Raw genomic sequence first — 115,343 nt, forward strand, 5'->3', positions numbered from 1 at the left:
TTTCTCTAGGAACACTATTATGGCAGAAATTCTCAATCCTAAACATACGAGGTCATAAAACTGCCCTTCTTTCTTGCCATATCTCTTTTAATGTTAGGCTTTAATCACAACCCCTCGATTGTTTAAAGGAGTATGCAGTCTGTGCCATCCTCGCTTTGGAAGCATTGCCTCAACCACCTAGAGGGGGAACTCGACCCCCAAGAGTTCAACACCTACATTCGTCCCTTGCAAGCAATACAACAAGATACTAGTTTGCGGCTTTATGCGCCGAATCAATTTGTCATTGATTGGGTACAAAACTGTGCTGAGAACCGTATTAATACATTGTTATCCCACTATAGCAGTGGTCGTATCGAAAAGGCACTTCTTGAAGTAGGTTCTTGTAGCTTGCAGCCACAGACCCATATCCAAACGGTTGAATTAACTTCAAAACCTACGCGCTCTTCCTCTAGAGTAATTGATCGGATACCTGAATCCCGACTTAATAAAAACTATACCTTTGATAGTTTTGTGGAGGGTAAATCCAATCAATTACCCCGCGCTGCTTCCCATCAAGTTGCGGAAAACCCCGGGAGTGCCTATAACCCCCTTTTCATTTACGGAGGGGTAGGCTTAGGAAAAACCCATCTAATGCATGCGGTAGGCAATTATATCCGGAGCCTTAATCCTAGTGCTCGGGTAGTCTACCTGCATTCGGAACAATTCGTCGCTGAAATGATTAAAGCCTTACAGCTTAATGCTATTAACGAATTTAAAACTCGTTATCGCTCGGTAGACATTCTGCTTATTGACGATATCCAATTTTTTGCGGGAAAAGAGCGTTCTCAGGAGGAATTTTTTTATACTTTCAATACCTTACTTGAAGTTCAGCACCAAATAATCTTAACCTGTGACCGTTTTCCAAAAGAAGTCAATGGATTAGAGGAGCGACTAACATCACGTTTTGGCTGGGGGTTAACAGTTGCTGTCGAACCGCCAGAATTAGAAACGCGAGTCGCAATCTTGATGAATAAAGCCAGCATCGAAAATATCATCCTATCGGATGATGTAGCGTTTTTTCTAGGGCGTCTCATCTATTCCAACGTCCGAGAACTAGAGGGAGCATTGCGGAGAGTGATTGCTTACTCTCGATTTACTCACCGTCCGATTACAATGGAATTAACGCGCGAAGCTCTAAAAGATCTGTTAACTCTACAAGAAAAGCTAGTCACTATAGAAAACATCCAAAAAACAGTAGCTGAATACTATAAAATTAGGGTTTCTGATTTATCATCAAAACGGCGCTCACGGACAATAGCTCGACCTCGGCAAACCGCAATGTTGCTATCCAAAGAATTGACGGATCACAGTTTAACGGAAATCGGAAAATTCTTCGGTGGCAGGGATCATACTACCGTTCTGCATGCTTGCCGTAAAATTAACGAGCTTAAGGGTACTGATCGTCGAATGGCCGAAGACTATCAAAATCTGCTCAAAAGGTTATCAACTTAACTGTGGATAAGTAGGTGGATAAGTTATGTATAAACCGTGGATAATATTTACATCCAACTTTATCCACTATCTATACACAGTTTATACACAACTTATATACAGAGTTTTCAACATTATAAACTATTGGTTTATAAATAAGAAATTGAGTTATCCACGCTTTTTTAAATGATGCACTATCACTATTATTTATATATATTTTTAATATAAATTAGTAGAGTAACCCTAAAAATTAATGATTTAATGTAAAATTAAGCTAAAATCATACGCCATAAAAATAAGGTAATGCAGTTGATTTTAATTAAGTATAGTAGGGCTGATGTGGGCTAAAATAAATTCGAATAGATGCAGTAACCCCCCTCAAGCGTTATACTAGCTTTTACAGAAGATCCCGGTACCATAGCAATTATGAGGAATTCGGAGAGTAAACTTGCGGAAAAAATGGTTGAGCTATTCTGAGTAAAGATTAAAAAAACAAAGAGTAGTTTTGTATAAAGTCATGATAAACAATGTTACATATCCTTCATCCTTAGCTTATAAAAAAGAAAAAGCAATTAATGCGCTTTTCCATTAAAAGAGAAGAAATTGTTAGACACTTAGTAACTATTTGCGGCGTAGTAGAACGGCGGCATACGCTGCCTATACTCTCCAATGTTCTCCTTTCGGTTAAAGATTCACGGCTTTCCCTGATGGCAACAGATCTTGAAATTGAAATAAAAACTGCCTTTGATATTTTATCTCCAGAAGAAGGTAAAATAACCATCTCGGCAAGGAAGTTTTTAGAAATTTGCCGTGCCCTCCCTTCTCAATCTGCGCTAGAAGCTCAGTATAAAGAAGGACAATTTTATATCCATTCTGGTCGTAGTCGGTTTACGCTTAGCACTCTTCCTGCTGAGGATTTTCCAAGTATCGATAGCATTGATGCGGTAGCAGAATTAGAACTGACCCAAGCAGAGTTAAAAAAATTATTGTATCGGACGGTTTTTTGTATGGCTCATCAGGATGTCCGTTATTATCTTAATGGTTTATTATTGGAGCTGACTGAGGAAGCTATCCATGCGGTTGCTACAGATGGGCATCGCCTTGCACTGGCTTCTTTAGCGAAAGGATCACAACAAGCGGGGACAGAAATCCAATCTATCATTCCCCGAAAAGCGATATTAGAGTTAGTGCGTTTGTTAGAGGAATCAAATGATTCGGTGCGGTTAAAATTTGGCACTAACCAGATGAGGGCGGAATTTCAAGGATTATCCTTTTCTACTAAGTTAATTGACGGACAATTTCCCGACTATAAACGAGTAATACCTGTAGGTTGCGAGAAACAATTCGTTGCTGATCGAGAAAAATTTAAACAGGCTTTAGTGCGGGTAAATATTCTTACTAACGACAAGTATCGTGGAGTGCATTTGCATTTGTCAGCTTTAAAGCTGCAAGCTATAGTTACCAACCTAGAACAGGGGTCTGCTGAGGAAGAATTAGATATAAAATACCAAGGGGAAAATTTGGAAATCGTCTTTAATAACTTTTATCTTATTGATGTACTTAGTATTATTGATACAGAAGAAATTAAATTAACATTTACTAATGCTAATAGTAGTTGCCTAATTACCCCTATTGATAAGGCTGATAGTAAGTATGTTGTCATGCCCATGAGATTGTAGGCAACTTTTTTTGGAGTTTGCGTCTAATACTTGCTTGACTGTTCCCGGCAGTAGCGCTCACCGTGGTGTTCTTCGCGTCTCGATGGAGTCCTTTGGCAAGTCCTACAACTGCCTTCGGTTGATATGTTCCTACACGCGCATCACTTCCGGTCCTCTCAACCGTAGCGAACATCAAAATATTTCTGGCCGCGTTGATATCACGGTCATGGACAGTCTGGCAGTCCGAGCAGGCCTATTCACGAACCTTGAGCGGCATGTTCTTTTGCACCGCGGCGCACCCAGAGCAGGTTTTACAGTAATTTGCGTTAAGAATTAAGAGATTACAAGTTGGTCAATTGTTGAGCCTTCTGACAAGGATTGCCGCCTTTTTTTCATGGCGCCGAATGTTTTTTCAATGGGGTTGACATCTGGGGAATATGGCGGCAAGGGGCTCAGGTCATGATAAGCAGGAGCAATAATATCTTGAATACGCTTATAATTATGGAAGGATGCGTTATCCATCACGATGATGGTGGGCTCATACAGTTCTTTCATCAAACACTGCTCGATCCCTGTTTCCACCAGTGCGGTTGTGCATGAGCCTTCAAAGAGTATCGGCGCAAGCCATTCTTTCTTGCCGCTTCTGAGGCCATGTCTTTGCGCCATAATCAGATGGGTGCGGGTGCGGCGTTTGCACTTCCCTCTCACAAGACGGGTTTTTATACCCAAGCCCATATCGCGGTGACAATGGTCATCAAAGCCACTCTCATCAATGTAAATCAGGTTCTTGAACCCAAATATCCGGTGTTCGGCAGCCAGTTTCTCAACAAACTCCTGCCTTTTCATAGTATAGCTTTTCTCATTTAAGTTAGGGACAGAGTCCACAATGCTTAAAGTAGGCTTGACAGTTTTGGGGTGAAATCAGCGTGAACTCTTCGCTGAGGGCCTGATAAAGTTGCTCTTTTGTCCGGGCGGCTTTTTTCTTTAGGGCATATTTTAGCTTAGACCAGGCGTACTCAATGGGATTGAGTTCAGGGTAATAGGGCGGTAAAAAGATCCCTTTGGCGCCGGCCTGCTCGATCTTCTCGATCGCCTCTTCCTATCGGTGCGCAGCGGCATTGTCTAAAATGACCCCTTTCCCTTCTTAGAGGTGAGGCCAGAGGAAATGTTCGACATAATAGAGGAAAACCGCGCCATTGAGCGTGCCTTCAAAGCACATCGCGGGAAGTGCCCCCGTCAGGGATAGGGCGCTGATGCGTTTGCCTTGGGTGGTCGGTTTTTCCCCGTAGGTTCTTTGCCCTTGAGGTGCCCGTCCATAGGCGGGGGTCAGATTCAATACCGCCCTGGTTTCATCGAGCACAATGAACTCTTCGGAAGAACACGGGCTTACTTTGATCCCATACTCAAGCCAGCGTTAGTGAACCCGGGCGTGTGTTTTTTGGGATCGTGGAACGTTTTTTTTCGCGTGATCCGCTGCTTTTTCAGCCCTCAGTCCATGGCCGAGGTGCTTATCGTTTCGCCAAAGCGGACTTCAAATCGCTGACACCATTCCTGGAGCGTTAAATCGGGTTCGCGCTGGAGCACCTCGGCCATGGACTGAGCTCTCGGCTCATCCATCTTTGCCAGATGTTCCACCCCTTCCCTGCGTTTGGGATGGACCGTCCCCGTCTCCCGAAGGCGCTTCAGAAAACCACTGACCGTGTTCTTCGACAGTTTAAATCGTGTCGCCAACTGATGAATCGAACCCTCTTCGTTCGCATAGACTTCAATGACTTTTTGGCGTAGGTCCAATGAGTAAGGCGCAGGCATCACATTTAAACCCATCAACCTGGTTGAAGAAAACAAACTATTTTAACATTGTGCCTAATGAAAACAGGAGGTGCTATACAGCGATCTTTTTTTTTACGATGCCCAATGTCTTTAAGGCTCTGTTGATCGAACTGGTGTGAACACCGAATTCTTCCGCCTGTTCATGCAAAAACATATCGGGATATACTTCCACGTGGCGACGTGCAACGCAGCTTTATCAATTTTGCGATGGCGAAGATCATGAACTTTGGGATGTAATACCAATCCCAGATTTTAGGGCTCTATTGTGAGTAGAGCGTGGAGTATGCTAGATGGACTATAGGCGTGAGAAGCTGGAGTGATAAAACGATGCCAACGGTTGTGCAGAGGCCCCCTCAGCTGAATGCCCCCGATTTTGTGGCCTTAGCCCGAAGTGAACTTGATGGCCGGGTGCGGCTCCGGTTATTGGCCTTGGCCCATTTGAAGGAGGGCAAAAGCCTGCGGGAGATCGGGGCGATGTTGAAGGTGCACCCCAAGACGGTATTGAAGTGGCTGCGACGCTTTCGGGCGGGAGGTATAGGGGGGCTGGCTGAGCAACCGGGCCGAGGGGCGAAGTGACGGTTGCCGGAGGAGCAGGAACCGGCCTTGAAGGCGTTAATGGAGCAGGGGCAAGCGCAGCGTGGCGGAGCACTTTGGGGTGAGCTACTCTCTCAGCGGTCTCTACGAGGTGTTGCGCCGGGCGGGGCTGTCGTGGGTCAGTGCCCGCTCCAGGCACCCGCAGCGCGATGGGCAGGTGCAAGAGGCGTTTAAAAAACTTCGCCGAGCGGGTAGCGGCCGTATTGCCCGAGGGGGTGGAGCCCCAGAAGGTGGATATCTAGTTTCAGGATGAAATGCGCGTTGGCCAGCAAGGGACGCTGACACGACTATGGGCGCCGACAGGGACCCGGCCCCGAGGGGTCCGTCAGCAGCACTATGCCTACGCCTATGTCTTTGGGTCGGTGTGCCCGGCGTGCGATAAGGCCGTTGGGCTGATCTTAGCGCATGTCAATACGGCCGCCATGGCCCTGCACTTACAGGCCATTGCTGAAGCGGTCCCCGAAGGACGTCATGCGGTGGTGGTAGTCGATGGGGCAGGCTGGCACAGCCCAGCTGCTGCCGAGGGGCTGGACAACCTCACGTTACTGAAGCTCCCCCAGCTTCGCCAGAGCTTAATCCGGTTGAACAACTAGGGCAGCCATTACGCCAGCGCTCTCTGGTCAATTGCTGCTTTGAGAATTATGAAGGCATGGTGCAGGCCTGTTGCTGCGAGGCCTGGAATGCCTTCACCGAACTGTCCGGTTCGCTCCGTCGGTTATGCTCCCAGCAGTGGGCAACTTTGGAGCCGTAAATATTAGGATTGGTATAACACTCTTCTGCCAAACTGGGATAAAGGCTTGAAAAGTATTCATAATCTCTTTCAAGGTCATGAAGCCGGTGTGAAGCCCCGGGAGGTCGAAGATTTGCAACCAGGGATGGAGCAGGCATAAGGTTGGATAATCAGGCGTAGATTGTTGAGCATGTTTTCCAACCTTTGCCCCTATCCCACCAGCGATGTCGGCAAAACGGCTCGGGCGGGTTGGCGGGAGCCGTGGTTAGCTGGCGCTCGCTCAGCCTAGGAGAGGGCTGAGTAGCGTTGCTTTCGGTGCTTGCGTGGTGGTCAGGGGTCGTCTAAAGACGGAGGTCTGTAGGCTAACCATCAGATAGGCACTACAAACGATTTCCCACCATTTCTCGATCGCAGAGTAGTCAGTGAGCCGAAAGTCAGCCCATCCCAGTTCATTTTTGTTTTGCTTAAAGCCGTATTCGATCCAGGTCCGCAACCCATAGAGATTGCCCACCTGCGTTTGGATCTAGCCTGGGAGATGGGTCATCACAAACCAGGTACTCTCGGGAGGGAGTTTCTCCTGATCGGTGGTGATCTGATAGTAGCGCACAGGGCCACGGCGACCGAAGATCGCCTCACGAATGTAGCGCCTCTTGGTTTCGCCATGACGGAACAACCGATCAAAGGTGTGCCAGCGGTTGGCGCGTACCCGCTGCCCCCGCAGCAGCCACGCACCATGGTTTTCCCGCATCGCGACTACGTAGTGGAGCCCCCGATCGCTGAGCGCCTGGATGAAATCACCGCTTTCACCATAGAGACTGTCGGCCAGCACGAGCTCAAAGCGAAAGCCGTATTGGCAGAGCTCATCGATTAGCACCACCGCTAGTTGGGGTTTACTCTGATACACATCGTCTGCTTTCAGTCGCTTTTGCGGTTTAAAAACCCCAAAGATGAGCGGAAAAGTGTCTCATCGAGTACGCCATAGGCGTTGGCCGACACCCGCCCGTTGTCCACCTTACCTAGATTACCGATGTACTGACGGGCCACATAATCGGTGCTCTTGCCTTTTTTCCGATCACCCGTCTCATCAAGACACAGCACAAAGGCCCGGCCCCCCAGAGCCTGTCTCAGTAATCCAAGCCGTTGCTCGCGCAGTGCCTGCGCCTGCCAAGGCGAATCGCTCAGAAAATGATGCGGTGCTTGCTCCTGTCCACCCACCGCACGGGCAATCGCCGGCAGCGTCTTTCGGGGCAACTCCGCTAGCAACCCCAGGTGCAACAATTTGAACTGCTCAAAGCTGCGAACCTCAGCAAAGAGTCCTTGGGACGGGGCGCAATACTGATCAACAAAATGAACCGTCGCTTTCGGTTCCCGAAACAGGCTCATCGGCAGACCCTCCTCACCTCTAGATGAGAGAATCAGCTTACCGCTTTTATACTAAAAGTGACAGAAGAGGGATACTCGTGGACGTCCAGCTATCTACTTGCACTAACTCGCGGCCATACCAGGCGGCCTTGTAGACCAGTTGCCGCTTGAGGTTCGTGCATCCCGACATCACCAAGCACGTTAGTCATACGCCCCGGTTGGTCATAATGCCCCTGACGTTCAAATCTCCCATGGCAGTGAAACTATAGTCATTTCATTGAATTATAAGACAATATAAGTTGGTCGATTGTTGTGTTTTGAGGGATGGATTTTCTCCTTTTTTTCATGGCGCCGAATGTTTTTTCTATGGGGTTAAAGTCTGGCGAGTAAGGCGGCAATGGTATGACCATGTGATAAGCCGGCGCCACGAACTTCTGAATACGTTTATGCTTGTGGAAGCTGGCGTTATCCATGACGATGATGGTGGGTTCATCCAGCTTTTTCATCAGGCATCGCTCAATCCATGTTTCCACAAGAGCTGCTGTACATGAGCCTTCAAAAAGGATGGGAGCCAGCCATTTTTTCTGACGTCCCGATGCATTGTGACGTTGCGCCATGATCAGATTGGTTCTGCGCTTGCGTTTTCCGCTCACAAGACCAAGAATTTTTTGCCCCTTTGTTACCCAGCCCATATCTCTATAGCAAGGCGCATCAAAGCCAGTCTCATCAATGTAAATCAGGTTCTTAAAGCCCCTCATGCGATGCTCGGCGCGGAGCTTTTCCAAATACTCCTGCCTTTTCATAGTACAGCGCTCGCTATACCCGCGCTCTTTTTTTTACGATGCCCAAGCGCTTGAGCGCATAGTGCATTCCGCTCACAGCAACGCCAAAAATCTCAGCACGCTCATGCAAGAACATATCGGGATGGTCCTTAACATGTTTCTTTAAAGCCTCTTTATCAATCTTGCGATCTCTCGAACCATGAATTTTCGGGGTTAAATCTTCCATATCAAGCCATCTGTATAGAGTAGAGCGGGAAAAACCGAAAAGACGGGATGCTTCAACCTTACTGCCGCCGTTTTTTATGTACGAGAGCGCGGCCTCTCTCAAATCAAGTGAATAAGTCATGCTAAAGCATAACATGTCCCATAATTAAATGAAATAACTATAGCCTGGCTGGCAAATCAGCACCGTGCTTGCTGAGTTTGGGTAGAACGAGCTTACCCTCTATCCACGCTTTCGACTTGCCCGCGTGGCGATGGTCGATCGAAGCTGTAGCGGATGCCTTTGGGTATGCGCCCTTTTTTGAACTTTGGATAGTTAGTTGGTCCGGTCTGCAAAAGAAGTTCCTAAAGGCCGCATCCTGGTCCCTAAGCGTTTGCATGAAGCAATCGCCTGTAGCCTTGCCCAGCCAATCGTAAGGCACTAACTTTTTTAGAGACGTGAGCTGGCGGCTAACTAAAACTAAAGTCAACGCCGCTAACGGACTTGTCGTGAATCTTGTATTGACGGCCCTGCCAGGTTAAACAGGTATTCCACACCCAGCAGCGGGCATGGCCAAATTTAATCGCCAATTGCTGGCGCTGGACGCCGGTGGGGTAAAAACGGAATGTATAGGACCGCTGAATTTTGCTAGAATCACCGTCGGTCATGGCCTCAATACTTTTCCTATTAGGTCGGTAGCAAGCGGCTAGGTAATGCTTCCAACAATGGCTAGCCGCGCCCAGTATACCGCCAATTTTGCCCGCCACCAACATCACTTTATGTGGGCCTTCGGCCCCTGGTGCGCCGCCTACGCTTCGCGTTTCGGCTAGGGGGCATCGTACATCCTTATATTCCTTCCTGAAATTATTATAATGTATATTACTCACCTTGACGTACGCAACTTCAGAAATTTAAAACATACTGAATTGCACCCTGCCAAAGGAGTCAATGTTCTTTCGGGTGCTAATAGCAGTGGAAAAACTAGCTTTCTAGAAGCCATTTATTTACTTGGATTAGGACGTTCTTTCCGCACTGTCCAATTAATTTCAACCGTTCAAACTGGTATGGAATCGCTCCGCGTTGTGGCCAAAGTGAAGCAGGCAGGTGGTTCCTATATCACAGGAGTAGAGTTTGGTCCTAACGGTTTTCGAGCACGTACCAATGGGAGTACGGTAAAGAAACGTTCCCAATTGGCCACTCAATTACCCTTGTTATATATGCCCTCTTATAGTCATATTATGCTCGATGGAGGACCTCGCTATCGCAGGCAATGGCTTGACTGGAGCTTATTCCACCTGGAGCCTGGGTTTCACGACCTATGGTGGTGTTATCAACGAACGCTTAAGCAGCGCAATCATGCATTGAGGGTTCATAAGCCTAGCTGGCGCCAAGAAATTAATGTCTGGAATAAGAAACTCTCTACTTACGGGGAGCAAATTACTTCGCTGCGAGAAGCTATTCTTTTTAAGCTACGGGATAGCGTATCCCAGCTATTTATGGCCTTGGTCCACCAGCCTCTTGCTCGTGTTACTATGGAATTTAAGCAAGGTTGGACTCGCACAGCGGGATTGGAAGAAATTCTAAACGAAACGTTGAACTACGATCGAGTAACGGGTTATACGAGATATGGACCTCACCGTGCAGAAGTAGCATTCTACGTGGATGGAAAGGATGTTAGGGAAATTTTATCTAGAGGCCAACAAAAAATATTTTGCTATTCTCTTGCGTTGAGTCAGGCGGATCTATTATGCAGAATTAAAGAACAAAACTGTGTTTTTCTAATGGATGATTTTGCTTCGGAACTTGATATTGATCATCGAAAGCGATTTTTAGCATTATTGAATAAGTTAGGCATTCAAGTTTTTGCCACCACTATAGAATCATTAAGTGGTGAAATGAAGGCATATTCTGGCATTAAGGAGTTCCACGTGGAACTGGGTAGGGTACAAGAGATGGTATAATACCTGATAATAACTTTAGGAGCAACCATGAAAGCCAGCACTGCCTACGATTCATCCCATATTAAAGTTTTGAAGGGCCTGGATGCCGTTCGTAAACGCCCAGGTATGTATATTGGAGACACTGATGATGGTACTGGGCTCCATCATATGGTGTTTGAGGTAGTGGATAATTCTATCGACGAGGCCCTGGCAGGGTTTTGCGATGAAATTGCAGTCATTGTGCATTCTGATGACAGCATTACTATCTCTGATAATGGGCGGGGCATTCCAACGGATATTCACCAAGAAGAAGGGCGCTCTGCAGCTGAGGTCATCATGACTGTGCTGCATGCTGGTGGGAAATTTGATCATAACTCCTATAAGGTTTCTGGTGGATTGCATGGGGTAGGTATATCGGTTGTTAATGCTCTTTCTGCTGCTCTTTTTTTAGAGATTCATCGCGATGGGAAAGTATACCAGCAGCACTATCGAGAGGGCGTCCCGCAGGAACCTTTAGTCGCTATTGGTGCCACGGAACGCAGTGGTACAACAATTCGATTTTCGCCAAGCCCTAAAATTTTTTCCAATATTGTCTTTAGTTTCGATATTTTTGCAAAGCGTCTGCGAGAACTAGCTTTTCTTAATTCTAAGGTCCGTATTTTATTAGAGGATGAGCGTATCGGGCGAAAAGAAGAGTTTTTTTATGAGGGTGGAATAAGTGCTTTTGTAGAACATCTCAATAAAAATAAAACCCCGCTCCACGGAAACGTTTTTTACTTCCAGGGAGAACGTGATGGGGTTGCCGTGGAACTTGCGATGCAGTGGAATGATTCTTATCAAGAGCATTTTTTTTGCTTTACCAATAATATTCCACAACGAGATGGGGGTACTCATCTGGCTGGCTTTCGATCCGCCCTGACTCGAACTTTGAATCAATATATTGAGAAAGAAGGATTAACCAAAAAAACCAAGGTCGGTACGTCTGGCGATGATGCTCGAGAGGGATTGACTGCGGTTCTTTCCATAAAAGCGCAAGATCCAAAGTTTTCTTCTCAGACTAAGGAAAAATTGGTGTCCTCTGAGGTTAAGCCTGTAGTTGATAGCTTAGTCTCGGAGCATTTTCAAAATTTTTTGCTGGAACATCCCGTTGATGCCAAGGCCATTGGCGGCAAAATGATAGAGGCTGCTCGAGCCCGAGAAGCAGCCCGCAAAGCTAGAGAGTTAACTCGTCGGAAAGGCGCTTTGGATATGGCAGGGTTGCCCGGAAAATTGGCGGACTGCCAGGAACGAGATCCAACTTTATCTGAATTATTTTTAGTAGAAGGGGATTCAGCGGGAGGATCTGCTAAGCAAGGGCGCGATCGGCGAAACCAAGCCATTCTTCCTCTTAAAGGGAAGATCCTTAATGTGGAGAAAGCTCGTTTCGATAAAATGCTGAGTTCTGTGGAAGTCGCTACTCTTATTACGGCTTTAGGGTGTGGTATTGGCCGGGAAGAATATAACCCCGATAGATTACGGTACCATCGGATTATTATCATGACGGATGCTGATGTGGATGGATCCCATATACGCACGCTCCTATTAACTTTTTTTTATCGCCAGATGCCGGAGTTAGTAGAGCGTGGTCATATTTATATTGCTCAGCCTCCTCTTTATAAGGTTAAACGGGGTAAGCAAGAGCAGTATATCCGGGATGATGCCGAGATGGAGCGCTATTTGATTAATTTATCTACTGACAATGCAAAAATCTATTCTGAGAATGGAGAAACTTATATAGGGGGAGAAGAGCTATCGACTCTGCTTACTGATTATTTCCAACTGAGGTATGCTATCGAGCGATTATCTTATCGTTATGATCCTTTATTGCTTAATCAAATGTTATATCTTGATGCAGTACCTACTCCCACCGATCCAATGATAGAAATTAAGCAATTAGAGGAATGGGCTACCCAGTTGGAGGCTAGAAGTAATAATGCAGCTAAAGGAAACGCCCGCTATGAAATTGAAGTAACCACGGTACCTGAAAATCATGTACCTGTGGTCCAAGTAAAGGTTATACGCCATGGGGTAACCGCCTATCAGCGTATTTGTATGGATTTCTTTGCTTCTCCAGACTATCAACGCATTCGAGATTTAGGAAAACACTTAGTGAATGCCATTAAAGCGGAGAGCTACGTCCAACGAGGCGATAGGCAGCAATTAGTAAATGATATCCAAGAAGCCATTAACTGGTTGATGGGGGAGGCAAGGCGGGGCCAAGCCGTACAACGCTATAAAGGACTTGGGGAGATGAATCCAGATCAATTATGGGAAACCACAATGAATCCTGCTACACGACGCCTTAGCCAGGTTCGAATCGATGATGTTATTGCGGCAGACGAAATATTTACTACTTTGATGGGAGATCACGTAGAACCTCGACGAGATTTTATTGAGTCCAACGCACTAAATGTAGCTCATCTCGATATTTAATAGGAAAAAGAATTTTAGAATTTGATGAATTAACCTTTTTGCTCTTTTTCCTATGCACCGTATCATTATAGTATGAGTTGTTGGCTAGCTAGTGTGCGCAATCTGGAAGAGATTAGCTGCCTGCTTGCTGAAGGGCCAGATATCATTGATTTTAAGGAGCCAAAAGAAGGAGTCTTGGGTGCCTTACCTTTAGAAACTGTTCGCGAAGCTGTAGCCCTGATCGGAAGACGTTGCCAAACGAGTGCTGCCATCGGCGATTTTCCCGTGGATTCCCCGCAAATTTATCAGCGTGTATTAGAAATGGCGGCTACCGGCGTGGACTATGTGAAAATCGGCCTGCCCTCCAATATCCAGCAGGCAGCCGCTTGCCTGCTATCCCTCCGACCGTTAGCGGACCAGGGGGTTTCCATGGTAGGAGTAATCTTTGCTGATAAGCGGCCTGATTTTTCTTGGACATACCTAATAGGACAAGCGGGATTTAAAGGAATTATGCTAGATACAGCTATTAAAGATGATTTTGGTTTACTGAGCCATCTTTCTCTTTCTGAGTTAAATAATTTCGTTAAGTTAGCCCGTAGCGTTAGGCTCATCAGCGGTTTAGCCGGTTCTCTTAGCATACAAGATATACCTAAGCTGCTTCCTTTAAGGGCTGATTACCTAGGATTTCGAAGTGCTTTATGCGTTGCTGCTAGGAATAGGTGTTCCCGTCTCGATCCAAAAGCCGTTTTGTTAATTAAACAGGCTATGAGAGAGAATCTTAGAATATTTGAAATCTAAAAAAGAGAAGGAGGGCATTCTCACTGCCTCGAAGTAGAAAGAAGTACATTACACAGGATGAAACGACAATGATACTGTTTGTTCCGTCTCCTCTAAGAGTATTTAGAGGTAAAAATTTTCGGAAGATGGTGAAATTATGTTGCTATTTGATGCACTTAGCCCTGGTCCCCGTACGGTACGAATGTACCTATTAGAAAAAAAGTTATCGATACCCTTGAAAAATATTGATGTTTTCAAGGGTGAAAATCGCCAAATGCCGTACCTTGACTGCAATCCAGCAGGCCAAGTACCTGCGTTGAAGCTTGGTGATGGCTCCTGTTTGTCCGAGACGGTAGCGATTTGGGAATACCTAGAAGAGAAATACCCTAATCCGTCGCTCATCGGTACGACGCCCGAGGAACGCGCTGAAACGCGTCAATGGCAACGTCGGTTGGAACTCAATATTACAGAAAATATTCACAACGCTTATCACTATGCAGAGGGCATTGAGCGTTTTAAAACACGGATTCCAGTGGCTCCAGAAGCAGCAGTGGGACTTAAGCAGGTTGCGCAAGATCGGATCAGATGGATTGATGAGATGATCGCAGGGAGCGATTATATTGTTGGAACGCGCTTCACGGTAGCGGATATATGGTTATATTGCTGGCTAGATTTCGGTATATCGGTTAATCAGCCTTATGATTCTTCATTAAAGCACGTAGATGCATGGTTCACCCGAGTCGAAAAAAGGCCCAGCGCGTTGAATAGCCTTCATCCCAATTGGAGTAAAGTTGGGATACGCGGTTAGCCCAGTTAAATTATGCTTCTAGGGCGTGTGGACAATTAATTTAATTTTTTGGATTCACAGAAGGATCGTATTGTGATTCACTGTTTGTAAGCTGCAGGAGGTGCTTATAACTGGTGAGGCGTTATGGATTGCGTGATGATCAGTGGCAACGGATTGAAGGCTTTTTGCCGGGACGGGAAGATACGGTTGGCGTAACGGCAAAGGACAATCGCTTGTTTGTGGAAGCGGTTATCTACCGCTACCGTGCCGGGATTCCATGGCGTGATTTGCCGGAACGCTTTGGAGATTGGAACAATATCGCACGCTGTCACAAGCGCTGGTCGGATAATGGTGTATGGCAACGGGTTTTTGAGCATCTGGCTGCCGATGCCGATAACGAATACGCGATGATCGATTCCACAATCGTCCGCGCCCACCAACACGCCGCAGGCGCAAAAGGGGGGACAGGACCACGGAACGCATCGGGCGCTCAAAAGGCGGGCTGAGCACAAAAATGCATGCAACATGCGATGCTTTGGGCAATCCGACGGGCTTTCATCTAACACCAGGGCAAGCCCATGATCTTCAGGGCGCAGACGCTTTGCTGCCCGCTATTCTTGAAAATATTGAATCGCTTCTGGCGGATAAAGCCTATGATGCGCGGGAAAAGGTTCTTGAATTGCTCGAACAGGCGAGAGTTGAAGGGGTTATCCCGCCCAAATCAAACCGCATAAAGCAACGCGATTACGATGAAGACATGTATAAATGGCGCCATCTCATCGAAAACTTCTTCGCCAAACTCAAACAATACCGAGCCATTGCCACACAATACGATAAGCGCGCCTCAACTTCCCTTGGCGCCAATCTACATGGCCGCTTCCGTTATCTGGCTCAATTGACCACACGCCCTAGCATGAAATAAATATCCATAGGGATAGAGGGGGTTGTTTATGAGAAAAAATACACAAATTTTTCCCAATTGCGGATTAATTGTTTGTAAGTAGTGCGCCCTCATTAAGGGATAAGGGCGCAGCTACATATTGCTTGTTCTGAATGAAGTATTTATTAAAATTTATGTTTCCTGATGATAAGCAATTACACGTTCTACCTCGTTCTTAGAACCTAGGATAACAGGTACCCGTTGATGAATACCTTCTGGATTAATCTCTAAAATACGTTGATCACCGGTGGAGCTAATACCACCAGCTTGCTCTACAATAAAGCTCATAGGATTAGCTTCATACATTAAGCGCAATCGTCCTGGCTTACCTGGATCTCTGCTATCCCAGGGGTACATGAAAATTCCACCGCGAGTAAGTATTCGGTAGACCTCCGATACCATAGAGGCTACCCAGCGCATATTAAAATTCTTGCTTCGACATCCTTCTTTCCCTTGTAAACAGTCTTCAATATACCGTTGCATTGGTGCTGCCCAAAAACGTTGGTTAGACATATTGATGGCAAACTCCATGGTGTCCTCTGGAATGGTCATATCAGGATGAGTAAGAATAAACTCCCCAATATCTTGATCCAGAGTAAAGCCATTGACCCCATGACCCGTCGTTAACACCATCATGGTGGTAGGACCGTAGACACAGAATCCAGCACACACTTGCTGGGTACCTGGCTGCAAAAAATCTTCTTGGGTAGGCTCGGATACATCGTCGGGGCAGCGCAGGATGGAGAATATAGTGCCTACCGAGATATTGATATCGATATTGGAAGATCCATCTAACGGATCAAAGAGTAGAAGGTATTTGCCCTTGGGATATTGGTCAGGAATTGGAATAATTTCTTCAATTTCCTCGGAGGCCATCGCGCTTAGATGCCCCGTCCATTCCAAGGAGTTCACCATTACGTCGTTGCTGATTACATCGAGTTTTTTCTGGCCTTCGCCTTGGATGTTTTCGGTACCCGCAGTCCCCAATATGTCGATAAGGCCGCCCCGGTTAACGAGATGGGAAATGGTTTTACATGCGGTCACAATGTCGTTGAGCAGACCGGTAAAATCACCGGTAGCATTGGGAATACTACGCTGCTCCTCAAGAATAAATTGAGTTAGAAAAGGGTTACTATGCATGGATTAATTATCCTTACGTTTGTTTAATAAAAAATAATTAGAGAAGGAAAAGGGCGGTATTTTTCAGGCTAAAAAGCAGCCCCTATAATACATCCAAGATTTATTTATAAGTTGTTAGGTGTTTTCTGGAGCCTAATTTTAGATAGGTTCAGATATCCCTCTGGGCGCAAAATAAGGCTATTATAGCAATAACAGAAAATGAAATTTTCACGGAACCAGGATTAAAATTTCACCACGGCCTAGACTAGCCATATCACCGCAAAATCGGCGTGCTCGACCAGTAGTTTTAGGGAGAAAGGCAAAACGGGTCTCCAGGCTACGGTAGGATTCTAGCAGGAGAGGCAAAAACCCCAGAGTGTGACAGCCGCAGTCATTAAAGGTCGCACCTAGCTTATTAGGGGAATGCCACAGTAAAAGAGTTCCGCGCTTCATGCCATATCCTGGGTAATTTCCAGTTTTACCTAATATTGCAATTGTACCTGCTAACATGCGCGAACCCGCATAATTACCCGCGTTTCCCTCAATAAGCAGTGTTCCTCGGCGCATCTGATCTCCAACACGGGCACCCGCATTTCCAGTAACAATAACCATTCCCCCCATCATACCGATTTGATTACCGGGGCGGGCAGCCCCTAAAAAATCGCCGCCATCTCCCTCTATCCGGACTAATCCCCCCCGCATCTCACAGGCGGTAAAAGCGCCGGTATTCCCATAGATATTAATTTGCCCGCCCTTCATACCCATTCCTGTATAGGCACCGCAAGATCCTTGAACATTGATTTGACCAATAGAACAATTTTTACCAATGTAATCCAACTTAGTAGTTTCTCCTGTAAAAATTAACCGTTCTGGATCGTCTCCGGAAATAGTGAAAATAGTATCTGTTCGCACGTGCTGATTACCCGTTACCAGGATAATCGCACCTATCTCAGGTTTCGATAGGTCGGTTAAATTCTCTGGGATGAGAGGCGACACATCCACCTGCTGTGTAGGAGTTTTTTTTAGAATGAGAGTTAGAGCGCTCAAAGAAAGAATTTCAGGAATTGAGATAATGGATAAGAAAATATGCTTTTTTCTCTCAGAACAGAGTATTTAAGGATGTGGCTATTTCACCTTCAGGCCATTCGTCCCATCATGATTTCTTGGAGATGAAAATGAATTGGGCCTAGTTTTCCTCCGTAATTGCCCGCGCTGATACGGCAAATCCCGTTTTGGGCTCCAAAATTGCAGACAGCAGAAATTCCAGCACGCATAGCCTTTTGGATGTCTTCTTTAGAAAGGCCATCAATAACGATTTCCAATACAGATTCGATTTCGGCCGAGAGATTAGTGCGCGTTTGGCCTTTAAGCGTTGGGCAAAAAACCTCATTGGTGGATGCTTTCAGCCCTGGGTATTTAGAACCTACCTTTGAGCCCGCACGCACGATACCGCCAGGAAAGGGCATAATAATGTTAGGAATTTTTTTCATGGCTGTAATAGCGGCTTCGCAGGCGGCTAGCGCCTGAGGCTGAGATCGGGCGAGAACAAAAAAATTGCCACCACCAATCGCTGGGATCATACCTACCTTCTCTTCGGTAAGAAATTCGCCCTCCATGACGGGAATTCGCCAATAACGGCGGCCATTGATGATCTTCGATATTTGAAAGCCATCACCGAAAAAGCGGAGATTCTTCCCTAACGGGATAAGTTCACCCTCATAGATTCCAGCAAATAATGCGGAAGTGGGTGAAGTGAGCACACACTGGCTAACCCGGGCTTCAAGCTGTTGAGCTAATCCTTTGCCCCCTATGGCAAATAGTAAAACGGCGACTCCAGGGCGCCCATCGGGTGTCTCAGAAGGATCTAATTCTCGTTCAATACCTGCTTCGCAACCACAAGCAATTATCGAAGTGGCAAACCCGGTCATGGTTTGGGCCGAATGATAGGCCCACTTTAGATCTTGAGCTGTAATAAGTATGCGAGTGGCTTTCATGGGAAAGGCTTCGGCAAAGGCGGGGTCGATTTTGACACCATTAATAATCAGGAGCTATTCCTTTCCCGACAGGGATGAACTTGGATATGACCTTGCCCGAAATAAATCATTTCCTCATCGTGTATTTTAAAATTGCCAAGCTTCATGGGAAGATAACGATCAAAGTAGTTGGAAAGCTCCTTTTCTATACTATTATCGAATTCCGGCCGGACTACATGGGTTGTGCCCCAGGTGACCTTGATGATCTCCCCGTTTCTAACGATGAGCTCCCCATCCTTAAAGACATAGTCAGGTTTAGAAAACATTTTCTCCTTGTCTTCCTGCTTCGTGTAGACGGTAATATCGGCGGCTGCCCCAATGCCCAGATGCCCCCGGTCTGAAAGTCCAAGCAGTTTAGCCGCTCCAGCCCGGGTCATGACAGCAATTTCATAAAGAGAATATTCCCGCGTGATAGCACCTAACGTGCTTGCCCGCGCGGCATCCGGGTGGATGGTGGCTAGCATATCATTACGGAAACTCCGGTCCATCAATAGCCGAATAAGATGAGGATAAGAAACAAAGGGGGCACCATTAGGATGATCAGTCGTAAGAAAAACTCGCCAGGGATCATCTACTAAAAGAAAAATTTCTAGGCCAATGGTCCACTGGAGAGCATTAACAAAATTTTTGTCTAGGTACTTGAAAGGAACAATACCGCAGCCAGCGTCACATTCAATATCCACGAAGGCCCATTTTTTAGGATAAGCATGGAGGTGGTTGGCATATTGCTGCATGCTGTCGCTGGAAACGGTTACTGTTTGCCCAAACAGAATTTGACCAACATCAACGGTAATATTCGGGTTCCTATTTACCGCTTCCGCAATTTGGGCAGCCCCCGAGGAGAATTTCCGATCACCTTCAGCACCGTAACTATGAAACTGAATATGGGCGAGATGCATAGGGAGACCCGCGATTCCCTCAATGGTGCTTAAAGTGGTTTCTAGATTGCCCGGTACTCCCAAGTTACAGCCATGGACATGAAGAGGGTGAGGAACATCTAATTCATGTAATGCACGTGCGAGGCGAAGCAATATTTGCCGTGGCGTAACTCCATAGTAGGGGCCTGGTTCATCCAGATGGAGGCGGCGCTGGTTGAATTTGAAAGCATTAATTCCACCTGGATTGACCACTTTGATACCTAGACACTGGCTAGCTCTAAGAATCCAGGCCACGTAATCGTTAAAGGCTTTTTGATCCTTATTAGCTGCCAACATCCGCAACCCATAATCATCATTGCCCAATAAGGCATAGCCGCCTTTATCTATCAAGGGAATATCCCCCATTTCCATGTGGGCTTGGCGGGCATTCATAGGTAATACGGCAGGTTCGAAGACCGCCGTATAACCCATTTCCGCGTAACGATAACCGGTAGCAAAGGTACTGGGAATTATGTGGCCAGATCCCGCACGCAGTAATTCAGTATGAGGTAGCGGATTAGCCCAATGATCCTCCGGCAGCAATGTTCGGGCGATATTAACGTTACCTCCACCGATATGACTATGGATATCGATCGCTCCGGCCATGACAATTTTATTATTCAAGGAATAAACTTGATGGATGGGCATATCGTTGGGAGGATCGGTAATGCGTCCATCTTGGATATAAATATCGCGAACTTCGCCATTAATACCATGCATGGGATCATAGACAGTACCGCCGGTGAGTTTGATGAGCATGGCGAGAGCTAAGAATTTAGCAACGGTATTCGAGCATGGCGTAAAGGATCTCGGCGGCGCTAGGAAGTCTTGATTCTCGTAATTTATGCAGCGGTACAGCGATCACATTGTCGGTACGATAGGCGTGTCCACCATGGTCGATTCCCGGTGTGCCTATGGGGATAAAAACCTCTGGCACCTGAGTGAAATTCATACCAGCCCGCCCCAATACTACCGTAGGGATAGAAGTTATTGGTGGCCTGTCATTTTGGTCAAGGGCAGAGATCCAAATCAAGGCATCTGCTTCTCCTGATTCGAGAAGGCGCTTAGTATTATAGTGGTAAGGATCGTAGTCTGGATAACCTCGAGCAAAGCTAATGGGTATAGGATAACCTGTTTGCCAAGTGCAAACCTGATTAGCCGTGACCTGTCCATTCCGCCCGCCTAGAGGAAGTCCCGAGCAACGGGTTGTTTTATTAAGTGCCATAATGATTTCACCAAGCATCTGGATAGTAAGTTCGGCATGGGGAAAATTCCATTGTTCCGCCGCCCAGGTAATCACGCCATATTGTGCTTGTTTTAATCTATTTACTAACGTGGCTAATTTCTCCATCGTAATTCCCGCCACTGATTCGGCTTGCAGGGGATGGCCAACGGCCTGGGCCCGCAGCACGGCCACTACTTCTGGAAGTTCTTCCTGCTTGCAGGAGAGGATCAACGGAGCGCGGCCATCCGGTCTGCAGGCTGCCTGCCCACTAGGGGATTGGCCTAAATAGATGATTTTCCGCTGGGCAGTATCCTGGCCGAAGAGTGTTTCCGAATTCCAGATATAGCGTTCAAAAAAGCGGGGGAGGCAGGACTCAATATCGCTGCCTACCACCAGCAAGAGATCGACCCGGTTTCTCACTTCTCCAAGGGTGGTCGTTATCCAGCCACCGGTTTGGAGGGCCAACATGTTACGTAGGGTCGCTTTAGAGTCCATATGATCGATTACCGCTCCGTAATAATCAGCAAGTGCTAATGCGGCTCGAACACCCTCCACATCGGTGGCGAGGCCAGATATCAGGGGAAGCCGAGAGTGGCTGAGAAGTTTATTGGCCCGTGCAATTGCTGTCTCTAGGCGAGTTGCTTTACCTTGAATCTGGGGAGTGCTATCGCCTATTGCCTGCTCAAAAGCGGGTTGGGTTACTGGGCAGCCGTTTTCTATAATTGTGAGGCGATTATCCTCTACTTTTACCTTAAGATCATCGGCTGCAATACCGCAAAAGGGGTTTGGAACTTCCTCCCAGATTCCCGTTTGGGTATGGTAGAACATGGTTTTCCTTAGCAGCACCAAGGGTGTCTTTGGGATGGCATCATGGCTGATTAAATTCAGTATGGATTATCTCTTTCCCTTGTTCGGTCATGAATGCCTCCTTCTTGGAATCAGTTGATACCATCGTCTAAGAAGCCTGTTTAAGAGTTATGCAGTCGGAAGAGGATTTATTTACTTATTTTTTTATCAATTAGGATTTGACTTTAAATAGCTGGCATTCTATTTGATTCTCGCGCAGCCGTTGACGGATCTGCTGAAGTTTAGTGAGATCAGTGCTCGGACCAACCCGGACTCGGTGCCAGGCTTTACTGTTATCAATGGTTACAGTTTGAATGGCGGCTTCCACACCCATTAGAGCCAGATCAGCCTTGCGTTTATCAGCTTGGGAATAGCTGCGAAATGAGCCTGCTTGTATCACATAAGCTTCTTGGGATATTGATTTGGATGGCGATGGTTGGGGTTTTGGGGAAGGTTCGGCTAGCTTTTTGGGCGGAGGCTTCGACTGCTGGCGGGAAGGCGGAAGTTTAGGTTCCGATACCGCCACCTCCATTTCCGGTAGTAAGGAATAAAATTCAAAATGGGGTGGTGGCGGCTCTGTACTAGCCGTTTCCTTCGCTTGGGCACTACTCTGGATTATTGGGTTGTTATTCTCGTTTTTATCCACCCAGAAAAACCAGTCCTGAAGCATGGGTAGAAGGACCACCGAAGCGCCGATTAGCAATCCGGCAATAAGCCATGGCCAGGGCTTTGGCGTTTGCTTTGGAGAAATATACTGTCTGCGTTTATTAGGAGGCATGAATTACATGGACTCCGGCGCTGAGACGCCTAGTAAGGTTAGACCATTTTTTATCACTTGCCGGGTTGCCGCAATTAATGCCAGCCGAGCATCCCGCAGTTCAGGAGTATCTACAAGAAAAGTATGGGCATTATAGTAGGTATGAAAATCCCTAGCTAAATCCAGAAGGTAATAGGCCAATAGGTGGGGCGCACTTTGGGTAGCAGCACCTTCAACGACTTCTGAATAGCAAGATAAACGATCTAGGAGCGTAACTTCATGGGATTCATTAAGCTTCCCCAGGTGTTTTCTGCCTTGCTCCGAATTCCAAACGAATTCCCGTGCTTTAAGTTGGTGAAAAACGCTACAAATACGGGCATGAGCGTACTGTACGTAATAAACTGGGTTTTCATTGCTTTGGGATTTGGCCAATTCCAAATCAAAATCCATATGCTGCTCAGCACCGCGCATGACGTAAAAAAAGCGGGCTGCGTCTTTCCCTACCTCTTGGCATAATTCCCGCAGAGTTACGAATTCCCCACTACGCGTGGACATTTGTATTTTTTCTTTGCCTCGATAAAGAATCGCAAATTGGACTAGCCGGACATCGAATTGTTGGAGATCAGCCCCCAGGGCCTGGAGGGAAGCTTTGATCCGCGGTATGTAGCCATGGTGATCAGCGCCCCAAACGTCAATTATTTTATGATAACCCCGTTCCAATTTGTTTAAGTGGTAAGCGATATCCGAGGCGAAATAAGTAGGCTGACCATTTTCCCGTATGACAACCCGATCCTTCTCATCGCCGAAATTAGTAGCACGAAACCACCAAGCACCGTCCTTTTGGTAAAGATAGCCCGCAGCCTTGAGCCGCTCTATTGCTATCTTTACCATACCCATCTTAGTGAGTTGGCGTTCGGAAAACCATTCGTCGTAGGTGACATTAAATTTAGCCAAATCCTCGCGGATACCTGCCAAAATTGTATTAAGCGCTTGCTCAAAAACCTTTCGATAATTATTTTTTCCCAGCAGGTTTTTCATCTTTAGAATAAGTGCATCAAGATATTTCTCTCGATCTCCCTCTGGAGCATCTGCCGGTAGTCCAGCTAGGATTTCTTTTGCTGAATGATGGGGAAGATCTCCTTCCTCGATCTTAAGATATTGGCCAATATTACAAACGTATTCCCCTTGATAACCATTACTAGGAAAGGGTAGGGTTTCGCCACATAATTCTAAGTACCGCAACCAGACACTAACGGCAAGAATGTCCATTTGGCGTCCGGCATCGTTAACATAGTACTCCCGGTGAACTTGATAGCCTACAGCCGTCAATAGGCGGGCTAGGGCATCGCCATAAGCAGCCCCCCGGCCATGGCCTACGTGGAGAGGCCCGGTGGGATTAGCGGAGACGAATTCTAAGTGCACCGTTTTCCCTTGCCCTGTTTGGCATCTGCCAAAGAATTCTTTTTGCTCTAGTATCTGGGAAACGACTGCCTGAAAGGCAGGCAAAGCTAGGGTAAAATTAATAAAACCGGGACCAGCGATATCGACTTTTTTCACCCAAGGATGCTCTGGCAAGCGAGCAACGATGAGATCGGCTAGTTTCTGCGGTTTTTGCCGGGCTTCCTTGGCTAGTACCATGGGAATATTGCTGGCAAAATCCCCATGGCTTTTATCCCGGGTCCGCTGGACTTGGATTCTATCTTTATCCCAACTGGACAATATCCCCTCTTGCTGCAAAGAGGAGAGGGCAGCGGCAATAAGGTTCCAAATGTGTTCTTTCAAAATGAAGGTCTTTTTTTAGTGATTGTCTTTTCGAAAAATATAAAATTCTAACCTGCCCGTTATTGAACGAAAAGAGGTTGGCTAGTCTGCTTATTATTAAAAGTCTACATGAGATCGACAGGATCCACATCTAATGACCATCGTACCCTCCGTGCTGCTTGGAGGCGTTCCAATGCAGGTACCCAGGCAGTCAATAATCGTTGCAGCGGGGCACGAGCACTTCCCTGGAGTAAAAGCTGGGCGCGGTAGCGGCCGACTCGACGTTCCATGGGAGCAGGCACGGGTCCTAGCAAGGTCACGCCATGAGAATTAAGCGCCGTAGCCATGCTTCGCGCTATTTCAAGAAATTTCATGGGAGATTCAGGGGATACAGCTCTTGCACGAAGTAGGGCGAGGTAACCGTAGGGAGGGAAACCAATTTGGCGGCGTTCTTCCAAGAGTATCTCGGCTACGTGCGGATATCCATGGCTTACTAAGGCCCTTAGTAAAGGATGTTCAGGATGATGAGTCTGGATCAATACTTCACCAGGTTTATTACCCCGGCCGGTCCGTCCTATTACTTGAAGAATAAGCTGAGACATATATTCTCCGGCTCGAAAATCACTGCCAAACAGACCTTGGTCGGCGTCCAGAATTCCCGCTAAAGTGATATTGGGGTAGTGGTGCCCTTTTGCTAACATCTGAGTTCCAACCAGGAGACGGTATTTTCCATTATGGATACCATCGAGTATTTTATTCAAGGTTCCTGCGCGACGGGTAGTATCCCTGTCGACACGCGCGATCTCAATTTCTGGAAAAAAACGCTTGAGGCCGGCTTCTATCTGTTCTGTACCTAACCCCCGGGGGCGCAAAAGCAGATTTCCACACTGGGGACAGGAGGTGGGCGGGGGACATTCTGCCCCACAGTGGTGGCAACGCAATCGGCTAGTATATTGATAAACGGTCATGTACGCGTCACAGCGGTGGCAAGGCACGGCAAAGCCACATTCATGGCAGATTAAAGTTGGAGCGAAACCACGCCGGTTAAGAAATAGTAGAGCCTGATTTCCCTGTCCTAAATGATATCTCAGTGCTGCAAGCAGAGGAGCAGAAAGTCCAGACTCTAACGGACGCGAGCGGACGTCAAGCAGTTGAATCCGAGGTGTTTGTGCTACCCCTGCTCGTTGTAATAGCTGTAATAAATGGTAGCGCTGCCGCTTGACATTATCGAGACTTTCCAAGGAGGGCGTCGCGCTGCCTAAGACAATGGGTATTTTGGTTTGATATGCTCGCATGATAGCGAGATCCCGAGCATGGTAGTGAAATCCTTCCTGTTGTTTAAAGGAGGAATCGTGTTCTTCATCAATAATAATGATTCCAAGCTGCGGGAGAGGAGCCCATACTGCTGAACGAGTACCAATGACTACTGGAGTTTTGCCCTCGTAAGCAGCGAGCCAGGCAGCTAAACGCTCTCGGTCACTGAGAGCGGAATGCAAGACCGTGATAGGAGTTTGAAGATAGTGATAAAAGCGTTCCACGATTTGGGGGGTCAGTCCAATTTCTGGAATGAGCACCAGAGCCTGCCGGTTTTTAGCAATGATCTCTTCGATGGCTCGTAGATAGACTTCTGTTTTACCGCTGCCTGTCACGCCTTCTAGCAGGAAAGGCTGGAATTTCTTCTGAGCCTTGAGAACAGCAGTAACAGCCGTTTTCTGAGCGCTATTGAGTGGATGCTTAAGATGCTCTTTGGGAGGAGGAAAGCTCTTATAGATAGGTTTCTCTCGAGAATACACCCATCCCTTAGCGATTAGACTACGAAGGCTGCTTTGATAGCTACCCAGCTGAACCCGGACTTGAGATGAGGTTAAACCTTCTGGGTGATAGCGTAATAATTCCACAAGCTGCTGCTGCCGGGGGGCTCGGCTAAGAATCGCTGCATCTGTAGCGCAGCCTTTAGAGCTTAGAAGCCATCGCCGATAGGTAGGATGGACGGCAGGCTTACCTTGACGTAGAAGTTGGGGTAAGGCAGAAAAAAAGACTTCTCCGGGGGAGTGGTGGTAATAACTAGCAGCCCAAGTGAGAAGCTGGAGTAGAGAGTTGGGAACGATAGGGGTTTTGTCCAGGCAGTATTGAGCCCGCCTTAGTTTACTGGTTTCGATCTCGCTTTGAGATGTAATGGTTACTAAGATACCGATCACAGTGCGTCTGCCAAAAGGAACCTGTAAACGTATACCTGGTTGCAGCCGTTGGTACGGAGTGTTAGCTGGCGGGAGATAATCAAAATAGCGTCGCAGGGGGGAAGGAATGGCTAAACGTAGGATAGGAGGGGCTACCATTGGTTACTGCAGCAGGATTGTCCCGCTTGGTTATTATCCTAAAAAGAAATTATTAAGCTCGGAGTGAGCTTTGAGGGGGCAATGTAAATTTTTTGTATGCTGGATTTTATACCGGTCGTTGTAAGGTTTCTTCAACTTCTTTGCGGGTTTTCCTGCCAACTAGAATTTCAATCAAAGCCAGAGCAAAATCCATCGCCGTTCCTGGTCCTTTTGAAGTAACGACGCGACCATCTACCACGACTGCCTGATTTTCCAGGGTGGTGGTAGGCAAGTCAAGCTTATCAAGGAAACCTGGATAACCCGTTGCGCGTTTGCCAGCAAGCAGTCCCGTATTCGCAAGCACGGTAGGAGCAGCGCAAATGGCTGCTGTAACCTTGCCGCGTTCTGCGGTACGCTTTAATAAAGCGTGAATGCGAGGGTCTGCATTGAGATTATCAGCGCCTGGCTGGCCGCCTGGCAATACTACCATATCAAATTCTTGCTGAAATACTTTATCTAAGGAGGCGTCAGGAAGCAAGCGGGTGCCGCGGCTAGCAGTTACCACCTGCTCATCAAGACCCGCTGTGACTACCTGAACTCCTCCACGCCTAAGTAAATCAATGAGGGTGACCGCCTCAAGCTCTTCACAGCCTTGGGCTAAGGGAATGAGCACCTTCATCATCAGGGGCCTCCTTTTTTATTCACAGCAGTTTGTACGGACTTCCCTATCTTTTAGTTCCATACCACCATGATTTTGTTTTATTGGTATTGTTGCCCTGCTGCTATGCTTAATCCTTTAAGTAAATTTAAAGCTTCATATAAGGGATAGTCTTCCATGGCAAGGGAAGCTTTTTTATCTTCTTCCTTATTTCCTTTTTTCTTTTCCGTTTTATTTCCATTGCTAAGATGCCGCGAAAGATCCGCCTCTCTAACCGGGTTAATATCGGCGAGGGTAGAAGCTGAAACTTTCACGCTTTCAAGTTCAATATCAGGGGTGATCCCTTCGGCCTGGATAGAGCGACCCGATGGAGTGTAATAGCGGGCAGTTGTGAGTTTCAAAGCGGTGTTTTCCGTAAGGGGTAAAATAGTCTGCACCGATCCTTTACCAAAGGTACGCGAGCCTACTACTATTGCCCGGTGATGATCTTGAAGAGCTCCCGAAACAATCTCAGAAGCGGAGGCCGAGCCTCCATTTACTAGAATTACTATTGGCGACCCTTTCAGGGCATCACCTGAGGTAGCCCGAAATTTCTGCTTTGATTCCAGATCCCTGCCCTCTGTATAGACAATGGTGCCTTTTTCCAAAAAGGCATCTGAAACTTCTATTGCGGCACTGAGAACGCCTCCTGGATTGTTACGTAAGTCTAAAACTAGACCTTTAAGTTTTCCACCGTTTTCCTTTTTTAATTTTTCAATAGCTTTTTGCAGATTGGATGCAGTTTCGGTTTGGAACTGGCTAATACGAAGATACCCATAACCCTTATCTAGGGTTCGGCTTTTAACGCTTTTAACCTTGATGATGGCGCGAGTGATGGTGAATTTTAAGGGCTGCTCTTCACCCTCCCGGATAATAGTCAAGTGGATATCCGTACCTGGTTTACCGCGCATTCGCTGTACCGCGTCACTAAGGCTCATACCCTTTACCGGAGTATCATCAATACGGACAATGAGATCTCCAGCGTTAATGCCCGCCTTCTTGGCAGGGGTATCATCAATAGGAGCAACCACGCGGACAAAGCCATCTTCCATGCCAACTTCGATACCCAGTCCTCCGAATTCACCAGAGGTTCCAATGCGTAGTTCCTTGTAAGATTCAGGATCGAGGTAAGCAGAGTGGGGGTCTAAGCCGGTGAGCATACCGCGGATGGAATCTTCAATCAGTGTTTTATCGTCCACATCTTCAACGTAACTACGCTTGATTTGCCCAAATACCTCCGAAAAAGCTCGTAGCTCCTCCAGCGGTAAAGCTTCGGATCTATTTTCTGAGCGTTCGGCTAGGACCATTGGCCCAAAAACCAGGCTTGCACCTAGAACAAGTCCCAAAGTTACTATCAGTAAATCACGTTTTGAGAAAGGCATGTATCGCTCCTGCGAGAAAGCGCTTAATCCAAATAGATAAGAGGATATATTTCGGGAGCCAAATTTATAGCGCCCTCTAGCTTTGAGAATAACTATTTAGTTTTCTAAAGCATGTCTCTAGCATGCTGTGTAATAGTCGTTCTAGTAGTCATTTGACCGTTCAAATCAAGATGGTTTCATTAGTCAAGACCATAATAATGGTTGGGTAATCTTCCTAGTATCGACCTAATCTCCGATTCTCTTAAAAAGCAGCTGGTTATATTCTATAGTAGAGTTGTAGCTGCTGCTGCCCGCTATATAATAGCTCCTCTGGCTATGAGCAATGTTCGAGAATTCTATGGAGATGATAATTCTATCAGACGATGTTCGCTCATCTCGGGCGGTGGTTCAATATTCATCAGATAAAGCATGGTTGGGGTCACATCCGCAAGGCTGCCATTGGTGCTGGCAATAGCGGCTCGCTCGCTGGCAAAGATAAAGGGAACCGCATTATGAGTATGGGCCGTGTGGGGTTGCTGATGCTGCGTATTGTACATTTTCTCAGCATTACCATGATCGGCGGTAATAATCAACTCACCGCCTACAGACTGGAGGCTAGCCCATACCCGTCCTAAGCATTGATCAATGGTCTCAATTGCTTTGACCGTAGCGTTAAAATCCCCCGTGTGTCCAACCATATCTGGATTGGCATAGTTACAGATAATGGCATCATATTTATCGCTTTCGATTGCCTTTACAAGATTATCCGTAACTTCCACCGCGCTCATTTCTGGTTTTTGATCATATGTAGCGACTTGGGGCGAAGGAATAAGAATTCTATCTTCCCCCTCAAATGGTTGCTCCCTTCCCCCATTGAAGAAAAAGGTAACGTGGGCGTATTTTTCGGTCTCTGCGATTCGTAACTGATGCAGCCCCAGTTTAGCGAGCACCTGGCCGAAGGTATTTTGGGGCTTCTCGCTTGGGAATGCTACTGGAATATCAAATTCCTTGCTATATTCCGTGAGGCTCACAAATTGGCCTAGTTTTGGCCAGTAGGGACGTTCAAAGCCGGTAAAATTAGGCTCAATAAAGGCGCGCGTGATCTGCCGGGCGCGGTCGGAGCGGAAATTCATAAATATGATGACATCTCCATCCTTGACTTGTACTGGTGATTTACCGGAAGGCACTATCCGGGTGGCCTGCACGAATTCATCAGTCTCGCCTCGTTCATAGGCCATGGCTAAAGCCTGTTTAGCGTTTTCGGCTTCATACTCCGCCTGGCCGGTAGCAATAAGATTATAAGCGGCCTGAATACGGGGCCAGCGATGATCCCGATCCATTCCATAATAACGGCCAATTAGGGAGGCAAAACGACCCTGGCCAAGCTCGGTAAATTTAGCCTGCATGGCTAGAATAGAGGCTTGGGCGCTCTTGGGAGCGGTGTCCCGACCATCGAGAAAAGCGTGTAAGTAGACCTGCCGACAGTGGCGTTTTATTGCCAGCTCTACCATGGCATGAATATGGTCTTCGTGACAGTGAATTCCGCTAGGGGAGAGTAAACCCAGGATATGGATAGCTTTATCTGATTTGACGGCTCTATCAACAGCCTCGGTGAGCGTGTGGTTAGTAAAAAAAGAGCCTGTACGGAGAGCACGATTGACTCGCGTATATTCTTGGTATACGACACGCCCTGAACCTAAATTAAGATGACCCACTTCAGAGTTACCCATTTGCTCATTGGGTAAACCCACTTCAGCGCCAGAGGCGCGTATTATCGTATGAGGATAACGATCCCATAGGGTATCCCAGACAGGCGTGTGGGCAGCGTGGATAGCATTAGAAGCCGTCTCTTCACTATAACCCCATCCATCTAAGATGATCAAGGCCAAAGGTCTAGGAGGTATTGGCATAGCAGTTTCTTAAATACATCCTCAAATTTATGGTAAAAAATCCTTACGCGGCAGATAATACATGGTTTTCTAATATCCGTGTATAATAATCGGCTTTGATAAACCAGCGGTTTTACTCAAATTTCAGCCAATAGGAGTATATATAATAGTAATATTATGTTCCAAAGTCATACGCTAGGCCCGGGGCAACTCTAAGGGCACATCGACCCATCAGTTTTGAACTTCTGAGGCTGCTTTTCTTATTTTGCCGCAGGAAAAAGGAGTTAGTCCGCATTTATGTAAAGTATTCTCAGTCTCTTAATTTTTCAAAATCGAAAATGATACTCGTATGCCCGGTTGGTATGCCAGTATGGGGCTAGTGACAGTATTAAGCAGGCTTCTGAAGCGCCCTGCAAGCAGTTTTCTTTTCTTAAATCCACGCCATTTTATAAATAATGCAAGATGTCCCATGACAATATCTGCCTTCTTTTAAGGCTATGCTTATTACCTTACCTTGTATTTCAATAATTGAAATGATTAAAGTAGATTTTTTGCCATCCACGCCCCTGATACGATGCGACTACAAAATCTCTTAGAGAATTTGCTGATCATCAAAATCTGAGTAGCCGATAGTATAAAAACAGGATAATTAAATGGATACCACTCGCCTTTTCGAATTTCTTACCAACCACTGGACGTTGTCACTGCTGCTTGTAGTTATTTTGCTTGCATTGGTTATTGATCCACTGCTACGCCGGCTACGCGGGATTAGGACGGTGTCTGCGGTTGAAATCACGCGGTTAATCAATCAGGAAAACGCTCAAGTCATTGATATTCGGGAAGAGAAGGAATTTGAAAAAGAGCATATTCTTGATTCTTTGAATGTTCCTTTCTCTAAATTTTTTAAGCACTTAGACCGCTTGAAGGATTTTAAAGGTCGTCCTTTAGTGGTGATATGGGGGATGGGGCAGCGAGCATTGTATATTGCTGGAAAGCTGAGCCGGCAAGGCCATAAAACTATTTATGTACTCCATGGTGGAATCGAAGCATGGAAACAGGCAAATATGCCTTTGTTTAGTGGTAGCACTAACGTTAAAGCAAAGACTCAGACTGAAGCACCCGCTCAAACCGAAGTACCTGCTCAAACCGAAGCACCCGCTCAAACCGAAGTACCTGTTCAAACCGAAGTACCTGTTCAAACCGAAGTACCTGTTCAAACCGAAGTACCTGTTCAAACCGAAGTATCTGCTCAAACCGAAGTACCTGCTCAAACCGAAGTACCTGCTCAAACCGAAGTACCTGCTCAAACCGAAGTACCTGCTCAAACCGAAGCCAGCAATAAGCCTAGAATTAGCAAGCATGCTAAACGTAATAAAAAGCCTAAGAGGCGTAAAAAGGCAAAGAGCGGAAGAGGTTAAGCAGTGCCAAAAGTTGAGATGTATGCCACCTTACGGTGCCCTTACTGTATTGGTGCCCGCCGTTTGTTGGATAGTAAAGGAATTGATTATACAGAGATACGCGTCGATCTTGAGCCGGAGCAGCGGGCCATTATGATTAATAAAAGTCATCGTCGAACGGTGCCTCAGATATTTATTAATGATCAACCTATTGGTGGCTATGATGAGTTAGCACAACTAGAACAGACAAGGGAACTTGATGTCCTACTAGGACTTGCTTGAGATTAGGCAATAAGTCTGAGGGAGATATATATGTTAGATATAAGCTACTTTGATAGGATGGACTAATGGCAGAAGATAGTACAAACCAACCAACCAGCGAGCAAGGCCAGCAAGCCCAGTTCGCTATTCAAAAAATTTATGTTAAGGATCTTTCTTTCGAAACTCCTAATTCCCCTCATATCTTTAATCAGGCACAGGAATGGAAGCCTGAGCTCAATCTTCAGCTTAGTAACGAAAATCAACGTATCGCTGACAATATACATGAGGTGGTATTGTCACTCACTGTGACAGCCAAGCTTGGTGACCAAACGGCTTTTCTTGCTGAGGTTCACCAAGCAGGTATTTTTATGCTCAATGGTTATAATGATGAGAGCATGGGATCTTTGTTGGGTAGTTATTGTCCTAACATTCTGTTTCCTTTTGCCCGAGAGGTGGTTGCGGATTTGGTGACAAAGGGTGGTTTTCCACCACTGCTACTGGCGCCGATCAATTTTGATGCACTCTATGCGCAACAGCAGCAACAGCGTCAATCAGCCGAAGCGGCTGAAGTTCGCCATTAGATTTTAATTAATCGCTCTACCTGTGGTACTTCAAAAAGATAAGGAAAATTTAAAAACCTTAGTGGTGGGCGGCGGTTCATGGGGTACCGCTTTAGCTATTCTGCTTGCTCGCAATCAGGTACCTACTCTGCTATGGGCACGGGATCTGGCACAGGTGTCTGCCATGATCCTCACTCGCCGGAATGATCGTTACTTACCACAGGTACCTTTCCCCCCCTCTCTAGAACCTATTGCTGATTTAGAGGGAGCGTTATCCCAAACGAGGCAGGTGCTTGTGACCGTACCAAGCTGTGGTTTTCGGCCAATATTAGAGCGTTTGGCTGGGCGTTTATCCAGCCACATTCCTCTAATCTGGGCAACCAAGGGTTTGGAACCGGGCACTGGCCGACTGTTACATGAGGTAGCGGTGGAACTCTTAGGTTCTGGATGGCCTATGGCAGTGATGTCAGGGCCTACCTTTGCTCATGAAGTAGCTGTAGGGCTACCTACCGCAGTGACGGTAGCCGCTACCGAATCAGAGATTGCTACCCGTTTCGCCCGCTGTCTTCATGGGGATACCTTTCGAGTTTATACTAGTGATGACCTAATTGGCGTGCAATTAGGCGGAGCGGTTAAAAATGTGCTTGCTATTGCGGCTGGGATCAGTGATGGCTTGGGATTTGGTGCAAATACTCGAGCAGCCTTAATTACCCGCGGACTTACTGAGTTGGTGCGCTTTGCCCTTGCTTGGGGGGGGCAAAAGGAAACCTTAATGGGATTATCAGGATTAGGCGATTTAGTATTAACATGCACCGATGATCAATCTCGTAACCGGCGCCTTGGCCTAGCTTTAGCCCAGGGGAAACGGTTAGACGAAGCTTTAACGCTTATTGGCCAAGCGGTGGAGGGAGCAGCGGCCGCCAAAGTCGTGGTAGCAAGAGCCAAACAGCTTGCAGTCGAGATGCCTATTGCAGAGCAAGTCTACCAGGTATTGTACGCTGGGCGGCACCCTCGGCAAGCAGTTGAGCTTCTTTGTCGCCGGGAACAAAAACCCGAATATGCATATATGGGATATTTGCTTAATGAAAAGCGATAATTGCCGCCAATTTTTGGGGTTAAAATTATCTTTTATTTGCTTTTTTATTTTATGCTTAGTAGCTTGTGGCGGTAATTCAGTAATTAAAGAGAAAGCTGGTCGCAACGAAGAAGGCCAAATTCTCTGGCAGGCAGGTGAGCAATACGTCCGTCTTAGCCCAAGCGATGGTGCAGTAGGTAATCAGCATCCAGCAGCGGTGACTCCAGAAGAGATGCGCGTTGTGCTGGAATCGCTCTTTGTTCCCGAGCGGCGTTTTATTAGGAAAAAGTTAAACCCCGTCTTTTCACCGGGCGAGATTCAAGTACTTAGCTCAGCCTTGAGTCAAGGCCTGGCTTTAGCCGGGCCCAATCAAGACGTTACTTTTGTGACTATTGGCATTCAGCAGGGAACCTTTGCCAAGGTCCGTAAAGCCAATACGGGACGGGTCTTTTTTAGAGATGGCAAGCTCAATATTATTTTTGGCATGCTTCATGATGAAGTTCGGGACCAGGATCGCCAGACGGGTGAAGAGATTGATCGACGCTTGCACCCCTTTGTCATCGGTTCTCGCCTGTTTGAGACGAAGCTTTCTGATGTTATAGCTTTGGGAGAGGGTAAAGCATTTTACTTAGATCCAGAAAGCGGTGAGGAACGAGAAGATTGGCTGGTGCTAGATATTCCCACCCTTGTTGCCAACGCCAAGGCTGATCCTAATACTCCACCAGGGAAGCAGCAGGTTGATTCGCCGCTAGCAGAGGATATTGAGCGCAGTAAGCAGGAGACTCAGAGCCTCAAGGAAGACCTTGCTAAGGTCAAGGAAGTCTTGTTTGAGCTTAAGGAAGAGTTACTCGAGCTTCAGCAAGGAGGTAGTTACGCTACGATTGAGGCACGCCTTCAATCATTGAAGAATCTTTATGATAATAAACTTATTAACAGCGATGAGTATCGCCTCAAGCGTGGGGAATTGCTGAAGGGGCTATAGACGGGACCGCCGATCCCGCAAGCTAAAACCCAGTAGGGGCTGATTAATTCCCCGAGTTAGGGCAAGGGCCTTGAAAAGCTCGCCCATCTCGCTGGGGAGAACAAGACGCTTGATTTGTTGGCTGGTTTCTAAAGCCTGTTTTCCCCCTGCTGCGATTTCAGCCGCAGCTAATTTATCCAAACCGCAGGCCAGCAAAAAATCGGCTTGCGTGCAGTAACCGGCCACCCTAAGCCCGCTACTATAGCCTGCTTCGGCAAGCGCGGTAAAATCCACGTGGGTAGTGATATCCTGTAACCCCGTCAAGATTAGCGGGTTGGGATGAGCTTGATGGCGATAATGACACATTAGAGTACCCATCACTCGCTCTGGATGATAGTACTCATGCCGGGGAAAGCCATAGTCAATGATTAGGAGCATCCCCTTTTGCAAACGATGGGCGACTTCGGTAGTCCAGCCTTCCATAGCCAAATTAATTTCAGATTCATAATTATTTACATGTTTAAGAAGCAGGCGTATTTTGGCAATGCGATCTTTTAGGAGGGAATGACTTAAAGGGCCTTTTTTCCAGACAAATTTATCTTTCTCGTAGCCTACGTAGCGTTCCCAGTCGTGCCTGTTTTCAAGTTGGAAGCAATGCGCAGGCATGGCATCGCACACTTCGTTGGCTATAACCAAACCATCAATGCTGTCGGGCAGCCGATCTAGCCAGTTTACTCTTGGGGCGAGGAGAGGCACTCGCTGGTAGAGTGTTTCCTGTTGTCGATGGCGCAAATCGGCACTGAGTTCCAAGATAAAATACCGCTCCGGCAGATGACCGCTAAGGTTTAATTCGCTAAGTAAATCCGCGGCTAGGCGGCCTGATCCAGCCCCAAATTCTAAAATATTGCCTGTTCCAAGCATCTCAAATATCTGCTGGCATTGGCGAGCAATGCAGCGGGCAAAAAGAGGGGATAGCTCCGGAGCGGTAATAAAATCGCCGGAAGTGCCTAACTTACGGAGCCCCGTCATGTAATAACCTAAACCAGGTGCATAAAGCGCTAGTTCCATAAAGCGAGCAAAGGGGATTTGGCCGCCCGCTTGCTCAATGGCCGTTTGGATCAAGTTTTCCAATTTTTGGCTATGAGCTAAGGCTGTTGGATCAGGGTAAGGGAAAAAATTTTTTTGAACGCGGCGCATAGAAATTGTGAAAATAGAATCGCTGCTTAGTTTTGTTTTTCTCTAGGCTTTTCTAAGCAGGCCATGATCCGTTAGGCAGAAAAGCGGTTTATAGATCCAACTTGACTGGCCATAAACGGTTTAAAGGTTTATCGAAAGCAGCCCAGAGATCAGCATAACGTTTGCTTAGCACGGGGTGAGGCAAGTGGGGCGCAATTTCTGCAAGGGGTTGTAGGACAAAAGCATAGTCAAGTGTATCATCCCGTGGTACTTGGAGTCCCGGCTCATCAATTACCAAGTCATCATAAAGCAAAAGATCCAGATCGAGAGCCCGCGGACCAAAGCGGGGGCCATCGCGCTTGCGGCCACAGGCTTGTTCAATCTCATGAAGCGCATGGGCAATCATTCGAGGTGCCTCATCCGTATCGAAACCGACGACTAGATTGTAAAAGTTATCGCCTTGAAACCCCACCGCCTCGCTTTCAAATACCCGTGAGATGATAAGGGGTCCATAGCTGCAGCGCAGCGCACTGACTCCAGCACGAATATTATTCTCTCGGTTGATGTTGCTGCCAATGCTGACATATGCGCGGGCCATAATATTTAGGGGGGTGAGGTCATTTCTGGCTGACGCCGTTCGATAATGATTCCTACTCCTTGAGCACCGCGTATGGCGCCTTGCTTATCTACTTTAAGACGTAGCCATGGAACGCCAAATTCAGTTAGGATAATCTGTGCCGCCTGTTCTGCCAGTGTTTCCACTAATAAAAATTCGCTACTGCTGACAAAATTTATCAGTCGTTTAGCAATAGCTTTGTAGTCAAGCGCATCCTCGATATTATCGCTGGCCGCGGCTTTAGCTACATTCGTAGCCATTTCCAAATCTAGGCAAACCGTCTGTTTTATTCGGCGCTCCCAGTCATAAATACCAATGATGGTATCAATACGTAAGTCGTTTAAATAAACGATATCCATTGGATTTAATGCTTAAATAGTAGTATAAGCCGATGGTACGGAGTACCAATATACACGAGCACCTTTAGTTTAGAGAATCTTTAAAAGGCTTCAGCCAAAAAAGCAATTAATCATAACATGTTGACCGTTTTAGTTCTGGTGATAGTAGGTTATTTTGTAGGTTCCCTTTCTAGCGCTATTATTGTGGCACGATTAGCAGGCTTAGGTGATCCACGGACTCAAGGATCGGGAAATCCTGGTGCCACTAATATCTTGCGTTTAGGCAGTAAGCGGCTTGCGGGGATAGTTCTCTTTGGGGATGCGCTGAAGGGTTTTTTGCCTGTATGGCTAGCGCAGGAAGTCGGTGCTAGTGCCTGGATAGTTGCGAGTGTAGGGTTAGCGGCTTTTTGGGGTCATCTCTATCCCGTATTTTTCGGGTTTCGTGGTGGTAAAGGAGTGGCCACTGGGTTGGGAGTTCTGTTAGGCTTTTCCTGGCCCCTTGCCCTAGCAGTGCTAGGAATTTGGCTGTCGGTATTTTGGTGCTGGCGAATTTCATCTCTCTCGGCGTTGTGTGCTGCTATGCTTGCTCCTTTTTTGGCCTGGTGGCTGGTACCGGATTTTGCAATCCAGTTTGCTGTTGTCCTTCTGGCAACATTTTTATTCTGGCGTCATCAAGATAATATCCGCCGTTTGCTTAGTGGCCAGGAAGATCGCGCGAGTAAACAGAATTAAATTTCCGGCAGTGTATCCAAGGGCCATCTTGCTCGAACGCTAAATCCGGAGCTGGTTTGTTCTCCCGCTAGCAGGCGTTGACAACCTGCAAAAGCAATCATTGCCCCGTTATCGGTACAAAAAGCTAATCGCGGATAATAAATTTGAGCATCTTCTTGGATTCCCATGGCTTTAAGTTGCTGCCGGAGTGCCTGGTTGGCGCTAACCCCGCCGGCAACGACCAAGCGATTGAGTCCTGTTTGTTGCAGGGCCCGCCGGCATTTGACAGTAAGGGTGTCTACAACGGCATCTTGAAAGGCCCGGGCGATATCGGCGGCAGCTGCGAAGCCATTTTCATGCAGGGTGTTGAAAGCATAGGTTTTTAGTCCGCTAAAGCTGAAGTTTAACCCTGGGCGATCAAGCATAGGACGCGGGAAATAAAAACGATCGGGATTTCCCTGTTCAGCAAGTTTAGCCAGGGCAGGTCCCCCTGGATACCCGAGTTGAAGCAACTTCGCCGTTTTATCAAAAGCTTCTCCAACCGCGTCATCCAGGGACTCTCCGAGTATCTGATAAGCGCCGATACGGTTGACCGTAACCAACATGGTATGGCCACCGGAAATGAGGAGGGCGCAAAAGGGGAAATCGGGGGGGTTAGGTTCTAATAGAGGGGAGAGCAGGTGTCCTTCCATATGATGGACAGCGATTGCCGGTTTGCCCAAAGCCCAGGCTAGGCTGCGGCCCACGGCAGCACCGACCAACAAAGCACCGATTAAGCCCGGTCCTCCCGTATAGGCAATACCATCAATATCCTTCTTGTTAAGGCCAGCTTGGCTTAATACCTCGCGAAGCAAAGGCAGCAGTTTGCGAATGTGATCTCGAGAGGCCAATTCTGGAACGACGCCACCGTAGTCTGCATGTAGGTCAGCCTGGCTATGGAGGATGTCAGCCAATAGCCCCCGTTTACTGTCAAAAACAGCTACCCCTGTTTCATCGCAGGAAGTTTCTATTCCAAGTACGCGCACGAGCTAACGAAAGGCTAGAAATAATTAAATGGATTGGCAATTCCCTTTTGCATTTTCTACTTATTATCCGTAAGATCCGAAAACTTTAACCTATTTTTTAGTAGATTAACAGAGGAGATTATATGCCAAGCGTACGACTAAAAGAAAATGAGCCTTTTGATGTAGCTATCCGCCGATTCAAGCGGACTTGCGAGAAAGCTGGAATTCTATCAGAAGTTCGTCGCCGGGAATTCTACGAAAAGCCCACGGCTGTTCGCAAGCGTAAAGCGGCCGCGGCAGTTAAGCGTTCAATGAAAAAATTAGCACGGGAACGGGCTCGACGTACCCGCCTCTATTAAATTTATTTTGCTTGCAGGGTATAATTGAGGATTTTTTATGATTGCTGATGGGAGTCCACTTAAGGCGCGTTTGCAGGAAGAAGTGAAAATTGCCATGCGAGCCAAAGATAAGGCTCGGTTGGGAATTTTGCGGATGGTAATGGCGGCCCTCAAGCAATTTGAAGTGGATACTCGCAAGCCTCTAGATGATGCGCAAATTATTGCGTTGCTGGATAAAATGCTGAAGCAACGGCGTGAGTCCTTGGCGCAATATGAGGCTGCGGGAAGGACGGATTTGGCTGAAAAGGAGCGCTTTGAGGAAGAAGTAATTCAGAGTTATATGCCAACGCCGCTTAGTGAAGTTGAAGTCGAGCAGCTCATCGAAGAAGCGATCAGCCAGTGTCAGGCAACCACAGCCAGGGATATGGGAAAAGTGATGGCGCTACTTAAGCCAAATTTACAAGGCCGCGCTGACATGGCGGTGGTCAGCGCCAAGGTTAAGGCGCGATTAGCAGCAATATCCAGTTAAATTTAAATTAATTCCCTCGACAATTTTTGAATGCTCCGCTATTTTTTAGTAGAGGGGCACTGTTTTATCGTTCTATTGCGCCTATTTCCATGCCCAGGTAATTAGATGCCTATGGGAGAGCGGATCCCGCAAGAATTTATTGATGAACTGGTGGCTCGTACGGATATCGTGGAATTAATTGATTCCCGTGTTCCTTTGCGTAAGGCAAGCCACAATCATGTGGCTTGCTGCCCTTTTCACAATGAAAAGACCCCGTCTTTTACGGTGAGTCCCCAGAAACAGTTCTATTATTGCTTTGGTTGCGGTGTTCATGGGACGGCCATTGGTTTTTTGATGGCGTTCGACCGCCTTAGTTTTATCGAGGCAGTAGAAGAGCTGGCGCAACGAGCGGGAATGATAGTTCCCCAAAGTTCAAAGCAACAAGACTACTACAATCGGCACCAAGGCTTATATGAAGTACTGGCCTGTGCCGCCGAGTTTTATCAGCAGCAGCTGGAGGCTAATGCCTATCAAGGGCAGGTTAAGGCTTATTTGCGGGAACGAGGTCTAAGCGGCTCTGTTATTGCTGAATTTGGACTAGGTTTTGCCCCACCCCGCTGGAATGCTTTATTACATTATACTCAGCCCTCCCTTAAATCTCACCTTCAGGCAGCGGGTTTAGCGATCAGTAAGGGCGAGAATCGTTATTATGATCGGTTTCGAGATCGTTTGATATTCCCTATTCATGATTATCGGGGCCGGGTAATTGGTTTCGGCGGTCGTCTTTTGGGTAATGGTTCTCCAAAATATCTTAATTCACCTGAAACACCATTGTTTCATAAAGGACGAGAGCTTTATGGCTTGTATCAGGTACGCAAGTCCCTCCGCCGCTGCGATAGGTTGTTGGTGGTGGAAGGATACATGGATGTTTTGGCCCTGGCGGAGCATAAAATTCGCTACGCAGTCGCGACTTTAGGGACAGCAACGACCTCGGATCATTTGACACGCTTGTTCCGGATAACGCCAGCGGTCATATTTTGCTTTGATGGTGATCGGGCAGGTTACCAAGCAGCCTGGCGGGCGCTAGAAACGGCACTGCCTTTGCTTGGTCAAGGGCGGCAGGTACAGTTTATGTTTTTACCCCAAGGGGAAGATCCCGATACTGTGGTACGCGCTGAGGGGCAGATGGCTTTTGAAGCGCGGATAACAAAGGCTATGCCCCTATCTGATTTTTTATTAAATAATTTGCGGCAGAAGGTTGATCTTAGCAGTGTGGATGGACGAGCGCGCTTGGTGGAACTTGCCCAGCCCCTCCTAGCTCGTATTCCGCCGGGAGTTTATCAAGATATGCTGCTTGCGCATTTAGCGGAACTCGCCCAGCTAGAGCAGGCAACGCTTATTCGCCACTTGAGGCCAGGAAAAAAACCTATGGCGGTGCCTCCTCTTCAGCGATTGGAGCGAGGTGCGGCATCTCCAACGCGGCGAGCAGTAGCCATTTTGCTTCAACGGCCCAAGATGATCCAATGGGTAGATAAGAATTTATCGCTTAGGGAACTAGAAGGCGCAGGGGTGGAATTGCTTCAGAAATTAATTAATTTATTGCGAAACAACCCATATCTAAATACGGCTGCCCTCCTTGAACGTTGGCGGGATTCAGAGATGGGTCGGTATCTGGAGCAACTAGCCGGTTGGGAGTTGCTTTTGACTGATGAAGATATGGTACTGGAATTACAAGCTGCTTTAGAGCGTTTGCAGGTTCAGGGGGCAGAGCAGCGGATAATAATTCTTTCCAATCAGTCTTCCTTGACGGGTGCGGAGCAACGAGAGTTACTTGCTCTGCTGGCGGAGAAATAGAGATAAGTCTATCGGGTATATTTAATTCATCCTGGATATTAAGGGTATTAATAGCGTATAATTAGAAGATTTGGTTTTCGGTTTATCCGGTAGCTATTTTTGGGCCATCAATTGTATGTTGAAAATTATGGAACAAGATCGTCAGTCACAATTGAAACTTTTGATCGCAAGGGGTAAGGATCGGGGCTATTTATCCTATAGCGAAGTCAACGATCACCTGCCCGAGGAGGTGATCGATCCGGAACAAATTGAAGACATTATTACAATGTTCAACGATATGGGTATCTCCGTGCATGAGGATATGGCGGAAGCCGATGCCCTAGCAATTATGGATACCGCTGTTGCCGACGATGAGGCAGCTGAAGAGGCTGCTGCTGCTCTGGTCTCTGTGGACGGGGAGTTTGCCCGAACTTCGGATCCGGTCCGTATGTATATGCGGGAAATGGGCAGCGTTGAGCTTTTGACTCGGGAAGGGGAGATCAGCATCGCTAAGCGAATCGAAGAGGGAATGCGGCAAGTGTATACCGCTCTTTCTCGTTTTCCAGGCAGCGTGGCTGAATTATTGCGTCAGTACGAAAAAGTGGAGGTGGGGGAAATCCGCTTGGTTGATGTGATTTCAGGGTTTCAGGAATCAGAGGAAGCGGATTTAAAGGAATCTGCTGCGGAAGAAGAAGTTTCTGTCTCTTCTGAAGGTAACGCGGAGGAAGAAAATGATAATGGCCTCGATCTAGACAGGGTTCAAGAATACTTTGCTCAGCTACGGAAATTGTATGAGCGGTGCCAGGCGGCTGATCATAAGGGCAATGATGGAGCGCTAGAGGAGTTGAGCGAGTACTTTCTTCAGCTTAAGCTCATGCCTCGTTTATCCCAACGGTTGATAGAAAATCTTCGCAGAGTAGTGGCAGAAATTCGTGTGCTTGAACGGAGTATCATGAAGATTGCGGTGAATTCGGCGCAGATGCCGCGTAAAGATTTTCTGTCTTCGTTCCAGAAACAGGAAACTAACCTGAACTGGGTAGAAAAGCATATCCGGGCAAAAAAGCATTATTCTTCCGTACTCAGAAAACAAGGGGACGCAATTCAGAAAGCCCAAGAAAAGCTCATAGCCTTAGAGCAACGGGCGGGTATGAGTATTACCCAGATTAAGGAGATTAACCGCTCCCTATCTATTGGAGAGGCACGGGCCCGGCGGGCTAAAAAAGAGATGGTCGAGGCTAATTTGCGCTTGGTCATTTCGATCGCCAAAAAATATACTAACCGTGGTCTCCAGTTTCTGGATCTGATCCAGGAAGGCAACATTGGTCTCATGAAGGCCGTTGATAAATTTGAATACCGCCGTGGTTACAAGTTTTCTACCTATGCGACTTGGTGGATAAGGCAGGCCATTACCCGTTCAATCGCTGATCAGGCTCGGACCATCCGTATTCCGGTACATATGATTGAAACCATCAATAAGCTCAACCGCGTTTCTCGTCAGATGCTACAAGAGATGGGTCGAGAGCCCACTCCCGATGAGTTGGCAGAGCGGGTGGAGATGCCGAAAGATAAAGTGCGGAAAGTTCTTAAAATTGCCAGGGAACCCATCTCCATGGAAACACCTATTGGTGACGATGAGGATTCCCATTTAGGGGATTTTGTTGAGGACGCTGCTGTCATATCTCCGCCTGATTCGGCGATCTTCTCCGGGCTGAGGGAAACTACGCAGTTAATATTGGCTGGTTTAACTCCCCGTGAGGCTAAAGTGTTGCGGATGCGTTTTGGGATTGATATGAATACGGATCATACCTTGGAAGAAGTAGGTAAGCAGTTTGATGTAACCCGGGAGAGAATTCGGCAGATTGAGGCTAAGGCTCTACGTAAATTGCGCCATCCTTCCCGTTCGGAGCAGCTTCGTAGTTTTTTGGATATAGAAAATAACAACTAGCAGAAGTTTTTATTAGGGCCTATAGCTCAGTCGGTAGAGCAGGGGACTCATAATCCCTTGGTCGCAGGTTCGAGTCCTGCTGGGCCCACCAAATAAATCAAAAGTTTGCATAAATGTAAGCCTTTTTCTTTTGTGTTATGGGACACTGTTGGGGCACTCAGTAGTAGCAACTCCCCTAATAACCCACTCTCGTTTTCCTCCCTAGCGTTCTTTCTTTCTCTTTAAAAATAACCCTTTTGGGATGAAAGTGTCCCATGAGTGTCCATTTTTCTTTTATACCCACTAAATTTTATTAAAAAACAAATCACTATAGAATCGGTACTTTTTCCTCAGTGATGTGCCGAGATTTCCCAAGAATTGACTACCCATCAACGCGACATTAGGCTCCTATTCTTCGCTCAGCCGCAAAAGCTGCCTCAATGCAGAATTTTTTAGAATAACAGCAGGTTGATCTTGCCAGGGCATTTTACACATTGATGTTCTGTGGGCGCGGCCGATAAATCCGATAAAACGGATACTGAGCAAAAGAAACGACTATGGCCGAGTCAATTCACGATACGATAAAGAGTTCTCTCCAAGCAGCCGAAGGTCTGTATCACCGACTGGTATTGCTAGTCGGTGAGGCTGGTTCCGACAAAACGAAAGCCCTTCATGACGTCGCGGATGAGCTTGGCACCGAGGTTATTAATGTCAATCTGGTGCTCTCGAGCGAGTTGCTGGAGCTGACAGCTAAGCAATGGGCACTGCGCCTGCCGGAGATACTGGATCGTATCGTAGATAAAGTTCAATCGACCGTGGTGCTTGATAACCTCGAAATTCTGTTCGACAAGGAATTGAAACAAGATCCTTTACGGCTCTTACAGAGTATTTCTAGGAATCGCCCGATAGTAGCGTCTTGGAATGGGATAATAAAAGAAGGCAAGCTCATCTATGCTGAAATAGGCCATCCTGAATATCGGCGCTATGACATGGCTGACACATTGATCGTGAGCATGGATGGAACGGCGACAATCGACTTAGAAAAAAATAATTAGGGGACAGGGCAAGCGTGGTTAGTTTACAGGATAGGAAATGTGGACATATCAAAAACATACCTGTAGAGGAGGATCCAGGGAGGGCGCAACTCAAATACGGGGACCTTATCCAATTCGACCCAATAGAGTCTGTCGTTCAGTTGCGTGACGCGGACAAATCGAGCGCCGCGCACACCCTCGTGAACACCTATGTCATTTCCGAGGAAATGGCCGAACGACTCACCCAGCTTGTCATTCCTCAGATGCAGTTCGACCAGCCGGTCGACAACAAAGGCCTGCTGGTCGTCGGTAACTACGGCACCGGTAAATCGCACTTGATGTCGGTGGTCTCCAGCCTTGCCGCAGACGCCTCCCTGCTGGAAGGGCTGAACCACGCCGGTGTCCGCGATACAGCCTCTCAGATTGCCGGTCGATTCAAGGTCATCCGTACCGAGATCGGAGCCACCACCATGTCCCTGCGTGACATCCTGGTGGCTGAACTGGAAGAGCATCTCGAAAAGCTCGGTGTGGAGTATGTGTTCCCCGAGGCTGGCACCATCACCAGCCACAAACGGGCCTTCGAAGACATGATGGCCAAGTTCGGCGAGGTATTCCCCGAACATGGCCTGCTGCTGGTGGTCGATGAGCTGCTCGACTACCTGCGTACCCGCAAGGACCAGGAGCTGATCCTCGACCTCAACTTCCTCCGCGAGGTAGGGGAGGTCTGCAAGGATCTGCGCTTCCGCTTCATGGCCGGTGTCCAGGAAGCCATTTTCGACAGCCCACGCTTCGCCTTTGTTGCTGATAGCATTCGCCGGGTGAAGGACCGCTTCGAACAGATCCTCATTGCCCGCAACGATGTCAAATTCGTCGTGGCCGAGCGCCTGCTCAAGAAGACCACCGAGCAACAGGCCAAGATCCGCGACTACCTGATGCCCTTTGCCAAATACTACGGCGGGCTCAACGAGCGCATGGACGAGTTCGTCCGGCTCTTTCCGGTGCATCCCGATTACATCGACACCTTCGAGCGGGTCACCGTGGTGGAAAAGCGCGAGGTGCTCAAGACCCTGTCCATGGGCATGAAAGGCATTTTGGGCAAGGACGTGCCGCAGGACGAACCCGGTCTGATCGCATTCGACAGCTATTGGGGTACCCTCAAGCAGAACGCCTCCTTCCGCGCCATTCCCGAGATCCGGGCGGTCATCGATTGCAGCCAGGTGCTGGAATCCCGCATCGAAAACGCCATCACCCGAAAGCAATACAAGCCGATGGCGCTGCGCCTGATCCATGCGCTGTCCGTCCATCGCCTCACCACCGGCGACATCTATGCCCCCATGGGCGCGTCCGCCGAGGAACTGCGCGACCGCCTCTGCCTGTTCGATCCGCTGATCGCCGAGCTGGGAAGCGACGAGCCCGACAAGGACCTGCAGACCCATGTGGAAACGGTCCTGCGCGAGATCCACAAAACGGTCAGCGGCCAGTTCATCTCCTTCAATGCCGACAATCGCCAGTTCTACCTCGACCTGAAGAAGACCGACGACTTCGACGCCCTGATCGACAAACGGGCCGAAAGCCTGGGCCAGGCTCAGCTCGACCGCTTCTATTACGAGGCGCTCAAGCGGGTCATGGAATGCCAGGACGCCACCTATGTGACCGGCTACAAAATCTGGCAGCACGAACTGGTCTGGCAGGAGCACAAGGCCGCCCGCTCCGGCTACCTCTTTTTCGGGGCACCGAACGAGCGTTCCACCGCCGTGCCGCAGCGGGACTTTTACCTCTACTTCATCCAGCCCAACGATCCGCCGCGCTTCAAGGACGACAAGGTCAACGATGAGATCTTCTTCCGCCTGAAAGGCACCGACGAGGAATTCCAGACCGCGCTGAAGAGCTATGCGGCGGCCCTGGATCTTGCGGCCACCTCATCGGGCCACGCCAAGGCCACCTATGAATCGAAGGCCAACGGTTTCCTGAAGAAGCTGGTCCAGTGGCTGCAGAAGCACATGAGCGATGCTTTCGAGGTCACTTATCAGGGCCGCGCCAAGTCCATGACCGAATGGGCCAAGGGCAAATCGATCCGCGACCTGTCCGGCCTGTCGCCCCACGAGACCATCAACTTCCGCGACCTGGTCAACACCATCGCCGGTGTCTGTTTGGCTCCGAACTTCGAGAACCAGGCCCCGGACTATCCGTTCTTCTCGGTCCTGATCACCGGCAATAACCGCGCCCAGGCCGCGCAGGACGCCCTGCGGGCCATCGCCGGGCAGAACCGCACCAAGCAAGCCACCGCCGTGCTGGATGCCCTGGAGCTGCTGAACGGTGACAATTTCGCCGGGAGAGAAATTGGACGCCCGGAGGGCGCCCGCAGGGGAGCCGCCATGGATGGTGGCTATCAAAAGATCGACCCCTACAAGTCGAAGTACACCAAGTTCATTCTCGATACCGTCAAGGCCAAGGGGCACGGCCAGGTAGTCAACCGCAGCGAGATCATCCAGGACGACCACGGTCTGGAATACATGAACCCGGGCGGTTCGCGCCTGGAACCCGAATGGGTGAGTGTCCTGGTGGCTGCCCTGGTCTACTCCGGCGACATCGTGCTCGCCATCCCGGGCAAAAAGTTTGACGCCACCGGACTACAGCAGCTTGCCGCGACCGGCATGGACGAGCTGGTCCGCTTCAAGCACCTGGAGCAGCCCAAGGAATGGAACCTGCCCGCGCTCAAAGCGCTGTTCGAACTGCTCGGCATGACGCCGGGCATGGCCCAGCTCGTCACCCAGGGCAAGGACGAGCCGGTGCAGAACCTGCAACAAGCGGTGGGCAAGATCGTCAAGCGCATCGTCATGACCCAGCAGACCCTGCGCGAAGGGCTCTCATTCTGGGGGCAAAATATGGTTCTGGGTTCTGGCTTGGGTGTTCAGGGTTCGGAGAACTCAGAACCGGGAACTCAGAACTCAGAACTCGAAAACGCGAAAGCGTTTTTCGAATCGCTCCAGGCCTATTCCTCGCCGGGTAAGCTGAAAAACTTCCGCTACAGCGCTCCCGAAGTGCTGGCCCACGAAAAGGCCGTGAAGGCCCTGGATGAGCTGGACGCCCTGCGCGAGTTCATCATGGACCACAGCCCGACGGCGTCCTGGCTTGCTACGGCTGAAGCCTCCGCAAGCCGCGGTTCCGAGTTCCGGGTTACGGGTTCCGAGTCAAAACCCCAAGGACTGGATCTCTGGGTTGATCAAGTGAAGGCCATCCGGGGCGATGTTTTGGATTCCATCAACTCGGAACTCAAAACTCAGAACCCGCAACTCGCGCGCCTTTCGTCCGAAGTCGGCGAAAAACTGAAAAAGCTCAAACGCGACTACATCAACCAATACATCTCCCTCCACGCGCGCGCCCGGCTGGGGGTGAACGACGACAAGCGCAAGGCAGGCCTGCTCAACGACCAGCGGCTGCAAACCCTGCTCAAGTTGGCCGGTATCGACCTGATGCCTCGGCAGCAGCTCACCGATTACCAGAACCGCCTGGCCGGGCTGAAGAGCTGCTTCGCCCTGACTGAACAGAATCTGGAGACCACACCGGCTTGTCCGCATTGCCAATTTCGGCCTGCGGCGGAAATTGGAGTTCTGGGTTCTGGGTTCGGAGTTTCTGGTTCGCAGCAACTCGACCAGATGGATGAGCAGTTGGATAAGATCATCGAACAGTGGACCAAGACCCTGCTGAATAACCTCGACGATCCGATGACTCAGGCAAATGTGAACGAGCTACTGCATGAAGACGACAAGCAGATTGTTAAGGCTTTCATGGATTCAAAGGAACTGCCCGACCCGGTTGATGGCAATTTTGTGCAGACCTTGAAAACCATCCTCGCCGGTTTGCAGAAGGTGTCGGTCAAAAAAGCAGATTTGTTGAAAATCGTCTCCGACCTTGGTCCATCTACGCCAAATGAAATCAAGCAAGCAGTCAGTGACTACGTGGACAGCCTTACCAAAGGCAAAGACCAGAACAAAGTCCGCATTGTCCTGGAGTAACCGCCATGAGTGCATTTCAGCGATTTGAGGACATAGAAGCCTGGCAAAAGGCCCGAGAACTGACAAAGGCGATTTACGCCCTGTCAAACGATGGCCAGTTTTCTCGTGATTTCGGTCTGCGAGATCAAGTCCGCCGGGCATCGGTTTCCATCATGTCCAACATCGCTGAAGGCTTCGGCAGAGGCGGCAATAAGGAATTCATCCAGTTCCTTTCAACTGCCAAAGGATCAGCATCCGAAGTCCAAGCCCAGCTCTACGTCGCCCTCGACGCTGGCTACATAAACCAAGATCAATTCCAAAAACTCTATTCGGAAACCGAAGCAACGGCGCGGATGATCGCTGGACTGTTGCGGTATTTACAGAACAGCGACTTCAAGGGAGCCAAGTACAAATGAAACAGGACGAGCTTTTCAACTCAGAACACAGAACCCAGAACACAGAACCGCAACCGGTCACCTGTCTCGGCATCGAATTCCCAAGTGATGAAGCGCGACGCCAACACTTCACCGAGCTACTACGCGACCGGTTGCGCAACCCAGAGTTCCGCAAGATCGAAGGTTTTCCCATCGGCAGCGACGAGGACATCCTGAACCTGAGCGATCCGCCGTATTACACCGCCTGTCCGAATCCATGGATGGCCGACTTCATCGCAGAATGGGAGGCTCAGAAGCCGGAGCAGCCTGAAGGCCACCACTACCACCGTGAGCCTTTTGCGGCAGACGTGAGCGAGGGGAAAAACGACCCGATTTATCGAATCCCAAGTTACCACACAAAGGTTCCACCAAAGGCCATCGAAAACTACATCCTTCATTACACCGAACCCGGTGACATCGTGCTGGATGCATTTTGCGGAACAGGCATGACCGGGGTAGCCAGCCTTCTCTGCAAACCTGCTAAGCGTAATGCAATTCTGATCGATTTGTCGCCAACAGCAACTTTCACGGCCTCCATAATGAATTCCCCAATCCTTAATGACCTATCGAAAGGGCAAAAAGGGAGGTTGGGGGAATTTGTAACAAAGAAATTATTACCACTCTATCAAACAGAATGGGATGGAAAGAAGCAGCCGTTTGATTATGCAATTTGGAGTGATTGGGGCGAGTGCTCCGAGTGCGCTGAAACTTTCAGACTTTTTGATGTGGTTATTGATTTTCAGAATTCAAAAATGCGCCCTGAATACGAGTGTCCAAAATGTGGAGCTGCTCTGAGGTCTGACTCACAGAAAAAAGCTTTTAGCACTGATTTCGATCCATGGCTAAATAAGCCAGTGCGGATTGCAAAAAATACGATGGTTATGCTTTCTAAAAAGGTTGGTAACCGAGCAATTAGAAGGACGGTAACAGATAAAGATAAGTTACTCGCTAATGAAATCGGGAACCGTCCTGTTGATCAAACACCGATGGAGCTACCGTACTCTCATATGACCCATGAGAGAAACAATTTACCCGAGTATTGGGGGATCACGCACATACACCATTTTTATACACGGCGCAATTACTATGCAATCTCAAGGGTTGCAGCTATCGATGACCAGGTACTTAGAAAAGCTGGCTTATTCGCAGTAATAACGTCACTTGAAAACAATGCCACAAGACGTAATCGTTTCTATGTGGATTCCCGTCGCCCAAATGGCTCTCCGGTAGGCCCCCTTTCCAACACGCTCTATGTTCCAACAGTCCAAGTGGAAACCAACATAGGGATGAAAATCCTATCTGTTTTGCGTGACACGAGTAAGAACAAAAGTGGTTGGCCTCGCGGCCGTTCATTAGTTTCTACTCAAAGCGCGACTCAGCTTAACAACATACCTGACAATTCAGTTGACTTTGTTTTCACCGATCCACCTTTCGGAGGGAACATTAACTACTCCGAACAAAACATCCTTGCTGAATGGTGGCTGCGACTTTTTACAAACAATGAATCAGAGGCAATTACAAATAGTGTTCAAAAAAAAGGACTGCCCGAATACCAAGCTCTCATGACACAATGTTTCAAGGAGTATTACCGCGTCCTAAAACCAGGACGGTGGATGGTCGTTGAATTCCATAATTCCTCAAATGGGATATGGTCTGCTATTCAACAAGCACTTGAGGCATCTGGATTTGTAGTCGCTACCGTAGCGGTTTTAGACAAGATACATTCTACTCTTCACCAGGATCACAAGGCTGCTGCTGTCGACAAAGATCTGGCCATCACCGTCTATAAGCCAAACGGAGGTCTTGAGCACCGCTTCGAGATGTCTGCTGGATCTGCGGATGGAGCGTGGGATTTTATTCGAACACACTTGGATCAGTTACCGGTCTTTATGTCAAAAGACGGCCAGGCCGAGGTCATAGCAGAACGACAAAACTATCTTCTTTTCGATCGCATGGTTGCGTTTCATGTCCAGCGAGGGGCTACGGTGCCACTTTCTGCTGCAGAGTTCTATGCTGGACTATCTCAACGCTACTCAGAGCGTGATGGCATGTTTTTTACGCCGGAACAAGTTGCCGAGTATGACAGAAAAAGAATGACTGTGCGGGAAGTTCTTCAGCTCCAACTGTTTGTTACGGACGAGTCGTCGGCCATTCAATGGTTAAAGCAACAGCTCTCAAAAAGAACTCAAACTTTCCAAGAACTACATCCGCAATTTCTTAAAGAAATTGGCGGCTGGCAAAAGCATGAGAAATCACTAGAACTATCTGTTCTCCTTGAGCAAAACTTCCTGCGTTACGATGGCAAAAGCCCTGTGCCCGAACAGATCCACGCCTACCTTTCCACCAACTGGAAAGAGCTGCGCAATCTTCCCAAGGATGATCCGACCCTGGTCGCTAAGGCCCGCGACCGCTGGTATGTGCCCGACCCCAACAAGGCAGGCGACTTGGAGAAGCTGCGCGAGAAGGCGCTGCTCAAGGAGTTCGAGGAATACAAAGAGGTCAAGAAGAAGCTCAAGGTCTTCCGCCTGGAAGCTGTCCGCGCCGGATTCAAGAAAGCCTGGCAGGAACGTGACTACGCCGTCATCGTCGCCGTGGCCGACAAGATCCCCAACAACGTCCTGGAAGAAGATCCCAAGCTGCTCATGTGGTACGACCAGGCGGTCACAAGAATAGGCGATCGTGAGGGGTACTCAGTATGAAGGTGAATGTAGGTACTGTTCGAAGCGATCATACTGGGTTTAACAGTATTGCCTACATAGCTGAACAGACGCGTGGCGTTTTATTTGATTCTGTCGAGCTAGATTTTTCCTATTGTGGTTTTTTTGAAGCAAATATGGCTGCGCCATTGTATGCAGTTGTTTCAAGGATTCGAGACGAATTAAATGATGTTTCCTTAACCAACCTAACGCCTTCTTTGGAAACAATTCTCAGAAAAAACCATTTTCTGACTAAATTCCAAAAGACTTCTCTGATAGACACGAATCATACAACTGTTCCATTTAAAATATTCAAGCTTCAAGCTGGCGAGCAATTTTTCGAATATCTTGAATCCTACATGGACGGAAAAGGAATCCCTACTATGTCAGAAATTCTGACTAAGCGCTTTCGACAGAGTCTTTTTGAGATATTCCAGAATGCGGCGATTCATTCCAAGTCATCGTCTGGGGTTTTTACTTGCGGCCAATTTTTTCCTCAGAAGCATCGACTTGATTTCACGATTGCCGATGCGGGAGTCGGTATACGAGACAATGTTCGTCAATATACAGGAAATACAAAGATGAATTCCTGTATGGCCATAGGGTGGGCCTTAACTGAAGGCAATACTACAAAGACAGGCGATCAACCTGGCGGTCTTGGACTGAAGCTGCTCAAAGATTTTATTTGGATGAACAAAGGAAAGCTTCAAATTGTTTCCCGCTATGGTTACTACGAATTCTCTGCTACTGGAGAAAACTGCTTAAAGCTGGATCATGATTTTCCTGGGACATGCGTGAACATTGAAATTAATACACAAGATACAAGTAGTTACTACCTTAAATCCGAGTTGAGCAGTGACGATATTTTTTGAATTTTGGAGTTCACAATGAACAATCGCATAACTATCAGAGTAGTAGACCTTATTGGATCGCAGCTTTGTATTTCTGCCGAAGATGGACAGAAAGTGTTTGATAAGGTGTTGCCTCTTTTAAAGGATGGCAAACCAGTGACCATTTCGTTTGATCATGTGAGTATGGTGATTTCACTCTTTCTTAATGTTGCCATTGGCCAACTGTATGGCTCGTTCAGTGAGGATGAAGTAAGAGCTCTGATCAAGGTTGAAGGTCTCTCCGGAGACGACATGGAGCTTCTGAAACGTGTTGTTGACAATGCTAAGAAGTATTATTCGAACCCCAAAGGTTATGATGCAGCATGGCAAGAAGAAGGGGGCGAAGATGAACAATAAGGCCTACGACCTTGCTTCTTATGCATTTTCATCCGGGGAACAGATTTTGGTAGATACCAATATCTGGCTTTACCTATTTCCAGCTCCGGGAAATCCCCAACAAGTTTTCGCGGGACAATATTCGACCGCTTTTTCGAGGCTTGTCATCGCCCAAGCACAGCCTGTACTTGATCCCATGGTGTTGAGCGAATATTTGAACCGATATTGCCGAATCGAATGGGAAGGAAACTTTAAATCTCAATATCGGACATTTAAGCAATTTAGGCAATCTGTGGATTTTGGGCCAGTAGTTTCATCTGCCCACGCATTTGCAGCAAAGATCTTAAGTTTTTGCCAAATCCATTCTGTGTCTGCTGATGAACTGGATCTAAATCAGGCATTAACAGATTTTAAATCCGGGCAGGTTGATTTCAATGATGCGATTCTCATTGATATCTGCAAGAAACGAAATTTGAAGTTGATGACCAACGATGCAGACTTTCAATATGGGGGCATTGAAGTACTGACAACGAATCCCCGATTGCTAAAAGCTTGTTTCTGAGAATTCATTGTGGAAATACTACCCTGGCAATACAGCACCGTTCATAACAGCGCCTGTAAGGTCATCGAAGAACAGACCTTATGGGGGCAAACGGTGTGCCGTGTCTGGTTGCCGAACCAGGACGCGGTGGTGCGCGTGCCCCGCTCCGCTTTGCGGCCGCTGAGTGCCGACCTGCAGCCGGATATCGAGACCGGACGTATTGCCTATGTGGCCGCTGCAGCCAAGGTGGCGGAGGTGCTCGAAGGCTCCACCAGCGCCACTGACGGTCATGTATTGCTGGCTCCCATGGAGTCCAATGTTATCCCGCTGCCGCACCAGATCCACGCCTTGTCCCGGGCTATCTCCGGCGACCGTGTGCGCTACCTGTTGGCCGACGAGGTGGGCCTCGGCAAGACCATCGAGGCCGGTCTAGTCATGCGCGAGCTCAAGCTGCGCGGACTGGTTCGGCGAATCCTGGTCGTCTCTCCCAAAGGCATCGCTACCCAGTGGGTGGCGGAAATGCAGACCCATTTCAACGAACAGTTCCAGCTCGTACTGGGCGACGACATCGGCACCTTGCAGCGTCTGGCTACAGGCACGGACCAGCGGAACTCAGCCTGGTCGATGTTCGATCAGGTCATCGTTTCCCTGGATTCGGTCAAGCCCATGGACAAGCGGCGCGGTTGGACCGCCGAGCGCGTTGCCGACTACAACCGCAGCCGGTTCGAAGATCTGATTACCGCCGGTTGGGATCTGGTGGTGGTGGACGAAGCGCACCGCCTGGGCGGCAGCACAGATCAGGTCGCCCGCTACAAGCTCGGCAAGGGGCTGGCGGAGGCCGCGCCCTATGTGCTGCTCCTTTCGGCGACTCCCCACCAGGGGAAGACCGATGCCTTCCATCGCCTGATGAACCTGCTGGATGACGAGGCCTTTCCGGATATGGACAGCGTCTCCCGTGAGCGGGTGGCCCCGTATGTCATCCGCACCGAGAAGCGCAAGGCCATCGATGCCGACGGCAAGCCGCTCTTCAAACCCCGGCGCACGCAGATGGCCCCGGTGGCCTGGGAGAGCCGCCATCACCTGCAGCAGCTCCTTTATGAGGCAGTGACCGACTATGTGCGCGAGGGCTACAACCAGGCCCTGCGCGAGAAGAAGCGCCACATCGGCTTTTTGATGATCCTGATGCAGCGTCTGGTGGTCTCCAGCGCCCGGGCGATCCGCACCACGCTGGAACGGAGGCTCGCGGTGCTCAAGGAAGGCGAACAGCAAGCCAGCCTGCGCCTGGCGGAGTTGGAAAACGGCGCGGAGGGATCGGAAAGCCCAGACGATGAAATGGCCGAGCTCTACGACATGGACGGCCAGGAGCTGCTCGATGAGCTGCTGAAATCTCATGTGTCGGCTCTGCAGAGCGAAGGCAGCCATGTGGAGACCCTGCTCGATGCGGCGGTTCGCTGTGAACAAGCGGGACCGGACGCCAAGGCCGAGGCGTTGATTGAGTGGATCTACGAGCTGCAGGCCGAGGAAAACGAGCCGGACCTGAAGGTGTTGATCTTCACCGAGTTCGTACCGACTCAGCAGATGCTGAAGGAGTTTCTGGAAGCCCGGGGCATCTCGGTCGTTACCCTGAACGGCTCCATGGATATGGAGGAACGCAAGCAGGCCCAGGACGCCTTCCGCAAATCGCACCGCGTGCTGGTTTCCACCGATGCGGGTGGTGAGGGCCTGAACCTGCAGTTCGCCCATGTCATCATCAACTACGACATCCCCTGGAACCCGATGCGGCTGGAACAGCGAATCGGCCGCGTGGATCGTATCGGGCAGCCCAAGATGGTGCGGGCGATCAGTTTCGTCTTTGAAGATTCGGTCGAGTTTCGCGTTCGCGAAGTGTTGGAACAGAAGCTCTCGGTAATCTTTGAAGAGTTCGGCATCGATAAGACCGGTGACGTGCTTGACTCAGCTCAGGCCGGCGAGTTGTTCGAGGATGTGTTCGCGCAGGCGTTCGCCAACCCTGATGGTATCGATGCCTCTGTCGATCATACGATGGCTCGGCTTCGGGATGAGATTCAGCAGGTGCGGGAGTCCTCCGCCATCTATGGCATTTCCGAAGAGCCGGATGTGCAAACTGCTGAGCGTCTGCGTTCCCATCCGCTGCCCCACTGGGTGGAACGGATGACGGTGGGCTATCTCAATTCCCACGGCGGTGCGGCCAGCCGCAAGCGCTCCTGGTGGGATCTGAATTGGCCGGACGGTCAGGAATACCGCAAGGCCGTGTTCAACGCCCGGGAAGCGGAGCACCTGACCGACGCAACTCTACTCAATCTTGAGAACGGCCGCGTCCGTGGGCTGGCCCTAAACCTGCCGCAGCTCGCGGCTAGCCAACCTTTGCCTTGCGTAAGCGTGAGTGGGCTGCCAGCCAGCATCTCTGGGCTCTGGGGGCTCTTTGAGATCCGTCTTCAGGCAGGAATGCACCAGAAGACACAACTCCTGCGCATCCCCAGGGTGCGACGCGGCTATGTCAGTGTGTTTCTGAGCGAGGAAGGCAAACTGTTTCTGCCCACGGCTCGGCATATCTGGGATGCGCTGCATACCGCTGAAGCCCAGGTGCAGGCAACCCTTGGCCAGGATGAATCCATTACCGCCCATGAGAGCCTGCAGATTGCTGCCGAACAGGCCGGACAGGAGCTGTTCGACGCCCTGCAGCAGGCACACCTCGCCTCTGTGGCTCGCGAGGAGGAACGCGGAGTCGTCTCCTTTGCCTCGCGCCGCAAGGCCATCGAACGGGTTGGATTGCCGGAGGTGCGGCAATTCAGGCTGTCCCGTTGCAATGCGGACGAATCCGAGTGGCGGCATGAACTGCAATCGGCAAGGCAGATCGTGCCGGAAATCCGGTCGCTGCTGATGCTGCGGATCATCAAGGGAGGTGCTCAATGAGTAGTTGGCGAGACGCCATCTTGAACGACTTTGTACCCAACGTCAGCAAGCTGACCCTGGTCGCGGACCCGGATTGCCTGTTGACCGAGGAAAAGCTGGCCTTGGAACTTCGCGGGCGCGGATTCGATTTGATCGAGTTCAGTGACCCGGTCGAATTTAGATACGCCTATGAGTCCAAGTACCGTTCGATCTGGGACCGGGGTGAGCACACCGATCTGGTGGTGGCCCTTCGCTTGCAGAATGCGGAGCTGGAGTCACTGCCATACGACCTGCTCCAGGCGGGCCGGAAGCTGTCGTTCAACCTGGGGAATCTCTTCCCCGATCTGAGCTACCCGGTCATTGAGAAGCTCGACCGGAGTTTGTTGGATTCGCTTTTTAAAGCCCAGCGCAAATCGCCGCCGGATCGAATGGGTGACAATGCCACTAAGGACTTCATCCTGCGACATGTGTTTGGTATTGCGCCTGAATTGATGGTGAGTGAGGTGGAACTCTTAAGATCGCTGCTCCGCTTGCATTACGGCAAAGTCCAGCTTCCTCGTATCTTATCTGATCGGCTTGTGCAGGTGCTTAAGGGGCAGGGTGCTTTCCTTACTTGGCCGCTAGATGAGATCATGCCGGACGAAGAAGCTTTTTTTGCCTTTCTCCAGGAACGCTGGCCAGTGTTTTTGAGCAAGCTTGATGCGGGCAATGAAGTGCGAGAAAGATCGCTTAAGGAAATCCTCAACTATCCGGGGCCTAGCGTGCTTCCTTTTGATCATCAGGACATCAGAGTCTATATGGGCAATCTGTTTATTGAAGGGAAACTTACGCCAATTCAGAAGCCAGAGGTTGCTATTGATGCCGGGTCCTGGATTCGTTGTGGTGTTATCGAAGCCAGCGCCGGTGATGACGAAATGCGCATTTCCCGTCTTTTCGGGCTGGTGGAGAAGGGCCTGCCTACATCGGAATCCCGGTATTCAGATTGGATCACCTTTGCGCTGAAATGGGCCGAGTTATCTGCCTTGGTTCATTGTGGCTCCAACAGAGAGGATAAAGCTCGGCTTCTGCAAACCGGCAATGCGCTGAATGCCACCTTTGCCCGGTGGCTGAGTATCCACTATGCCAGCCTTATTAATCTGCCTCCGAACAACCCGGCGATGGTGCACCATGTGCCACGGCGTTTAGCCCGGGATCTGGAAAATGCCAAGAATAGCCGCGTTGCTTTGCTGGTGGTTGATGGGTTAGCGCTGGATCAATGGGCCACCATTCGCCCGATCCTCCAAGAGCGGGACCGCAGCCTTATTATGCGCGAGTCGGCGGCCTTCGCCTGGATTCCCACGCTGACTTCCGTGTCCCGGCAAGCGATTTTTTCCGGCAAGCCACCGCTCTATTTTCCGTCATCCATTAAGTCGACCCATAATGAAGAAAAGCTCTGGAAGCAGTTCTGGGAAGGGGTTGGGTTTTCTCGTCTGGATATTGCCTACCAGCGCGGCCTTGGCGACGGTGATGCTGCGGGCGTCCTCGACTCGGCAATCCACCCTGGGAAGACCAAGGTGGTGGGGCTGGTCGTGGACAAGGTCGACAAGATCATGCACGGCATGCAGCTTGGCTCGGCCGGGATGCACAACCAGATCAAGCAGTGGTGCCGGGGTGGTTTCCTCGGATCACTCATCGGCTACTTACTTGATCACGGCTATGAAGTTTGGATGACATCCGACCACGGTAATATCGAGTGCCAGGGCAAGGGTCGTCCCTCTGAAGGAGTCACCGCTGAAACCCGCGGTGAACGGGTTCGGGTTTATCCCACTGCGGAATTGCGGGCTCAAGTGGCCAGCAAATTTTCTTTTGCCCATGAATGGTTGCCAGTAGGGCTACCATCAGATTATTTCCCGCTTGTTGCCGGTGGCAGCAACGCATTTGCCACCCCTAACGAAGCCATTGTCGGCCATGGTGGAATTGCCCTTGAGGAAGTTATCGTGCCCTTGGTTAAATTTGAGAGGAAAACACGGTGATGGGAAAACGGCACGAGGTCATTGGTATCAAACAGGCCATTCGCTATGAATGGATGCAAAAAGCCGCTCACCTCCTTCTTGCCGGGCTGGATGCTAAGACTATTCGACAGGAACTCCATGACTACTTGAGTGATCGCATGGGCAGCGGTGTGCGTGCAGAACGCAGTACAGAAGCGAGGTCATTCGCTGTCACGATTTTAATGAACATATGGGTTACCCCCGACCCGGTATTGGACACATTGAGAAATGATGCTCTGCTCTATCTGGCACAGGGCCGAAGCGCTGAACTTGCGGTCCACTGGTCGATGATCAGCGCGGCGTACCCCTTTTGGTTCAATGTGGCGCGCCAAACAGGACGTTTGCTAGCGCTCCAAAATCAGGTCACGATGAAACAGGTCTCTAGGCGTTTGATTGAGGTCTACGGTGAGCGCCAAACCGTGAGCCGCAATGCTCAGTTTGTCGTTCGCTCTTTCGCTTTCTGGGGCGTTCTCAAAGATATTGCACAGCAAGGTTGCTATCAAAAAATAGTATCAACGCCTATTTCCGATCTTAACTTAGTATCTTTAATGCTCGAGGCAGCCCTACATGCCATCCCCAAGGGCAAGGGAACTTTAGACCTGTTATTAAATAACCCGGCATTCTTTCCATTCCAGCTCCCGCTGATGACAGGCGACTTTATCGGACAGCGTAGGGAGCATATTGAGATAATCCGCTATGGGTTGGATGATGAGCTGTTGATGCTGAAGAAAAAACAAGGAGAGCGCTAAAAACTGGGCGGTTATCAGGCAAGGCAGCTTATTGTGGGCTGTTGCACTTATCAATCGGCATAAGCAGATATTGGGTGTGGATCGTTTGGAAAGAGCGTCTTCTGAGTACTATGGAGCCTTGGAAGCTATAGGGATGTAGCCTCCAGAGTGGACTGAAAGCGGGTGGCAAGGGGCAGGCGCGGGCCGTTACCGGTAAGGGGTTATAGAGGTTAAAGAAGGTTAGCGGTACAAAGCAATAAGGAAAAATTAAAGCAAAGACAAAGGGTTAATTAGGGAAATAACCTCAGAAGGGTTGTTCAAAGGTCAACCATTGGTCGTCCACAAGTCAAGTTTCAGTAGCTCAACAGTCAAGCCAGGTAGCCCAAAGGTCAACGCTTGGTAGCTCAAAGGTCATGTTTTCTTCTCTGCTCTCACCACATAGACAAGATTGCCTTCTATTCGCCAGTCGCTCAGAAAGCCCACTGCCTGGAGTTCGTTAAGGGCCCCTTTAAGATTAGCATAGACAAGATTGCCTTCTATTCGCCAGTCGCTCAGAAAGCCCACTGCCTGGAGTTCGTTAAGGGCCCCTTTAAGATTAGCTTTGAAAGTTTTCAAGAGACCGTCAGCGCTGCCAGACCCTTTCCATAGGTCTCCACCTTCATCGGATAGGGTCGAGCATGGCCTAGAATAAAGGCCATGCAGCCACTTGGCTATGGGGCCAAGCTGGTGTCTCATCTCCCATTCAAGCCGAGTGTAGTGGACATCCCCAAACAAGACCACCATCTCCGATGAAATCCAAACTTTCCAAGGCCCTCCGCCGTGAGCCCGCCCGAATTTTTGGATAAGAGGTAGAGTCACGCTTTTCCCTAGCCGGTGACTACTGACGGTCAAGGCTGTGGCGACCATGCGCTCTAGACTGATTTGAAGCCGCTGGTAGCTTTGCCCTTTGATGGCCCAACCCACTCCTTTAAGTAGGGCGTAGGGTTTGAACTCCACACACTTACCGAGTGGTCGCGCCTTAGCTTCATGCATGATTTGGAGCCATACATCTTCATCATCCTGGCGCAGCTCTTGCCCGCGGTAACTGATACGGCCATCTCCCACGACCACAATCGGCACGCCTTCCAAGTAAGCTCTGGCCTGTTTCTTGTTCTTTACCGAAAAGAGCGCCGAGCGAACCATCTCATTAGGGACACCGCGTTGTTGCCCTTTGTCCCAACAAGGGAGCAAGGGGATGATTTTAGCCGTTTCTGCTTCTCTCTTGGCTTTGGCTTCACGACGAGTTTTGGCTTCTTGTGCCATCCGAGCGATTTTGTTCGTGATATGCTCCACAGCTTTCTCCAGGCTGCTATTGCCGGTGGTTTTCCTAAGCGTACAGGGAAGACCGGCTTGAGGAAAGATGAGCAGGGGGTATATAACTCCATCGCGCCGCTTCGCCCCAACTTTCCTCGCCTTGTTAGAGGGTGGTATAAGGAGAGACATGATAGTCAATAAGGCGCCTTGTCCATAGGCCTGGTAAATGCGGCAGGCCAGATCCAAGGCCGCTAGGTTTTGTCGTCATGAGATATTGGCCTAAATAGCGATGCAGCGAATTTGGATGGCGGCGAGGAATGAGCGATGCCGCGCCATCGCTTGAGGTGCAAGAAAGCGTTGCTGCTATCTATCGAGAAAAGGCTTCGGGAGCTAGAGCCGATCGTCCAGAGCTGCAGCGCATGATTTCTGATTTGCAGCCTGGTGAGCTCGTAGTTTCTGAAAGAATCGACCGTATTAGCCGCCACTGCCCCAGGCCCAAGCCCTTATAGATACTATCCATGCAAAAAGCGCTAAGCTATCAATTCCTGGTGTTTTCGACTTTTCTGATCTGGTAGAGGAGTCGGAAGGAATAACAAAGATAGTTCTTAAGTCAGTGCAAGAAATGCTGCTGAAATTAGCTTTACAGATGGCTAGAGATGACTATGAGGAGCATCGCAGGTGGCAACAGGAGAGTTTGAGCTAGCAAAAGAAAAAGGGCTCTTTACGGGAAGGCGTCCGGACAAGATGCTACATGAACGTATCAAGACTCTGCGCTTAGCGAATTTTTCCATTGCGGAGACGGCCCGTATTGCCGGCTGCAGTGAAGCTTCGGTTAAGCGTGTTTGGTCAAAGCGTAATAATAAGAAAAGCACTAATAATCCTGCCCGATCGACACGCAACCCGCCACTTCTTCAACGGCTTACGAAGCCCTGCTTGTTTGCTGCTTTTATCAGGCCGAGGCGAGCTCTGTTAGCCGCTGGGTGTACCAGTTTGTCTTGCAGCTGATTACCAGCAGCCGGCGGCGAGCTCGGGTCATGCCGACATAGAGCAGTCGCGCTTCCTGAGCCTGCTGTTCCTCGTCGTTGCTCAATGCCCCGAGACCACACAGCAGCACGGTATCGAACTCCAGCCCCTTGCTGCTCTGTCGACTGAGCAGCACCACTTCATCGGCCTGCGGGTCGTAGCTGTGCTTGTCGGCAGACTGTTGCAGGCAGCGGCTTGGGATGCCGGCTTCGCGCAGGGCGTCATAGAAGAGACGCCCCTGCGAGTTGCCGGTATAGACCACCGCGATACTGTTCAAGTCGCTACCCTGGCCACGCCACGTCTGGATGCAGCGCACCAGATAGCGTGCTTCATCGCGGGGGCTGTTGAGGCGACGAAACGCCGGCCTGGGCCCGCTCACCCCAGCCACCTCGGGGGCGATTAAAGGAATATGGTCATCATCGGCATCGTGAGCTTTCAGAAAGTCCTGGGCGAAATCATAGGCGAACGTCAGGATTTCCCGGGTGTTTCGATAGTTCAGCTTGAGAATAGTGGTGCGCCCGCGGGCTTGGACGCCAGCCGAGGAAAGCGGGAATTTCAGCGAGCTCTTCTGATAAATGGATTGGGCATCGTCATAAAGCAGCAGCAGCGAGTTGGTATCGGGATCGACCATCTGTACCACTAGCTTGAGCCAGGCCTGCTCGAAGTCGTGGCCTTCGTCGATCATCACTGCGCCGTATTGTGCCCGGGGAATGCGTGACTGATCGACTGCCCGAATGACGCTTTCCACCTGACACTCCCAGATAGGGCCTTTTCCCGGTGCCAGGTCGGCCTGATAGGTCTTTAACTGCAGGCTGCACCACTCATGGAAATGGTGCACCTTAACCTTCTCGCTGATTCCCTTTTCGGCGATGAAGCAGCGCAGGCGCGCTGCCAGGGTGATGTTGAAGCACAGTACCAGGATCGGCTTGCTGATGGCCTGAGCCCAAATGCAGGCAGCGGTAGCCGAGTATTAGGGTCTTGCCAGAGCCGGCAACGCCATGAATGACCCGGTGGCCGTTGCCCATGCTTCTGGCCAGCTGCTCCTGATGCAGATCCATGACGCGAACGATATCGGGGACGAGGTTGCTCGCGGGCTTATCCTCCGCGGCTTCATCGTTACCGAAGAGATCCATTGTGGGGGCATCGATGCGCACTTCCGGGAAGAGCTGCCAGCGGATCCGGTCGAGTTGCGGGACGCTGAGCTGCTCGCCGAACCGGTAGTCGAACATGTCCCAGAGCCGCTGCTGGAATGCCTCCGGATCGGCGGTGGTGAGCATTTCGTCCTTGCAGATCACGCGATGCGCCGGCAGCAGGATTTCTTGCTCTGCCTCGGGAATAGCTTGGTTCCACTGCCGACGCGTGATATTGGGAAAGACCACACCGTGCCCATAGGGAAAGCATAGCTTGCTGCGGTAGCGCTTATCGCTCTGAGTCAGCTGAGGGTCGCGCTTCAGCTGGTCGATGGCAGCAAAGGCGCATTGGCGAGCTTGAGCCAACGGGTTGCTGACCGTCTTGTGCCCCTTCTGGGTATCGATCACGACGCTGTCAGGGGTGATCGAGCGGATGGTCTCGATCTTCCAGTCCTTGACCTCGAGAAACAGCAGGCCACGGGCGGGATGCAGAATGATGAAGTCGGGATAGCGGTGCCGGCGTCCCAATGGGATGTCGTACCAGACGAGATAGTCTTCTTCCAGCAGGCTGTCAAGCCGGCGACCGAAACGGCGCTCGCCGCGAGTCATCCGGGGGATTGTGGTGAGCGCTGGAATGAACGTGGCCATGGTGTCGAAATTCCGGTAGCAGGCGATCCACCCGATGTTAAAGTTCACATTTGCTAAATCACTTTAGGGGGCACAGCATTCCCCTTCAATCAGAAAAATCGGAAGTGGAGGCGATAACTTGAGCGCGGGACAGGAGTCCCGCGAGACGGCTTTAGAGGCCGTGTCCCGTGTGTCATATCCATTTCACTTTATACCCGCGTTTTTTTACGGTGCCTAATGTCTTCACGACTGATTGAACGGGCGTGTACACTCAACATTTGCGCACGCTCATGCAAAGATATGTCAAGATGTTCCTCAACAAACAGGCTTCTTCAAAGCAGCCTCGTCAATCTTGCGATGGCGCAGGCCATGTTGCTGAAGATGAAGATCATTAGTATTAAGCCAACGGTAAGGAGTTCTGTCAGCCTATTAAGCTAGAAGGGTTTTTCAATTATTTATGACCTCTATTAACAGGAAGGCATCTACTCGGCAAATTTCACCAAGCCATCCACTCAAAAATGTAACAGATTTGTCTCCAGCCTCTTTTGGTGTGGTGATGGCAACGGGTATTGTCTCTCTCGCTGCTCACCTGCTAGCCATGCCGGTAATCGCGGATATTTTATTTCGACTGAATATCATCATCTACGGAGTGCTATGGTTACTCACCATGGTGCGTTTGGTTTGTTATCCGCGTTGCTTTTTTAGTGATTTATTCGATCATTCGAGTGGACCAGGATTTTTCACGATGGTTGCCGGCTCTGGCATTTTGGGAAGCCAGTTTGTGGTTCTTTCGGGTAATATTCCTATGGGGCTGGCCATGTGGTTTGTCACTATCGGACTCTGGTTCGGGACGACCTATACAATCTTTACGGCTGTTACGATAAAAAGAGAAAAGCCGCTCCTTGGTCGGGGTCTTAACGGCGGCTGGTTGCTCGCGGTAGTTGCAGCGGAATCGGTAGCGGTACTCAGCGCGTTACTCGCGAAGCACGTGGGTCAGTCCTACGAGTTAGAACTGAATTTCCTGGCATTTTTAATGTGGTTGTGGGGCAGTATGTTATATATTTGGATAATATCGCTTATTTTTTACCGCTATACTTTTCTTCTTTTTTCTCCCAAGGATTTCTCTCCCTCCTACTGGATCAATATGGGAGCAATGGCGATCTCCACGTTAGGGGGCTCTTTGCTGATCTCCAATGCGACGACCAATGCGCCTTTCCTGTACTCGTTGCTGCCTTTTATCAAGGGGTTTACACTTTTCTATTGGGCAACAAGCACCTGGTGGATACCCCTATTATTAATCCTCAGTGTATGGCGCTACGCTTGTATGGGTTTATCGCTGAATTACGATCCGCTCCACTGGGGTATAGTTTTTCCTCTGGGGATGTATGCTGCCAGCAGTCATGAAATGGCCGCAGTGATGGCATTAGAGTTCCTCAGATTTTTACCCCCGCTATTTTTGTATGCTGCGCTGCTGGTATGGGCGGCAGTACTTGTTAGCTGGATTGTTACCCTATTGTGTCGTGCTGGTATTTGTGCTTCTAAATATTAAAAACTATGCTCGTGGTTCTGGTATGAGGCAGTGCCTTTAATTTAGGCACGGCGCGTTTTTAAAAAACGGGCAAGAAATTTGGCTGTATAAGAATTCTTTTTAATTCGCGTAACAGCTTCCGGTGTTCCCTGGGCAACGATTTGCCCTCCGCCATTACCTCCTTCCGGACCCAGGTCGATAAGCCAGTCTGCCTCGGCAATAATATCCAGATTATGCTCAATAACGATCACGGTATTGCCTACTTCCACCAACTGATGCAAAACTTGAATAAGTTTTTCCACATCCGCCATGTGGAGGCCAATGGTGGGCTCATCCAAGAGATAAAGAGTATGCTGAGCAGTGCTACGGTTGGGATTTAGAGGAGCCTTGGTCAGCTCCGCCACCAATTTAATTCGCTGGGCTTCGCCTCCGCTGAGAGTTGGACTCGGCTGACCGAGGCTAAGGTAGCCTAATCCTACCGCTTGTAGCAACTGCAAAGGCCGATGAATTCGTTTATGAGCGGTAAAAAATTCAACCGCTTGATCAACGCTCAGGGCTAAAATCTCACCAATATTTTTGCCCTTGTAGCGGATCATCAGAGTTTCTTGGGTAAAACGGGCCCCGCGGCAGGATTCACAGGGAACGGTCACATCCGGTAAAAAGCTCATCTCGATTCTTTTTACGCCCTGACCCTCACATTCCGGGCACCGGCCTTCCTTGGTATTAAAAGAGAACCGACCGGCTCCATAACCCCGGATACGGGCTTCCGGCGTGTCGGCAAATAAACGTCGGATAGAGTCCCAAAAGCCTACATAGGTGGCCGGACAAGAACGGGGCGTTTTGCCAATGGGCGTTTGATCGACTTCCAGCACCCGCTTGATAGCCTTCCAGCCCAGAATTTCCTGACAGCCCTGCAAGACAGCAGTCTCCTGATGTTGAACTGCCTGCTTTCGATTCAGCAGGCGCCGGAGATTTCCGTGGAGTACCTGCCGTATCAGGGTACTTTTACCACTGCCACTTACTCCGCTCACCCCTATCAACCGGCCCAGGGGTAAACGGAGAGTCAGACTCTTCAAGTTGTGCAGGGAGGCTCCTCGAATCTCCAGGTGGGATTCGGCTGTTTCGGGGCGGCGCTTTTCTATGAGGGGGTGAGGCAAGGGCTGAGCCAAGCAGCGCCCGGTGACGGATTCTGGATGCTGGAGCAGCGCTTCCACCGTGCCCGCAGCCACCACTTTGCCTCCATTGACCCCGGCCCCCGGCCCCAGATCAATGACATGTTCGGCCCGCCGGATAGTGTCTTCGTCATGCTCCACCACCACAATGGTATTGCCCTGGCCCTCCAATTTGCTCAAGGTATCCAAAAGCATTTTATTGTCCCGGGGGTGGAGGCCGATGGTGGGTTCATCCAGGATATAGCACACGCCCCGCAGGTTGGAGCCGAGCTGGGAAGCCAGGCGGATACGCTGATCTTCCCCACCGCTGAGGGTCGGCGCGGCCCGATCCAGGGTTAAATAAGACAACCCCACCTCCTTGAGGAATTTCAACCGGTTCCGCAGCTCAGGCAGGAGATCTCGGGCAATTTCTGCTGCTCGTCCTTGCAGTTTCATGGACCGAAAGGCAGCCTCGGCCTCGGCTATCGGCATGCCGGTAAACCCGGCAATATTCCGTTTCTGGAAACGCACCGCTAGGGCTTCAGGCCGTAAGCGCTGTCCCTGGCAAGCAGGGCAGATTTGGCCTGGGTTTTCCTGTCCCTCGGCCCATTCTTTCTCTTCTCCCGTCTGCTCTCCATCAAAATCGGGCAGCACCCGTCCGGTGCCATAGCAGCGGGGACACCAACCTTGTGGGGAGTTAAAGGAGAACAGGCGAGGATCCAGTTCTCCAAAGCTGCGGCTACAACTTGGACAAGCCCGTTGAGTAGAGTAGAGGATCTTCTGCTTCTTTCGGGGAAGAAGAATTTCCACCCTGCCCTGGCCCAGACTAAGAGCCTGCTCCAGCAGGGCGTGGAGCTCTTTTTCTACAGCGGGGGTGACTTTGATTTCTCCTAGGGGCAATTCAATGGAGTGTTCCTTGAACCGATCTAGCCGGGGCCAGGGATCGGTGGGGAGCAGCGTCCCATCTACCCGCAGGTGGGTAAATCCTTTGGCGGCAGCCCACTTGGCTAGCTCGGTATAATAGCCTTTGCGGGCCACGATCAAAGGCGCTAATATTCCCAGGCGGCGGCCCCGATAGTCCCCTATAAGCTGAGCCTGGATAGCCTCCAGGGTTTGGGCTTCAATGGGAATGTCGCAGTCGGGGCAATACTGCTGGCCCAGCTTGACGAAGAGCAGGCGCAGAAAATGATAAATCTCGGTGAGGGTGGCTACCGTGCTCTTGAGTCCCCCACGGCTGGTACGCTGCTCGATAGCCACTGTGGGTGGAATACCAAAGATAGCGTCCAGATCGGGGCGGGCGGCTGGTTGAACAAACTGTCGGGCATAGGCATTAAGGGATTCCAGGTATCGGCGCTGACCCTCGGCAAAAAGGATATCAAAAGCTACCGTACTCTTCCCGGAGCCAGAGATGCCGGTGATCACGGTAAGTTGCTCCCGGGGAATCTGGACATCAATATTCTTCAAATTATGCTCCCGGGCATTATGGATATAAATGACCCCATTGCCTTCCGCTGCCTCGCCCGATTCTTGGGAAACAGCCTTGGTTTGAGAAGTTTCGCAGGCTGCCCTGTATTGTGCGGGCGTTTCGCCCACGGCGGATATGGCCTGGATGAGTTCGGTAGGCGTTTGGGCCTGTTCCCGCAAAGCTTGGCCCGTGTGACTATGTTGGGATTGGACAACCTTCTGGGGAGACCCCATAGCGATGACTTTGCCTCCGTCCTCACCCCCCTCGGGTCCTAAATCAATGATCCAATCCGCCGCTTGGATTACATCCAGATTATGCTCAATGACCACCAGAGAGTGACCTTCCGCCAGCAGGCGGTAAAAGGCTTGGAGCAAGGTGGCAATATCATCAAAATGCAGGCCCGTCGTCGGTTCATCAAGTAAAAACAGTGTGTTCCAACTCTGCCTGGTCCCCCGCGCTTTGGCCAGGTGTCCCGCCAGTTTTAGCCGTTGGGCTTCGCCTCCACTCAAGGTGGGTACCGGCTGACCCAAGGTCACGTAACCCATCCCCACCGCTTGGAGAGGTTCGATCCCCCGCGTTATCTCCGGATAATCAGCGAAAAACTCCAGGGCTTCGGCCACCGTCATTTCCAGCACCTCGGCTATGGACTTGCCTAACCCCTGGACCGAGGGTTGCAGCTTGACTTCCAATATCTCCGGCCGGTAACGCTGACCCTTACAATCGGGACAACGCAGATACACATCGCTGAGAAATTGCATCTCCACCTGCTCAAAACCACTGCCGCCACAGGTGGGACAGCGTCCATCGCCGGTGTTAAAGCTAAAGGTGCCGGCATGATAGCCCCGCTCCTGGGCTAGGAGCTCGGCCGCAAAGGCTTTGCGCAGGCCATCCAGGGCGCCCACATAACTAATGGGATTAGAGCGGGTCGTTTTACCAATGGGGGACTGATCCACCAGTACTACCGCCTGGATATGTTCATGACCTTCAAGAGCTTGATGGCGGCCGGGTATGCCCACCGATTTGCCCTTGAGCTTGCGCAATCCCTTATACAAAATTTCTTGAATAAGGGTGGTTTTGCCCGAACCGCTAACGCCGCTTACGCAAACCAGGCGATTCAAGGGAAAGCGGACATCAATGTTTTTGAGATTGTGCTCTGCGGCGCCCCGGATTTCCATATAAGCCGACGCTGGAAGCTTCCCGGTTTTACGAAGTTTGGAGACGATCTGTTTTTTACCTGCCAAGTATTGGCCGGTGAGGGAACGTTTGACTTGCAGTAATTCCTGGGGAGGGCCGAAAAACACTTGTTGACCACCCTGCTCTCCGGGTCCAGGCCCCAGATCTAAAATGCGGTCGGCAGCCAGCATTACCTGGGAGTCATGCTCCACTACAATCAGGGAATTGCCTGCATCCCGCAGGCGTTGCAGTATCCGGATGATGCGCTGCAAATCACGGGCGTGTAAACCAATGCTCGGCTCATCCAAGATAAATAACGTATTGACCAGGGAAGTGCCCAAAGCAGTGGTTAAATTGATCCGTTGCACTTCTCCCCCACTTAAGGTTCGTGATTGGCGGTCTAACGTCAGATAACCCAGCCCCACTTCCACCAGATAATTGAGCCGGGAGCGAATCTCACCTAGCAGCAAATCGGCAGCCTCGTCCAAAGGAGCAGACAGAGTAAGCCGAGTAAAAAATTGCTGGCAGCGTTTAAGGGAAAGCTGCATCACATCATGGAGGGTCAGGCCGGGTAAAGTCGCCAATCGTTGCCGGGAAAATCGCACCCCCGCAGGCATAAACCGTCTTTTTGCCGGCAGTATTTGGCCGGCATCGGCTTTGGTTCCCAGTCGCCACAGTAAGGATTCGAGTTTGAGACGTGCGCCCTGGCAGGTGGGGCAGAGGTGATAGGCCCGGTATTTAGAGAGTAGTACCCGGATGTGCATTTTGTAGCTTTTACTTTCCAGCCAGTCGAAAAAACGCTGGACTCCATACCACTTGCTTTCCTCCCATTCCCCTTCTCCCGCCAGCACCCAATGCTGCTGCTCAGGGGTAAGCTCGCGCCAGGGACGGCGAGTGGGAATCCCCCGCTTGCGGGCAAAACGCATCAAATCTTGCTGGCATTCTTCATAGCTTGCGCTCTGCCAGGGTTTGATGGCCCCCTCGGCCAGGGTTTTATTTTCATCAGGTACCACTAAATCATAGTCAATCCCCATGGTCCGGCCAAAGCCCCGGCAGGTCCCGCAAGCCCCCAAAGGAGAGTTAAAAGAAAATAAACTAGGGAAGGGGTCCTGGTAGGCGATATCACATTGGGGACAGTGGAGATCAGAAGAAAAGCGCCAGGGCTGTTGAGGTTGGCGGTGCTCATCTAGGGGATAAACCCTAACGCGGCCACGGCCATGTTTGAGAGCCGTTTCCAGGGCTTCCACAATCCGCTCCCGCCGGCTCGGCTCCAAGCGGACCCGATCCTGAATTGCCTCTAATACCTGATCATGCTGGTGATGGAAGCGAGTATAGCCCTGCCGCAGGAGCTGGTCTTTTACTTCCTGGAAGGAAAAATTCTTGGGAACGGTAATCTCAAAAGTGATTAAGATCCGGGGAGTGTTGTCTTGTTCTTGGGAGTGAAGAAGAAGCTCCTTATAAATACCCTCCGGCGTGTCCCGCCGCACCCCTTGCCCGCAGCCCTGGCAGTAAAGTTTTCCAGCCCGGGCAAATAAAAGTTTCAGGTGATCATTGAGCTCCGTCATGGTGCCCACAGTGGAGCGAGAAGTCCGGACCGGGTTGATTTGATCGATGGCAATGGCCGGGGGAATTCCCTCGATACGATCCACTTGGGGCTTGTCCATCCGATCCAGAAATTGCCGGGCATAGGGGGAGAAGGTCTCCACATAGCGCCGCTGCCCTTCGGCATAAATGGTGTCGAAAGCCAGAGAGGATTTACCCGAGCCACTGACTCCCGTGATCACAATCAGCTCATTGAGGGGAAATTCGAGATTAAGCCCTTTAAGGTTATTCTGCCGTGCGCCCTTGACCTTGATAAATGCTTTAGACATTAAGACTCCGTGGAATGGGAACGGCATGTTCCCCTGACGTTGAGGTTAGAGTTTAGCTGGATTTACTGCCCGGGTTGGAGCTGGGAACGGTAACTCACCCAAGGATTATCGGGGCTGGCCAAACGCCAGGGAGCATTCCGATGCTCAGAAGAAGCATAGGCAATCCCCACTCGTGGCCCTGCCAGTGGCGTTGCCACCGGGGTTCCTCGGCGGACTTCAAGCCCTCCCGGCTCATAAAGGGGATGATGATTCCAGCTTAAATCCAGCCCCAAAGCAGCACCCACTTTTCCTGGCCCGGTCAGTAAGCTTGGCTTTATTTTACCCCCGCGACGGCGCTGGATGACATCACAACCGGCCACCGGCTCGCAAGCGCGAATCAATACTGCAGCGGCCTGCCCTTCTTCCCCTGTCACCAGATTAAGAAGATGATGGATGCCATAGCACAGATAAAGATAGACTCGCGCCGGCGGCCCCCAGAGGGCTTCATTCCGCAATGTTCGGCCATGACGGCCATGATTGGCGGTATCCTCCGGCCAGCGGTAGGCTTCCACCTCCGTGATCCGCAATACTATTTGCTCCCGGCAGAGCAAGGCCCCCAGCAGATCGGCGGCCACCTCCAGGGCATCCCGGGCATAGAAGTGAGGGGGCAGTAAATTATTCCTATCCAATACGCAGCACCAAAATGTCTAAACCTTACGGCCAAGCATTTATGAAGGAGAAAGAGATACTTTAACATTTGGAAACGATGAAATGATCCAACTCGCATGTGCCGATGTTCCCCCTCCTGAGGGTGGATGGCTTGGTTGCTTATTAAACAAAGCTCGGAGGCACGGTGTATGAGGCGATCGCTATGAAGGGAGGTGGAATGGAGGGCGGGAATTCCTCGCCCGGTAGGAGAGTTGGGAATAGGTTTATTTTCTTGCTTGCCGATTATCCAGAGTCATCCAGCGGGCTGCGTACTCCCCTGCCACCCCGCTCAAGCACGTGGGTGTAGATCATCGTGGTATTCACATCCTTGTGGCCCAGCAGTTCTTGGATGGTGCGAATGTCGTAGCCATTTTCCAGCAGATGCGTTGCGAAGCTATGCCGGAACGTATGGCAGCTACCTGGTTTATTAATCCCTGCTTTGCGAATGGCATTCTTAACAGCCTGTTGCAGCGCGGTTTCTGAGAGATGATGGCGGCGCACCACCCCAGAGCTAGGATCGATGGCCCGTTTACAGGCGGGAAAGACATATGGCCAACCAAATTCACGATTGGCGTTGGGGTATTTTTTCTCCAGCGCATAAGGTAGATAAACCGCGCCGCAACCTTCCCTTAGATCCTGTTGATGCAGTGCCTTTACGGTTTTCAACTGAACTTGCAGTGGCTTGAACAGTTTTTTCGGGAGCACCGTTACCCAGTCCTTGCGGCCTTTACCATCCCGGACCGTGATCTGATGGTAGTGAAAATCCGCGTCCTCGACCCGCAACCGCATGCACTCCATCAGACGCAGGCCAGAACCATACAAGAGACTGGCCATCACCCATTTGCCCTGTGGCAGCAACGCCAAGACTTTTCTTACCTCATTGGGCGTGAATACTACCGGAAGGCGCGACGGCTTTTTTGCCCGTTCCACCTCATCCAGCCACCCCACATCCCGCTTCAAAACCTCGCGATACAAGAACAAAATGGCATTGAGCGCCTGATTCTGCGTGGAAGCAGCCACCTTTCCCTTGATGGCGAGATGAGTCAAAAAAGCGCTGATCTCCGCCTTGCCCATATCGCCAGGGTGACGTTTGCCATGGAAAAAAATAAAGCGCTTAATCCAACCCAGGTAGGCTTGTTCCGTGCGGATGCTGTAGTGCCTGACACGAATAGCCTCCCGCACTTGATCGAGGAGCTTAGGTTGAGACTTGGGTTTTGAGCTACTCATGCGTATATCACCGATTGGCAAAGTTAAATAATTTCAGCTATAGATATGATATTGGTTATTTTGTTCTCCATTTAAGAAAGGGGATGCGTCTTAATAAGACGCAGGTCGCAAAATGAAAGGAAAATAGAGCTGCGGTGCGTATTATCCAAAACCCCTATACGCCGTCGAGATTAGTAATTATTTGAGGTAAGAATAGAAATAGGACTTGGCCAGTAACCGATTGCGTATAAGAAGGCGCAGGTTAGTCAGTATATTTCATGTTAGGTGCGGCAGCAGCAGGGCCGAGATACACGTAATAAGTTGACTATGCGAGGTTTTGTTATGAAGTCCGATATCGAAGAAATCGCCGAAAAAGCCCTCAAGCTCCCATCAGCCGCTAGAGCGTCCTTAGCGGAACTACTATTAGAAAGTCTAGATTATGAAGAGGACTTTCTGATTTCAGATGAGTGGATGAAGGAAATTCAGAAACGCTGTCGTGAAATAGATGAAGGAAAAGTACAGCTCATATCAGCAGAAAACGCCTTGGTCCAGCTTCAGAAGAAATATTCATGAAACCCTGTTGGTTTCATCCGGAAGCGTTTGCAGAGGCTGATGAGGCGGCTGCATTTGATAAAGAGCAGCAGTCTAATTTTGAGGTACGCTTTCTGGAAGCGTTGAACGACACGATTTCCCGAATAAGGAGAAATCCATTGATCTATCGTCGCATCGAAGGGGAAGTAAGGAAGTGTCGGATACTGCGCTTTCCCTATGGTGTCATATACTGCGTTAGTAATGAGCGCATAGAGGTCATCGCGGTCCTGCATCTTAGGCAGCGGCCGGGTTATTGGAAATCACGCACCTAACTCGGTGCTCAACTCGGACGCCTCCTTCGTCGGCGCCGGTTAGCTTCGACGTTAGCGCTGGCAGGCATTGAAAAAGGGTGGAGCGCCTGAAAGGCGGCGACAGGGGGGTGGAAATGGAAAGGAAAAAATGAGAGGTACCCCCTCAAACCCCGTGCAAGGTGGAAGCGCTGGAGTTGAAAAGGAAGCGTCGTCCATGGGAGTCCATAAGGAAACGGAGGGCCAGGTTGGATGGTCAAAAGATATTGCTCGGTTAGGTTCTTAGGGTTGAGGAAGGTCAGGGGTTTTGGCAAAGCACACGGCGCTAACCCGTGGCTCAAGAGGGACCGTCTTCGTCGCTGCGCTCCTCAGCCGGTCCCTTAGCCAAAACGATAGGTCGGCGCTTCGCGCCGACCTATCGGGTCGAAGTTGAGCCCCCGGTCGCCACGGCGGCGCGAAGCGCCGCATGTTCATGTCGAACGTGAGGACAAGATTGCGAAATTCTGGCTTGATCCTATCAGGCTACAAAAGAGCGGGAGATTTAATCGAGCAGAGATTGGTCGAATTCAGAAAATTATCGGCGAGCATCAAGCGGAATTGTTGGAGGCGTGGAATGACTACTTCGGCGATTAAAGTTGAGGTTCCTAATGCTGAGAACGCCACAGTAACGGAGGATACGCTAAGCGTGGATTTAAGTGATGGGCGAACTATATCAGTCCCGCTTTCATGGTTTCCTCGACTTGTCCACGCTACATCGGAGGAAAGAAATAACTGGCGGCTAATTGGCAAAGGACAGGGTATCCATTGGGAAGCTATTGACGAGGATATTAGTGTTGAAGGACTGTTGGCTGGAAAACCATCAGGAGAGAGTCAGGCTTCTTTCAAGAAATGGCTAGGCCAAAGATCTCTCGCCTAACAATCAAATGCAGCCGACCGGCTACGCCGGCGGCTGATTTGAGCCGTTGAGCATCAGATAAGAACGGTTATGAAGTTGAGCGATTCTAGAGAGCTTTAGGTTATTGTGAAACCGTTTCTGCGGCAGGCGTTGCTGTCATGGGCTGCCGAGCACTTAGAAGGGGAATTTAAATGATGACTGTCCCATCCGAAACTGAAATCCTCATTGTCGGCGCAGGACCAACAGGCTTGACGCTTACCGCTGAACTGGGCCGCCGTGGTATCGACGCCGTGACGGTCGATAAGGCCGCGGAAGGTGCCAACACCTCGCGCGCTGCAGTCGTGCACGCACGTACGTTGGAGGTCCTGGAACCCTTGGGCATCGTACCGCAAATGCTGGAGGAAGGCGTCAAGGTCCCAATTTTCCGTATTCGAGATCGAGATAAAGTGTTAATCACCGTCGATTTCCGGGAGATCCCCAGCAAATACGCTTTCGCGTTGATGTGCCCGCAGAACCGGACGGAGGCCATCCTTCTCAGCCGTTTACAAGCGTTCGGAGGCAACATTTTGCGATCGGCAGAAGTAACCGGCGCGGACATAACCGCAAACGGTGCGCATGTGGAGGTTAAGGCCAATGATTCGATCCATGAAATTTCGGCCCGCTGGGTGATTGGCTGTGACGGCATGCATAGCAAGATTCGCGAAGCGGCAGGAATCGCCTTCAAGGGAGCAACTTACAAAGAGGGTTTTGTGCTCGCCGATGTCCATATGGACTGGCCGCTCGATCGCGAAGAGGTAAGTCTATTTTTCTCTCCCGATGGCTTGGTCGTTGTGGCGCCACTGCCGCAGAATCGCTACCGCATTGTGGCAACGGCGGAGGACGCACCCGAGCAACCATCCATTCCCTACGTGCAGGCGTTGCTTGACGCGCGCGGACCGAAGGCGAACCCTGCCCGAATTCTTGATAGTTTTTGGAGTGGTCATTTCAAGGTGCACCATCGTGTGGCGCAGAACCCCCGTAAGGGGCGGGTACTCCTGTGCGGTGATGCCGCCCACGTACATAGCCCGGCAGGTGGCCAGGGGATGAATACCGGCATTCAGGACGCAGTCGCGCTCGCCGAAGTCCTCGCCGACGTCCTTAGCGGCTCCGACGCAGCACGGCTTGACACATGGGCCGTCGATCGGCACAAAATCGCGGAACGCGTCGTCGCGTTGACTGACCGCGCAACAAAGATGGCGACTCTGCGTTCATCGGTGGGGCAGGGATTGCGCAATGTTGCGATCAGTCTCGCTGGACACATCCCGTCATTCACTCAAAACCTGGGCCGGACTATCGCCGAACTTGAAAATCGCGCTGAAGATAAAAAACAAGGATATGATGGCCGTATCGCTCTATAGCCGCTAAACAGACGAACATAGGCAGATGGTATGCGGAAGCGAAGTAATCCGCCTGTTGCAAAGTCAGATGCCCAACGAACACATGCACTCGGACAGCAAAAAGCGCCGCTCGTACCTCGCTCTGCTTTTTACTGCCGGTGATGTGAGGCGTTATAGGGCTTAAACCAGATGGCTGACCTACGTGACATTCTCAACGGTTTAGATCTATCCGCAGTAGTCCTGCCGGATGACAAGCTGAAAGAGTGTCATTATTTTTATGATTTACTTTGCAGTGAAATGGATACTGGGCGCGTTTCTTAACGCCTGCTACGGCTATCTAGAATTCAAAGCGGCCTATCTACACTATTCATTTTCTAATCCTGAAACAGGCAAACCAGTCGAGGATTGGGAAGCGCTCGACGTAATGAGAAAGTACGTTAAAGTTTTTCAACAGAAAAATTCTGGCTTTGTAAAGACATCTGGTTTATCAGAATTAACGACGAAACTTTACAAGTTTAGAAATCGAAGTACCCATGATGGCGGCATTGAAATTATGCAAGTTGGCAGCAATCTGCCAAAGGACTTTCATATTGGTCATATTACTGGCCAAGGAACACCGGCGATTGAATTTTGCACTGAAACATTGGAATGCCTGGTTATGCTAGACGATCAACTTGATGGTTAGGAATAGACATTGAATCAGCCCTATAACAATCGCATGCAGTCGGATGCAGCAAACTGCGCCGCTTCGCGTCGCGAACAACCGTTCGACGGGCAGAACCTCCTGCATCATCAGATGCCGCACTTCTATTATCCAGGAGAACCCGCCCGTCAACTCCTCGATTATGCAGTCACTTTAAGTTACATTGACTCGCGTCACGTGACGGGTTACAATCCAGTGTATGATCAAATTCTTCGCTGACAAACGAACTCAAGAGCTGTACTCCAAAGGCAAGTCAAAGAAGTTTCCTGCGGATGTCACATCGAGAGCTGCCAGAAAACTTGAATATGTGAATCTGGCCGAACAGATGGAGGACTTGAAAGTGCCGCCCGACAATCGCCTTCATCCACTTTCCGGAAACAGGCAGGGGCAGCACGCAATTTCAATAAATGATCAGTGGCGTATCTGTTTTCGTTTTGAGAATGGCGATGCGTATGAGGTTGAAGTGTGTGACTACCACTGAGTGAGGTGATGACTATGGCTATTCCTAATACTGCCGGCATGCAGCGCAAGCCGACTCATCCTGGTGAAATGCTGAGAGAGGATTTCCTGCCGGACTATGGTTTGACCGTTGCGAGGTTGGCTGAATCTCTGGGTGTCTCTCGCCAGTCAGTTAATGAATTACTGCGTGAGCGCCGCGCTGTCAGCCCTGAAATGGCGCTCAGGCTTGCCCGTTTGTTTGGTAACTCTCCGGAATTCTGGTTGAACGCGCAGCGATCTGTTGATCTTTGGGCGGCGGCTCAGTCTGTTAAGGAAGAAGTGGACCGGATCAAGCCGCTACATGCTGCATAACCAAGCCATGCACCGGATGCCAAAACCTCTGCTTCGCGCTGGTTTTGTCACCGGTGATGGAAGGCGTTATGCGCCAGGTTTCTTTTCATGACATTCTTTGCGCATGAAGGTCAAAGAACTGATAAAGCTTGTCGAAGATGGGGGTTGGGAACGGGTACGGATGAAAGGCAGTCATCGCCAGTTTAAGCATCCGACAAAGGGAGGCACCATCATCATCGCAGGCAAGCCAAGCGTTGACGTCCCACCTGGCACCGCTAACAATATCCTGAAGCAAGCTGGCCTCAAGAAATAGGTAGCTCTATGAAATACATGGTTGTAATCGAAGAAGGCCCTACAAGTTGGGGTGCTTATGTCCCAGACCTTCCCGGCTGCGTCGTGGCTGGAGAAAGCCGACAAGAGGTAATGGATCTAATTCACGAAGCAATTGAATTCCACCTTGATGGGCTCAAGGAAGACGGAGAGCCTCTGCCAGCGCCACATTCGAGTAGCGAGTTCGTCGAGGTTTCTACCGCATAACGAGGCGCTGCAGTTGACCGCCCCTTTTGGGGCGGCATCTGAGCTCGGGCGTTATGTTGCAGTGGAATATCGATGAGTGTTCAAAATAAATACTGGTGCTTCTGTAATCACCGTTCTGGCTCATATGGGGACTCAGACTGGGATACATCTACAATCCTTAGTCGAAGCCAGTACTACTTCTTGCCGACGATACAATTCAGCAACAATGTCAACTCGGATTAGGCGCTGGTCGGACCGATCTAATTTGTCGGGACAATGATGGCAATTTTGTCGTACTCGAACTAAAAGCCGTTCACAGCTCAGATGGGGTTGTTGGACAAATTCTTCGATATATGAGCTTTGTTAGAGAAAATTGGGCAAAGGCGCAAGGGAAGGACGTAAGGGGAATAATCTTAACCCTCAGCTTTGACGAACAATTGCGGCTCGCTGCCGCTGAAGCCGGCATTAAGGTTTTGCGGGTTGGAATTCAATGAGACTGCAAAATAACAATGTATTCTACTCGGACGCCGGCGCCGGTTAACGCAAACGTTCGCGCCGCGTAGCGCTTTAAAAGGAGAAATAATGAGCTTGGAAGATAAGCTGGCAGGTTGGACAGGTCCTTCTAGTGACACAGAGAAAGACAAGCAGGATAGAACTGAACGGATGATCCGGGAAGCAATAAACGCGCATGAACCATTCAATAATTGTTCATTGAAGGTTTTTGCGAAGGGTTCTTACGCTAACAATACTAATGTGCGAACCGATAGTGATGTCGACATAGCCGTGCAGTGTACAGAGTGCCAGTATTGGGAAGAATCTGGAAAAGGCAATCCTCCGCCCAGCAATCCATACGAGGGAATTTGGACTCCTGCAAAATTAAGAGCAGAGCTCCTTACCGCTATGCAAACCAAATTTCCTGGCCAAGTAGATTTTTTTCTGGCTCAACAGCAATACAGATAAATTCTAGCTCCGCACGCGTAGATGCTGATGTAGTCCCGTGTTTAGATTTCGTTATTACATGGAGTATGGAACGAGAGACGGGACCAAGATATTTAAAATAGATGGTAGTAGTATCGTCAATTATCCAGTGTAACAAATAGAAAACGCAACGGGATACTCTTATAAAAAGGGGGCTCGTTTATTAAAGCGAGTCGAAAATGCAATGGCAGCAGATGGAATATTTCGCGAACTGCCATCCTATTTCATCGAGTGCTTAGCTTACAACTGTCTAGATCATGTGTTTTTACATTCAACATGGACTGAGCGACTGCGGGCCATGCTGTATTACATTTGGGATAATCTGCAAGGTGATGAACCAGTCGAGGGTCGTTGGCTAGCAGTAAATAAATGCTTTTTTCTATTTCATCCAGACCAAAAATGGACTCGCAAGGATGGGTATGAGTTTTCTAAAGCGGCTTGGAATTACTTCGACCTTGAATAATGCGTAATGTGACGATTAAAAGTTCGCTATATCTACTAGTCGGAATATCAGCAGTTGCTTGGTTTGCTCTCGCATACTTTGGCGGGTTAGATTTATCAAAAATCAAAGATTTTTTCGGGCTTATTCCAAAAGTTGTGAGTATTGATCTTTTGATAGTTGCAGTATTTGTCAAATGGGAGTGGAAACTTAAGGTATTCAGAGGGTGACTTGTCTCTTTTCCAAATTTGAACGGAACATGGTTGGGCTTTATATACTCAGATTGGAAAAATCCTGATACGGGAGAAAAGCCAACTGCTATACCGGTAATGCTGACTATAAATCAGTCATTTTTCCGCATTAGTTGCATGATGCGTACTGGTGAAATGGAAAGCTCTTCGTATTCTGAAGGATTTCTTATTGACCCTGACCGTCAGATCAAAAACGTAGCATACTCATATAACAGCAAGCCCAGGCTAAGCTTGAGCGAAAGAAGCATCCCCCACGATGGAACAGCAGTATTGAAAATAGTTGAAAAGCCAAAGCAAAAGCTCGTGGGAAGATATTGGACGGAAAGATTAACAAAAGGGGAGATAGTTCTTGAATATCATTCAAAGGATTTACTCGAAGAACTCCCAGAAGATTTAGGGGATCACCCTGTCACCGAAGATGAAAACCTGCGCTAACAAGGCGCTCGTTCGGACGCGATAGTTTCTCCGCTTTGGTGGATATCTTGACCTAACCATTCAGGAGTGTCCCATGGTCAAACCTGGCCCTCGTACCACGAACCGTTACAGCGCAGAATTCAAGTCGGTGGCTGTTCGACTAAGCCAGCCGCCGCCAGGAACCCTGGTACACAGCGACCGCGGTGTGGAGTTTCTGGCGGACAAGTACAAGCGGGCATTGGCCCGCACCGATTTGGTGCAAAGCCTCAACCGACCGCGCCGCATGACTGACAACGCGCACATGGAGTCGTGGAACAAGACGATGAAATCAGACAGGTATCACACCGCCAGCACTTCACTACCGATCACGCACTGCGCGCCGCAGTGCGCAGCTACGTCGAGTTTTACAATCGTTACCGCCTTCACTCGTCTTTGGGGTATCGTTCACCCATAGAGTTCTAAGCCGATCAGTCCACCACAATGGTGCCCACTTTTGCGGAGGAACTTCTCTTGCCAAACTTTCCGCTATGCTCCAGGTTTGGTGACCAGTTATAGTCTAAACCTTAGGTGGCAAAGAAGGAGTCACCAATGAAACATACTCTGGCATTGTTGGTCATTGCCACACTGCTAGCTGGTTGCGCTAATACAAAGTTCGGTCGCGCTGATCTGGCTGAACGCGCAAAAGTGGAACTTGTTGGGAAATCTAGGAAGGATATACTTATGTGTGCTGGTGTTCCCGTACGATCACAGCAAGCCGAAAATCTGAAATTCATGACCTACTATAGCGGCGGAGATAGTGATGCCTATGTTGCGGGCGAAGCGGGTTCATCTACTGGTGGAGGCGCGGTTTCGGTAAAGAAGAGGTACTGTAAGGTCACGTTCATCTTGAGTGGCGGGGTGGTCGAAAAAGTCAATTATGCTGGGCGCACAGGAGGGTTCATTACAGAAGGCGAGCAATGTGCCTTTGTTCTTCAAAATTGTTTGCCAAAATAAATGCCGCATACAAGGCGCTCTACCTGACGCTGAGGAGCGTAGCGCCGCCTATCTTCCGTTGGAGCGCCCACTCCGTGCGGGGTGTCGCTCAACGTTGACCCGTTATGCCGACGAGGGACATGGCAGTGAGGGCAACGAAATACTTCTAAGCAACTCGGGTCAGACCGGATCGAACGATCATCAAGGACGAATGGATTCAACGTGTAGTCCGGTTTCCTGAAAGAGAGCACAGACAGTCGAATAAAGCGATAGGCTAGAATTGAAGAAACGGAAAACCGATACCTGCGGGTAATCTTATTACCGGCTGGCGAAACCATACATAACGCATTTTTTGATAGAGGGTACAAGGCATGAAAGTCAGCTATTTCGAAGACACTGACACGCTGTACATTAAGGTTCGTGGCAGTGATATCGCTGAGTCTAAAGACCTAGATGAGAACACTATTCTCGATACGGATGCCAACGGTAACGTCCGTACTATCACGTTCGGGCATGCAAGCCAGCGCACTAGTGTAAGCTGTTTGATTGCCGAAGGCATTGCGGCATAGCAATTCCATTAAGTTGATTGGGCTACGCCGTGCTCCGTCCAACGACTTAGAGGTTGTTAGGCATATACAGGTAGGTGGCAGTATGAGATTTAAAGGCGTTCACCACATTGAGTTTTCAGTGCTTAATTACGAGGAGTCGATCCGATTCTTCGATCAGATGTTCGGCTGGCTTGGGTACAGGAGTTTTTGGACATTAGATATTGGTTACAGGTCAACCTATTACATGGCCCGTTTCCCTTTCTTTCACAGTTACATTGGTATCCAACCGGCCAAAACAGGGAATAGGCTGGTGCATGTCGATCGTACCACTGGAGTACATCATATCGCGTTGTGGGCCAGGAACAGGAAGGAGGTCGATGATTTCCACATGGAGTTCCTGCTGAAAAATAACATCGCTGTTACTAACCCGCCCAGCGAGTATCCGATTTATACTCCTGGTTACTATGCTGTGTTTTTTAATGACCCGATTACCGGAATTCACTTTGAGTTAAGCCACACGCCGATGCTACCTTCTCTGTCCAGCTATCTCGCGTGGATTCGGGTGCTAAAAAATATTTGGCGCAAGCACCCTGAATGGAAGGCGCCACCTTGGAAGGAATCGATGCGCAAGTTACCGTCAAGGCATGAGCAAGCCTAACAAAAAGGTATTGGCGCGTTACCCAGGCGCTTGAACGCATAATGCATACCGTTGATCCCAATATCAAACAAAGCGGTGCACTTATGAAGATACCTACCAGGATGCTCCTGTACATGTCCTTTCAAAGTAGTCTTATCAATTTTGCACGTCCGCTCTTGATGTATTTGGGTCCGTAAGCTTTCCATCTTAAGCCGGCGATAGAAGGTTTCGCGTGATACGTTAAATATTTGTGCGGCCTCTGTCTTACAGCCGCCATTATTTAGGTACGAGATTGCTGCTCTATGACGGATGGGGTGAAAATCCGACTGTCCCGGTTCATTTAGCTTAAGGAGAGGAAGCCGTATTTTATTGTCCTTAGTATTTGAATTCGGCGTGCCTAACAACGCGCCAACCGGGCAGGTATTTCTTTTGCGCCGCGCCGGTTAGGTTGCTCAATTGTACCCGTACAATCCTTACCCGCTTTTCCTGTTATTATTCCTATAGCCATTTTCTTTCTTTAGCAGGGATTATTTTATTGTTTATCTTTCAAATTATTTATAATATTAGCAGTTAAAGGTAAGTTTTTATTTTTTATTACAAAATTCAATATTACCATACCCTTTTCCATTCTGGCCGACGCCTTAAAACGATAATAATGAATGAGCAAAAAGAACCAAAATATAGGGTATCTGTTGTCAACCCTTCCAAGGAAGAAAAGTCGCCGTTATCTCAGCAAGAACTGCTCCAGATCAGCCAAGAAACGAGAGATTGCTTTCTTCCACCAGCCTCCCCAGATAAAACCCAGTTAGTGTTGATGGTTGTAAACCCCTATCGGGTTTACGCTTACTGGTCAATTCTGAACCAAGATCTTATCTGCGCCTATAAAAAATTCGAGATAAAGAAATCTGCTCAATGGGCGTTGCGTTTTTATGACTTCACTGCTGGGAAGCTCACTATTGCTTCTAGCTTTGAAGTGGCTATCCCGAGGAAAGCCCATCATTGGTATATAGATCTTTGGGCAGATGATAAATGTTATATAGCGGAACTTGGATTAGCGGATTGTGAAGATCAATTTGTTGTCCTGGCACGCTCTAATATGATAGAAACTCCCCGCGCTGGTTCCGCTGATCCTTCTGCCCCGGTGGTTTTCATGGGCAACGACCTTCAACCTTCCCATCCTGCTAAAACCTTTCCCCTAGAATTTTCCGTTTCTCCAGGGGAGCGGGCTGTTCGAAGCCAGGAACTTACTGCCAGCTATTTTTCCTTTCTAGCGGAATCGTCACAAATTCAGCCTAAGAAAAATAGGCATTCCAAGCCTAAACCGCTCTCCCAATGGTCCGCAAGCTTGCCCAAGAGGCGGTACTAGCTCCATGGCTAGCGGTTATCTAAGCCTTATCCTACATGCCCATTTGCCTTATGTGCGGCATCCTGAACAGGAGGAAGTGTTAGAGGAGCGGTGGCTGTTTGAGGCCATGACTGAAAGTTATCTTCCCCTCCTAACTGCTTTTGAACGACTAACGAATGATGGAATTCGGTTTTACCTGACACTCTCCTTATCCCCAACCTTGCTCTCCATGCTTCAGGACCCCCTGTTACTGCAGCGCTATGGACTTCACATGCAGAAGCTTATTTCCCTAGCTGAGAAAGAAATCCGATATACCCGGGGCAATACTGATCTTAACCGGCTGGCGCGCCTTTACCGGCGCTGGTTTTTGCAGACACTTTCAGACTTTGAGGAGCGTTATCAGCGCCAATTGGTGCCGGCTTTTGCCCGTCTCCAGCAAGAAGGGGTCCTTGAGATTATTACTTGTGCCGCTACCCATGGCTTTTTACCCTTGCTACAATCGGAGCCCACGGCTGTCTACGCCCAGTTCCAGGTTGCCGCTGATTACTACCGGCAATGTTTTGGTATTGCCCCTAAAGGCATTTGGCTGCCCGAGTGCGCTTATTACCCAGGGCTTGAAAAGGTATTAAAAGCGGTCGGTTTCCGTTATTTTTTCATTGAAACTGAAGCCCTTCTCCATGCCAGCACTCGGCCTCGCTATGACCATTTTGCTCCCATTGTCTGTCCCAATGGTGTGGCTGCCTTTGGGCGGGAGCCAGCCCTTTCACGGCAAGTTTGGAGCGCCGAGGAAGGCTATCCTGGCGACGGTGATTACCGGGAATTCTATCAGGATGTGGGCTTCGAGCGGGAATTGAACTATCTCCAGCCTTATCTTCCTGGCGGCCGAATTCGGGTTGATACCGGCATGAAATATTACCGGGTAACCGATAAAACTGAGGATAAAGCCCCCTATCAGCCCGCTAAGGCCCAGGGCTAGGATTGCTTGCCATGCTGATCACTTTTACCACCATTGCCTGCAACAGATAACACGCTACGCTAGCATGATAGATCGGCCACCGCTCTTGGTTGCCCCTTACGATGCCGAATTGTTTGGCCATTGGTGGTTTGAAGGGCCTCAATGGCTCGAGCAGTTATTACGCCGGATCGGGACAGGGGAGGGAGCAGTTCAAACCATTACCCCTTCCCAGTATTTGACTCAACACCCTGTGCTCCAGCAAGCGACACCGAACCTATCCAGCTGGGGCGATAGGGGCTACTATGATTTTTGGTTCAACCCAAAAACTGACTGGATATACCCCCTGTTGCACCGGGCCGCGCGGCGCATGAAGGAGCTTACGATAGCTTATGGCCACGAGTCTAAGGGAACCCTTGCCGACCGTGCCCTGGGGCAGGCCGCTCGCTCGCTGCTATTGGCCCAGGCTTCGGATTGGCCTTTTATCCTTCAAAATGGAACGACGGTGGAGTACGCCACTCGCCAGCTACAGGATCATTTGTCCCGCTTTCATTATTTGGAAATGGCTTTGGAAAGGAAAAGCTTTGATGAGCGCCGGCTACAGGCTTTGGAGGCCCTTGATAATATCTTCCCGGAACTTGATTACCGCGTTTACAAACACCCTATAGGGAACGATAAATAAGCGGTTCAGTCTATCACGATATTTAACCTAACTACATGAATGAGGGAGAAGCTACACGATGTATATCGTTATGATCACGCCCGAGTGTGCTCCAATAGCAAAGGTGGGTGGTCTAGGAGATGTCGTTCAAGGGCTTTCTAATGAGCTTTCGATACGGGGCAATACCGTTGAGCTTATTCTCCCTAAATACGATTGTATGCGCTACGAGCGCATCTGGGGTTTGGAGAAAACTTACAGTGATTTATGGGTGCCTTACCATGACCAATGGATTCCTTGCGATGTGTATTTTGGTTTTGCGGAGGGGCTGAAATGCTTTTTCATTGAGTCCCATAATGGCTTTTTCCAGCGGGGAACCTATTACGGCCAGCCCGATGATCCCCAGCGCTTCGCTTTTTTTTGCAAGGCGGCGCTAGAATTCATGCTCAGGAGCAATAAATATCCGGAGATTATCCACTGCCACGACTGGCAAACGGGCCTTGTGCCAGTATTACTCTTCGAGCAATATAAATATCTGGGGATGACTCACCCCCGAGTCTGCTACACTTTGCATAATATGCGGCACCAGGGGGTGACCGGTGGTCATATTCTCCAGCAGGTAGGATTAGACCCTGCAGCTTATATGACACCAGAGCGGTTACTCGACCATACTTACCCCCATGGGGTCAACCTGATGAAAGGAGGAATCGTCTTTTCCAATTTCATCACCACCGTTTCACCTCGCTACCTGGATGAAATCCGCTATACGGACCAGGGCTATGGCTTGCAGCACACCCTTTATCTGCATGAACAAAAACTAGGCGGAATTCTTAATGGTGTGGATTATAAGGTGTGGAATCCTGACATCGATCCCCACATTGCAGCTCGCTATAATTTGAAAACCCTGGATAAAAAATACCAGAATAAAACCGCTTTACGCCATCGCTTATGGCTACGGGATGAATATAAACCCATTGTGGCTGTTATCAGTCGTCTCGATCCGCAAAAAGGGGTCGAACTTATCCGCCATGCCCTTTTCTATTGTCTGGCTAATGGCTGCCAATTCGTTTTGTTAGGTGCTAGCGCCAGTAACAGTATTAATGCCGATTTCTGGTACCTCAAGCAATATCTGAATGATGACCCCGATTGTCACCTGGAAATTGGCTATGATGAAAATTTGGCCCACCAGATCTACGCAGGCGCCGACATGCTCATCGTTCCTAGTATTTATGAACCTTGTGGCCTCACCCAAATGATCGCTATGAAATACGGTACGGTTCCCATAGTGCGCCATGTGGGAGGGCTGGCGGATACGGTATTCGATGCTAATTATGCCCATAAACCCTACCATGAGCGCAACGGCTTTGTTTTCAACGACTTTAACCATGAGGGGATAGAAGCTGCCCTCCATCGGGCTATAGGGCTATGGTATGAATATCCCCAATATTCCCGGGAACTGATGGAAAATGGAATGCGTTATGATTTTTCTTGGAATCATCCAGGGCAACATTACCTCAATATTTACCACCATATCCGAGAAGCATGAGAGTGTTTGCCGATGCTATCTACCGTTCCGATCTTAAGTGGGTACAATTGCACCATTCCGCATTTAGCTATCGCTAGAACCTATCCGGGTTAGTGGCAAGTGAGCGTGCGTTGTGGAGATGGGCAGGAGGTAAAGGTATATTTTGCTTGATAGTAAAAAATCATGATTTTGACACGCTAGCGTGAACCTGCGATTTTTTATAGTGTACGAGCAGAAATAACAGACAACCCGAAAGGGATAGTCGGTCAATAAACTAGCTTATAATGAGCCGGTACTGCTGGATACGTGCGCGTGAATGAATAATGGATCTGGCGATTCCGCCTAAGGGCTAATCAAAGTAGCGGGTAGCCTTGACTGTCCTTTTCAAAATCAAGTCAGTCCTGAATGGGCGGATGAGTGAAGTGCGCTCATTTTGGCGGTAAAGTGGATCGCTCCCTCTTGCCGAGACATCATCCGCCCATTCAGAGTTATTAGGTATTAATAGCAGACTGGCCATTAACCCTATGGGCTACATCGCCTCCTTAATACCTTTACGAATAAGTATCCAATTTATGGGATAGGTGGTGAAGAAACCACTTAGCATGGCAAACTGCATCATCCACCAGAATATCCAGTGATCCGGTTTCATCGCGGTATGTCCAAACAAAACAAAAATGCTGATGGCCATCCAGCCGTACATACCCACCTGCCAGAAAGTCAGCGATAGCACATCGGACTTGAATGATTGCCACCAAATCGTGCCCCATGACGCGTCCGACATAGGTGCCTGGGCGCCATACTGGAAGACCACGCCGATGATAAGCGCCACCACATACTCAACTATCCAGTTACCAAACACCTCCTGCCCTAGCACTACGAACCCCAGACCCAGCGTGAACATGCCCGTTTCTACCAGTATGTCCGCCAATGAACAACCCGCCCCGCAGTGAGTGGCTCCAAGCGCCACGCTCTGCCAGAATGGGCGCTCTCCATGTTCATACCTGTACTCGCCGGGCACTTCCTGTTTCGGCGAACGGCCGAACCACAGGTACATGATCAAGGCAAACACGCCACCCCAGAGAAAGGTCAACGGCCATACCCATTTCATTACTGTCATCGGTGGCGGGCGTCGATTGACATCGAGAATTGCCCATAGCATCAGCAGCACGGAAACGGCGATATTGATGATGGCAATATTACGTAACATAATCTGTTCTTGCTTTCGCTATAAATCCGCGGTAGAACTCTCCTGTCCCCTAAGGTGCAAGAATCTTACCCTTCAGATACTGCGATAGGACAAATTTGCCATCTAACTAATAACGGTACTACTCATTCCCATCTCCTCCCCATGAATAAGCCACGCTTCCATCTCGGCAAAGCTCTGTACTCGGCCTGTAGCTTGAATTTCCATGCCTAATTGCTTGCCAATCTGGGTAATGGAAAAGATACCGCGTACAACAGGTCCTGTTGCCTCGGTACCTCGATCTAGCACGAGCGCGTGTTGTCGCCGCGCCTCCCGTAGTACTTCTACCACATTACCAACGCTAGCCTGGTAAACATCTTCCATATCCAGAGCCTCGAGCTGATTGCGCGGCGTCATAACGTCGGCCACCTGAATCTCACTATGGGGCATATGTTCCTGTGAGATAAGCCTGATCGGCTTTTCACCTAGAATATCATGGGCCGTAATAGCACCAATAACCGCACCGTCGGACGCAGTAACAAGTAAAAGACGCACCCCCTCGCTTATCATTTTCTGCAATGCAGAATCAATACTGAGATCGGAGGATATCGTGACCGCCTTGACTCGGCGCAGATCGGTCATAACATCAATAGCTGGACTAGCCATCGTGACTTTCTCTGGCAAGTTCTGTAAAAACCGGAACACTTGGGTGCCCTCGGGAAGTGAATGAGTCGCGAGTTTGAAATAGCCATTATCCATTAGATGATTACCTCATATAAAATAATACAACGCGAACACACCATGTACCTCTCTCTAGGATAACCACGTATTCTCCTGGATTGAGGAAAATACACTAGGGAAAGCAGGTAAAAAAACCTACTTTCCATTTATCCACTGTGCTCTGCTTTCGCCGCACCGGTTCCAAACGCTAGTGCATGAAAAGAGATTGATGCTCCTTAGCATACTCCGGCACGATGGCACCACCCTCAGGTGACAGTAAGTAGGTTGCCGTCCTGATCTTGCATTACCAGTTGGTTATCCTTGGCGAAGTCGATCAGAAAGCCGAAAAGCATAGGATTCTCTAACTGCAGCTCCGTATCCACCATGACACATTTCATGCCTTGGGGCGATACTCCCATGTTAACATGGGGGTTAAATATAGCGGTATGATTGGAGCTGTAGCTGGCCCCCGCATAATACAGACGTTCGGCCCAATTACTAGGGCGGAATTTTTCGTCCTCAGCAGTAATACCGTAGATAAAGACTCTTTTGATGCCAAGGGATTCGGCATCGGCGGTATTTCTATCGGATTCATCCGGTGTGGATGCGCCGTTAACGGCGAATCGCAGATGCTGCCCTCGAAGTTTTCCGCCCAGATAGAAGGACTCCTTCGCTCCAGGGATTTGGCCATCAGCAGAAGGTGCTCCAATAGCCCCAGTCCCAGCTCCTAGTACGGCCATAAAAAACCATGAAATTAACCGTTTGAATTTCCGGATGACCCCGTTTCCAGTCTTTTGTATGGAATTCATAGTGCAACCTCCTAAAGTAATGACGGTTTGTTGCTTTTGATCATCGTAAAACAATCTGATGCAAATTATATGCTATAGTTCTTTAAACTAGTGTTAACTTATTCAATAATCAGAAAAAATAAAGTGATCGGCCCATCGGCAGGGAACGAATATTGAGAGAAAAGGGTGATTCGCCCCACCCTGATGGGGGGATTTCAACAGTGAGGGGATTTCAGCTAGCAATATAGGTGAACGAGTTAATTGGCAACGGCACCGATAAATTCAGAAGCGTTTCGGCTTTGTTGCTAAGGGAAAGAGTTAAGCGTCAAGTGCTGCTTAGAAGCAAAGGTTTTTAATCGAGGCGGCACCTGAGCTGGGCGGGGTCATCATCGTTGGACTCGGGTAGAGGGGAGGTTGTTTGATCAAGGGGGCGTCCCAGCAGCATATTCAAGAAAGCGTGCCGGGTAGCTTCGTCCAAATGACGGAAAGTACGAAAGCGGACATGCTGATTCTGTCGTGCAAGATCCAACTCGATGCCCCATAAAGGAATAATCCGAGTAGGCAACATAGCATAGCGGATATCGCCAAGTATACAAGGTCGATTTGGATACTGGATAATGTATCCATCCGAGAAATCCGTGAATCGATTAATATCCTGAGCCAGAATTGATCCGGTTTTAAGCCCGTCCAGCCGCTTCGGGGAAAAGTGCTCAATGGAGTCACCAGGATAAAGGCGCGGCTTGCTAAGGATACCGGCGCGTACCGCATTTACATAAAACCGTCCATTGGTTTCATAAATGGTACGCCACAAGATAATATTGCCTAGGGTTGGTTTGGCTTCTAGCCGTTCTATCCGCTGACCCTGGCTTTCAGCAAAGACCGTTATAAAATTTTCTACTCGCTCCCGTTGTGCAAGGCCAACCAACAGGTAAAGGACGGCAATGCCTAGTCCTAGACGGGCTGGTATCGGCGTGGATTTGAACAGACTCCACCCCAAAGCGATAATGAGCACTCCGGAAAATAAGGGATCGACGACTGCAATTAAATTCCAGGCGATCCGCGCTTCCGATATCGGCCAAAAGAGCTGCGTGCCATAACTGGTACAGGCATCCAACAAACCGCTGGGCAAATAACCGAGTACGGCGAGAGGGTATAACCGCCAAAAACCGATGTGCCGCCGCAGAAATGGCCAGAGCAAAATCGCAGCGATCAGCCCTCCAATAGGGACAAATAGGAGAGAATGGGTGAATTGCCGATGGTATTCAAGGACGAGGAGGGGATCATCTGGAGAGCGGATAAAGACATCCGCATCAGCCAACAATCCAGCTATAAATCCCACTGCGGCAGCTAAACGCACCCTGGATGGGTGGACAGCCGATTGGGCGACTACCGCCCCCAGTAAGCCTTGAGTCACAATATCCACTAGGTCAACCAGCCTTGTTTGAAGGAGGCAGTATAGAGAAACCCAAGAGAATTTTTCTGAAATAAGTAATTATTGCGGTTAGCATTTTAGGGTCTTGGTGGGATCTCTGCTTAAATTAATTTGTATGGGCCTTTGGACTATGGCCATATTGCTGGAACCAAGACAGGAATGTAGTCTTGTTGTAGGTGAGGGGCAAAAAGCAAGCGAGGAACAACCTGTGGATAAAAATATTGCTGCCAAAAAAACGCATGCGCCCGTTGGAAGCCCCTGACAAGGGTTGGCGCGACTCCCAAGGCAACTGCATCAACTAAACAGTACCAGGCGGCAACGCCGCTAGGGGGATTCCCCTGGGGAAGCTGCATTACGGGATCAATAGGCACCCATCGCCAAGTACCACAGGAAACGCCAATAAGTTCCAGCCAGGTAGTTACAAAAAAGGCGCCAAGATAAACGCCCGGCGAGCGTCCAAATAGGACGAATAGGACGAATACAATAAATAGTAACGCGCCTACCATATCTCCCTGGGGAGCAATGGTTACGCCCCAAAGGGACCAAAGCCCGCCAGCCGTTAGCACGGTCGCGGCAATAACTTTAAGATTTCGCTTGAAGAATTCCGAACGAGCTAGGGCCACAGCAGTTAAATAGACCATGCCATGGCCTGGCGGAACATAGGCGGGAACATTATGGAAACGGTAAATATAGCCTTCCATATAAGGAGAGGCAAAATGCTCGCCTATGGTAGCAAACGCCACGGCAACAAGTACCTGGGCGCGAACTAGGTTACTCTCTCCACGAAGTAGCGCAAATAAGAATACCCAAGCGCAAACGCCCAGGAAATTTTGAAAGGTTAAAGTAGCATCCGCGTCCAGATATAGGCACAGGGCAATGGATGCAAAGACGATCAACGCAATTCCATAATTACGAAAATCTCTATTTGCCGTCCCAAGGTGACCCTTCCCAAGCAAGCCCAGACGAACGCTCTCTTCCCTCATGATCATCTCCGACTTTTTTTAGCGAATTTTTTGCTTGTTTTTAACATCAAGCCATTGTAGGAGATGGGGTATAAAGGGGCAAGCTTGGTTACGCCGATAAGCGAAGCGATTTTCTCCCTATCGGATTAAAAAGAAGAATTAGTTTTCTTTAGAAAGGCGATCTCTGCTGGAGTAGATGGCCGCTCTAATATTTGATTTCGATGGGGATAACGACCAAACTTAGCAATAATTGCTTGATGCTTTACCTCACAATCGTACTGGGATTCTAATCCCGGCTCAGCAAATAATTTTATCCCAATCTGATGGATTTGTAGGGATTCACTGTGCATAAAAGGCATATAAAGAAATATCTTATGCTCCGGATTGAGCACTTTACCGGCATTTTTATCAATGGCTTCCTGAGACAGAATTAGCGCGGCCGTATCATAAGCAAAGGACAAGGGGTGATTGCGATATATATTTCGTGAGAATTGATCTAGGATGATGATTTCAGCTAACCTGCCAAAAGGCTCTTTCCTCCACTCATAAAGTTCGCCCTGCACCGCTGCTCTATGATGCGCTTTGAAACGCTCCTTAATAAGCTGGTCAAAGCGAGGGCTTTTTTTCCACCAAGACTCAGGCTCAATCTCTTTGAACCAAAAATCTATAATCTGCTGCTGATCCATTCTGCTAAGTAGAATTAGTGTCAGGGCTTATTTGAAAATAGCGCTCAGCAACTATTAAGTTCAATTCCATATCGCCTTATAAAGTAATCCCTTTACTAAGGATTGCAATGCAAGACCCGCCTCTGGCTATTTAAATTTTCTTCAACTTATTAACAGGAAAGTTCATCCAGGCAAGCGGACAGCATTTGTTCAAGGGAGCAGGGTTCAATGCCTAGATCATTAAAGGTGTTGGCCTTGGCGTTAACCACATTATTTGTTTCCATGAGTATGACCTGATCTAAGGTCAGGGGCGTATTAGGCAGGAGGGAGGCTATTCTGGCAAGCAGCCTCCAGACGACAAAAGGCACCGGCAATAGTAGCCGGCGACGACCGAGGTGAGTCAGCACTCGTTTTATAATATCTCGGTAACGATAGGCGCGAGCTCCGCCCAGTTCGAAAGTTCTCCCGTTCGTGTCAGGCATTTCCAGAACCTGAAGCACCGCCCTAGCTACGTCCTCCACATAGACGGGTTGCAGCCGAGTAGAGCCTCTACCAAAAAGAGGAACAATAGGCAACCGCGTCACTGTTTTCAAAGAATTTAAGAATGCATCATTGGGGCCGAACAGCACGCTGGGCCGTAGTAGGGTAGCGTTTGGGAAAACTTCTCGAACCCGTTGCTCGCCGTAGGCGCGGGCGCGCACGTAGTTCGAGGCTGACGCCGGATCTACGCCAATCCCCGAGATATGGATAAGCCTGCGGATACCGGCTTCCCCGGCTCGCCGCGCGACTCGCTCCGCTCCTTCTTCGTGGATAGCCCTAAAAGTCGCTTGCCCCTGTTCCACATAGAGTCCGACGGCATTAACCACGCCAGTGGCGCCCTTGAGCGCTTCAGCAACGGAATCCTCATCGCGGACATCCGCCCTTTGGAGTGCAATCTGGCCGCGGGCTTCGGCAAGATCTAGAGCACGGGGATGGCGGGCCGCGATCCGCACCCTCATCCCCGACTCAACAAGGCGCTGGACAATAGTGCTGCCCAAAAACCCAGTGCCGCCAAAGACGGTAACTAAACCAGTTGATGGAGAGGTTATATCAGCCATGCTCTATAATAAATAAATTCTGAACCGCTGCCGGAGCATACTGTGCCTAATACCACTCAAAACGTACCCACTGATGTAGAAGAAATTGCCGCTTCTATGCAAGATACCGTGCTGGGAATCTGGGCCGACTTTGTGAATCATAGCCCTTTTCTGGTGATGGGGGCATTAATTTTATTATTCACGTGGGGAATATCTGCGCTTGCTGCCCGGCTGATGGATGCTTCTTTGCGCCATTCCAAAATGCGGGGGTCGCTGCGCGAATTGTTCGTTCGGCTCCTGAGCATTGGCATTTGGATCATTGGAATTTTGCTTGCCGCTATGGTGACATTCCCCGGCTTGACGCCAGCGCGAGCCTTGAGCGCTATGGGTATTGTGTCCATTGCCGTGGGTTTTGCTTTTAAAGATATTTTCGAGAATTTTTTTGCTGGAATTCTGTTACTTTGGCGTTTTCCCTTTGAAAAAGGGGATTTTATTGAATGTGAAGGAATTAGCGGGCAGGTGGAGCATATCTCCGTGCGACAAACGTTAATTCGTCAGACTTCTGGCGAACTGGTTATTGCCCCCAACTCTTTTCTATTTCTCAATCCTACCAAAGTGCTGACCAATTTACCCCGGCGACGAATAACGATTATTACCGGAATAGCCTATGGCGAAAATGTAACTGAGGCGGTCCGCGTAATTGAGCACGCCGTAGATGAATGCAAGACAGTTCATAAAGACCGGCCTCTTGAGATTTTCCCCCAGGCCTTTGGGGCCAGCAGCATTGATATTGAGGTGACTTGGTGGGCCGATCCTACGCCGGTGGATGTTCGCCGCTCACGGGGCGAGGTGGTCACGGCCATCAAAGGAGCTTTGGACGAGGCCGGAATTGAGATTCCCTTCCCTTATCGCACTTTAACCTTTAAACATCCCTTGGAAACCATAACATTGGGGAAAAGTGAGGGGGAAGTTAGTGAATAGGATATGCAGCAGGCGAAATTTTTTAATGTTGCCTTAAAAATCTAGGTTTCCACGGTATATTTTCGGTTCAAGAAATCCTGGCGGACAAGCCTGCCGTCTCGTCTCAAAAGGGTAGTAAGCAGTTTATCTCGCGTCAAAAGAGAGCATATGACCTCCCTGTCATTTTGCTCCTTGTTTCCCCTTATGGGTTGATGCTATGCGTGTAATACCAAAGAGTGGCATTAAAAATTAAGGCACCCAGGATATTACCAAGCGTTACTGGAATTTGATTCCACATCCACCAGTCGTAAAGAGTAACTTCCGCACCTGCAAGTATTCCCACAGGGAAAACAAACATATTCACCACGGTATGCTCAAACCCCAGGGCAAAGAAGGTGGCGAGGGGAAACCACATCAGCATCACCTTCCCTGGAACGCTGCGGGCAGCCTTGGCAAAGACGGGCGCTAGGCTGACCAACCAATTGCAGAGTATTCCCATTCCCACCGCAGCGAGCCATCCCATGGCTCCATAATTCACATAGGAAGCTTTTTTTTCAGCTAAATGAGCCAACGTAGTCAGTACATCTGGAGGAGGCGTAGATCCCCCTTTAGTAAGAGAGAACCAGAGTAGCCATGCAAAGAAAAGCCCCCCGAGGAGGTTTCCAAGCAGAGTCCAACCCCAATTACGCGCAACTCGCCATGCTTTAACCCGGCCGGCGTACATGCCAATAGGCATGACTGAAAAACTTCCGGTCGCCATTTCAAAACCTAGGGTTGCAAGCATAATATAACCAACCGGAAAAATAAGGCCGGCGGCGGCACTCGGCCATCCCTGCGCTACAAGTAAAGCCGAAAGCGCGGTTGCATAGGCTAGAAAGGGGGTGCATAAAAATCCCCGTATAAGGATATTAGAGGTAGTGAATTTATCTTTTTTAACGGCATCTTCGGCAATATCGCGCCCCATCTGGGCAGGGGGCACAGCATCGAGCATCGTAAAGTCATTAGATTTTGCTGGGACCGCACTCCCTGCTATAGCGGAATCCCCAGCCACTAGATGGTTGGCTGGGGGGGCCTCTTGGGGGATTGATTTATCTGTTTCACTCATCGTGTGATTAGCCTTCATTAATTATTATTAAAAATTTCATTATTGAAGCTGACTGCTCAGAGGAGCAGATCTTCTTATTTCTCCTCCTACCAGCAGCGAGTCTTCAATCTAAAGATACAATATCCACCTAATATTTTTGTGGTTATTTTGACTCAAGCTAATGTTTGCGGCAAGCAATGACGCTGAACTGGAATTGAGAGGAAACACTATTTTACTCGCCTTTTCCAGACACTTGAATGCCTATTTTGAAGGGCATTTAGCGTAATAAGATGAGTTAAGTATTCTATAGTAATTTTTATTTAGCTAGCATCTAAGGGAGAGAAATTTCAACGACGATCCGTGGATATATGTAAAGTGATTTAACAGCCGAGTAATCCGCTGTCTTGGCACGTCAACGAGAAAACGTCGGGTTGAGCACCTTATTGGAAGGTCGGTGCCAATAGCCTAAAATCAGCACTGTCATTTTTCTCCCGGCCGTATAATCTTAATCCATGGGCTCATGGCGATGTCCATGCGGTTCACTGGATGTGTTTATCTTTTGCTCAAAGCTGTATGTCCTCTGCCTAGCGGCCCGTAGGGCGATTACTCTGGAATTAGGGCTAGCCAAACAGCCATGACTGCCATTACCATCATGGTAAGAAGTAAAAAAGCACCGCTAAGGAAAAATTTGGCTCCAGGGATAATGAAAGCAGCAGTAGGAAAACCAGATAAAAATTGTATGGGAACAGATGCTTGTCATTTTTCGTGAGTTCCTCTCAGCGGTGCTGGTTGGGCCTTTGGAAGTAAAGAATGAGAACTGAGTAACGTTAAGTAATGGATGCTACTGTTAAGAAGCGAGCAAGCCCTTCCCCTTTAAATGCTGCCAATGCCTCTTATTTGGAGGCGCTGTACGAAAAGTTTTTAAAAGATCCTAATACTGTACCCGCCCATTGGCGAATTTGGTTCAAGCGTCTCCAGGCAGGTGTTCCAGAGCAGGCTGCTGCGGAACTTCCTGCCCGTTCTCTAGGGCCTGCGGTGCAGCCGCTAGCGGCAAAGGGGAGGTTAACGGCGGAAGCGGCTGAAAAGCAAATCGCAGTGCTACAGCTTATTAATGCCTACCGTTTTCGGGGCCATCAAAAGGCCAATATTGATCCCTTGCGTATTTATGAACGTCCGGTGGTTCCCGACCTCGATCCTGCTTTTCATGGCCTGACCGAAGAAGACATGGGCAAGGTCTTCAATACGGGATCCCTCATTGGGATCGATCGGGCTCCTTTGCAAGAGATTTTCGCCTTAATAAATAAGATCTACTGTCAGACCATCGGCGCTGAGTATATGCACATCACTGAGACTGCCGAGAAACGCTGGATTCAAAATTATCTGGAGGGAGCCCAGGACGATCCGGGCCCGTCTGCGGAATTACAGCGCCATATTCTGGAGCGACTTACAGCGGCTGAGGGGCTGGAGCGCTACCTGCACACCAATTATGTAGGCCAGAAACGCTTTTCCCTGGAGGGGGGAGATAGTTTGATACCTCTCCTGGATAATCTCATCCTTCATGCAGGTAGTAAGGGCGTGGGGGAAATCGTCATTGGCATGGCCCACCGGGGACGATTGAATGTACTGGTGAATACGCTGGGTAAACTACCCCGGGATCTCTTTATGGAGTTTGAGGGCCGCCATGAGACGGATAACGAGCGCTCGGGGGACGTCAAGTATCATTTAGGATTCTCGGCGGATGGGGATACCCCGGGTGGTCCGGTACATATTACCCTGGCGTTTAACCCCTCCCATTTAGAAATTATTGACCCGGTAGTGGAAGGTTCAGTGCGGGCCCGCCAGCAACGACGCAAGGATTGGTTGGGCGATGAGGTGATACCCGTGCTTATTCACGGGGATTCCGCCTTTGCCGGCCAAGGCGTGGTCATGGAAACCTTTAACATGTCCCAATCCCGGGGATTCTTCACCGGCGGTACCCTCCATATCGTGATTAACAATCAGGTTGGATTTACCACCAGCAACCCCCTGGATACCCGTTCCACGGTTTACTGCACCGATGTGGCTAAGATGGTGCAAGCTCCGATTTTCCATGTGAATGGGGATGATCCCGAAGCGGTTCTCTTTACTGCCCGCTTAGCACTTGATTACCGCACGACCTTTAAAAAAGATGTGGTGATTGATCTGGTGTGTTATCGGCGTCAAGGGCATAATGAGGCGGATGAGCCGGCGGTCACCCAGCCGCTTATGTACCAGAAAATACGCTCCCATCCCACGGTTCGCCATCTGTATGCTGAGCATTTGACAGCGCAAAATATCATTGCACCCGAAGAGCCGGAGCGCATGATGGACAATTACCGGCAGACCCTAGAGCAAGGGACCAATGTGGCGCCTTATGCAGCGGAAGGCGCCCGTTCTTCAGGGGTGAACTGGAAGCCTTTTTTGGGAACCCAATGGGATCAGCCGGTAGAAACCGAGGTGCCTTTGCCGCAGATCCAAGAGCTTGCGGCCCTTATCCAGCAGCTTCCCAAAGGGTTTGAACTTCACTCCCGGGTAGGCCATATTTTGGCCGATCGCCGTAAAATGGCTGCGGGGGCCTTGCCTATCGATTGGGGATTTGCAGAGACTTTGGCCTACGCTACTTTGTTAAACGAGGGGTTCTCGGTCCGGCTCACGGGTCAAGACAGTGGCCGCGGCACTTTTTTCCATCGCCATGCCGTGCTTTATAATCAGAAAGATGGCCAGGCCTATGTCCCCTTGGAGCAGGTAAACCCCGCGCAAACGGATTTTAGCATTATTGACTCTCTTCTCTCGGAAGAAGCGGTATTGGCCTTTGAATATGGCTACGCTGCCACGGAGCCCAATACCTTAGTGATCTGGGAGGCACAGTTTGGGGATTTTGCCAATGGTGCTCAAGTCGTCATTGACCAATTTCTTGCTGCCGGGGAAGCAAAATGGTCCCGCTTGTGTGGCTTGGTGCTGTTTCTTCCCCATGGCTATGAAGGTCAGGGGCCAGAACATTCTTCGGCCCGGCTAGAGCGTTTTCTGCAGCTTTGTGCGGAAGATAATATCCAAGTTTGTGTACCGACCACGCCGGGGCAAATGTTTCACATGCTGCGGCGGCAAATGTTGCGGCCTTACCGCAAACCTCTTATCGTGATGACGCCCAAGAGTCTATTGCGCCACCGGCTTTCGGTCTCATCCTTGGATGAGCTCTCCAGCGGTGCTTTTCAATTAGTGATGGGCGAAGTGGATGAGATTAAGCCTGCGATGGTGAAGCGCGTGCTCCTGTGTGCTGGCAAAGTATATTATGATTTGTTGCAAGCCCGGCGGAAGCAGAAACGGCAAGATGTGGCCATTCTCCGTTTGGAACAGCTCTATCCGTTTCCTCAGCAGCAATTAAAGGAAGAGCTTGAACGCTACCGCAAGGCCAAGGAGGTTGTCTGGTGTCAAGAAGAACCTCGAAACCAAGGAGCCTGGGAGCGGCTCCATTATCCTTTGCAAGGATGCCTGAGTCGAAACCAGACCTTGCATTACGCAGGCCGGGCTTCGTCAGCAGCGCCCGCAGTGGGCTACTTCAATTTGCACCTTGAACAGCAGCGTGCATTGGTAGAAGAGGCGCTTGGTCCGGTGGAAGAGAGCCAGTAAAAGGAGAGCATATTCATGGGGACAGAGGTGCGCGTACCCAGATTACCCGAATCGGTGACTGAGGCAGTTGTAGGGGATTGGCATAAAAAGCCGGGCGACCGCGTCCAGCGGGATGAAACTTTGTTGGACCTTGAGACCGATAAGGTGGTGCTGGATGTCCCTTCTCCCGGCACTGGGATTTTACGGGAAGTAAAAAAAGAAAAAGGCGCTACCGTAGGCAGCGAAGAAGTCCTTGGAATAATTGAGGTTGCCGGGGAGGCGGAGGAAGAAACTGCACAGGAATCTTCCCCGAAGCCGATGCCTTCCAAGCAAGCCCAGGAGAGTGAAACATGGGCCGCGGAAAAAAAGAAAACAAAGGCTGATTCCCCAGAGACGGCGCCACCACCAGCTCCTTCCAAAGAGGCTGAGGCGGAGGACATGCCGCCCTTAAGTCCCGCGGTTCGCCGCTTGGTAAGGGAGCATCGGCTCGACCCGCGGGAAATTCCTGCCACCGGTAGAGATGGCCGTTTGACTAAAGCCGATGTGGTTCAGTTTCTCCAAGAGGAAGAAGAGCCGGTAGCTACGCCTCCTCCGCCGAAATCACCAGCACCCGCAAAACCCGCTCCAGTACCGAGAGAAGAGGGTTATGGCGTTCGGCGGGAGGCCATGAGCCAATTGCGGCAACGGATTGCCGAGCGGATGCTGGATTCTCAGCAGACTACGGCTACCTTGTCTACTTTTAACGAGGTGAGTATGCAGGGGATAATGGAACTGCGTCGCCGCTACCGGGATGCCTTTGAAAAACGCTATGGAGTCCGGCTAGGCTTTATGTCTTTTTTTATTAAAGCCTGTATCGAAGCCTTCAAACGTTACCCCATGGTGAACGCCACGATTCAGGGCAACGATATTCTGTATTATCATTATTATCATATCGGCATTGCAGTGGCGACGCCTCGCGGTTTGGTGGTTCCCGTGCTGCCGGATGCGGATCAGCTTAATTTCGCTGACATCGAAATCCGGATCGCAGACTTTGCCGAGCGGGCGCACAGCGGCCAGCTTACGATTGAAGAGCTGAGCGGTGGTACCTTTACCATTACTAATGGTGGAGTATTTGGTTCCCTGCTCTCCACGCCTATCTTAAATCCACCCCAAAGCGCTATTCTCGGGATGCACAAAATTGAAGATCGACCAGTAGCGGAAAATGGCGAGGTTAAAATCCGGCCCATGATGTACGTAGCGCTCTCCTATGATCACCGCCTTATTGATGGCAAAGAGGCTGTTCAATTTTTAGTGGCGGTCAAAGAGGCCCTAGAAGATCCTATGCGGCTATTGCTTGAGGTGTGATCAGTATAGAGTGTTTATCCTATGTCTAATAGCTACGATGTTGTGATCATTGGTGCTGGACCGGCTGGTTATACGGCGGCTATCCGGTGTGCACAGCTTGGCCTGCGAACGGCTTGTATCGACAAGTGGATCGCTGCCGATGGCAGGCCCTCTTTAGGAGGCACCTGTCTTAATGCAGGCTGCATCTCTTCCAAAGCCTTGCTGGACTCCTCGGAACTTTATCGGCGGGCGCAAAGGGAGTTTGCCGAACATGGCATTAAGGTCGAGCAAGCCGGTGTGGACGTAGCAGCGATGCAGGCCCGCAAGGACCGTCTGGTGCATCGTCTCACAGCAAATATCGCTGTCCTATTTGAGGACCACCAGATCAAGTGGCTTTCGGGGCATGGCCGGTTATTGGAAGATAATCAGGTGGAATTTACACCCCATGAATTGGATCGTTCGGAGATACTGGCGGCGAATAATGTTATTTTAGCCAGTGGTTCTCAACCTATGGAATTAGGCGCGGCACCCATTGATGGAGAGCGGGTGGTGGACTCCACAGGGGCCTTGTCATTCCAAGAAGTTCCTCAGCGTTTGGGAATTATTGGTGCTGGGGTCATTGGGGTAGAATTAGGCAGCGTCTGGGCTCGTCTGGGGGCAAAAGTGACGTTGCTTGAAGCTCAGGCTACTCTTTTGCCCATAGCGGATATCACCATTTCTCAAGAAGCCTATAAGCAATTTAAGCAGCAAGGACTGGATATTCGTTTAGGGGCTCGGGTTGTTTCCACCCGGGCTGGCTCAAAGCAGGTAACGGTGTGCTATCGGATCGGCGAACAGGAATATGAGCTTAGGGTTGATAAATTGATCGTTGCCGTAGGGCGCCAGCCTTGCTTGGATAATCTCTTCACCTTGGAAACCGGCTTGCTGTTGGACGAAAGAGGCTTTATTGATGTGGATGAATATGGTGCGACCAATCTTCCTGGGGTCTATGCAGTAGGCGATGTAGTGCGGGGTCCCATGCTAGCCCATAAGGGCTCCCAGGAAGGAATCGCGGTGGCGGAGATTATCGCCGAGGGTAAAGAAACCGTGGTGAAACGCAGTAGCATTCCTTGGGTGATCTACACGGAGCCCGAGATCGCCTGGGCGGGACGGACCGAACAAGCTTTACGAGATGCCGATATTGATGTGCGCGTAGGTACCTTCTATTTTGCCGACTCTGCCCGTGCTAACGTAATGGGTAGTACCAAAGGCTTGGTCAAGATGGTAGCCGATGCCAAGACCGATCAAATCCTGGGGGTCCATATCATTGGACCCTGGGCCTCGGAATTGATTGCCGAAGCTGTGCTGGCCATGGAATTTGCCGCCAGCAGTGAAGATTTAGCGCGGACCATTCATGCCTATCCCAGCTTGGCGGAAGCATTGCACGAAGCAGCCTTGGATGTGGATAATCGCGCTCTTCATAAGGTAGGGCGGAAAAAAGCATAAGCTCTTTGAGCTGGGGATATCCCCAGCTCAAAGAATGCTAGCAGGTGCTTTACCTCATCATCTTTAACGCTCTCGTGGGGAGCGTGCTAGCAGTAGCAATCAGGTTAGCTAAGGCAGTCGAAGAAATCCAAATCTTCGTGATAAGGTAGGTGGGCCACTCTTAGGCAGGGGTAAGGGCAAAAGCTTGGTTAAACAACTGAGTATATTCTTCGTTAGCTTTTAACCGCTTCGCTACAAATCAATAAGCAAGAGAGATGGCAGGGATATTGGCATTTAAGGGTGGATTGAGATAATTGAGCGGGCTCTCCTATTTGCCAGATGTAAAAAATGCTTCATCCCAGTAGCGTATCTTCGGCTTTAGCCGAGCCGGTTTGTACGCGCCATTGGGCAGCATAACGGCCATTAGCCTCAAGCAGCTCAGCATGGGTGCCATGTTCGATGTCCCGCCCCTGGTGAATTACTGCGATCCGGTCGGCATATACGATGGTCGATAGTCGGTGGGCGATCATAATCACCGTGCGATCATGGCCGATATGCTGAAGTGAACGCTGGATGGCCGCTTCGGTTTCGTTATCGACGGCGCTGGTAGCCTCATCCAGCACCAGGATGGGCGGATTCTTGAGCAAAGCCCGGGCCAAGGATAAGCGCTGACGCTGACCGCCAGACAGGCGCACGCCGCGCTCGCCTACTGGCGTATCTAGCCCTTGCGGCAGCGCTTGGATGAAGTTCCAAGCCTCGGCAGTGAGAGCGGCCTTGATGATCGACTCCTCGTCGGCATCGGGACGTCCGTAGGCAATATTATTGCGGATACTGCCTTCAAATAGATAAACTTCCTGGCTAACTAGGCCGATGGCTTGGCGCAGAGAGTACAAACTGACTTCCCTAATCGGCTGACCATCAATGCATACTTGTCCTTCATGGGGATCATAGAAACGCAGCAGCAGCTTGATCAGGGTCGATTTGCCTGATCCCGTTGCCCCCACTAGGGCCAAGGTACTGCCCGCTGGCACGGATAGATTGATGTTCTCCACACCGGCGCCGCTGCTCGCGTAACGAAAGCTAACGCCCTGGAAGTGGACTTCTCCGCGAACTGGAGTTGCAAGAGAGCGATGGCTGACATCCTGCACCTTTATTGTTACTTCCAGTAGGTCGAGAATGCGTCGTGTGCTGGCCATGGCCCGCTCGAAAAGATCAATAACCTCGGCCAAGCCAGTTAGCGGCCACAGCAGGCGTTGCGTTAGAAACACGAGCACGCCGTAGGCACCTACATTGAGACTGCCCTGCAACGCCATCATACCGCCGATAGTGAAAGTGGCCAGAAAGCCGACTAGAATAGCCATGCGAATTACCGGGATAAACGCTGAACTTACCCGGATTGCCCTGCGATTGGCTTCTACATAGGTTTCACTGACTGCTTTTAGGCGCTCGGCCTCACGCGCCTCGGCGGTAAAACTCTTGATAGTGGCAATGCCACTCAGATTATTGCTCAGGCGGCTTGATAGGTCGCCAACTTTCTCACGCACATCATTGTAGAGGGGACCAGCCTTGCGCTGAAAGAAGAAAGCGCCCCAAATAATCAGCGGAACCGGGGTGAAAGCGAGCAGTGCGATCAGGGGTGATAGGACGAAGAACACCGCACCTACCGCTATCACTGCTACCCCTACCTGGATTAGAGCATTAGCGCCCCCATCCAGGAAGCGCTCAAGTTGGTTGACGTCATCGTTCATAATCGCCACCAGGTGGCCAGAACTCTTCGACTCGAAAAAACTCATATCCAGCTGTTGGACGTGTTCATAGGTGTCCTGGCGCAGATCCGCCTGCAGCCGCTGAGCTAGGTTACGCCACAGAATCTTGTAAAGGTATTCAAACAGCGACTCTCCTACCCAAATAAAAAAGGTGAGTATTGCCAATACTAGAATCTGTTCTTCAGGCGTGGTGAAGTTCAATTGAGCAACAAAACTGTCTTCTTTATTGACGACTACATCGATAGCTACCCCAATCAATATTTCCGGCGCGATATCGAATAACTTGTTAATGATCGAGCAGGCGGTAGCAGCCAGAATTCGCTGACGATAACCTTTGGCATAACGCAGTAAACGTACCAATGCTTGGATACTGGGGGTGGTGGAAGTGGGCAAGGTATTTTATCCGAATAGGTTGCAACGTCTTGAAGAAAGGGCAGTGAAACTTGCCACTAGGCACTATTGACCCCATGGCCTTCTAGGGTAGCCGCCGTATTATGGATGAATTGCCGTAGGTATTATAGATGTTCGCTTGCTTGAGATGGACCGTCTTGGCTAATTCTCTTAACAAGTGTCATAAATAAAAGTAAAAGGTAGTGCGGAGGGATCAGGGGGGTGCGTTTAGGATTATTTTCGCCCAGAGATTGCGGGCGCGGTAGAATCTGGAAGTTCTCCTCTCAAACCCGTTGAGGCAAGACGCCACGTATCGTGCATCTTGCCTCTTGCCGGTAAACTCTCTGGATCAGCCTCAAACCCTGTATCCATAGCAGGTGGAGGGAGTAATTGGCAACTGAGGGCGGATCAACCCAATCTCATGTTTAGTTTTAGTGCTCGTCAATAAACGGCACCATACTTCAGTTGGCGGCCGTACTCCGCCTAGGCAAAATACCCAACAAGCCTTTTGCACAAGATGTCGTTAGCCCGCCTCAGATTACGCCTCCCTCCCTCTTTATTCTATGAAAAAGACTTACGGCATGATACGTGGCTATCCGCTCGAAAAACCGTGTGTAGCCACAACAAAACTATAATCTTCCCGTGAGAAGCAAGATTAATAAAACTAAGAGTAAGATGCCACCCACACCTCCCACGGCGACGCTCTTTACGAAGGCCGAGACAATAAACACAATAAGCACTAAAACAAGCAGGCTGTATATCATTGTTCGTTCTCCTGGATATTATGCGGACGGATGGTGATAGTAGGGGAAGCCTATTCTGCGTACAGTTGACGCGCCGAGTAATCCCCCGAAAATGGCTGCGATCAACCCGAGCGCGGCACTCACGAAGGTGACCCATAATACCGCTTCTGTGTAATCGGCTACCGTTTCCGCACGCTGTTTGATTTCAGCCTGGATTTCTTTAATTTGGGTCTCGATTTCTTGAGACACACCATCAATAATGCCGTTTATCTCCTGCTCGGATAGATTGGTATTCGCAACTAGTACGTTCTTAGCGCGTTGCTCGTTTCCGAGTATGAGTTCCTGAGCCACTGATGCAAGCGTATCGCCATCAAGTTCCTGCAAGGTTTGGCGTGCCTCATCCGAGGATACTTGCCCCTCACTGTTCTCTGCAATTACTTTTGCGGCGCGACGCTTTATCTGCGCTTCAACGGCGTTCATGACGGGGGAGGGAACGAGATTTTTCCCGCCAGAATCTACGGCGTTGGTACCTTTGAGCCCGGCGGAGCTCATCTCCGCAGCTGACGTCATTGTTCCCTCGACGAGTGCTTGGCCCGCATGAATGATTCCGCTCACGCCCCACGCACCCAGCACTAGCATCAAAGCAATACTCACGCTCCATACCGTTATGCCATGCAATATGCCGATAGTCTTGTCGGGTTTGCCAGCTAAGCGGGCGGTGAGTAGCGCGCCCAAAAAAAATGCCACGATCATGCTCACTATTATCCAAATAGTTGCGCCGATGCCCAGTCCTTCTCCCATGGCGTCTAGATCAGTTGCATCCGCGATACCCACGCCAATAGCTGAGCCGAGTAAAAATAACAACCATGCTGTAGCAATTACAAAAAACAAACCCGCGAATACCGCCCCCCAGCTGATAAGAGGTTCCCACTTCCTTTCTACGATTGGCGCTTGTTCCACTGCTGTAACCATAAGAATTCTCCTGTATTTTTAACTCGAGGGAATTACTTACGCTTCCCTTTAGATCGAGTCGAAATTATGAAAGGTAGTTAATAATGCAATGAATAATGAAACAAATCACATACCATAAAATTTAAGAATAGCAGAAGTTCTGCTCGCGGCTATAAATGGAGCTATCGGGAATTAGAAAGGAGTTCAAGTGAGTAGGGGGAGTGCAAGAGTTGCCTGTGCGCGGTTCTCTATCGAATGGGCCGTACTATTGCTATTGCATTTTGCTTTATTGGATGGTTCTTGTTAGCTGCTCAAGACTGCTGTTCTAGCTGGTTTTCTTTCTCTTTATCCGGACATAGAGTCAGCACGCACCATTTTACTCCACGCCCTTCAAGGGCAGTCACCATGATACGAATGCCTTGATAAGTGAGGGTATCGCCTACGATGGGCTCGCGGCCGAGTAGATGAAGCACCAGCCCACCTAGAGTATCTACCTCCTTATGGGAGAAATTAATACCCAATCGTTTACCTACTTCATCGAGGCGCCAGAGGCCAGGTACATGCAAGCCGCCTTGAGTATCCACAAAGGCAGCTAGCGAAGCGCCGGGCTCCTCTTCGATTTCGCCCACCACTTCCTCACAGAGATCTTCAATAGAGACAATACCTGATGTTCCCCCATACTCGTCAATGACAACCACCATATGGGTATGAGCCCGGCGCATCGCGGTTAGTACCGTATCTACAGAGGCCGTTTCGGGGACGAAGGAAAGAACTTGGAGATTTTTCTGGTGCAGGGAATGATTGGCGACGAGCAGGCGCAATATCTCTTTGATATGGATGAGACCGACAATCTGATCCAGGGTACCGTCGAACACAGGGTAACGGGTGTGGGGGGTACTGCGGATAATAGTGCTTAATTCTTCAGGAGAAGCGCCCATGGGGATGCCGGTAATATGGACTCGCGGCACCATCACCTCCTCGGCCGTTTGCTCTCGAAATTCTAGTAATTCACGTAGCATCTGCCCTGCTTCAGGATTAAGCGCGCCGCCTTCCTCGCTTTCTTCTACAATAAGCTGCAATTCTTCGGCTGTGTGGTAGTGATTGCTGGTGAAGCGGCGCTCAATGCCTATAATCCGCAAAATGGCAGTGCCCAAGCCGTTCAGAGTGGCGACCAAAGGGTAAGTAGCAAACTGAATCCAGCGCATGGGGCGGGCCATCCAAAGTGTGGTGCCTTCGGCATAGATGAGCGCAAGGGATTTAGGCACCATTTCACCCAGGACAATATGGAAGTAGGTCAGGATAGTAATAGCCAATACGCTGGCCAGGGTATGAACGGCGATCCAGGAAGAGGCATTCAATTCTTCTAGCCAGCCAGCAAACCATTGGGCAAGAACATGTTCGCCGTACATGCCTAACCCTAGACTAGCCAGGGTAATGCCAAGTTGTGCGGTGGCAATGTAGCGATCCTGCTGTATTGGGTCCCGGAGGATGGCTTGTACTCGGATTGCACTAGCCTCTCCGGTAATTGCACGGAGTTCGATGGTGGTTCGCGGCACCCCAATAATAGCAAACTCCGCCGCCACGAAAAGTCCATTCAGGAGAATCAGCAAAACAATGATGATAACAGGTATCCATCCTTCCATGGGTTAGTCTCCATCTTTTGGGATGGAGGCTTCTGGCGACGAACTGGTTTGCACCAGAACGGACCGGATAGCGGAGCCGTCTAGTTCTTCGATTTCTACCTCTAGGCCGTCGATAATAACCCGCTCGCCAGGTTCAGGAATCCGTTCCAGCACAGAGGTAATGTGGTCTGCGACTGTATTGGCCTGGCTATGCCATGGTAAGCCCGTCCAGAGCACGTTTTCCTCCACGCGGAGTAGGCCAGGTAGGCGGACTCGCCCATCGGGAAGGTATTCTGGTTGAAGAGCTGCTTCCTTGGACCCCTTCGCCACCCCTCTAGTAAGCGTGATGAGCATGTCATCTAGGGTGACTAGTCCCTGGGTAATGCCATGTTTATCGACAACGATGAGTTTACGAGAACGGCCTTGTCGCATGATGGCAAGCAGGCGGTCACCCGTCACTTTGTCGAGCACACGGATGGTGGAGCGCATTGCTTCGGCTACGGTGGGTAGCGTTTTATATTCGGCAAAATGGGCGGTGATATCCTTGGTGTGAATCATACCTATGATATTCTCTAAGGAGTTCTGGTAAACGGGTAAGCTGGAGAAGGGAGCCTCAACCACGATCTGGAATAGCTGCCGAGGAGGCGTTTCTATATCCACGGCAGCAACGAATTGGCGGGGGACCATGAGTTGCTGGGCGGTGTGCCGGCTCAGGTATAGCGCCTGACGCAAACGCTGTTGCTCGTATAGCTTAAGCAGTCCCCCCTCCCGACTCTCAGCGATGAGCATATCGATCTCCTCCGGAGAGTGAACATGGCGATGCCGGGAATGCTGAATGCCTATTATTTTCAGCAAGATCATACCGCTGCCATTGAGGAAAGCGATAAAGCTGCTGTAAAATTTCAGCGACCAGCGCATAGGTAAATAGGTGTAGAGAGCAAGCTGTACGGGGTATTGTAGTGCTAATGCTTTGGGAACGAGTTCACCAAGTACGACTTGCAGACCGGTAAGTAATACTAATACGACTACCGCTGCGGTTGATTGGGCAGCGAGCGCTTTCATATCCGCGATCCGCTCGAGCAAAAGGGCTAGATCTTGGCCAAGGGTTGCCTGTCCATAGGCACCTAGAATTAAGCTTGATAGGGTGATTCCTATTTGGCTGGCAGCGATATAATGATCAAGACGGGTGGTGTCTTCAATGTTAGGCAATAGCCCCTTTGCCAACCAGTGGCCGTTTTCCGCAAGCTCTTTAATCTGGCTACGGCGTACCCCTACAGCAGCGAATTCTGCGGCAACGTAGAGGGCATTGGCGGTGATAAGAAATAAGAGCACGATAAAAACGGTTCCATTCATTTTGATAGTCTATGGTTAATAAAGAGAGAGGGCGCTAATTATTTTCTATGGGTTTGACCCATAAACCTATTATGGTTGACACTTAGTTTTTAGATAATTCTGTATGGTGTGTACTTTGAGCCAACTAACAAAGATGCACAAGTTTCCTGAGCCATAAGCTCTAATAGTTATTTTTTATAAAAGGTTTAAAAGACTATGGATATTGCTAAGAAATTCTTACCCTTGCCTCGGTGGGCACAATTTATCGCTTTGGCCGCGCTGGCAGTCCTTGCTTTACCGCTTCATGCTCAATCGGGAGAAGCCCCCTCCCTGACGCCCGAGCAGATGCAGGAGTTTCACAAGCTGCAGCAAAAGATGCGTACCGTTGGGCAACAATTGGATGAGATTCGGCAAGAAACCTTGAAGACGACACCCGAACTCCAGGAGCAGCAAGAAGAATATCAATCGTTATTATTCAAGACGATGAAAGAGCAAGGGAGCGATCCAGATCCGGCACTAGCACGCATGCGTGAGATTGAGGGACAAGTTCAAAACGAGGATTTGCCTGAAGACGAGCGTAAGCAGTTCATCATGGAATACCAGCAAAAAGATGCGCAACTCCAGCAAGCAAGCCGTGATGCGATGCAGGATGAAAAGGTCCGTAAGATGGCTGAATCTCTTTCCCAGGACACTGTTGCCGCAATGCGCAAGCAGGATCCTAAGACGGAAGAGCTATTGCAGGAGATGGAGCAACTTCGTGAAGAGATGCAGGGGATCGTAGCCAAAATTAAACCTACTAAGCCTCAGGCGGGTTCCGGCAGCGAATAATTGGCTGCGGCTGCATTTAGTGTTCAGCGAGAAGGAATCGAGCTAGGTAGCGTCCTTTGCAGCGTTACCTAGCTGCTTTGCTTGGATTATTTCAAAGCTTCATCTTGTAAATCAAGGTCTTGGTCTCAGGGGATAGGTGTCATGAGCGTTTCAGTAACATCAATGGCCTTTTTTCTGTGCTTTTTGATAATAATTCTAGCAGTGACGGGTTGCTCCGGGCCACGGCCTATTTTGTATCCTAATAACCATTTTAAGGAGGTTGGTCAAGAAGTTGCCGAGCAGGATATTGCCGAATGTCGTGCTATGGCTAAGGCTGCTGGCGCCATGCCTGGAAAGGGCAAAGTTGCAGGTGCGGCAAAAAATTCGGCAGTAGGGGCGGGGGTGGGTGCAGCCTCTGGTGCCGTTGGTGGTGCAGTGATAGGTGCTCCTGGTAGTGGTGCGGCAATTGGGGCGGCTAGCGGTGCCGCAGCGGGACTGTTACGCAGTCTATTTGGCTCCTCACAGCCTAGCCAGGCCTATATCGCATTTGTTAACCAATGCTTAAAAGAGCGTGGGTACGCGCCCATGGGTTGGGAGTAGTTAGCTGAGAAAACTGACTGCAGCCATGGGGGATATGTAGGAGGAGAGACCTTGCCCGCAATAACTCCAGGACGGAGAACCGCCCTATGCGGCATTTCCGCGCTGGCGCTGGCGCTGGCGGCCGTGATCGGCACTGCTGGAGCGAGTGGTTTCCAGATCCGCGAGCAGAGCGCAAAGGTACTCGGTAACGCTACGGCGGGTTCGGCGGCGGCCGCCGAGGATGTCAGTTTCATGGCGTACAACCCCGCCAGCATCGGCCGCTTGGAGGGCACGCAGATCACCGGAGCGATCAGCTATATTGATCCCAGCTTCACACTCGAGGATGCCCAGGCCAGCACCGTTTTGGGAACGCCTATAGGCGGTTTCGAGGACGACGGCGGGGTAAGCAAGTTTGTGCCGTCGATAATCGCGAAGTGGCGGCTTAACGAGCGGGTGGATCTTGGTCTTGGCGTCTATGCTCCCTGGGGACTGGCTACCGAGTACGACCGCGGTTGGATCGGCCGTTATCACGCCCTGGAATCGAGTCTTGAGACCATTGATATTAATCCAGTAATTAGCTTCAAGCCCATGCCATCCCTCACTCTGGCCGCAGGCATGGTGGCGCAGTACGCGCACGCCAAGCTGTCTAGCACCATTGATTTTGGCACCATCGGTGCGGTCAACCACGTGCCTGGCGCGATCCCTGGCAGTCAGGATGGTTATGTCAAGGTGAGTGGCGACGATTGGGCGCTAGGTTACACTTTGGGGGTGCTTTATGAATTGTCTCCACGGACGCGGGTTGGCGTTGGTTACCGCTCCCGCGTGAGTCATACGCTTGAGGGCGATGCTGATTTTCACTACGACCCATTCGGTGTGGGCCGGGCGATCAGTAGGGCGAGCGGCGTCTTCACGGATACCGGGGCCACGGCAGATGTGGCGACACCTGCGGTGGTGACGGCTGGCGTTTATCATGAGCTCAATGATCGTTGGGCGTTAATGGCGGGGCTTGAATGGACCCATTGGTCTGAGTTTGAGCAATTCGCGGTGAAGTTCAAGGACAATACTCCGGCCAACAAAACTACGGAGAACTGGGAAAACACGCTGATGGGCTCAGTGGGGGTGAATTTCCGGGCCAGCAATCAGTGGATGCTGCGCGGCGGGCTTGGCTACGACCAATCGCCGGTGTCAGATTTTCACTACCGCACGCCGCGCATTCCGGATCAGGATCGTAAATGGTGGTCCCTGGGTGCTACTTATGCACCAACGCGGCATTTCGATATCACCGCTGCCTGGGTGCATTTATTCATTGCCGATGCCGCCATCGACCAGCACGCAACGCCAACCAATGAAAATGCATCACGGGGCAGTCTCCTGGGCCGTTACGAAGGGCATGCCAATATATTTTCGGTGCAGGGAGCTTATCAATTTTGAGGTTGTAGCCCACTTTCGTAGTGCCAGCGTTGCATGGATTTGCTACCAACTGCTCGCCCTTAAGTGACGCGCTACGTTCTCGGCGCCATATTACTTTTTCATATTAAGGCGCTAAAGGAGGCTATAGACCGTCTACATCAGGAAATACTTATGCCAGACGAGACCGAATCAAAAGGCAGCAGCACGCAGCCTCAAGGAAAGAGTTCCGGGCGGCGCAAAGGACTGCTTATCGGTTTTACTGGGCTCATTTTAGCGCTTGGTTTCATTTACCTCCTATACTACTTTACCGTTGGGCGCCACTACATCAGCACCGATGATGCTTATGTGCGGGGTAACCTGGTGCAGTTCATGCCGCGGGTGAGCGGTACCGTGACGGTGATCGGCGCCGAACAAACCCAGCTCGTTAAGCAGGGCCAGCCGTTGGTAAAATTAGACGAAACCGATTTTCAGATCGCCTTCGAGCGCGCAAAGGCTAATCTTGCCATAACCGTGCGCCAGGTTCAGTCGTTGTTTGAAGCGGCCCGGCAACAGCAGGCCAGTGTTAAGCTACAGCAAGCGCAGCTTAAGCTCGCGCAAAAAAATTATTATCGCGCCAAGAAACTCATCGTCAAAAATCTGGTTTCCCAGCAGAGGCTAGACGATTCTCTTACTAACCTGCAGGTAGCCCAAGACAGTTTGGCGCTGGCTCAGCACCAGCTCAGCGGTAGCGAGGCGATCATTGCTGGGACTACCGTCAAGGACCATCCGCAAGTCAAATTGGCTGGGGCGCAGCTACAAGAAGCCTATCTGGCGCTCAAGCGCACCCGAATTCTAGCGCCGGTTACCGGTTTCGTGGCCAAGCGCGCGGTACAGGTTGGCCAGGAAGTTAATCCTGGCATGGCAATGATGGCGATTGTGCCACTCAGGCAAGTATGGATCGAGGCTAACTTTAAGGAGACAAGCCTTGCTGGCGTCAGGATTGGCCAGCCGGTTACATTGACAGCGGATTTCTATGGCAGCGATGTCACCTATCACGGCAAAGTAGCGGGACTTTCCGCCGGTACCGGCGCTGCCTTCGAGCTCTTGCCGCCACAAAACGCTACCGGCAATTGGATCAAGATTGTCCAACGGTTGCCGGTGCGAATTGAGCTTAATCAGAAGGAACTGCGCCAACATCCACTTTTCATCGGGCTTTCGATGTCCGCCACAGTCGATATTCACCAGCAGCAAGGTCCACGTTTGGCCGACCACATTCAACCAAAGTCTGGTTATCGGACATCAGTCTTCAAAGATTCCATGCGCGGCGCCCAGTCCCTTATCAATAAAATCGTGGCGGCCAATATCGTCAATCCGCCATCGACTGATGACGGATTGACGCCGGTCCGGAACGCCAAAGAGCGGCCCCAGTAAGTAGTGAGTGTGATGGCTGGAGAATAGCGCATGGCTGAATTCAAGCCGCTCCGAGGAACCAAACTGGTGTTTGTCACTATTGCCCTGGCGCTGGCGGTGTTCATGAACGTTCTGGATGTTTCCATCGCTAATGTTTCCATTCCCACCATTGCGGGCCATCTGGCAGTCAGTTCCACCCAAGGGGTCTGGATTATTACTTCATTCGCAGTCAGTAGCGCCGTCACCGTGCCCATTTCGGGCTGGCTTGCCAAAAGATACGGTGAAGTAAGGCTATTTGCCGTCTGCACGTTCTTGTTTACTGTCTTTTCGTTCCTGTGCGGCGCCTCATCTGGCTTTGGCATGCTGCTTATCATGCGCGCTCTGCAGGGAGCGGTGGCTGGTCCCATGATTCCGATCTCGCAAAGCCTGCTTCTTGGCAACTATCCTCCTGAAAAGCATGGGCTTGCTAATGGCATTTGGGGTATGACGGCCACCGTGGGCCCAGCCGCTGGTCCCGTCCTCGGCGGCTGGATCACCGATCATATCAGTTGGTCATGGATCTTTTATATTAATGTGCCCATTGGTATTGTCGCTGCAGCGGCCATTTGGATATTACTCAAGGAACGGGAGACAGAGATCGAAAAATTGCCTATTGACACCATCGGGCTTAGCCTTTTGATTCTCGGTGTCGGTTCTTTGCAAATTATGCTCGATCAGGGCAATGATCACGCCTGGTTCCAGTCGAATTATATTATCGTGCTGGGCATTGTCGCGATTGTAGCCCTCGGTTACTGGATTATCTGGGAGTGGACTGACGAGAAGCCCATTGTGGATCTTAAACTTTTTAAACGGCGCAATTTCGCGCTAGCGTGCGCCGCGCTTTTCTTTGGTTATATGGCTTTTTTCACCGCCATTGTTATCTTCCCTCTGTGGCTGCAAAGTTATCAAGGCTATAATGCCACCTGGGCGGGTTTCGCCACTTCATCGCTTGCCATTTTGGCCATCGTGTTTTCGCCTATCGTTGGTCGACTGGCGGACAAAATAGATGTGCGTATCCTTGTTACCATTGGCTTTAGCGTTTTTGCCGGTGTCTCTTTTCTGACCGCTTATTCGAATACCCAGATCAGTTTTGGGCGGATGTTTCTGGAGCGGCTCCCCTGGGGAATCGGTATCGCCTGTTTTTTTATCCCACTCATCACTTTATCTTTATCTGGTCTTCCCGCGAACCGGATCGCAAGCGCCTCGGGTCTGTTCAATTTTCTGCGCCAGATCGCGCTCAGTATCGGAGCCAGCCTGAGCGTGACGCTCTGGGATCGCCGTTCCGATCTGCACGATCACCATTTAACAGCCGCCGTGTCAAACTACAATGACGCCACCCTGCATTGGCTAGCCCAATTACAGCAGCTTGGCATGAGTCATCTGGAGGCGGCTAAAAGCCTTGAGAAAATCATCAGTAAGCAAGCTTTTATGATGGGCGCCAATGATATCTTCTGGCTTTCCGGCTGGATATTTTTGGCGCTCATCATACCTATCTGGTTCAGCCGGCCAGAGCAGGGCGGTCAAGATAGTGGTGAGTAAAGCAGCAGGAAACACTGTATGCTGAGAGCTTTTGGGCCTTGGCGCTACCGGCCTGGGAAGAAAAGCTTCTTTTTGGCACTGGCCTTTCGGCATTATTACGGTTAATAGATTTTATAGATAGGTGCCTTCTCCGCTTCCTCCGTGGGGAGATGTAAGGCTAATTAGCCGCCAAACGGATTCGCCCTCTTTCCTATCTTAATTTGCTAATTTGCACCTGCCATATCTCTGGTCCTTCTTCTAAGTATTGCCAGTTAAAATTTTCGCCCTGTTCCTGCTGGAACTGATAGTAGAGAGGTTTTGGATCATGATCATTGGTAAGGAGTAAGGCTTCTCCTGGTTCGAGTTCATAAAAGGTGCGGAAAATTAGGGGATGGCGTTCCTGGGGTCGGATACTACGTACGTCAATATTCGCTCTGAAGGTCTGCTGATTCATTATTTTTCTCCAATGAAATCAAGTAAAAAACACGTGCTATAAACTTGTAGCATAATTGGTGATTATAATCAATATATAAAATACATCTTTTTATTGGGTAAGCAGCATTTGTCACGGAGTGGAAGCGCAAGGGATCTCTATGTTATTCCATTGCCCGTTTCCCCCTTTGCTCGGTAAGCTGTTAGAATTTTTTGCCGAAGAACGAAAAAATAGAGACATGAAGGCTATGAATAATCAACAATGGATTGAGCGGGATCTGGGTGTGCTCTGGCATCCTTGCACTCAAATGAAAGACCATGAGCAGTTACTTCTTATTCCCATTCGCCGGGGAGAGGGGGTATGGCTGGAAGATTTCCAGGGACGGCGTTATTTGGATGCAATTAGTTCCTGGTGGGTGAACTTGTTTGGCCACGCTAATCCGCGGATAAATGCAGCTATAACACAGCAACTAGATAAGTTGGAACATGTCTTATTGGCTGGTTTTTCCCATGAAGCGGTTATTCGTCTCTCTGAACGACTGGTAGATATCACCCCGGCAGGATTAAGCCGTTGTTTTTATGCCGATAACGGCTCCTCAGCGATCGAGGTGGCGCTAAAGATGAGCTACCAATATTGGCGCAACGTGGGAAAATCCCGCAAAACCCGCTTTATTTCCCTTACTAATGGCTATCATGGCGAAACGCTGGGCGCCTTGGCAGTAGGGGATGTGGCGTTGTACAAGGAGACCTACCAACCTCTTTTAATGGATGTGATTACGGTTCCCTCTCCGGATTGTTTTTTCCGAGAGAAGGGCGAGAGCGAATCTGCCTATTGCCAGCGTCAGTTTATTCATATGGAAAGAGCCCTAGAGCGCTATGGAGAAGAGGCATGTGCCGTTATTGTGGAGCCGTTGGTCCAGTGTGCCGGCAATATGCGAATGTACGATCCAGTTTATTTATCCTTACTAAGGGATGCTTGTGATCGGCATGGCGTTCATTTGATCACCGATGAGATCGCGGTCGGTTTTGGCCGCACCGGAACTATGTTCGCCTGTGAACAAGCGGATATCACACCGGATTTTCTTTGTCTGTCCAAGGGGCTGACGGGGGGCTATCTTCCCTTGTCGGCAGTGTTGACTACCGAGAAGGTATATCAGGCATTTTACGACGACTATTCCACTCTGCGTGCTTTTCTCCATTCCCATAGTTTTACTGGCAATGCCCTTGGCTGCAGTGCTGCCTTGGCGATCCTCGATATCTTCAAGGAGGATTCGGTGCTTGAAAATAACCGGTTATTGGCGCAAACGATGCGCCAGAGCACTGAGCATTTTATCGATCATCCCCATGTGGCGGA

Annotated in this window: 104 protein-coding genes, 1 tRNA gene and 6 pseudogenes (1 of these 111 running past the window's edge); 66 read left to right on the forward strand and 45 right to left on the reverse strand. The window is 49.8% G+C overall.

Translation table 11 applies throughout. The features are described 5' to 3' along the window. Positions 1–141: 141 nt before the first annotated feature. Together dnaA and dnaN are read left to right on the forward strand one after the other, a co-directional pair. Entirely contained in the window at positions 142–1,491 is a 1,350-nt protein-coding gene (dnaA, locus tag NWAT_RS00010; RefSeq protein WP_013219112.1) for a chromosomal replication initiator protein DnaA, read from the forward strand. 554 nt (positions 1,492–2,045) lie between these two features. Further along, positions 2,046–3,149: a DNA polymerase III subunit beta gene (gene dnaN, locus NWAT_RS00015; RefSeq protein WP_013219113.1), complete on the forward strand. Its 1,104-nt coding sequence runs from the start codon at positions 2,046–2,048 to the stop codon at positions 3,147–3,149. 100 nt (positions 3,150–3,249) lie between these two features. Here the strand turns inward: dnaN and NWAT_RS17200 are convergent. From NWAT_RS17200 to NWAT_RS17915, 6 genes and pseudogenes are all read right to left on the reverse strand, one after another. Continuing rightward, positions 3,250–3,441 (reverse strand): annotated as a pseudogene (locus NWAT_RS17200) (zinc ribbon domain-containing protein); the annotation flags it as partial. A 20-nt stretch (positions 3,442–3,461) separates the two neighbouring features. Then, complete coding sequence (locus tag NWAT_RS00020; protein WP_013219114.1) at positions 3,462–3,974, reverse strand: transposase; 513 nt, start codon at positions 3,972–3,974, stop codon at positions 3,462–3,464. Between the two features lie 22 nt (positions 3,975–3,996). Then, positions 3,997–4,218 carry a transposase gene (locus NWAT_RS17910; RefSeq protein WP_083781466.1) on the reverse strand — a complete coding sequence of 74 codons (222 nt, stop codon included), beginning with the start codon at positions 4,216–4,218 and terminating at the stop codon, positions 3,997–3,999. A gap of 54 nt (positions 4,219–4,272) precedes the next feature. Beyond that, entirely contained in the window at positions 4,273–4,488 is a 216-nt protein-coding gene (locus NWAT_RS00025) for a hypothetical protein (RefSeq protein ID WP_049772884.1), read from the reverse strand. A gap of 128 nt (positions 4,489–4,616) precedes the next feature. Beyond that, positions 4,617–4,937, reverse strand: coding sequence for an IS630 transposase-related protein (locus NWAT_RS00030; RefSeq protein WP_232420162.1), 321 nt, complete (start codon positions 4,935–4,937; stop codon positions 4,617–4,619). 73 nt (positions 4,938–5,010) lie between these two features. Next, complete coding sequence (locus tag NWAT_RS17915) at positions 5,011–5,130, reverse strand: IS630 transposase-related protein (protein WP_408634624.1); 120 nt, start codon at positions 5,128–5,130, stop codon at positions 5,011–5,013. Between the two features lie 155 nt (positions 5,131–5,285). On the opposite strand from NWAT_RS17915, the gene NWAT_RS00035 reads away from it, so the two are divergent. The 3 genes from NWAT_RS00035 (at position 5,286) to NWAT_RS00045 (ending at position 6,145) form a co-directional block, all read left to right on the forward strand. Beyond that, on the forward strand, positions 5,286–5,534 hold the full coding sequence (locus tag NWAT_RS00035) for a helix-turn-helix domain-containing protein (protein ID WP_041350349.1): 249 nt from the start codon (positions 5,286–5,288) through the stop codon (positions 5,532–5,534). A 61-nt stretch (positions 5,535–5,595) separates the two neighbouring features. After that, complete coding sequence (locus tag NWAT_RS00040) at positions 5,596–5,805, forward strand: helix-turn-helix domain-containing protein (RefSeq protein ID WP_041350350.1); 210 nt, start codon at positions 5,596–5,598, stop codon at positions 5,803–5,805. Position 5,806: 1 nt separating this feature from the next. After that, complete coding sequence (locus NWAT_RS00045; protein WP_083781411.1) at positions 5,807–6,145, forward strand: transposase; 339 nt, start codon at positions 5,807–5,809, stop codon at positions 6,143–6,145. Positions 6,146–6,337: 192 nt separating this feature from the next. Here the strand turns inward: NWAT_RS00045 and NWAT_RS17920 are convergent. From NWAT_RS17920 to NWAT_RS00065, 4 genes and pseudogenes are all read right to left on the reverse strand, one after another. After that, positions 6,338–7,671 (reverse strand): annotated as a pseudogene (locus NWAT_RS17920) (IS701 family transposase); the annotation flags it as partial. 242 nt (positions 7,672–7,913) lie between these two features. Next, on the reverse strand, positions 7,914–8,447 hold the full coding sequence (locus NWAT_RS00055; protein ID WP_013219491.1) for a transposase: 534 nt from the start codon (positions 8,445–8,447) through the stop codon (positions 7,914–7,916). Between the two features lie 13 nt (positions 8,448–8,460). Continuing rightward, a complete protein-coding gene (locus NWAT_RS16900) occupies positions 8,461–8,772 on the reverse strand; it encodes an IS630 transposase-related protein (protein ID WP_013220071.1) in 312 nt (103 codons plus the stop codon). 116 nt (positions 8,773–8,888) lie between these two features. Next, positions 8,889–9,401: pseudogene (locus NWAT_RS00065) on the reverse strand (helix-turn-helix domain-containing protein); the annotation flags it as partial. A gap of 99 nt (positions 9,402–9,500) precedes the next feature. Here NWAT_RS00065 and recF point away from each other — a divergent pair. The 5 genes and pseudogenes from recF (at position 9,501) to NWAT_RS15810 (ending at position 15,505) form a co-directional block, all read left to right on the forward strand. After that, positions 9,501–10,589: a DNA replication/repair protein RecF gene (recF, locus tag NWAT_RS00070; protein ID WP_013219116.1), complete on the forward strand. Its 1,089-nt coding sequence runs from the start codon at positions 9,501–9,503 to the stop codon at positions 10,587–10,589. A 27-nt stretch (positions 10,590–10,616) separates the two neighbouring features. Beyond that, positions 10,617–13,040 (forward strand): DNA topoisomerase (ATP-hydrolyzing) subunit B, encoded by a 2,424-nt coding sequence (gyrB, locus tag NWAT_RS00075; RefSeq protein ID WP_013219117.1) that lies wholly within the window; start codon positions 10,617–10,619, stop codon positions 13,038–13,040. 72 nt (positions 13,041–13,112) lie between these two features. Further along, a complete protein-coding gene (locus NWAT_RS00080; protein ID WP_013219118.1) occupies positions 13,113–13,817 on the forward strand; it encodes a (5-formylfuran-3-yl)methyl phosphate synthase in 705 nt (234 codons plus the stop codon). Positions 13,818–13,953: 136 nt separating this feature from the next. After that, positions 13,954–14,604, forward strand: a complete 651-nt coding sequence (locus tag NWAT_RS00085) for a glutathione S-transferase family protein (RefSeq protein ID WP_013219119.1) — start codon at positions 13,954–13,956, stop codon at positions 14,602–14,604. A 113-nt stretch (positions 14,605–14,717) separates the two neighbouring features. Then, positions 14,718–15,505: pseudogene (locus NWAT_RS15810) on the forward strand (IS5 family transposase). A gap of 150 nt (positions 15,506–15,655) precedes the next feature. On the opposite strand, the gene NWAT_RS00100 reads toward NWAT_RS15810, so the two are convergent. The 11 genes from NWAT_RS00100 to gpmI form a co-directional block, all read right to left on the reverse strand. After that, positions 15,656–16,663 carry a class 1 fructose-bisphosphatase gene (locus NWAT_RS00100; RefSeq protein WP_013219122.1) on the reverse strand — a complete coding sequence of 336 codons (1,008 nt, stop codon included), beginning with the start codon at positions 16,661–16,663 and terminating at the stop codon, positions 15,656–15,658. A gap of 207 nt (positions 16,664–16,870) precedes the next feature. Beyond that, a complete protein-coding gene (locus NWAT_RS00105) occupies positions 16,871–17,689 on the reverse strand; it encodes a formylmethanofuran dehydrogenase subunit C (RefSeq protein ID WP_013219123.1) in 819 nt (272 codons plus the stop codon). Positions 17,690–17,778: 89 nt separating this feature from the next. After that, positions 17,779–18,687 (reverse strand): formylmethanofuran--tetrahydromethanopterin N-formyltransferase, encoded by a 909-nt coding sequence (gene fhcD, locus NWAT_RS00110; protein ID WP_041350354.1) that lies wholly within the window; start codon positions 18,685–18,687, stop codon positions 17,779–17,781. Continuing rightward, complete coding sequence (locus NWAT_RS00115; protein ID WP_013219125.1) at positions 18,684–20,351, reverse strand: formylmethanofuran dehydrogenase subunit A; 1,668 nt, start codon at positions 20,349–20,351, stop codon at positions 18,684–18,686. Before NWAT_RS00115 ends, fhcD begins: the two co-directional genes overlap by 4 nt. Before the next feature lie 16 nt (positions 20,352–20,367). Next, positions 20,368–21,645: a formylmethanofuran dehydrogenase subunit B gene (locus NWAT_RS00120; RefSeq protein WP_013219126.1), complete on the reverse strand. Its 1,278-nt coding sequence runs from the start codon at positions 21,643–21,645 to the stop codon at positions 20,368–20,370. Positions 21,646–21,835: 190 nt separating this feature from the next. Continuing rightward, positions 21,836–22,441: an SPOR domain-containing protein gene (locus NWAT_RS00125; protein WP_013219127.1), complete on the reverse strand. Its 606-nt coding sequence runs from the start codon at positions 22,439–22,441 to the stop codon at positions 21,836–21,838. A gap of 3 nt (positions 22,442–22,444) precedes the next feature. Then, entirely contained in the window at positions 22,445–24,202 is a 1,758-nt protein-coding gene (gene argS, locus NWAT_RS00130) for an arginine--tRNA ligase (protein ID WP_013219128.1), read from the reverse strand. Positions 24,203–24,306: 104 nt separating this feature from the next. After that, the gene (locus tag NWAT_RS00135; RefSeq protein WP_013219129.1) at positions 24,307–26,517 is read right to left on the reverse strand and encodes a primosomal protein N'; all 2,211 of its coding nucleotides are present in this window, start codon (positions 26,515–26,517) and stop codon (positions 24,307–24,309) included. Between the two features lie 106 nt (positions 26,518–26,623). Then, positions 26,624–27,178, reverse strand: coding sequence for a DJ-1 family glyoxalase III (locus NWAT_RS00140; protein WP_041350355.1), 555 nt, complete (start codon positions 27,176–27,178; stop codon positions 26,624–26,626). A gap of 77 nt (positions 27,179–27,255) precedes the next feature. Beyond that, positions 27,256–28,575, reverse strand: coding sequence for a S41 family peptidase (locus NWAT_RS00145; protein ID WP_013219131.1), 1,320 nt, complete (start codon positions 28,573–28,575; stop codon positions 27,256–27,258). Between the two features lie 335 nt (positions 28,576–28,910). Then, positions 28,911–30,464: a 2,3-bisphosphoglycerate-independent phosphoglycerate mutase gene (gene gpmI, locus NWAT_RS00150; RefSeq protein WP_013219132.1), complete on the reverse strand. Its 1,554-nt coding sequence runs from the start codon at positions 30,462–30,464 to the stop codon at positions 28,911–28,913. A 755-nt stretch (positions 30,465–31,219) separates the two neighbouring features. On the opposite strand from gpmI, the gene NWAT_RS00155 reads away from it, so the two are divergent. From NWAT_RS00155 to NWAT_RS00175, 5 genes are all read left to right on the forward strand, one after another. Next, entirely contained in the window at positions 31,220–31,861 is a 642-nt protein-coding gene (locus NWAT_RS00155; protein WP_232420164.1) for a rhodanese-like domain-containing protein, read from the forward strand. Between the two features lie 3 nt (positions 31,862–31,864). Next, positions 31,865–32,122 (forward strand): glutaredoxin 3, encoded by a 258-nt coding sequence (gene grxC, locus NWAT_RS00160; RefSeq protein WP_013219134.1) that lies wholly within the window; start codon positions 31,865–31,867, stop codon positions 32,120–32,122. A gap of 65 nt (positions 32,123–32,187) precedes the next feature. After that, positions 32,188–32,682 (forward strand): protein-export chaperone SecB, encoded by a 495-nt coding sequence (secB, locus tag NWAT_RS00165; protein ID WP_013219135.1) that lies wholly within the window; start codon positions 32,188–32,190, stop codon positions 32,680–32,682. 10 nt (positions 32,683–32,692) lie between these two features. After that, positions 32,693–33,757, forward strand: coding sequence for an NAD(P)H-dependent glycerol-3-phosphate dehydrogenase (locus NWAT_RS00170; protein ID WP_041350357.1), 1,065 nt, complete (start codon positions 32,693–32,695; stop codon positions 33,755–33,757). After that, complete coding sequence (locus NWAT_RS00175; RefSeq protein ID WP_013219137.1) at positions 33,744–34,718, forward strand: hypothetical protein; 975 nt, start codon at positions 33,744–33,746, stop codon at positions 34,716–34,718. The genes NWAT_RS00170 and NWAT_RS00175 overlap by 14 nt, the downstream gene beginning before the upstream one ends. On the opposite strand, the gene NWAT_RS00180 is transcribed toward NWAT_RS00175, so the two are convergent. The 3 genes from NWAT_RS00180 to folB form a co-directional block, all read right to left on the reverse strand. Continuing rightward, complete coding sequence (locus NWAT_RS00180) at positions 34,713–35,894, reverse strand: class I SAM-dependent methyltransferase (RefSeq protein ID WP_013219138.1); 1,182 nt, start codon at positions 35,892–35,894, stop codon at positions 34,713–34,715. The genes NWAT_RS00175 and NWAT_RS00180 overlap by 6 nt on opposite strands. 88 nt (positions 35,895–35,982) lie before the next feature. Further along, positions 35,983–36,471: a 2-amino-4-hydroxy-6-hydroxymethyldihydropteridine diphosphokinase gene (gene folK / locus NWAT_RS00185; RefSeq protein ID WP_013219139.1), complete on the reverse strand. Its 489-nt coding sequence runs from the start codon at positions 36,469–36,471 to the stop codon at positions 35,983–35,985. Between the two features lie 5 nt (positions 36,472–36,476). After that, positions 36,477–36,848 (reverse strand): dihydroneopterin aldolase, encoded by a 372-nt coding sequence (gene folB, locus NWAT_RS00190; protein ID WP_013219140.1) that lies wholly within the window; start codon positions 36,846–36,848, stop codon positions 36,477–36,479. Between the two features lie 117 nt (positions 36,849–36,965). Between folB and plsY the strand changes: the two genes are divergently transcribed. Beyond that, positions 36,966–37,559, forward strand: coding sequence for a glycerol-3-phosphate 1-O-acyltransferase PlsY (gene plsY / locus NWAT_RS00195; protein ID WP_013219141.1), 594 nt, complete (start codon positions 36,966–36,968; stop codon positions 37,557–37,559). Here plsY and tsaD read toward each other — a convergent pair. Continuing rightward, positions 37,556–38,563, reverse strand: coding sequence for a tRNA (adenosine(37)-N6)-threonylcarbamoyltransferase complex transferase subunit TsaD (gene tsaD, locus NWAT_RS00200; RefSeq protein ID WP_013219142.1), 1,008 nt, complete (start codon positions 38,561–38,563; stop codon positions 37,556–37,558). The two genes, plsY and tsaD, sit on opposite strands and share 4 nt — an antisense overlap. 122 nt (positions 38,564–38,685) lie before the next feature. On the opposite strand from tsaD, the gene rpsU reads away from it, so the two are divergent. From rpsU to NWAT_RS00275, 15 genes are all read left to right on the forward strand, one after another. Next, entirely contained in the window at positions 38,686–38,901 is a 216-nt protein-coding gene (gene rpsU, locus NWAT_RS00205; protein WP_013219143.1) for a 30S ribosomal protein S21, read from the forward strand. Positions 38,902–38,938: 37 nt separating this feature from the next. Further along, positions 38,939–39,409: a GatB/YqeY domain-containing protein gene (locus NWAT_RS00210; protein ID WP_013219144.1), complete on the forward strand. Its 471-nt coding sequence runs from the start codon at positions 38,939–38,941 to the stop codon at positions 39,407–39,409. Positions 39,410–39,520: 111 nt separating this feature from the next. Beyond that, the gene (dnaG, locus tag NWAT_RS00215) at positions 39,521–41,242 is read left to right on the forward strand and encodes a DNA primase (RefSeq protein ID WP_041350809.1); all 1,722 of its coding nucleotides are present in this window, start codon (positions 39,521–39,523) and stop codon (positions 41,240–41,242) included. A gap of 115 nt (positions 41,243–41,357) precedes the next feature. Then, the gene (gene rpoD, locus NWAT_RS00220) at positions 41,358–43,166 is read left to right on the forward strand and encodes an RNA polymerase sigma factor RpoD (RefSeq protein ID WP_013219146.1); all 1,809 of its coding nucleotides are present in this window, start codon (positions 41,358–41,360) and stop codon (positions 43,164–43,166) included. A gap of 15 nt (positions 43,167–43,181) precedes the next feature. Continuing rightward, a tRNA-Ile gene (locus NWAT_RS00225) sits at positions 43,182–43,257 on the forward strand. A 445-nt stretch (positions 43,258–43,702) separates the two neighbouring features. Then, positions 43,703–44,200: a BREX-3 system P-loop-containing protein BrxF gene (brxF, locus tag NWAT_RS00230; RefSeq protein WP_013219147.1), complete on the forward strand. Its 498-nt coding sequence runs from the start codon at positions 43,703–43,705 to the stop codon at positions 44,198–44,200. 14 nt (positions 44,201–44,214) lie between these two features. Continuing rightward, entirely contained in the window at positions 44,215–48,195 is a 3,981-nt protein-coding gene (locus tag NWAT_RS00235; protein WP_013219148.1) for a DUF6079 family protein, read from the forward strand. Positions 48,196–48,200: 5 nt separating this feature from the next. Then, a complete protein-coding gene (locus NWAT_RS00240) occupies positions 48,201–48,590 on the forward strand; it encodes a four helix bundle protein (RefSeq protein ID WP_013219149.1) in 390 nt (129 codons plus the stop codon). Continuing rightward, complete coding sequence (locus tag NWAT_RS00245) at positions 48,587–51,307, forward strand: DNA methyltransferase (RefSeq protein ID WP_013219150.1); 2,721 nt, start codon at positions 48,587–48,589, stop codon at positions 51,305–51,307. Before NWAT_RS00240 ends, NWAT_RS00245 begins: the two co-directional genes overlap by 4 nt. Further along, positions 51,304–52,176, forward strand: coding sequence for an ATP-binding protein (locus NWAT_RS00250; protein WP_013219151.1), 873 nt, complete (start codon positions 51,304–51,306; stop codon positions 52,174–52,176). Before NWAT_RS00245 ends, NWAT_RS00250 begins: the two co-directional genes overlap by 4 nt. 15 nt (positions 52,177–52,191) lie before the next feature. Further along, positions 52,192–52,551, forward strand: coding sequence for an STAS-like domain-containing protein (locus NWAT_RS00255; RefSeq protein WP_013219152.1), 360 nt, complete (start codon positions 52,192–52,194; stop codon positions 52,549–52,551). Continuing rightward, complete coding sequence (locus NWAT_RS00260) at positions 52,541–53,092, forward strand: type II toxin-antitoxin system VapC family toxin (RefSeq protein WP_013219153.1); 552 nt, start codon at positions 52,541–52,543, stop codon at positions 53,090–53,092. The genes NWAT_RS00255 and NWAT_RS00260 overlap by 11 nt, the downstream gene beginning before the upstream one ends. A 9-nt stretch (positions 53,093–53,101) precedes the next feature. After that, positions 53,102–56,002: a DEAD/DEAH box helicase gene (locus tag NWAT_RS00265; RefSeq protein ID WP_013219154.1), complete on the forward strand. Its 2,901-nt coding sequence runs from the start codon at positions 53,102–53,104 to the stop codon at positions 56,000–56,002. Further along, positions 55,999–57,993, forward strand: a complete 1,995-nt coding sequence (gene pglZ, locus NWAT_RS00270) for a BREX-3 system phosphatase PglZ (protein ID WP_013219155.1) — start codon at positions 55,999–56,001, stop codon at positions 57,991–57,993. The genes NWAT_RS00265 and pglZ overlap by 4 nt, the downstream gene beginning before the upstream one ends. Further along, positions 57,993–58,760: a hypothetical protein gene (locus NWAT_RS00275; RefSeq protein ID WP_013219156.1), complete on the forward strand. Its 768-nt coding sequence runs from the start codon at positions 57,993–57,995 to the stop codon at positions 58,758–58,760. Before pglZ ends, NWAT_RS00275 begins: the two co-directional genes overlap by 1 nt. A 390-nt stretch (positions 58,761–59,150) precedes the next feature. Here the strand turns inward: NWAT_RS00275 and trfA are convergent, their stop codons facing one another. After that, positions 59,151–60,221: a plasmid replication initiator TrfA gene (trfA, locus tag NWAT_RS00280; protein WP_083781412.1), complete on the reverse strand. Its 1,071-nt coding sequence runs from the start codon at positions 60,219–60,221 to the stop codon at positions 59,151–59,153. Between the two features lie 128 nt (positions 60,222–60,349). Between trfA and NWAT_RS17215 the strand changes: the two genes are divergently transcribed. Further along, the gene (locus NWAT_RS17215) at positions 60,350–60,541 is read left to right on the forward strand and encodes a recombinase family protein (RefSeq protein WP_049772886.1); all 192 of its coding nucleotides are present in this window, start codon (positions 60,350–60,352) and stop codon (positions 60,539–60,541) included. A gap of 440 nt (positions 60,542–60,981) precedes the next feature. Here NWAT_RS17215 and NWAT_RS00290 read toward each other — a convergent pair. Then, positions 60,982–62,794 (reverse strand): annotated as a pseudogene (locus tag NWAT_RS00290) (3'-5' exonuclease). 333 nt (positions 62,795–63,127) lie between these two features. Further along, positions 63,128–63,223 (reverse strand): annotated as a pseudogene (locus tag NWAT_RS17925) (hypothetical protein); the annotation flags it as partial. A gap of 46 nt (positions 63,224–63,269) precedes the next feature. Here NWAT_RS17925 and NWAT_RS00295 point away from each other — a divergent pair. Beyond that, positions 63,270–64,361, forward strand: coding sequence for a tellurite resistance/C4-dicarboxylate transporter family protein (locus NWAT_RS00295; RefSeq protein ID WP_013219158.1), 1,092 nt, complete (start codon positions 63,270–63,272; stop codon positions 64,359–64,361). 41 nt (positions 64,362–64,402) lie between these two features. Here the strand turns inward: NWAT_RS00295 and uvrA are convergent, their stop codons facing one another. The 3 genes from uvrA to NWAT_RS00310 all read right to left on the reverse strand — a co-directional run bounded on the left by uvrA (position 64,403) and on the right by NWAT_RS00310 (position 71,914). Then, on the reverse strand, positions 64,403–70,000 hold the full coding sequence (gene uvrA / locus NWAT_RS00300; protein ID WP_013219159.1) for an excinuclease ABC subunit UvrA: 5,598 nt from the start codon (positions 69,998–70,000) through the stop codon (positions 64,403–64,405). A 62-nt stretch (positions 70,001–70,062) separates the two neighbouring features. Then, positions 70,063–70,668 carry a DNA-3-methyladenine glycosylase gene (locus NWAT_RS00305; RefSeq protein ID WP_013219160.1) on the reverse strand — a complete coding sequence of 202 codons (606 nt, stop codon included), beginning with the start codon at positions 70,666–70,668 and terminating at the stop codon, positions 70,063–70,065. Between the two features lie 262 nt (positions 70,669–70,930). Continuing rightward, complete coding sequence (locus tag NWAT_RS00310) at positions 70,931–71,914, reverse strand: integron integrase (RefSeq protein WP_013219161.1); 984 nt, start codon at positions 71,912–71,914, stop codon at positions 70,931–70,933. A gap of 321 nt (positions 71,915–72,235) precedes the next feature. Here NWAT_RS00310 and NWAT_RS00315 point away from each other — a divergent pair, with 321 nt between their 5' ends. The 18 genes from NWAT_RS00315 (at position 72,236) to NWAT_RS00385 (ending at position 81,271) form a co-directional block, all read left to right on the forward strand. Beyond that, entirely contained in the window at positions 72,236–72,466 is a 231-nt protein-coding gene (locus tag NWAT_RS00315; RefSeq protein WP_013219162.1) for an addiction module protein, read from the forward strand. Then, the gene (locus NWAT_RS00320) at positions 72,463–72,756 is read left to right on the forward strand and encodes a type II toxin-antitoxin system RelE/ParE family toxin (protein WP_013219163.1); all 294 of its coding nucleotides are present in this window, start codon (positions 72,463–72,465) and stop codon (positions 72,754–72,756) included. Before NWAT_RS00315 ends, NWAT_RS00320 begins: the two co-directional genes overlap by 4 nt. A 405-nt stretch (positions 72,757–73,161) precedes the next feature. Continuing rightward, entirely contained in the window at positions 73,162–73,365 is a 204-nt protein-coding gene (locus tag NWAT_RS15820) for a DUF4160 domain-containing protein (protein WP_013219164.1), read from the forward strand. Beyond that, positions 73,346–73,648: a DUF2442 domain-containing protein gene (locus tag NWAT_RS00325; RefSeq protein ID WP_013219165.1), complete on the forward strand. Its 303-nt coding sequence runs from the start codon at positions 73,346–73,348 to the stop codon at positions 73,646–73,648. Before NWAT_RS15820 ends, NWAT_RS00325 begins: the two co-directional genes overlap by 20 nt. Positions 73,649–73,818: 170 nt before the next feature. After that, positions 73,819–75,024, forward strand: a complete 1,206-nt coding sequence (locus NWAT_RS00330; RefSeq protein WP_013219166.1) for an FAD-dependent monooxygenase — start codon at positions 73,819–73,821, stop codon at positions 75,022–75,024. 256 nt (positions 75,025–75,280) lie between these two features. Next, complete coding sequence (locus tag NWAT_RS00335) at positions 75,281–75,688, forward strand: hypothetical protein (protein ID WP_049772888.1); 408 nt, start codon at positions 75,281–75,283, stop codon at positions 75,686–75,688. Between the two features lie 217 nt (positions 75,689–75,905). After that, positions 75,906–76,187, forward strand: coding sequence for a type II toxin-antitoxin system RelE/ParE family toxin (locus NWAT_RS00340; protein ID WP_013219168.1), 282 nt, complete (start codon positions 75,906–75,908; stop codon positions 76,185–76,187). A 14-nt stretch (positions 76,188–76,201) separates the two neighbouring features. Then, positions 76,202–76,516 carry a HigA family addiction module antitoxin gene (locus NWAT_RS00345; RefSeq protein WP_013219169.1) on the forward strand — a complete coding sequence of 105 codons (315 nt, stop codon included), beginning with the start codon at positions 76,202–76,204 and terminating at the stop codon, positions 76,514–76,516. Between the two features lie 103 nt (positions 76,517–76,619). Continuing rightward, positions 76,620–76,808 (forward strand): type II toxin-antitoxin system HicA family toxin, encoded by a 189-nt coding sequence (locus tag NWAT_RS00350; protein ID WP_013219170.1) that lies wholly within the window; start codon positions 76,620–76,622, stop codon positions 76,806–76,808. Between the two features lie 8 nt (positions 76,809–76,816). Continuing rightward, complete coding sequence (locus tag NWAT_RS00355) at positions 76,817–77,032, forward strand: type II toxin-antitoxin system HicB family antitoxin (RefSeq protein ID WP_013219171.1); 216 nt, start codon at positions 76,817–76,819, stop codon at positions 77,030–77,032. 194 nt (positions 77,033–77,226) lie between these two features. After that, positions 77,227–77,505, forward strand: coding sequence for an endonuclease NucS domain-containing protein (locus NWAT_RS17930; protein ID WP_083781413.1), 279 nt, complete (start codon positions 77,227–77,229; stop codon positions 77,503–77,505). Positions 77,506–77,593: 88 nt separating this feature from the next. After that, a complete protein-coding gene (locus NWAT_RS16905) occupies positions 77,594–77,971 on the forward strand; it encodes a nucleotidyltransferase family protein (RefSeq protein ID WP_198342168.1) in 378 nt (125 codons plus the stop codon). 202 nt (positions 77,972–78,173) lie between these two features. Further along, positions 78,174–78,452: a hypothetical protein gene (locus tag NWAT_RS16910; RefSeq protein WP_198342169.1), complete on the forward strand. Its 279-nt coding sequence runs from the start codon at positions 78,174–78,176 to the stop codon at positions 78,450–78,452. Between the two features lie 224 nt (positions 78,453–78,676). After that, entirely contained in the window at positions 78,677–79,114 is a 438-nt protein-coding gene (locus NWAT_RS16915; protein WP_269724266.1) for a Cap15 family cyclic dinucleotide receptor domain-containing protein, read from the forward strand. Positions 79,115–79,477: 363 nt separating this feature from the next. Further along, on the forward strand, positions 79,478–79,555 hold the full coding sequence (locus NWAT_RS17935) for an IS3 family transposase (RefSeq protein WP_408634631.1): 78 nt from the start codon (positions 79,478–79,480) through the stop codon (positions 79,553–79,555). 126 nt (positions 79,556–79,681) lie between these two features. Continuing rightward, the gene (locus NWAT_RS00375) at positions 79,682–80,086 is read left to right on the forward strand and encodes a putative periplasmic lipoprotein (protein ID WP_013219173.1); all 405 of its coding nucleotides are present in this window, start codon (positions 79,682–79,684) and stop codon (positions 80,084–80,086) included. 350 nt (positions 80,087–80,436) lie between these two features. Further along, positions 80,437–80,634 (forward strand): DUF2283 domain-containing protein, encoded by a 198-nt coding sequence (locus NWAT_RS00380; protein WP_013219174.1) that lies wholly within the window; start codon positions 80,437–80,439, stop codon positions 80,632–80,634. Positions 80,635–80,716: 82 nt separating this feature from the next. Continuing rightward, positions 80,717–81,271 (forward strand): VOC family protein, encoded by a 555-nt coding sequence (locus tag NWAT_RS00385; protein WP_013219175.1) that lies wholly within the window; start codon positions 80,717–80,719, stop codon positions 81,269–81,271. Here the strand turns inward: NWAT_RS00385 and NWAT_RS17940 are convergent. Continuing rightward, the gene (locus NWAT_RS17940; RefSeq protein ID WP_095522184.1) at positions 81,268–81,654 is read right to left on the reverse strand and encodes an IS630 transposase-related protein; all 387 of its coding nucleotides are present in this window, start codon (positions 81,652–81,654) and stop codon (positions 81,268–81,270) included. The genes NWAT_RS00385 and NWAT_RS17940 overlap by 4 nt on opposite strands. A gap of 251 nt (positions 81,655–81,905) precedes the next feature. On the opposite strand from NWAT_RS17940, the gene NWAT_RS00395 reads away from it, so the two are divergent. The 4 genes from NWAT_RS00395 to NWAT_RS00405 all read left to right on the forward strand — a co-directional run bounded on the left by NWAT_RS00395 (position 81,906) and on the right by NWAT_RS00405 (position 85,751). After that, complete coding sequence (locus NWAT_RS00395; protein ID WP_013219176.1) at positions 81,906–82,616, forward strand: DUF4912 domain-containing protein; 711 nt, start codon at positions 81,906–81,908, stop codon at positions 82,614–82,616. Positions 82,617–82,620: 4 nt separating this feature from the next. Further along, the gene (locus NWAT_RS17220) at positions 82,621–83,571 is read left to right on the forward strand and encodes a polysaccharide deacetylase family protein (protein ID WP_232420166.1); all 951 of its coding nucleotides are present in this window, start codon (positions 82,621–82,623) and stop codon (positions 83,569–83,571) included. Positions 83,572–83,635: 64 nt separating this feature from the next. Continuing rightward, positions 83,636–84,229: a 1,4-alpha-glucan branching protein domain-containing protein gene (locus NWAT_RS17225; RefSeq protein WP_232420167.1), complete on the forward strand. Its 594-nt coding sequence runs from the start codon at positions 83,636–83,638 to the stop codon at positions 84,227–84,229. A gap of 58 nt (positions 84,230–84,287) precedes the next feature. Continuing rightward, positions 84,288–85,751: a glycogen synthase gene (locus tag NWAT_RS00405; RefSeq protein WP_013219177.1), complete on the forward strand. Its 1,464-nt coding sequence runs from the start codon at positions 84,288–84,290 to the stop codon at positions 85,749–85,751. A 508-nt stretch (positions 85,752–86,259) separates the two neighbouring features. Here the strand turns inward: NWAT_RS00405 and NWAT_RS00410 are convergent. The 7 genes from NWAT_RS00410 to NWAT_RS00440 all read right to left on the reverse strand — a co-directional run bounded on the left by NWAT_RS00410 (position 86,260) and on the right by NWAT_RS00440 (position 92,577). Further along, positions 86,260–86,937: a DUF4396 domain-containing protein gene (locus NWAT_RS00410; protein ID WP_013219178.1), complete on the reverse strand. Its 678-nt coding sequence runs from the start codon at positions 86,935–86,937 to the stop codon at positions 86,260–86,262. A 102-nt stretch (positions 86,938–87,039) separates the two neighbouring features. Next, complete coding sequence (locus tag NWAT_RS00415) at positions 87,040–87,672, reverse strand: CBS domain-containing protein (RefSeq protein ID WP_013219179.1); 633 nt, start codon at positions 87,670–87,672, stop codon at positions 87,040–87,042. 227 nt (positions 87,673–87,899) lie between these two features. After that, complete coding sequence (locus NWAT_RS00420; protein WP_013219180.1) at positions 87,900–88,442, reverse strand: DUF3579 domain-containing protein; 543 nt, start codon at positions 88,440–88,442, stop codon at positions 87,900–87,902. Positions 88,443–88,773: 331 nt separating this feature from the next. Further along, positions 88,774–89,844 (reverse strand): metal-dependent hydrolase, encoded by a 1,071-nt coding sequence (locus NWAT_RS00425; RefSeq protein ID WP_013219181.1) that lies wholly within the window; start codon positions 89,842–89,844, stop codon positions 88,774–88,776. Positions 89,845–89,981: 137 nt separating this feature from the next. After that, a complete protein-coding gene (locus NWAT_RS00430; protein WP_013219182.1) occupies positions 89,982–90,836 on the reverse strand; it encodes a hypothetical protein in 855 nt (284 codons plus the stop codon). A 125-nt stretch (positions 90,837–90,961) separates the two neighbouring features. Continuing rightward, complete coding sequence (locus tag NWAT_RS00435; RefSeq protein WP_013219183.1) at positions 90,962–91,501, reverse strand: DUF924 family protein; 540 nt, start codon at positions 91,499–91,501, stop codon at positions 90,962–90,964. Positions 91,502–91,650: 149 nt separating this feature from the next. Next, the gene (locus NWAT_RS00440) at positions 91,651–92,577 is read right to left on the reverse strand and encodes a complex I NDUFA9 subunit family protein (protein WP_013219184.1); all 927 of its coding nucleotides are present in this window, start codon (positions 92,575–92,577) and stop codon (positions 91,651–91,653) included. Between the two features lie 42 nt (positions 92,578–92,619). Between NWAT_RS00440 and NWAT_RS00445 the strand changes: the two genes are divergently transcribed. Further along, a complete protein-coding gene (locus NWAT_RS00445; RefSeq protein WP_013219185.1) occupies positions 92,620–93,537 on the forward strand; it encodes a mechanosensitive ion channel family protein in 918 nt (305 codons plus the stop codon). Between the two features lie 181 nt (positions 93,538–93,718). On the opposite strand, the gene NWAT_RS00450 is transcribed toward NWAT_RS00445, so the two are convergent. Next, positions 93,719–94,621 carry a formate/nitrite transporter family protein gene (locus NWAT_RS00450; protein WP_013219186.1) on the reverse strand — a complete coding sequence of 301 codons (903 nt, stop codon included), beginning with the start codon at positions 94,619–94,621 and terminating at the stop codon, positions 93,719–93,721. A gap of 613 nt (positions 94,622–95,234) precedes the next feature. On the opposite strand from NWAT_RS00450, the gene NWAT_RS17715 reads away from it, so the two are divergent. The 4 genes from NWAT_RS17715 (at position 95,235) to lpdA (ending at position 101,032) form a co-directional block, all read left to right on the forward strand. Next, a complete protein-coding gene (locus NWAT_RS17715; protein ID WP_269724267.1) occupies positions 95,235–95,369 on the forward strand; it encodes a hypothetical protein in 135 nt (44 codons plus the stop codon). A 65-nt stretch (positions 95,370–95,434) separates the two neighbouring features. Beyond that, the gene (locus tag NWAT_RS00455; protein ID WP_013219187.1) at positions 95,435–98,245 is read left to right on the forward strand and encodes a 2-oxoglutarate dehydrogenase E1 component; all 2,811 of its coding nucleotides are present in this window, start codon (positions 95,435–95,437) and stop codon (positions 98,243–98,245) included. Between the two features lie 15 nt (positions 98,246–98,260). Further along, positions 98,261–99,568, forward strand: a complete 1,308-nt coding sequence (odhB, locus tag NWAT_RS00460) for a 2-oxoglutarate dehydrogenase complex dihydrolipoyllysine-residue succinyltransferase (RefSeq protein WP_013219188.1) — start codon at positions 98,261–98,263, stop codon at positions 99,566–99,568. 21 nt (positions 99,569–99,589) lie between these two features. After that, positions 99,590–101,032 carry a dihydrolipoyl dehydrogenase gene (gene lpdA, locus NWAT_RS00465; RefSeq protein ID WP_013219189.1) on the forward strand — a complete coding sequence of 481 codons (1,443 nt, stop codon included), beginning with the start codon at positions 99,590–99,592 and terminating at the stop codon, positions 101,030–101,032. A gap of 332 nt (positions 101,033–101,364) precedes the next feature. Here lpdA and NWAT_RS00470 read toward each other — a convergent pair whose 3' ends face one another. From NWAT_RS00470 to NWAT_RS00485, 4 genes are all read right to left on the reverse strand, one after another. Beyond that, on the reverse strand, positions 101,365–103,170 hold the full coding sequence (locus NWAT_RS00470; protein WP_013219190.1) for an ABC transporter ATP-binding protein: 1,806 nt from the start codon (positions 103,168–103,170) through the stop codon (positions 101,365–101,367). Positions 103,171–103,949: 779 nt separating this feature from the next. Then, positions 103,950–104,882, reverse strand: coding sequence for a hypothetical protein (locus tag NWAT_RS00475; RefSeq protein WP_013219192.1), 933 nt, complete (start codon positions 104,880–104,882; stop codon positions 103,950–103,952). A gap of 290 nt (positions 104,883–105,172) precedes the next feature. Next, entirely contained in the window at positions 105,173–106,504 is a 1,332-nt protein-coding gene (locus NWAT_RS00480) for a hemolysin family protein (protein WP_013219193.1), read from the reverse strand. 3 nt (positions 106,505–106,507) lie between these two features. Further along, on the reverse strand, positions 106,508–107,836 hold the full coding sequence (locus NWAT_RS00485; protein ID WP_013219194.1) for a hemolysin family protein: 1,329 nt from the start codon (positions 107,834–107,836) through the stop codon (positions 106,508–106,510). A gap of 195 nt (positions 107,837–108,031) precedes the next feature. On the opposite strand from NWAT_RS00485, the gene NWAT_RS00490 reads away from it, so the two are divergent. From NWAT_RS00490 to NWAT_RS00510, 5 genes are all read left to right on the forward strand, one after another. Then, a complete protein-coding gene (locus NWAT_RS00490) occupies positions 108,032–108,643 on the forward strand; it encodes a hypothetical protein (protein WP_013219195.1) in 612 nt (203 codons plus the stop codon). 141 nt (positions 108,644–108,784) lie between these two features. Further along, entirely contained in the window at positions 108,785–109,222 is a 438-nt protein-coding gene (locus NWAT_RS00495; protein WP_013219196.1) for a glycine zipper family protein, read from the forward strand. A 123-nt stretch (positions 109,223–109,345) separates the two neighbouring features. Continuing rightward, positions 109,346–110,632, forward strand: a complete 1,287-nt coding sequence (locus tag NWAT_RS00500) for an OmpP1/FadL family transporter (protein ID WP_232420290.1) — start codon at positions 109,346–109,348, stop codon at positions 110,630–110,632. Positions 110,633–110,782: 150 nt separating this feature from the next. After that, positions 110,783–112,021: an efflux RND transporter periplasmic adaptor subunit gene (locus NWAT_RS00505; protein ID WP_013219198.1), complete on the forward strand. Its 1,239-nt coding sequence runs from the start codon at positions 110,783–110,785 to the stop codon at positions 112,019–112,021. 30 nt (positions 112,022–112,051) lie between these two features. Further along, entirely contained in the window at positions 112,052–113,578 is a 1,527-nt protein-coding gene (locus NWAT_RS00510; protein ID WP_013219199.1) for a DHA2 family efflux MFS transporter permease subunit, read from the forward strand. A gap of 190 nt (positions 113,579–113,768) precedes the next feature. Here NWAT_RS00510 and NWAT_RS00515 read toward each other — a convergent pair whose 3' ends face one another. Further along, positions 113,769–114,011 carry a DUF2249 domain-containing protein gene (locus tag NWAT_RS00515; RefSeq protein ID WP_013219200.1) on the reverse strand — a complete coding sequence of 81 codons (243 nt, stop codon included), beginning with the start codon at positions 114,009–114,011 and terminating at the stop codon, positions 113,769–113,771. 226 nt (positions 114,012–114,237) lie between these two features. Between NWAT_RS00515 and NWAT_RS00520 the strand changes: the two genes are divergently transcribed. Beyond that, positions 114,238–115,343 carry the 5' portion of an adenosylmethionine--8-amino-7-oxononanoate transaminase gene (locus NWAT_RS00520; RefSeq protein ID WP_198342172.1) on the forward strand. Its footprint extends 244 nt past the window's final position, so the window shows 1,106 of its 1,350 coding nt (coding positions 1–1,106); its start codon is at positions 114,238–114,240; its stop codon lies beyond the right edge, outside the window.

The sequence above is a fragment of the Nitrosococcus watsonii C-113 genome (assembly GCF_000143085.1).
Classification (GTDB): domain Bacteria; phylum Pseudomonadota; class Gammaproteobacteria; order Nitrosococcales; family Nitrosococcaceae; genus Nitrosococcus; species Nitrosococcus watsonii.

Bases quoted from the DNA above. Each gene is read 5' to 3' on its own strand.
- NWAT_RS00385 (WP_013219175.1), top strand. From the start codon at position 80,717: ATGAGATTTAAAGGCGTTCACCACATTGAGTTTTCAGTGCTTAATTAC.
- NWAT_RS00120 (WP_013219126.1), bottom strand. From the start codon at position 21,645: ATGTTCTACCATACCCAAACGGGAATCTGGGAGGAAGTTCCAAACCCC.
- NWAT_RS17715 (WP_269724267.1), top strand. From the start codon at position 95,235: ATGACTGCCATTACCATCATGGTAAGAAGTAAAAAAGCACCGCTAAGG.
- NWAT_RS00350 (WP_013219170.1), top strand. From the start codon at position 76,620: ATGAAGGTCAAAGAACTGATAAAGCTTGTCGAAGATGGGGGTTGGGAA.
- NWAT_RS00435 (WP_013219183.1), bottom strand. From the start codon at position 91,501: ATGGATCAGCAGCAGATTATAGATTTTTGGTTCAAAGAGATTGAGCCT.
- NWAT_RS00380 (WP_013219174.1), top strand. From the start codon at position 80,437: ATGAAAGTCAGCTATTTCGAAGACACTGACACGCTGTACATTAAGGTT.
- NWAT_RS00030 (WP_232420162.1), bottom strand. From the start codon at position 4,937: ATGCCTGCGCCTTACTCATTGGACCTACGCCAAAAAGTCATTGAAGTC.
- pglZ (WP_013219155.1), top strand. From the start codon at position 55,999: ATGAGTAGTTGGCGAGACGCCATCTTGAACGACTTTGTACCCAACGTC.
- NWAT_RS00080 (WP_013219118.1), top strand. From the start codon at position 13,113: ATGAGTTGTTGGCTAGCTAGTGTGCGCAATCTGGAAGAGATTAGCTGC.
- NWAT_RS00310 (WP_013219161.1), bottom strand. From the start codon at position 71,914: ATGAGTAGCTCAAAACCCAAGTCTCAACCTAAGCTCCTCGATCAAGTG.
- NWAT_RS00245 (WP_013219150.1), top strand. From the start codon at position 48,587: ATGAAACAGGACGAGCTTTTCAACTCAGAACACAGAACCCAGAACACA.
- NWAT_RS00240 (WP_013219149.1), top strand. From the start codon at position 48,201: ATGAGTGCATTTCAGCGATTTGAGGACATAGAAGCCTGGCAAAAGGCC.
- NWAT_RS00475 (WP_013219192.1), bottom strand. From the start codon at position 104,882: ATGGTTACAGCAGTGGAACAAGCGCCAATCGTAGAAAGGAAGTGGGAA.
- NWAT_RS00125 (WP_013219127.1), bottom strand. From the start codon at position 22,441: ATGCCTCCTAATAAACGCAGACAGTATATTTCTCCAAAGCAAACGCCA.
- NWAT_RS00145 (WP_013219131.1), bottom strand. From the start codon at position 28,575: ATGCCTTTCTCAAAACGTGATTTACTGATAGTAACTTTGGGACTTGTT.
- NWAT_RS00335 (WP_049772888.1), top strand. From the start codon at position 75,281: ATGATTTACTTTGCAGTGAAATGGATACTGGGCGCGTTTCTTAACGCC.
- brxF (WP_013219147.1), top strand. From the start codon at position 43,703: ATGGCCGAGTCAATTCACGATACGATAAAGAGTTCTCTCCAAGCAGCC.
- recF (WP_013219116.1), top strand. From the start codon at position 9,501: ATGTATATTACTCACCTTGACGTACGCAACTTCAGAAATTTAAAACAT.
- NWAT_RS00450 (WP_013219186.1), bottom strand. From the start codon at position 94,621: ATGAGTGAAACAGATAAATCAATCCCCCAAGAGGCCCCCCCAGCCAAC.
- NWAT_RS00505 (WP_013219198.1), top strand. From the start codon at position 110,783: ATGCCAGACGAGACCGAATCAAAAGGCAGCAGCACGCAGCCTCAAGGA.
- NWAT_RS00140 (WP_041350355.1), bottom strand. From the start codon at position 27,178: ATGATGAAGGTGCTCATTCCCTTAGCCCAAGGCTGTGAAGAGCTTGAG.
- rpsU (WP_013219143.1), top strand. From the start codon at position 38,686: ATGCCAAGCGTACGACTAAAAGAAAATGAGCCTTTTGATGTAGCTATC.
- dnaG (WP_041350809.1), top strand. From the start codon at position 39,521: ATGGGAGAGCGGATCCCGCAAGAATTTATTGATGAACTGGTGGCTCGT.
- NWAT_RS00490 (WP_013219195.1), top strand. From the start codon at position 108,032: ATGGATATTGCTAAGAAATTCTTACCCTTGCCTCGGTGGGCACAATTT.
- NWAT_RS00480 (WP_013219193.1), bottom strand. From the start codon at position 106,504: ATGGAAGGATGGATACCTGTTATCATCATTGTTTTGCTGATTCTCCTG.
- folK (WP_013219139.1), bottom strand. From the start codon at position 36,471: ATGGCCCGCGCATATGTCAGCATTGGCAGCAACATCAACCGAGAGAAT.
- NWAT_RS00410 (WP_013219178.1), bottom strand. From the start codon at position 86,937: ATGTTACGTAATATTGCCATCATCAATATCGCCGTTTCCGTGCTGCTG.
- uvrA (WP_013219159.1), bottom strand. From the start codon at position 70,000: ATGTCTAAAGCATTTATCAAGGTCAAGGGCGCACGGCAGAATAACCTT.
- trfA (WP_083781412.1), bottom strand. From the start codon at position 60,221: ATGTCTCTCCTTATACCACCCTCTAACAAGGCGAGGAAAGTTGGGGCG.
- NWAT_RS00340 (WP_013219168.1), top strand. From the start codon at position 75,906: ATGATCAAATTCTTCGCTGACAAACGAACTCAAGAGCTGTACTCCAAA.
- NWAT_RS00085 (WP_013219119.1), top strand. From the start codon at position 13,954: ATGTTGCTATTTGATGCACTTAGCCCTGGTCCCCGTACGGTACGAATG.
- rpoD (WP_013219146.1), top strand. From the start codon at position 41,358: ATGTTGAAAATTATGGAACAAGATCGTCAGTCACAATTGAAACTTTTG.
- NWAT_RS00045 (WP_083781411.1), top strand. From the start codon at position 5,807: ATGCGCGTTGGCCAGCAAGGGACGCTGACACGACTATGGGCGCCGACA.
- lpdA (WP_013219189.1), top strand. From the start codon at position 99,590: ATGTCTAATAGCTACGATGTTGTGATCATTGGTGCTGGACCGGCTGGT.
- NWAT_RS00115 (WP_013219125.1), bottom strand. From the start codon at position 20,351: ATGCTCATCAAACTCACCGGCGGTACTGTCTATGATCCCATGCATGGT.
- dnaN (WP_013219113.1), top strand. From the start codon at position 2,046: ATGCGCTTTTCCATTAAAAGAGAAGAAATTGTTAGACACTTAGTAACT.
- NWAT_RS00355 (WP_013219171.1), top strand. From the start codon at position 76,817: ATGAAATACATGGTTGTAATCGAAGAAGGCCCTACAAGTTGGGGTGCT.
- NWAT_RS00020 (WP_013219114.1), bottom strand. From the start codon at position 3,974: ATGAAAAGGCAGGAGTTTGTTGAGAAACTGGCTGCCGAACACCGGATA.
- NWAT_RS00135 (WP_013219129.1), bottom strand. From the start codon at position 26,517: ATGGTAGCCCCTCCTATCCTACGTTTAGCCATTCCTTCCCCCCTGCGA.
- NWAT_RS16900 (WP_013220071.1), bottom strand. From the start codon at position 8,772: ATGACTTATTCACTTGATTTGAGAGAGGCCGCGCTCTCGTACATAAAA.
- NWAT_RS17215 (WP_049772886.1), top strand. From the start codon at position 60,350: ATGAGCGATGCCGCGCCATCGCTTGAGGTGCAAGAAAGCGTTGCTGCT.
- plsY (WP_013219141.1), top strand. From the start codon at position 36,966: ATGTTGACCGTTTTAGTTCTGGTGATAGTAGGTTATTTTGTAGGTTCC.
- NWAT_RS00295 (WP_013219158.1), top strand. From the start codon at position 63,270: ATGACCTCTATTAACAGGAAGGCATCTACTCGGCAAATTTCACCAAGC.
- NWAT_RS00330 (WP_013219166.1), top strand. From the start codon at position 73,819: ATGATGACTGTCCCATCCGAAACTGAAATCCTCATTGTCGGCGCAGGA.
- NWAT_RS17220 (WP_232420166.1), top strand. From the start codon at position 82,621: ATGGCTAGCGGTTATCTAAGCCTTATCCTACATGCCCATTTGCCTTAT.
- NWAT_RS00325 (WP_013219165.1), top strand. From the start codon at position 73,346: ATGACTACTTCGGCGATTAAAGTTGAGGTTCCTAATGCTGAGAACGCC.
- NWAT_RS00440 (WP_013219184.1), bottom strand. From the start codon at position 92,577: ATGGCTGATATAACCTCTCCATCAACTGGTTTAGTTACCGTCTTTGGC.
- NWAT_RS00405 (WP_013219177.1), top strand. From the start codon at position 84,288: ATGTATATCGTTATGATCACGCCCGAGTGTGCTCCAATAGCAAAGGTG.
- NWAT_RS00515 (WP_013219200.1), bottom strand. From the start codon at position 114,011: ATGAATCAGCAGACCTTCAGAGCGAATATTGACGTACGTAGTATCCGA.
- odhB (WP_013219188.1), top strand. From the start codon at position 98,261: ATGGGGACAGAGGTGCGCGTACCCAGATTACCCGAATCGGTGACTGAG.
- NWAT_RS00055 (WP_013219491.1), bottom strand. From the start codon at position 8,447: ATGAAAAGGCAGGAGTATTTGGAAAAGCTCCGCGCCGAGCATCGCATG.
- gyrB (WP_013219117.1), top strand. From the start codon at position 10,617: ATGAAAGCCAGCACTGCCTACGATTCATCCCATATTAAAGTTTTGAAG.
- NWAT_RS00250 (WP_013219151.1), top strand. From the start codon at position 51,304: ATGAAGGTGAATGTAGGTACTGTTCGAAGCGATCATACTGGGTTTAAC.
- NWAT_RS00100 (WP_013219122.1), bottom strand. From the start codon at position 16,663: ATGCATAGTAACCCTTTTCTAACTCAATTTATTCTTGAGGAGCAGCGT.
- folB (WP_013219140.1), bottom strand. From the start codon at position 36,848: ATGGATATCGTTTATTTAAACGACTTACGTATTGATACCATCATTGGT.
- NWAT_RS16905 (WP_198342168.1), top strand. From the start codon at position 77,594: ATGAGCTTGGAAGATAAGCTGGCAGGTTGGACAGGTCCTTCTAGTGAC.
- NWAT_RS00175 (WP_013219137.1), top strand. From the start codon at position 33,744: ATGAAAAGCGATAATTGCCGCCAATTTTTGGGGTTAAAATTATCTTTT.
- NWAT_RS00035 (WP_041350349.1), top strand. From the start codon at position 5,286: ATGCCAACGGTTGTGCAGAGGCCCCCTCAGCTGAATGCCCCCGATTTT.
- NWAT_RS00210 (WP_013219144.1), top strand. From the start codon at position 38,939: ATGATTGCTGATGGGAGTCCACTTAAGGCGCGTTTGCAGGAAGAAGTG.
- NWAT_RS00455 (WP_013219187.1), top strand. From the start codon at position 95,435: ATGGATGCTACTGTTAAGAAGCGAGCAAGCCCTTCCCCTTTAAATGCT.
- NWAT_RS00255 (WP_013219152.1), top strand. From the start codon at position 52,192: ATGAACAATCGCATAACTATCAGAGTAGTAGACCTTATTGGATCGCAG.
- NWAT_RS00260 (WP_013219153.1), top strand. From the start codon at position 52,541: ATGAACAATAAGGCCTACGACCTTGCTTCTTATGCATTTTCATCCGGG.
- NWAT_RS00180 (WP_013219138.1), bottom strand. From the start codon at position 35,894: ATGCGCCGCGTTCAAAAAAATTTTTTCCCTTACCCTGATCCAACAGCC.
- NWAT_RS00345 (WP_013219169.1), top strand. From the start codon at position 76,202: ATGGCTATTCCTAATACTGCCGGCATGCAGCGCAAGCCGACTCATCCT.
- NWAT_RS00420 (WP_013219180.1), bottom strand. From the start codon at position 88,442: ATGAATTCCATACAAAAGACTGGAAACGGGGTCATCCGGAAATTCAAA.
- gpmI (WP_013219132.1), bottom strand. From the start codon at position 30,464: ATGCCAATACCTCCTAGACCTTTGGCCTTGATCATCTTAGATGGATGG.
- NWAT_RS00395 (WP_013219176.1), top strand. From the start codon at position 81,906: ATGAATGAGCAAAAAGAACCAAAATATAGGGTATCTGTTGTCAACCCT.
- NWAT_RS00375 (WP_013219173.1), top strand. From the start codon at position 79,682: ATGAAACATACTCTGGCATTGTTGGTCATTGCCACACTGCTAGCTGGT.
- NWAT_RS00415 (WP_013219179.1), bottom strand. From the start codon at position 87,672: ATGGATAATGGCTATTTCAAACTCGCGACTCATTCACTTCCCGAGGGC.
- NWAT_RS00430 (WP_013219182.1), bottom strand. From the start codon at position 90,836: ATGAGGGAAGAGAGCGTTCGTCTGGGCTTGCTTGGGAAGGGTCACCTT.
- NWAT_RS16910 (WP_198342169.1), top strand. From the start codon at position 78,174: ATGGCAGCAGATGGAATATTTCGCGAACTGCCATCCTATTTCATCGAG.
- NWAT_RS17225 (WP_232420167.1), top strand. From the start codon at position 83,636: ATGATAGATCGGCCACCGCTCTTGGTTGCCCCTTACGATGCCGAATTG.
- NWAT_RS00485 (WP_013219194.1), bottom strand. From the start codon at position 107,836: ATGAATGGAACCGTTTTTATCGTGCTCTTATTTCTTATCACCGCCAAT.
- NWAT_RS00315 (WP_013219162.1), top strand. From the start codon at position 72,236: ATGAAGTCCGATATCGAAGAAATCGCCGAAAAAGCCCTCAAGCTCCCA.
- secB (WP_013219135.1), top strand. From the start codon at position 32,188: ATGGCAGAAGATAGTACAAACCAACCAACCAGCGAGCAAGGCCAGCAA.
- NWAT_RS00510 (WP_013219199.1), top strand. From the start codon at position 112,052: ATGGCTGAATTCAAGCCGCTCCGAGGAACCAAACTGGTGTTTGTCACT.
- NWAT_RS00495 (WP_013219196.1), top strand. From the start codon at position 108,785: ATGAGCGTTTCAGTAACATCAATGGCCTTTTTTCTGTGCTTTTTGATA.
- NWAT_RS00275 (WP_013219156.1), top strand. From the start codon at position 57,993: ATGGGAAAACGGCACGAGGTCATTGGTATCAAACAGGCCATTCGCTAT.
- NWAT_RS00320 (WP_013219163.1), top strand. From the start codon at position 72,463: ATGAAACCCTGTTGGTTTCATCCGGAAGCGTTTGCAGAGGCTGATGAG.